The 115343-nt window shown below is 34.2% G+C and carries 106 protein-coding genes, 1 pseudogene, 1 riboswitch and 2 other annotated features (2 of these 110 only partly in view); of the genes and pseudogenes, 87 read left to right on the forward strand and 20 right to left on the reverse strand.

Going from position 1 to position 115343, the window contains the following annotated elements; all coding sequences use genetic code 11:
• A protein-coding gene (locus MHB74_RS09335; protein WP_061676670.1) for a peptide ABC transporter substrate-binding protein crosses the window boundary here: on the forward strand, positions 1-733 show its end. The gene continues 893 nt to the left of window position 1, outside the view; 733 of the gene's 1626 nt are visible here — the last part of the coding sequence; its start codon lies beyond the left edge, outside the window; it ends in the stop codon at positions 731-733.
• A gap of 54 nt (positions 734-787) precedes the next feature.
• On the opposite strand, the gene MHB74_RS09340 is transcribed toward MHB74_RS09335, so the two are convergent.
• A complete protein-coding gene (locus MHB74_RS09340) occupies positions 788-1318 on the reverse strand; it encodes a GNAT family N-acetyltransferase (protein WP_061676671.1) in 531 nt (176 codons plus the stop codon).
• 142 nt (positions 1319-1460) lie between these two features.
• Here MHB74_RS09340 and MHB74_RS09345 point away from each other — a divergent pair.
• From MHB74_RS09345 to MHB74_RS09355, 3 genes and pseudogenes are all read left to right on the forward strand, one after another.
• Positions 1461-2159 (forward strand): annotated as a pseudogene (locus MHB74_RS09345) (response regulator transcription factor).
• A complete protein-coding gene (locus tag MHB74_RS09350) occupies positions 2149-3216 on the forward strand; it encodes a sensor histidine kinase (RefSeq protein WP_061676672.1) in 1068 nt (355 codons plus the stop codon). Before MHB74_RS09345 ends, MHB74_RS09350 begins: the two are co-directional and overlap by 11 nt.
• A gap of 82 nt (positions 3217-3298) precedes the next feature.
• Positions 3299-4207, forward strand: coding sequence for a M23 family metallopeptidase (locus tag MHB74_RS09355; protein WP_061676673.1), 909 nt, complete (start codon positions 3299-3301; stop codon positions 4205-4207).
• Here the strand turns inward: MHB74_RS09355 and MHB74_RS09360 are convergent.
• Positions 4197-5492: an Nramp family divalent metal transporter gene (locus MHB74_RS09360; protein WP_061676674.1), complete on the reverse strand. Its 1296-nt coding sequence runs from the start codon at positions 5490-5492 to the stop codon at positions 4197-4199. The two genes, MHB74_RS09355 and MHB74_RS09360, sit on opposite strands and share 11 nt — an antisense overlap.
• A 475-nt stretch (positions 5493-5967) precedes the next feature.
• On the opposite strand from MHB74_RS09360, the gene trhO reads away from it, so the two are divergent.
• Entirely contained in the window at positions 5968-6927 is a 960-nt protein-coding gene (gene trhO / locus MHB74_RS09365; RefSeq protein ID WP_061676675.1) for an oxygen-dependent tRNA uridine(34) hydroxylase TrhO, read from the forward strand.
• Positions 6928-7153: 226 nt separating this feature from the next.
• On the opposite strand, the gene MHB74_RS09370 is transcribed toward trhO, so the two are convergent.
• Positions 7154-8629 (reverse strand): hypothetical protein, encoded by a 1476-nt coding sequence (locus MHB74_RS09370; RefSeq protein WP_061676676.1) that lies wholly within the window; start codon positions 8627-8629, stop codon positions 7154-7156.
• A gap of 175 nt (positions 8630-8804) precedes the next feature.
• On the opposite strand from MHB74_RS09370, the gene panE reads away from it, so the two are divergent.
• Positions 8805-9749: a 2-dehydropantoate 2-reductase gene (gene panE / locus MHB74_RS09375; protein ID WP_061676677.1), complete on the forward strand. Its 945-nt coding sequence runs from the start codon at positions 8805-8807 to the stop codon at positions 9747-9749.
• Positions 9750-9945: 196 nt separating this feature from the next.
• Here the strand turns inward: panE and MHB74_RS09380 are convergent, their stop codons facing one another.
• A complete protein-coding gene (locus tag MHB74_RS09380; RefSeq protein ID WP_061680200.1) occupies positions 9946-10083 on the reverse strand; it encodes a hypothetical protein in 138 nt (45 codons plus the stop codon).
• A 139-nt stretch (positions 10084-10222) separates the two neighbouring features.
• A riboswitch (cyclic di-AMP (ydaO/yuaA leader) is annotated at positions 10223-10369 on the forward strand.
• Positions 10370-10513: 144 nt separating this feature from the next.
• On the opposite strand from MHB74_RS09380, the gene MHB74_RS09385 reads away from it, so the two are divergent.
• The 6 genes from MHB74_RS09385 to MHB74_RS09410 all read left to right on the forward strand — a co-directional run bounded on the left by MHB74_RS09385 (position 10514) and on the right by MHB74_RS09410 (position 18622).
• A complete protein-coding gene (locus MHB74_RS09385) occupies positions 10514-12340 on the forward strand; it encodes an APC family permease (RefSeq protein ID WP_061680201.1) in 1827 nt (608 codons plus the stop codon).
• Positions 12341-12933: 593 nt separating this feature from the next.
• On the forward strand, positions 12934-14094 hold the full coding sequence (nheA, locus tag MHB74_RS09390) for a non-hemolytic enterotoxin NHE subunit A (RefSeq protein ID WP_061680202.1): 1161 nt from the start codon (positions 12934-12936) through the stop codon (positions 14092-14094).
• A 31-nt stretch (positions 14095-14125) separates the two neighbouring features.
• Positions 14126-15334 (forward strand): non-hemolytic enterotoxin NHE subunit B, encoded by a 1209-nt coding sequence (gene nheB, locus MHB74_RS09395; protein ID WP_061680203.1) that lies wholly within the window; start codon positions 14126-14128, stop codon positions 15332-15334.
• Positions 15335-15441: 107 nt separating this feature from the next.
• Entirely contained in the window at positions 15442-16521 is a 1080-nt protein-coding gene (gene nheC / locus MHB74_RS09400) for a non-hemolytic enterotoxin NHE subunit C (protein ID WP_061680204.1), read from the forward strand.
• Positions 16522-16683: 162 nt separating this feature from the next.
• Positions 16684-17310: a LysE family translocator gene (locus tag MHB74_RS09405; protein ID WP_061680205.1), complete on the forward strand. Its 627-nt coding sequence runs from the start codon at positions 16684-16686 to the stop codon at positions 17308-17310.
• Positions 17311-17674: 364 nt separating this feature from the next.
• The gene (locus MHB74_RS09410; protein ID WP_061680206.1) at positions 17675-18622 is read left to right on the forward strand and encodes a sugar-binding transcriptional regulator; all 948 of its coding nucleotides are present in this window, start codon (positions 17675-17677) and stop codon (positions 18620-18622) included.
• Positions 18623-18673: 51 nt separating this feature from the next.
• On the opposite strand, the gene MHB74_RS09415 is transcribed toward MHB74_RS09410, so the two are convergent.
• On the reverse strand, positions 18674-19033 hold the full coding sequence (locus MHB74_RS09415) for a hypothetical protein (RefSeq protein WP_061680207.1): 360 nt from the start codon (positions 19031-19033) through the stop codon (positions 18674-18676).
• A gap of 157 nt (positions 19034-19190) precedes the next feature.
• On the opposite strand from MHB74_RS09415, the gene deoC reads away from it, so the two are divergent.
• The 6 genes from deoC to MHB74_RS09445 all read left to right on the forward strand — a co-directional run bounded on the left by deoC (position 19191) and on the right by MHB74_RS09445 (position 23943).
• Positions 19191-19862: a deoxyribose-phosphate aldolase gene (deoC, locus tag MHB74_RS09420; RefSeq protein WP_001017444.1), complete on the forward strand. Its 672-nt coding sequence runs from the start codon at positions 19191-19193 to the stop codon at positions 19860-19862.
• Between the two features lie 102 nt (positions 19863-19964).
• Complete coding sequence (locus MHB74_RS09425) at positions 19965-21146, forward strand: NupC/NupG family nucleoside CNT transporter (RefSeq protein WP_000876170.1); 1182 nt, start codon at positions 19965-19967, stop codon at positions 21144-21146.
• 36 nt (positions 21147-21182) lie between these two features.
• Positions 21183-22484: a pyrimidine-nucleoside phosphorylase gene (locus tag MHB74_RS09430; protein WP_061680208.1), complete on the forward strand. Its 1302-nt coding sequence runs from the start codon at positions 21183-21185 to the stop codon at positions 22482-22484.
• Between the two features lie 33 nt (positions 22485-22517).
• A complete protein-coding gene (locus tag MHB74_RS09435; protein ID WP_000358522.1) occupies positions 22518-22913 on the forward strand; it encodes a cytidine deaminase in 396 nt (131 codons plus the stop codon).
• 146 nt (positions 22914-23059) lie between these two features.
• Positions 23060-23455, forward strand: coding sequence for a DUF2871 domain-containing protein (locus MHB74_RS09440; RefSeq protein WP_061680209.1), 396 nt, complete (start codon positions 23060-23062; stop codon positions 23453-23455).
• Positions 23456-23472: 17 nt separating this feature from the next.
• Positions 23473-23943: a CcdC family protein gene (locus tag MHB74_RS09445; RefSeq protein ID WP_061680210.1), complete on the forward strand. Its 471-nt coding sequence runs from the start codon at positions 23473-23475 to the stop codon at positions 23941-23943.
• 275 nt (positions 23944-24218) lie between these two features.
• Here MHB74_RS09445 and MHB74_RS09450 read toward each other — a convergent pair whose 3' ends face one another.
• Together MHB74_RS09450 and MHB74_RS09455 are read right to left on the reverse strand one after the other, a co-directional pair.
• The gene (locus MHB74_RS09450) at positions 24219-25574 is read right to left on the reverse strand and encodes an RNA-guided endonuclease TnpB family protein (protein WP_098374477.1); all 1356 of its coding nucleotides are present in this window, start codon (positions 25572-25574) and stop codon (positions 24219-24221) included.
• Positions 25575-25907: 333 nt separating this feature from the next.
• Positions 25908-26138 carry a DUF896 domain-containing protein gene (locus MHB74_RS09455; protein ID WP_000789775.1) on the reverse strand — a complete coding sequence of 77 codons (231 nt, stop codon included), beginning with the start codon at positions 26136-26138 and terminating at the stop codon, positions 25908-25910.
• Positions 26139-26381: 243 nt separating this feature from the next.
• Between MHB74_RS09455 and MHB74_RS09460 the strand changes: the two genes are divergently transcribed.
• Positions 26382-27299: an HPP family protein gene (locus tag MHB74_RS09460; protein ID WP_061676823.1), complete on the forward strand. Its 918-nt coding sequence runs from the start codon at positions 26382-26384 to the stop codon at positions 27297-27299.
• A gap of 56 nt (positions 27300-27355) precedes the next feature.
• Here MHB74_RS09460 and MHB74_RS09465 read toward each other — a convergent pair whose 3' ends face one another.
• Together MHB74_RS09465 and MHB74_RS09470 are read right to left on the reverse strand one after the other, a co-directional pair.
• Positions 27356-28072, reverse strand: a complete 717-nt coding sequence (locus tag MHB74_RS09465) for a sulfite exporter TauE/SafE family protein (RefSeq protein WP_257144662.1) — start codon at positions 28070-28072, stop codon at positions 27356-27358.
• A gap of 15 nt (positions 28073-28087) precedes the next feature.
• Entirely contained in the window at positions 28088-29071 is a 984-nt protein-coding gene (locus tag MHB74_RS09470; protein ID WP_061676824.1) for a F510_1955 family glycosylhydrolase, read from the reverse strand.
• Positions 29072-29292: 221 nt separating this feature from the next.
• Between MHB74_RS09470 and MHB74_RS09475 the strand changes: the two genes are divergently transcribed.
• Together MHB74_RS09475 and MHB74_RS09480 are read left to right on the forward strand one after the other, a co-directional pair.
• A complete protein-coding gene (locus MHB74_RS09475; RefSeq protein ID WP_061676825.1) occupies positions 29293-30576 on the forward strand; it encodes an aminopeptidase P family protein in 1284 nt (427 codons plus the stop codon).
• 117 nt (positions 30577-30693) lie between these two features.
• On the forward strand, positions 30694-32334 hold the full coding sequence (locus MHB74_RS09480) for a multicopper oxidase family protein (RefSeq protein ID WP_061676826.1): 1641 nt from the start codon (positions 30694-30696) through the stop codon (positions 32332-32334).
• Between the two features lie 51 nt (positions 32335-32385).
• Here MHB74_RS09480 and MHB74_RS09485 read toward each other — a convergent pair whose 3' ends face one another.
• Entirely contained in the window at positions 32386-32931 is a 546-nt protein-coding gene (locus MHB74_RS09485; RefSeq protein WP_061676827.1) for a hypothetical protein, read from the reverse strand.
• Between the two features lie 332 nt (positions 32932-33263).
• Between MHB74_RS09485 and topB the strand changes: the two genes are divergently transcribed.
• On the forward strand, positions 33264-35408 hold the full coding sequence (gene topB / locus MHB74_RS09490) for a DNA topoisomerase III (protein ID WP_061676828.1): 2145 nt from the start codon (positions 33264-33266) through the stop codon (positions 35406-35408).
• Between the two features lie 269 nt (positions 35409-35677).
• Positions 35678-36925, forward strand: a complete 1248-nt coding sequence (locus tag MHB74_RS09495) for a DUF4153 domain-containing protein (protein ID WP_061676829.1) — start codon at positions 35678-35680, stop codon at positions 36923-36925.
• A 116-nt stretch (positions 36926-37041) separates the two neighbouring features.
• Here the strand turns inward: MHB74_RS09495 and MHB74_RS09500 are convergent, their stop codons facing one another.
• Positions 37042-38007 (reverse strand): arsenic resistance protein, encoded by a 966-nt coding sequence (locus MHB74_RS09500; RefSeq protein ID WP_061676830.1) that lies wholly within the window; start codon positions 38005-38007, stop codon positions 37042-37044.
• 293 nt (positions 38008-38300) lie between these two features.
• Here MHB74_RS09500 and MHB74_RS09505 point away from each other — a divergent pair, with 293 nt between their 5' ends.
• The 6 genes from MHB74_RS09505 to MHB74_RS09535 all read left to right on the forward strand — a co-directional run bounded on the left by MHB74_RS09505 (position 38301) and on the right by MHB74_RS09535 (position 45296).
• Positions 38301-38993, forward strand: coding sequence for an FMN-dependent NADH-azoreductase (locus MHB74_RS09505; protein ID WP_061676831.1), 693 nt, complete (start codon positions 38301-38303; stop codon positions 38991-38993).
• A gap of 234 nt (positions 38994-39227) precedes the next feature.
• Complete coding sequence (gene brnQ, locus MHB74_RS09510; protein ID WP_061676832.1) at positions 39228-40586, forward strand: branched-chain amino acid transport system II carrier protein; 1359 nt, start codon at positions 39228-39230, stop codon at positions 40584-40586.
• Between the two features lie 83 nt (positions 40587-40669).
• On the forward strand, positions 40670-41089 hold the full coding sequence (locus MHB74_RS09515) for a VOC family protein (RefSeq protein ID WP_000750850.1): 420 nt from the start codon (positions 40670-40672) through the stop codon (positions 41087-41089).
• Positions 41090-41340: 251 nt separating this feature from the next.
• Positions 41341-42348, forward strand: coding sequence for a CgeB family protein (locus MHB74_RS09520; RefSeq protein WP_061676833.1), 1008 nt, complete (start codon positions 41341-41343; stop codon positions 42346-42348).
• A 645-nt stretch (positions 42349-42993) separates the two neighbouring features.
• On the forward strand, positions 42994-44643 hold the full coding sequence (locus tag MHB74_RS09530; protein ID WP_061676834.1) for a copper resistance CopC/CopD family protein: 1650 nt from the start codon (positions 42994-42996) through the stop codon (positions 44641-44643).
• Between the two features lie 32 nt (positions 44644-44675).
• Positions 44676-45296 (forward strand): YcnI family copper-binding membrane protein, encoded by a 621-nt coding sequence (locus MHB74_RS09535; protein WP_061676835.1) that lies wholly within the window; start codon positions 44676-44678, stop codon positions 45294-45296.
• A gap of 42 nt (positions 45297-45338) precedes the next feature.
• Here MHB74_RS09535 and MHB74_RS09540 read toward each other — a convergent pair whose 3' ends face one another.
• Positions 45339-46244 (reverse strand): DMT family transporter, encoded by a 906-nt coding sequence (locus tag MHB74_RS09540; protein WP_061676836.1) that lies wholly within the window; start codon positions 46242-46244, stop codon positions 45339-45341.
• Between the two features lie 97 nt (positions 46245-46341).
• On the opposite strand from MHB74_RS09540, the gene MHB74_RS09545 reads away from it, so the two are divergent.
• The 4 genes from MHB74_RS09545 (at position 46342) to MHB74_RS09560 (ending at position 49145) form a co-directional block, all read left to right on the forward strand.
• Positions 46342-47211 (forward strand): LysR family transcriptional regulator, encoded by an 870-nt coding sequence (locus tag MHB74_RS09545; RefSeq protein ID WP_061676837.1) that lies wholly within the window; start codon positions 46342-46344, stop codon positions 47209-47211.
• 120 nt (positions 47212-47331) lie between these two features.
• Positions 47332-47763, forward strand: a complete 432-nt coding sequence (locus tag MHB74_RS09550) for an Rrf2 family transcriptional regulator (protein ID WP_061676838.1) — start codon at positions 47332-47334, stop codon at positions 47761-47763.
• 71 nt (positions 47764-47834) lie between these two features.
• Complete coding sequence (locus MHB74_RS09555; RefSeq protein WP_061676839.1) at positions 47835-48485, forward strand: DsbA family oxidoreductase; 651 nt, start codon at positions 47835-47837, stop codon at positions 48483-48485.
• A gap of 57 nt (positions 48486-48542) precedes the next feature.
• On the forward strand, positions 48543-49145 hold the full coding sequence (locus tag MHB74_RS09560) for a nitroreductase family protein (protein WP_001277029.1): 603 nt from the start codon (positions 48543-48545) through the stop codon (positions 49143-49145).
• A 157-nt stretch (positions 49146-49302) separates the two neighbouring features.
• On the opposite strand, the gene MHB74_RS09565 is transcribed toward MHB74_RS09560, so the two are convergent.
• Positions 49303-49722 carry a GNAT family N-acetyltransferase gene (locus tag MHB74_RS09565; protein ID WP_061676840.1) on the reverse strand — a complete coding sequence of 140 codons (420 nt, stop codon included), beginning with the start codon at positions 49720-49722 and terminating at the stop codon, positions 49303-49305.
• Positions 49723-49910: 188 nt separating this feature from the next.
• Here MHB74_RS09565 and MHB74_RS09570 point away from each other — a divergent pair, with 188 nt between their 5' ends.
• The 3 genes from MHB74_RS09570 to MHB74_RS09580 all read left to right on the forward strand — a co-directional run bounded on the left by MHB74_RS09570 (position 49911) and on the right by MHB74_RS09580 (position 52954).
• Entirely contained in the window at positions 49911-50042 is a 132-nt protein-coding gene (locus MHB74_RS09570; protein ID WP_061676841.1) for a hypothetical protein, read from the forward strand.
• A 109-nt stretch (positions 50043-50151) separates the two neighbouring features.
• Positions 50152-51762, forward strand: coding sequence for an amidase family protein (locus MHB74_RS09575; protein ID WP_061676842.1), 1611 nt, complete (start codon positions 50152-50154; stop codon positions 51760-51762).
• Positions 51763-51940: 178 nt separating this feature from the next.
• The gene (locus MHB74_RS09580; RefSeq protein ID WP_061676843.1) at positions 51941-52954 is read left to right on the forward strand and encodes an AI-2E family transporter; all 1014 of its coding nucleotides are present in this window, start codon (positions 51941-51943) and stop codon (positions 52952-52954) included.
• A 56-nt stretch (positions 52955-53010) separates the two neighbouring features.
• On the opposite strand, the gene MHB74_RS09585 is transcribed toward MHB74_RS09580, so the two are convergent.
• Positions 53011-53955, reverse strand: coding sequence for an L-lactate dehydrogenase (locus tag MHB74_RS09585; protein ID WP_061676844.1), 945 nt, complete (start codon positions 53953-53955; stop codon positions 53011-53013).
• A gap of 201 nt (positions 53956-54156) precedes the next feature.
• On the opposite strand from MHB74_RS09585, the gene MHB74_RS09590 reads away from it, so the two are divergent.
• The 7 genes from MHB74_RS09590 to MHB74_RS09620 all read left to right on the forward strand — a co-directional run bounded on the left by MHB74_RS09590 (position 54157) and on the right by MHB74_RS09620 (position 61548).
• Positions 54157-55593 carry a flavin monoamine oxidase family protein gene (locus MHB74_RS09590; RefSeq protein ID WP_061676845.1) on the forward strand — a complete coding sequence of 479 codons (1437 nt, stop codon included), beginning with the start codon at positions 54157-54159 and terminating at the stop codon, positions 55591-55593.
• Positions 55594-55699: 106 nt separating this feature from the next.
• Positions 55700-56617: a CobW family GTP-binding protein gene (locus tag MHB74_RS09595; protein WP_061676884.1), complete on the forward strand. Its 918-nt coding sequence runs from the start codon at positions 55700-55702 to the stop codon at positions 56615-56617.
• A 286-nt stretch (positions 56618-56903) separates the two neighbouring features.
• Positions 56904-58121: a substrate-binding domain-containing protein gene (locus MHB74_RS09600; protein ID WP_061676846.1), complete on the forward strand. Its 1218-nt coding sequence runs from the start codon at positions 56904-56906 to the stop codon at positions 58119-58121.
• Between the two features lie 89 nt (positions 58122-58210).
• A complete protein-coding gene (locus tag MHB74_RS09605; RefSeq protein WP_046197658.1) occupies positions 58211-58984 on the forward strand; it encodes an ABC transporter ATP-binding protein in 774 nt (257 codons plus the stop codon).
• Entirely contained in the window at positions 58962-59663 is a 702-nt protein-coding gene (locus tag MHB74_RS09610; RefSeq protein WP_061676847.1) for a branched-chain amino acid ABC transporter ATP-binding protein, read from the forward strand. Before MHB74_RS09605 ends, MHB74_RS09610 begins: the two co-directional genes overlap by 23 nt.
• Before the next feature lie 21 nt (positions 59664-59684).
• Entirely contained in the window at positions 59685-60545 is an 861-nt protein-coding gene (locus MHB74_RS09615; protein ID WP_061676848.1) for a branched-chain amino acid ABC transporter permease, read from the forward strand.
• A 49-nt stretch (positions 60546-60594) separates the two neighbouring features.
• The gene (locus MHB74_RS09620) at positions 60595-61548 is read left to right on the forward strand and encodes a branched-chain amino acid ABC transporter permease (protein ID WP_061676885.1); all 954 of its coding nucleotides are present in this window, start codon (positions 60595-60597) and stop codon (positions 61546-61548) included.
• Between the two features lie 102 nt (positions 61549-61650).
• Here MHB74_RS09620 and MHB74_RS09625 read toward each other — a convergent pair whose 3' ends face one another.
• Positions 61651-62439, reverse strand: coding sequence for a LysR family transcriptional regulator (locus MHB74_RS09625; RefSeq protein ID WP_061676849.1), 789 nt, complete (start codon positions 62437-62439; stop codon positions 61651-61653).
• 120 nt (positions 62440-62559) lie between these two features.
• Between MHB74_RS09625 and MHB74_RS09630 the strand changes: the two genes are divergently transcribed.
• From MHB74_RS09630 to MHB74_RS09685, 12 genes are all read left to right on the forward strand, one after another.
• Complete coding sequence (locus tag MHB74_RS09630) at positions 62560-63108, forward strand: DUF4865 family protein (protein ID WP_061676850.1); 549 nt, start codon at positions 62560-62562, stop codon at positions 63106-63108.
• Positions 63109-63149: 41 nt separating this feature from the next.
• Complete coding sequence (locus MHB74_RS09635) at positions 63150-63545, forward strand: tautomerase family protein (RefSeq protein ID WP_061676851.1); 396 nt, start codon at positions 63150-63152, stop codon at positions 63543-63545.
• An 11-nt stretch (positions 63546-63556) separates the two neighbouring features.
• On the forward strand, positions 63557-63880 hold the full coding sequence (locus tag MHB74_RS09640; RefSeq protein ID WP_061676886.1) for a carboxymuconolactone decarboxylase family protein: 324 nt from the start codon (positions 63557-63559) through the stop codon (positions 63878-63880).
• Between the two features lie 153 nt (positions 63881-64033).
• A complete protein-coding gene (locus tag MHB74_RS09645) occupies positions 64034-64471 on the forward strand; it encodes a MarR family winged helix-turn-helix transcriptional regulator (protein ID WP_061676852.1) in 438 nt (145 codons plus the stop codon).
• Positions 64472-64560: 89 nt separating this feature from the next.
• Entirely contained in the window at positions 64561-65616 is a 1056-nt protein-coding gene (locus MHB74_RS09650; protein ID WP_061676853.1) for an LLM class flavin-dependent oxidoreductase, read from the forward strand.
• 615 nt (positions 65617-66231) lie between these two features.
• Positions 66232-67635: a cytochrome ubiquinol oxidase subunit I gene (gene cydA, locus MHB74_RS09655; protein ID WP_061676854.1), complete on the forward strand. Its 1404-nt coding sequence runs from the start codon at positions 66232-66234 to the stop codon at positions 67633-67635.
• The gene (gene cydB / locus MHB74_RS09660) at positions 67622-68638 is read left to right on the forward strand and encodes a cytochrome d ubiquinol oxidase subunit II (RefSeq protein ID WP_061676855.1); all 1017 of its coding nucleotides are present in this window, start codon (positions 67622-67624) and stop codon (positions 68636-68638) included. Before cydA ends, cydB begins: the two co-directional genes overlap by 14 nt.
• Positions 68638-70353 (forward strand): thiol reductant ABC exporter subunit CydD, encoded by a 1716-nt coding sequence (gene cydD / locus MHB74_RS09665; RefSeq protein ID WP_061676856.1) that lies wholly within the window; start codon positions 68638-68640, stop codon positions 70351-70353. The genes cydB and cydD overlap by 1 nt, the downstream gene beginning before the upstream one ends.
• A 2-nt stretch (positions 70354-70355) precedes the next feature.
• Positions 70356-72080 carry a thiol reductant ABC exporter subunit CydC gene (cydC, locus tag MHB74_RS09670; protein ID WP_061676857.1) on the forward strand — a complete coding sequence of 575 codons (1725 nt, stop codon included), beginning with the start codon at positions 70356-70358 and terminating at the stop codon, positions 72078-72080.
• Positions 72081-72516: 436 nt separating this feature from the next.
• Entirely contained in the window at positions 72517-75078 is a 2562-nt protein-coding gene (locus MHB74_RS09675) for a glycosyltransferase (protein WP_061676858.1), read from the forward strand.
• A gap of 206 nt (positions 75079-75284) precedes the next feature.
• A complete protein-coding gene (locus MHB74_RS09680) occupies positions 75285-75506 on the forward strand; it encodes a hypothetical protein (RefSeq protein ID WP_000461288.1) in 222 nt (73 codons plus the stop codon).
• Positions 75507-75595: 89 nt separating this feature from the next.
• A complete protein-coding gene (locus MHB74_RS09685) occupies positions 75596-76042 on the forward strand; it encodes a DUF6376 family protein (protein ID WP_061676859.1) in 447 nt (148 codons plus the stop codon).
• An 88-nt stretch (positions 76043-76130) separates the two neighbouring features.
• On the opposite strand, the gene MHB74_RS09690 is transcribed toward MHB74_RS09685, so the two are convergent.
• Positions 76131-77132, reverse strand: a complete 1002-nt coding sequence (locus MHB74_RS09690; RefSeq protein ID WP_061676860.1) for a S66 family peptidase — start codon at positions 77130-77132, stop codon at positions 76131-76133.
• Between the two features lie 188 nt (positions 77133-77320).
• Here MHB74_RS09690 and MHB74_RS09695 point away from each other — a divergent pair, with 188 nt between their 5' ends.
• A complete protein-coding gene (locus MHB74_RS09695) occupies positions 77321-78274 on the forward strand; it encodes a D-alanyl-D-alanine carboxypeptidase family protein (protein WP_061676861.1) in 954 nt (317 codons plus the stop codon).
• 245 nt (positions 78275-78519) lie between these two features.
• Positions 78520-79122: a nitroreductase family protein gene (locus MHB74_RS09700; RefSeq protein WP_186292095.1), complete on the forward strand. Its 603-nt coding sequence runs from the start codon at positions 78520-78522 to the stop codon at positions 79120-79122.
• A gap of 199 nt (positions 79123-79321) precedes the next feature.
• Here the strand turns inward: MHB74_RS09700 and MHB74_RS09705 are convergent, their stop codons facing one another.
• Positions 79322-79492: a hypothetical protein gene (locus MHB74_RS09705; RefSeq protein ID WP_061676863.1), complete on the reverse strand. Its 171-nt coding sequence runs from the start codon at positions 79490-79492 to the stop codon at positions 79322-79324.
• Positions 79493-80187: 695 nt separating this feature from the next.
• On the opposite strand from MHB74_RS09705, the gene entFM reads away from it, so the two are divergent.
• Complete coding sequence (gene entFM, locus MHB74_RS09710) at positions 80188-81480, forward strand: enterotoxin EntFM (protein WP_061676864.1); 1293 nt, start codon at positions 80188-80190, stop codon at positions 81478-81480.
• Positions 81481-81578: 98 nt separating this feature from the next.
• Here entFM and MHB74_RS09715 read toward each other — a convergent pair whose 3' ends face one another.
• Entirely contained in the window at positions 81579-82343 is a 765-nt protein-coding gene (locus MHB74_RS09715; RefSeq protein ID WP_061676865.1) for an alpha/beta fold hydrolase, read from the reverse strand.
• A 240-nt stretch (positions 82344-82583) separates the two neighbouring features.
• On the opposite strand from MHB74_RS09715, the gene MHB74_RS09720 reads away from it, so the two are divergent.
• The 3 genes from MHB74_RS09720 to hitS all read left to right on the forward strand — a co-directional run bounded on the left by MHB74_RS09720 (position 82584) and on the right by hitS (position 86180).
• Entirely contained in the window at positions 82584-84344 is a 1761-nt protein-coding gene (locus tag MHB74_RS09720) for an ABC transporter ATP-binding protein (RefSeq protein WP_061676866.1), read from the forward strand.
• Between the two features lie 88 nt (positions 84345-84432).
• The gene (gene hitR / locus MHB74_RS09725; protein WP_061676887.1) at positions 84433-85110 is read left to right on the forward strand and encodes an envelope stress response regulator transcription factor HitR; all 678 of its coding nucleotides are present in this window, start codon (positions 84433-84435) and stop codon (positions 85108-85110) included.
• A complete protein-coding gene (hitS, locus tag MHB74_RS09730; protein ID WP_061676867.1) occupies positions 85107-86180 on the forward strand; it encodes an envelope stress sensor histidine kinase HitS in 1074 nt (357 codons plus the stop codon). The genes hitR and hitS overlap by 4 nt, the downstream gene beginning before the upstream one ends.
• Positions 86181-86204: 24 nt before the next feature.
• Here hitS and MHB74_RS09735 read toward each other — a convergent pair whose 3' ends face one another.
• Complete coding sequence (locus tag MHB74_RS09735) at positions 86205-86792, reverse strand: DUF3139 domain-containing protein (protein WP_061676868.1); 588 nt, start codon at positions 86790-86792, stop codon at positions 86205-86207.
• Positions 86793-86989: 197 nt separating this feature from the next.
• Between MHB74_RS09735 and MHB74_RS09740 the strand changes: the two genes are divergently transcribed.
• From MHB74_RS09740 to MHB74_RS09755, 4 genes are all read left to right on the forward strand, one after another.
• Entirely contained in the window at positions 86990-87709 is a 720-nt protein-coding gene (locus MHB74_RS09740) for a 3-ketoacyl-ACP reductase (RefSeq protein WP_061676869.1), read from the forward strand.
• Positions 87710-87849: 140 nt separating this feature from the next.
• The gene (locus MHB74_RS09745) at positions 87850-88521 is read left to right on the forward strand and encodes an O-methyltransferase (protein WP_061676870.1); all 672 of its coding nucleotides are present in this window, start codon (positions 87850-87852) and stop codon (positions 88519-88521) included.
• Between the two features lie 132 nt (positions 88522-88653).
• A complete protein-coding gene (locus MHB74_RS09750) occupies positions 88654-89526 on the forward strand; it encodes an aminoglycoside 6-adenylyltransferase (protein WP_061676871.1) in 873 nt (290 codons plus the stop codon).
• 117 nt (positions 89527-89643) lie between these two features.
• Positions 89644-90471, forward strand: coding sequence for a peptidoglycan-N-acetylglucosamine deacetylase (locus MHB74_RS09755; protein ID WP_061676872.1), 828 nt, complete (start codon positions 89644-89646; stop codon positions 90469-90471).
• An 86-nt stretch (positions 90472-90557) separates the two neighbouring features.
• On the opposite strand, the gene MHB74_RS09760 is transcribed toward MHB74_RS09755, so the two are convergent.
• On the reverse strand, positions 90558-91166 hold the full coding sequence (locus tag MHB74_RS09760) for an NUDIX hydrolase (protein WP_061676873.1): 609 nt from the start codon (positions 91164-91166) through the stop codon (positions 90558-90560).
• Between the two features lie 83 nt (positions 91167-91249).
• Here MHB74_RS09760 and MHB74_RS09765 point away from each other — a divergent pair, with 83 nt between their 5' ends.
• From MHB74_RS09765 to MHB74_RS09870, 22 genes are all read left to right on the forward strand, one after another.
• A complete protein-coding gene (locus tag MHB74_RS09765; RefSeq protein ID WP_061676874.1) occupies positions 91250-91888 on the forward strand; it encodes a pyridoxamine 5'-phosphate oxidase family protein in 639 nt (212 codons plus the stop codon).
• A 235-nt stretch (positions 91889-92123) separates the two neighbouring features.
• Positions 92124-92355 (forward strand) — a binding site (T-box leader).
• A 115-nt stretch (positions 92356-92470) separates the two neighbouring features.
• Positions 92471-92702: a binding site (T-box leader), on the forward strand.
• A 154-nt stretch (positions 92703-92856) separates the two neighbouring features.
• The gene (locus tag MHB74_RS09770; protein ID WP_061676875.1) at positions 92857-94152 is read left to right on the forward strand and encodes a homoserine dehydrogenase; all 1296 of its coding nucleotides are present in this window, start codon (positions 92857-92859) and stop codon (positions 94150-94152) included.
• Entirely contained in the window at positions 94145-95203 is a 1059-nt protein-coding gene (gene thrC / locus MHB74_RS09775) for a threonine synthase (RefSeq protein WP_000276441.1), read from the forward strand. The genes MHB74_RS09770 and thrC overlap by 8 nt, the downstream gene beginning before the upstream one ends.
• A complete protein-coding gene (gene thrB, locus MHB74_RS09780; RefSeq protein ID WP_061676876.1) occupies positions 95200-96093 on the forward strand; it encodes a homoserine kinase in 894 nt (297 codons plus the stop codon). Before thrC ends, thrB begins: the two co-directional genes overlap by 4 nt.
• A 112-nt stretch (positions 96094-96205) precedes the next feature.
• The gene (locus tag MHB74_RS09785; protein ID WP_061676877.1) at positions 96206-96415 is read left to right on the forward strand and encodes a DUF6366 family protein; all 210 of its coding nucleotides are present in this window, start codon (positions 96206-96208) and stop codon (positions 96413-96415) included.
• A 197-nt stretch (positions 96416-96612) separates the two neighbouring features.
• Positions 96613-98916 (forward strand): glycoside hydrolase, encoded by a 2304-nt coding sequence (locus MHB74_RS09790; protein ID WP_061676878.1) that lies wholly within the window; start codon positions 96613-96615, stop codon positions 98914-98916.
• Between the two features lie 283 nt (positions 98917-99199).
• Entirely contained in the window at positions 99200-100201 is a 1002-nt protein-coding gene (locus MHB74_RS09795) for an LCP family protein (RefSeq protein WP_061676879.1), read from the forward strand.
• 163 nt (positions 100202-100364) lie between these two features.
• Positions 100365-101612, forward strand: a complete 1248-nt coding sequence (locus MHB74_RS09800; RefSeq protein ID WP_061676880.1) for a hypothetical protein — start codon at positions 100365-100367, stop codon at positions 101610-101612.
• Between the two features lie 13 nt (positions 101613-101625).
• Positions 101626-102315: a response regulator transcription factor gene (locus tag MHB74_RS09805; RefSeq protein ID WP_061676881.1), complete on the forward strand. Its 690-nt coding sequence runs from the start codon at positions 101626-101628 to the stop codon at positions 102313-102315.
• Entirely contained in the window at positions 102312-103673 is a 1362-nt protein-coding gene (locus tag MHB74_RS09810; RefSeq protein WP_061676882.1) for a sensor histidine kinase, read from the forward strand. Before MHB74_RS09805 ends, MHB74_RS09810 begins: the two co-directional genes overlap by 4 nt.
• A gap of 103 nt (positions 103674-103776) precedes the next feature.
• Positions 103777-104598 carry a peptidoglycan-N-acetylglucosamine deacetylase gene (locus MHB74_RS09815; protein WP_061680439.1) on the forward strand — a complete coding sequence of 274 codons (822 nt, stop codon included), beginning with the start codon at positions 103777-103779 and terminating at the stop codon, positions 104596-104598.
• Positions 104599-104612: 14 nt separating this feature from the next.
• Positions 104613-105269 carry a YkyA family protein gene (locus tag MHB74_RS09820; protein ID WP_061680438.1) on the forward strand — a complete coding sequence of 219 codons (657 nt, stop codon included), beginning with the start codon at positions 104613-104615 and terminating at the stop codon, positions 105267-105269.
• A gap of 159 nt (positions 105270-105428) precedes the next feature.
• The gene (locus MHB74_RS09825) at positions 105429-106109 is read left to right on the forward strand and encodes an MgtC/SapB family protein (protein ID WP_000119503.1); all 681 of its coding nucleotides are present in this window, start codon (positions 105429-105431) and stop codon (positions 106107-106109) included.
• 96 nt (positions 106110-106205) lie between these two features.
• Positions 106206-106727, forward strand: coding sequence for a GNAT family N-acetyltransferase (locus tag MHB74_RS09830; protein WP_061680437.1), 522 nt, complete (start codon positions 106206-106208; stop codon positions 106725-106727).
• A gap of 298 nt (positions 106728-107025) precedes the next feature.
• A complete protein-coding gene (locus tag MHB74_RS09835) occupies positions 107026-108834 on the forward strand; it encodes an IucA/IucC family protein (RefSeq protein WP_061680436.1) in 1809 nt (602 codons plus the stop codon).
• Positions 108835-108893: 59 nt separating this feature from the next.
• Positions 108894-110732: an IucA/IucC family protein gene (locus MHB74_RS09840; protein WP_061680440.1), complete on the forward strand. Its 1839-nt coding sequence runs from the start codon at positions 108894-108896 to the stop codon at positions 110730-110732.
• Positions 110719-111957: an AMP-binding protein gene (locus MHB74_RS09845; RefSeq protein ID WP_061680435.1), complete on the forward strand. Its 1239-nt coding sequence runs from the start codon at positions 110719-110721 to the stop codon at positions 111955-111957. The genes MHB74_RS09840 and MHB74_RS09845 overlap by 14 nt, the downstream gene beginning before the upstream one ends.
• Positions 111954-112208 carry a petrobactin biosynthesis protein AsbD gene (asbD, locus tag MHB74_RS09850; RefSeq protein ID WP_061680434.1) on the forward strand — a complete coding sequence of 85 codons (255 nt, stop codon included), beginning with the start codon at positions 111954-111956 and terminating at the stop codon, positions 112206-112208. Before MHB74_RS09845 ends, asbD begins: the two co-directional genes overlap by 4 nt.
• 44 nt (positions 112209-112252) lie before the next feature.
• Positions 112253-113248: a petrobactin biosynthesis protein AsbE gene (asbE, locus tag MHB74_RS09855; RefSeq protein WP_061680433.1), complete on the forward strand. Its 996-nt coding sequence runs from the start codon at positions 112253-112255 to the stop codon at positions 113246-113248.
• A 25-nt stretch (positions 113249-113273) separates the two neighbouring features.
• Positions 113274-114116 carry a sugar phosphate isomerase/epimerase family protein gene (locus tag MHB74_RS09860; protein ID WP_061680432.1) on the forward strand — a complete coding sequence of 281 codons (843 nt, stop codon included), beginning with the start codon at positions 113274-113276 and terminating at the stop codon, positions 114114-114116.
• Positions 114117-114243: 127 nt separating this feature from the next.
• Positions 114244-114450 carry an alpha/beta-type small acid-soluble spore protein gene (locus MHB74_RS09865; protein ID WP_000113545.1) on the forward strand — a complete coding sequence of 69 codons (207 nt, stop codon included), beginning with the start codon at positions 114244-114246 and terminating at the stop codon, positions 114448-114450.
• Between the two features lie 236 nt (positions 114451-114686).
• On the forward strand, positions 114687-115343 hold the 5' portion of the coding sequence (locus tag MHB74_RS09870) for an MFS transporter (RefSeq protein WP_061676493.1). The gene runs 573 nt beyond the window's last position; the window shows 657 of its 1230 coding nt (coding positions 1-657); the start codon lies at positions 114687-114689; the stop codon falls past the right edge of the window.

The following is a 115343-nucleotide window of genomic DNA, read 5'->3' on the forward strand; positions in this document are numbered from 1 at the left end:
GAAAAATAATGCGTTAGCAAATAAAAAGGTGCGTCAATCTATTTCATTAGCGTTAAATAAAGAAGATTTCGTTACTCACTTTATTAATAACGGGGCAAAGTCTGCAAGCGGACTTGTACCGGCTGGTCATATAAATGAAGAGACTGGTAAAGATTTTAGAAAAGAAAACGGAGATCTTTCTCCATATGATTTGCAAAATGCGAAAAAGATTTGGACAGAAGCGAAAAAAGAACTGGGAGTAGACGAAGTAAACCTCGAATTTTTAACATATGAACAAGATAATGCAAAACGTATGGCAGAATATATAAAAGGTGACTTAGAAAAGCATTTGCAAGGATTAACGATACAAATTAAACAACAGCCATTTAAGCAAAAATTACAGTTAGAACAAACAGGAGATTACGATATATCTATGGCAAATTGGGGACCAGATTATAAAGACCCAATTAGTTATTTAGAACTCTTTACGACGGATAATCAGAATAACAAAATGAATTATTCTAATCGACACTACGATGAATTAATAAAGAAAGCGAAAAGCGATCTAGTACTAAATCAGAAGAAAAGATGGGAAGCATTGCAAGAGGCCGAGCGTATTCTATTAGATGATGCTGCGGTCGCACCGCTTTATCAAATGGGCTCAGCTTACTTACAAAAGGATTATGTAAAAGGAATTGAAAAGCATCAATTTGGTGGTGTTTATACTTATAAAAATGCTTATATCGCTAATTAATAAATACAAAAAACCTTACTTTTTAAAAGTAAGGTTTTTTACACATACATTCTATTAAACCGATTTTAATAAAGAATAAAAATTCGTATCATATGGGATATCATCTTGATACATATAATTTTTTAGAACGCCTTCTTTTTCAAATCCTAATTTTAATAGCACTTTATTGGAAGCTTCATTTTCAAGAAAGACAATTGCTCCGATCCGTTTTAAATGAAGTGTGTGGAAACCGTATGATATAACTTCAGAAACAGCTTCCGTCGCATATCCTTTTCCCCAGTGTTCAGGGAGAAAGGCATAACTTATATTGGCTCGTTTATGTTCAGAAGACCAATCATGAAACCCAATTGTTCCAACGAGCTCTTTCTTGTCCTTTAATTCAATTCCCCATTTTATTCCGCTTCTTGTATTGTAACTGAGCTTAAAGTTATGAATGACTTGTTTCACTTGAGCAACATCTTGTAATGGTTTTTGGCCATAATAGCGCAGTACGTCAGTATTAGAAAAGCATTGTAGTATACCCGGTGCATCTTCTTCGGTAAGTTCTCGTAAAATGAGCCGGTCGGTTTTCAATATAGGAAACATGCTCTCACTCCATTTCTTCTGAAACTAGAATTTGTTGTTATTATATAATGTAATCTGAAAATAAAGATTATTCAAGAGGGAAGCATGGTTTTGATCTGTGGTAAAATTGATTGTGGAATATATTTCAAAAAGAGGTTTGTATATGGAGAAAAATTCAATTTTAATTGTAGATGATGATCAAGATATTGTTCGATTTGTGAACGTGAATTTAATGCAAGAAGGTTTTAAAGTTTTTAGTGCTCAAAATGGAGAAGAGGCTTTAAAAATAATAAATAATAACAGAATTCAACTTGCTATTTTGGATATTATGATGCCACAAATGGATGGAATAGAATTGTGTAGAAGGATTAGAGAGAAACATAGTTTACCAATTATGTTTTTAAGCGCAAAATCATCGGATGTAGATAAGGTAATAGGATTTAGTACTGGAGCAGATGATTATATTGTGAAGCCCTTCAGTACAATTGAATTTATAGCGAGAGTGAAAGCTCAATTAAGAAGGTATACATATTTTAATCAAAATGCTGTCCAAGAAATAGAAAAGAAAATAAATATTAGAGGTTTAGAAATAGATGAAGTGTCTAGAACAGTAATGTTATATGGAGAAACAATCAATCTTACGAGAACCGAATATGATATTTTATACTTAATGGCCGCTGCAAAAAATCGTGTATTTACTATTGAAGAAATATAGGAAAGCGTTTGGAAAGAAAGGGCCTATGAAAGCAATAATACAGTAATGGTTCATATTGCAAGATTAAGAAATAAAATTGAAGAGAATCCAAAAGAGCCGAAGTTTATTCAAAATGTTTGGGGAGTCGGATATAAAATTGAAGATTAAATCATTACAAGGCATTAGAGCTAAGTTTTTTATCGCATTCATATGTAGCATCTTATTAGCGACTGTAAGTATAATAACGTTTCAAATATTAATTGGAAATATATATGGTCAAGTTACCGAATTAGAGAAAAAATATTCATTTTTATATTTAATAGCTTTTTTAACTTTTACTACAATATACTTTGCATTCATGACAAAAACAATGATGAAAAGGTTATCTGAAATAAATAAGAACGTGAAAGAAATAAGTAATGGTAATTTGGAAATACATATACCTATTTCGAAAAATGACGAGATTGGTGAATTAGCAGCGAATGTTAATAGGATGGCTAAAAGTTTAAAAGAGTCTATCGAAAATGAAAAAAAATCGCAGGAAACGAAAAATGAAATGATTAGTAATATTTCTCATGACTTACGAACACCTGTAACATCTCTAATCGGTTATGCGGACCTGTTAGGAAATCAGCTTCATTCAAATAGAGAAGAATGTGAACAGTATGTAAGCATATTAAAGCGAAAAAGTTATGAATTAAAAAATCAAGTAGATGATTTATTAGAATATTGTCAAATAAATTATAGGGAGATTGAATTACATAAAAGTGTAGTAAATATGAAAGCGTTCATTGAACAAATTATGATTGATTTTGTACCACAACTAGATGATGCCGATATGAGCTTTTGTATTAATAGTGATAGGGAGTTACATGTGGAAATGGATGTAGCGCTTATGGTGAGGATGTTCGAAAATGTAATTAGTAATAGTATTATGTACGGGAAAGACGGAAAACAGATTTTGATTCAAATTTCTAAAAGAGACATGAATGTTGAAATAGAAGTTAAAAATTTTGGACAATGCATTCCGAATGAGAACCTTCCTTACGTTTTTGAGAAGTTTTATCGTGGTGAAAAATCACGTAGCTCTCATACGGGTGGAAAAGGAATGGGACTTGCAATTGCGAGAAGTATAGCAGAGCTTCATAAAGGAGATATCACTGTGCGTAGTAATGAGGAAGAAACAGTTTTCACTATCGCTTTACCGGATTATAAAGAATTGTAAGAAAGTCGTAAGTATTTCTTTAATATGTCGTAATTTTCACTTCGTATCATGTAGAACAAAGATATGAGGGTGGGGGTGCAACATGTGGAAGAAATATGTATTAGTAATTTTAGTTGCGTTTTTAATTATAAGTTGGAGTGTAGTTTATTTAGCCCATGGTGTTATATCAGTCATTGTTTGGTGGGGGTTACAAGCCTTTAGCTTAGTATCAATCTTTATTTTGATAGGATCAGTATTACTATTTTTGTGGAAAGGTATTTTCAGAAAGCGAATAGATAGAACACTAATCTCCATCGTTCTTTTCTCTATAATTGGAGCTTGGCCTTTAGGGTGGTTCGCTAATATAGGGGGACTTGCTTACCCAGCAGATGTACAATCTATGAGTCCTAAAGCAGTCGTTCGATTTCCTTTGGATGAACGAGCATTAGTGGGCTGGGGAGGCGATCGGTTAGAAACGAACTATCATGTTATAAAACCAAATGAACGATGGGCATATGATATTCTTATTCCGCCTGCTGAAGTGAGAAGTAGTAATTTAGGGGATTATGGAATATATGGAGTGAAAGTAATGGCACCAGCTTCTGGAACAGTTGTATCTATCAATAATGATGAAAAAGATGTAGTTCCAGGAGAGGATGATTTTCAGTCAATGGCGGGGAATCATATTTATATACGACTAGATGAATCAGGGACATTTTTGATTCTTGCCCATTTAAAAAAAGGATCAATTAAAGTGAGGGAAGGACAACATGTAAATGAAGGAGAGGTTCTTGCTCAAGTCGGTAACTCCGGAAGTTCAAGTGAGCCGCATTTACATATTCATCATCAAAGGCAGGATCCATCTAAGGTGAGCATGTTTTTTTCGGAAGGATTACCACTTTACTTTCGAACTGAGAAAGGTGCGATAATGCCAGAAAGAGGTACATACATAAGTGGCAATAAAAAAAGGTATTCCAGTTTTATTGGAATACCTTTTTCTATTACCCTATAAACGTCTGATACAGTAAGAAAATATTTAAAATGATAACAAGTGCAGCAATGATCCAAGCGATAAAGGTTGTTATGCGGTGGTTAACGAGCGCACCCATAATTTTTTTATTGCTTGTAAACATAATAAGTGGTACTAATGCAAAAGCAATACCGAATGATAAGACGACTTGGCTCATGACTAGAGCGTAAGTTGGATTTACACCTAAAGCGATAATAACTAATGGTGGAATCATTGTAATAAAGCGGCGTAAGTATAACGGAATATGCATTCGAATGAAACCTTGCATAATAATATCACCTGACATTGTACCGACAGAGGAGCTAGATAGTCCTGCTGATAAGAGTCCGATTCCGAATAAAGCAGCCGATACTGGACCGACTAACGTACTGAACTGATTAAAAGCAACATCAAGGTCTTCAACATGCAAGCCATTTTTAAAGAATAGTGCAGCAGCAACAATTAACATACTCGCATTAATTGCTCCAGCGATAACCATTGCGATAATGATATCAATAAATTCGAAACGGAAAATCTTTTTCTTTTGTTCATCAGTTGTTCCAACCACGCGGCGTTGTGTCAATGCAGAATGTAAATAGATTGCATGTGGCATAACTGTCGCGCCTAATATCCCTGCTGCAAGTAGTATACTGTCTACACCTTGGAATTTCGGAATAAATAGTCCTGCAAGAAGGGGACTTAATTCTGGTTTTGCATAAAAAACTTGAATCCCAAATGCTATTACTACAATAAAAATCATCCCTGTAATAATAGCTTCTAGTGGGCGAAATCCTCTGCGTTGAAACTCAAGAATAATAAATGATCCGACTGCTGTAATTAAAGCAGCTGGTAACATAGGAATTCCAAATAATAAATACAATCCGAGTGCTGCCCCGATAAATTCAGCTAAATCTGTAGCCATAATAACGAGTTCACCTTGTATCCATAAGCCGATAGACACTGGTTTTGGAAAGTGCTCGCGAGCTATTTCAGGTAAATTATTTCCCGTAGCAATTCCTAATTTAGCTGATAAAGTTTGAATTAATACTGCCATTAAGTTAGAAGCGAATATAACCCATAATAGTAAATATCCGTATTGTGAACCAGCAGCGATATTTGTAGCAAAGTTACCAGGATCAATATAAGCTACAGATGCGATAAAAGCGGGCCCTAAAAACGGTAACAGTCTTTTCCAGCCTTTCGTTTCGCCACTTAAAGCTAAGTGTGCGGATTGAACAGTTGTACTTTGAGAAGGGACTTGTTCATCTTTTGATATATCTTTATTCATAGTAGTTTTCCCCTTTGAAATGTTAACTTGATGAAATTATTGTAAGTATTCTTATTGTTTATTTCAATACATTTAAATGTATTAGATGATATTTTTATTGGAACACAAATGTTTCCTTAGTGCAAATTATATGCCTTGCTGCAATGGATGGTGTCGTGTAATAAAAAATTGGGAGTTTATGGTTTGATGACGTGGGGAAACATAATGAATTAAAGGGCTATTTTTGAAATTTATGTGAACAAAAAGCCGATAATACAGCATATTAATTGATGGAATTGCATTTGTATGATATATAATATATTGGGATTACAACATAACCACAGGGTTTTGGTGTGTAATCTTGTTTTTTATTTTTGTTAACTGATAGAAAATAGTATAAAGAGAAGAAAATGGATTCATTTTCTTATTATATATGTTTTGATATGAACGTTAACTTATACATGATTTTAAAAATTAGATAGGTGGTAGAAACACATTGGCAACTACAAAACCATATAGAGTATTACTATATTACATGTACACAACAATTGAAAACCCAGAAGAATTCGCGGCAGAGCATTTAGCATTTTGTAATTCACTTGAATTAAAAGGTAGAATTCTTGTAGCAAAAGAAGGAATTAACGGAACTTGTTCTGGTACTGTAGAGCAAACTGAGAAATACATGGAAGCAATGAACAACGATCCACGTTTTGACGGTATCGTATTTAAAATAGATGAAGAAGAAGGGCATGCATTCAAGAAAATGCACGTACGTCCTCGTCCTGAGTTAGTTACACTTCGTCTAGAAGATGACATTAACCCACACGAAATAACTGGGAAGTATTTAGAGCCAAAAGATTTTTATGAGGCAATGAAACAAGAAGATACAGTTATTATTGATGCACGAAATGATTATGAGTTTGATTTAGGACACTTTAAAGGTGCGATTAAACCTGATATTGAATCATTCCGTGAATTACCAGATTGGATCAGAGAAAACAAAGAAACACTTGAAGGTAAAAAGATTTTAACGTATTGCACAGGCGGAATTCGTTGTGAGAAGTTTTCTGGTTGGTTAGTTCGTGAAGGTTATGAGGATGTAAGTCAGCTTCACGGCGGTATTGTAACTTACGGAAAAGACCCAGAAGTACAAGGTGAGCTTTGGGACGGACAATGTTACGTATTCGATGAGCGTATCGCTGTACCAGTAAACCAAAAAGAACATGTTATCGTTGGTAAAGACCACTTCTCAGGTGAACCTTGTGAGCGCTATGTAAACTGTTCAAATCCAGAATGTAATAAGAAGATTTTATGTTCTGAAGAAAACGAAGCGAAATATTTACGTGCATGTTCTCATGAATGTCGCGTAAGCCCACGTAACCGCTACGTAGTACAACATGAATTAACGGAAGAGCAAGTAGCTGCTGCATTAGAGAAAATCGAAGCAGGGAAGTAAGCGGAATTAGTGTAAAAAAAGTACTCCAAACTAAAATTTGGAGTACTTTTTTTGATGTGTTTTTTGTTAGTTTTTGTCGGTAAGTCGATATATTTGAAAAATCACTGATAAATTTTGAGTTGCGCCGATATATTTGAAAAATCGCTGATATAGTCGAAAAATCGCCGATAAAAATTTCATTTACTGAAGCGCGTATCACGTATTTGTAATTTGAAAATAACCTTCTTTACTTCTTATCATTTTTCTCTTTCACAGCAGAAAGAACAGTTTGTTTTACCCATGCTTTTCTTCGTTTATGTTGTAGGCTCCATTGGTATAAACTTTGCGCACCTAAAATAAGTGAAATGACGATACCGCTAATTGCTATTAAAAGTGCGAAAAATTCCAGTGGTGACGATATTTTGTTTGTATCGGTGTTTCTTAAAAGATCAATCATAGTAAACCCTAACATTTGTCCTACTACAGAGTAGAGCGTTAAGATTAATAGTAAAAGGCTATCTTTTTTAGAAGCGACGTTTTCTTGATACTTAAACAAACTATCAAGGTTTTGTTTTGCATTTGAGTATAGTACTTCAATGTTAAATAGATTTCTTAAGCGGAAGAAAATATCTTCACTCTGTGATTGGGATACTAGCTCTAAAGAAAAGTAATTCGCTGTAAACGAATTGATTGAATAAATTAATTTCTCTATTTCATTGGTATCTTGTTCAATATTTAGTTCAGCATAAGCGTTTGCCATTTTTAATAAAACAACTTTATGAAATAGATTCAATAACAAGGCGTAATAAAACTCCCCGTACATCTGACTAGCAAGTTTAGCGAATTCGTGTTCACCCTCGTTTGTTATACATGTGAAAATATGTTCTTCCATAATAAAGTAGCGATTTGGAGCCCATCTTTGATATGAATGTTTTATTAAATAATCTTGAATATAAGGAATATTATTTGCGCTAATATACGGCTTACCATCGTCTGTTAATCCGGAAAGACTGGAAGCTCGATATACATCAACTACATGAAGGTCCGACTCTTTATTTATGGATAATAAAGTTTGTACATACATTCGTTGATCTTCAAAGAATGGGAATGTTTGAAAGTAAGAGCTCCGCAATCTCTTTTTCTCAAAGAAGTCTGTTAAGCCATGAAATAAATCGCCGAATATGAGCTTCTCTACTTGTGAATATTGTTTGCCATTACATTCAATACAGATAGTTTCAGTTGTATCATTTTTAGTTTCAAGTACACGGAAGCGGGCGGCAAATTCAATTGCTTCTGATAATGTCATGTTTGGAGCGGTTTCTACTTCTGTCCGAATTGTTAAGAAGCCAAGCTCATAGGGACAAAGTGTTACGTCAATAGAATGAATCTTGAATGGAACGGAAATCAAATTTGTTGTTAAATGTCCAGTTAAGTTAAGGTCTTTAGAATAGCGCTGCAATCCTTTTTGATGCTCTGAATGAGGAAAGAGTATTTTATTTGTAAATGAAAGATAGTAGGCTTCCATATTTTGATGTGAAACTTGAAACTTTCCGTAGTATGTATTTTCATTTTCAAGATGATCAAGTCGAAAAGGGCGAAAATCATTTTTCTGTAAGAAAGGGAACATATTTTGTTCATATCCAGTTTTAAAAGAAAAAGGGAATATAAATTGAAATATAGCTGTTGTTACATCTTTTTCCTCGATTGTTTGTATTGCCTCCATTTACTTTGTTTCCTTTCATAGTATGCTATAAAAACAACATGCCCAAATTCATTTGAAAATAACCACTGTTTTATACCGGGTTAAGAATGAAAATTCTGCTTATTTAGTGGGGGACATGTATAATGTTATGTATACGAAATGTTATAAAATTGTATTTTGAAAAGGGGGATGTTGTATGCGTATTTTAGTATTAGGAGCGGGTGGCGTCGGAGGGTTTTTTGGTGGCCGATTAGTCGAAAAAGGGGAAGATGTTACGTTTCTTGTTCGCAGTAAAAGAAAACAGCAATTAGAGGGAACGGGACTTGTTATTCGTAGTGTGAACGGGGATTTTTCCTTTCAACCGAAATTAATAACGAAAGAAGATCGAACTTCTCCGTTTGATGTTATTTTATTTTCAACAAAAGCGTATCACTTAAACGAGGCAATTCAAGATTTGAAGCCGTTTGTAGGTGAAAATACTGTAATTATTCCATTGTTAAATGGCATTGCTCATGTATCATTATTACAAAAAGAATTTGGCGTGGAAAAAGTGATTGGCGGTTTATGCTTTATCGAGACGACGCTAAACGATCAAGGAGAAATTGTACAAACTAGCGCTGCCAACAGACTTGTGTTTGGAGAAATGAAGTTTCAAGATTCAGAGAGAATACAGCATATCGCTAAAGCATTTGCAGGTACGAAATCTAGTTTTGTTTTAAGTGAAAATATTACACAAGATATGTGGCATAAATATTTATTCATCACTGTAATGTCAGGTGTGACAACATTAATGCGTGCACCGATAGGGCCGGTTCGTGAAAGCGAAGGTGGTCGCGATTTTATCCAAAACTTATTTGAAGAATGTGTGCAAATTATGAAATATATAGGGGCACCAGTTAAGGAAGGTATTGCCCAGGAACATATGAAAACAATTGGTAAAATTTCGTATGATATGAAGTCATCGATGCAGCGGGATATGGAAAAAGGTTCTGCAATTGAAGGTGAGCACTTACAGGGGTACTTACTAGATATAGCAAAACAATTTTCTATAGAAGCACCATTATTGAGTGCGGTATATCAAAACTTAAAGGTGTATGAAGAAATGACCTTTAACAAATCAGCAATACAATTGGATGTATGAAAAAATAAAAAAGAAAGCAATATATAAGTGTATTGCTTTCTTTTTTATGACAAATTATTTATCCCGCTTTAATGGGCAGTAAGACCCCCACCTCAAAATTCAGCGAAAGCAAAGAAGTTAGGTGGGGATCAACTGCCCATAAAAGTCCGATTGGTTCAACTAATAATCAGTGGGGGATGAAGAAAACCCCCACTGATTAAAGTTTCACTTTATTTCTTTTCGTTCTATCTGTCAAATTTATTTCCTGTTCACGTTTACCGTATAATTGATTAATTTCATTTGCTAATGCATCTAAATAGGAATCGGAAAAAATAGGCTTCTTTTCTTTAGACATATGGGTCTCCTTTATCGATTTTTTAATATTCATTATGTATATTTACCGGCGGATTATGCGCAATCATTTAAATTTTTTCTTTTTCAAAATTTTTGTTTACATTTTGAAAATAAAGGAGTATTATAATCCACAGTTTCAATTTTCTAAATCGCTGAAACCGCATGGTACGGGGGACCCGTTCTTATGGATTAGTACGTAATCCAATGGGGTGAATCCTTGAAAAAGGTAGGGCTACTCATAGGCCCGAATCCGACAGCTAACCTCGTAAGCGTTATATTGAGAAGGAAGGTGGAGCTTGTGCGACAAAAAATATAATGTCTACAAGTCTATTTCGTTATGGCTTGTAGACATTTTTTGTTTTCTGAAGAAATCGTTTATCCGCTGTAACTAGCAGAAAAGTTCGTACAAAATTATTGGAGAGTGGACAGCAGTGGTTTCATCTATCAAAAAGTTTTTAATTGGAAGGCCGTTAAAATCAACTGAGTTAGGAGAGCAAAAGCTTAATAAAACTAAGGCGCTAGCCATATTATCTTCTGACGCATTGTCATCGGTTGCATACGGACCGGAGCAAATTTTAATTGCATTAGCAGGTCTTGGGGCAATAGCTTATTGGTATTCCATTCCGATAGCTGTTGGGGTATTAGTGTTATTAACTGCTCTTATTTTATCTTATCGACAAATTATTTTCGCTTATCCGCATGGCGGAGGAGCGTATGTTGTATCAAAAGAAAATTTAGGGATGAATCCAGGGTTAATAGCTGGAGGGTCTTTATTAGTCGATTATATTTTAACTGTTGCAGTAAGTGTATCAGCAGGCACAGATGCGCTTACATCAGCTTTTCCTAGTTTACATGCACATAATGTAATCATTGCGATTATATTTGTTATTTTTATTACTATTTTAAATTTAAGAGGGGTAACGGAATCGGCTTCCGTTTTAGCGTATCCTGTTTATTTATTTGTTCTAGCACTATTTATATTAATTGGTGTAGGTATTTATAATATTATAACTGGTCAAGTTTCACCGACATTACACACGCCAATTGGAACACCAGTTGCAGGAATTAGTTTGTTCTTACTGCTACGAGCATTTGCATCAGGTAGTTCGGCTTTAACAGGTGTTGAAGCAATTTCAAATGCAATTCCAAACTTTAAAGATCCTGCCCCAAACAATGCAGCAAAAACATTGCTTGCAATGGGTGCATTACTTGCTGTTTTATTTTCAGGAATTGTTTTCTTAGCTTATTATTATGGAATTTCTCCAAGTAAAGAAGTAACAGTTGTTTCACAAATTGCTGAACAAACTTTTGGGCGTAATTTCATGTACTATTTCATACAGGGTACAACTGCTTTAATATTAATTCTTGCTGCTAACACAGGGTATTCTGCATTTCCGTTATTAGCAGTTAACCTTGCAAAAGACAAATTCATACCGAGAATGTTTACGATTAGAGGAGATCGCCTAGGTTATTCAAACGGTATTATTATACTTGGAATCGCATCGATTATTTTAATTGTAGCTTTCCAAGGGCAAACAGAACATTTAATTCCGTTATATGCAGTAGGTGTATTTATTCCATTTACACTTTCTCAAACTGGTATGGTATTAAAATGGCTTCGTGAAAAGCCTGAAGGATGGGCTTTGAGATTAACGGTCAATTTAATTGGAGCAGTCATTAGTTTTATTGTAATGAGTATGTTCTTTTTAACTAAATTCGCACAAGTTTGGTCAATCCTTATTTTCTTACCTGTCATTATCTTCTTGTTCCACCGAATTAAGAAGCATTATGATGCAGTGGGAGACCAACTAAGTTTAAAAACTTGTGAGCCACTTGTTCCGATTAAGGGAAATGTAATTGTCGTTCCGGTAGCTGGTATGACTCATGTAGTAGAAAATTCATTGAATTATGCTAAGGCTCTTTCTGCCGATCAAGTTATCGCTGTATATGTTGCTTTTGACAGAGAAGAGGAGAAGAAATTCGAAGAGAAATGGAAGAAGTGGCAACCGGAAGTTAGGCTTGTTACCTTGCATTCTCATTATAGAAGTATTATTCAACCGCTAACAAAGTTTATTGATACAGTGCAATATAAAGCGAGTGAATCAAATTACCGAGTTACGGTCGTTATACCACAGTTCATTCCGAAAAAAGGTTGGCATAACATTCTTCATAATCAATCTAGTTTACTCATTCGTGCGTATTTACTCTATAAAAGAAATGTTGTTATTACGACAGTTCCATATCATTTGAAAAAGTAAGAAGATTTTTTAAGGATAGCTTCATGAAAGTGAAGCTATCCTTTTTGTGTATATGCTATGCATAATTGCATATGAGTCTAAAAGATATATTGATATAATTTTTATATCTATGGATAAGTAGGATTTTTTGTTGTGATATATGGATATTTCAATTGAAATAGTGAAGAGGATTATATTTTGAAATAAGGACATGAAAGCTTGAAAATAAAGGGAATGAAAATACTTCTTTACGTTATATAAATAGCTGTGTTTAAATGACCTTACAGTACAAAACTTATATGAAAACAAAACGAAATTTCATATTTACGTACGTTATTTAGTTTAAAATGAATAATATTTTCATGTAATATATTCACTGTGTGAATGTGGAAATAGCTATAAAATAGAAATTTTATACAATGTTATTCATACTAATCACATATGAAATGTTTTATAGCAATAAGTAAGTACTGTAGCAATAAAAGTTGAGAGAGGTGGTTCATACATGGATCGCGGTGAGAACGTTCTCTATTTTAACCATCTCAAATTATGTGCAAGAAAATAGAATAATAAAATGCGATAGTAATAGTTGCTAATACATAGGAGGAGTTAAAGTGAAAAAGACTTTAATTACAGGGTTATTGGTTACAGCAGTATCTACGAGTTGCTTCATTCCTGTAAGCGCTTACGCTAAGGAGGGGCAAACAGGGGTGAAAGCAGTATATGCACAAAATGTAATTGCTCCAAATACATTATCCAATTCAATTAGAATGTTAGGATCACAGTCACCGCTTATACAAGCATACGGATTAGTTATTTTACAACAGCCAGACATTAAGGTGAATGCGATGAGTAGTTTGACGAATCATCAAAAGTTTGCAAAGGCGAATGTACGAGAGTGGATTGATGAATATAATCCGAAGCTAATCGACTTAAATCAAGAGATGATGAGATATAGTACTAGATTTAATAGCTATTATAGTAAGCTCTATGAACTCGCAGGAAACGTAAATGAAGATGAGCAGGCCAAAGCAGATTTTACAAATGCATATGGAAAATTACAACTGCAAGTACAAAGCATTCAAGAGAGTATGGAGCAAGATTTACTAGAGTTAAATCGATTTAAAACGGTATTAGACAAAGATAGCAATAACTTATCGATTAAAGCTGATGAAGCAATAAAAACACTACAAGGATCAAGTGGAGATATTGTGAAGTTAAGAGAAGATATTAAAAGAATTCAAGGGGAAATTCAAGCTGAACTAACTACTATTTTGAATAGACCTCAAGAAATTATTAAAGGTTCTATAAATATCGGTAAACAAGTATTTACAATTACAAATCAAACTGCGCAAACGAAAACAATTGATTTTGTGTCTATCGGTACTTTAAGTAATGAAATTGTAAATGCTGCAGATAGTCAAACGAGGGAAGCAGCTCTTCGCATTCAGCAAAAGCAAAAAGAGCTACTACCACTTATTCAAAAGTTATCACAAACTGAAGCAGAGGCGACACAAATTACATTCGTTGAAGATCAAGTAAGTAGCTTTACAGAACTAATCGATCGTCAAATTACAACTTTAGAAACGTTATTAACAGATTGGAAAGTTCTAAACAATAATATGATCCAAATTCAAAAGAACGTTGAAGAAGGCACATATACAGATAGCAGTTTACTACAAAAACATTTCAACCAAATTAAAAAAGTAAGTGATGAAATGAATAAACAAACGAATCAATTTGAAGATTACGTTACAAACGTTGAAGTACATTAAAAATAAGTAACGATATAGGGAGAGAAGAAAAATGACAAAAAAACCTTATAAAGTAATGGCTCTATCAGCACTTATGGCAGTATTTGCAGCAGGAAACATTATGCCAGCTCATACGTATGCAGCTGAAAGTACAGTGAAACAAGCTCCAGTTCATGCGGTAGCAAAAGCTTATAATGACTATGAGGAATACTCATTAGGACCAGAAGGCCTAAAAGATGCAATGGAAAGAACAGGTTCAAATGCTTTAGTAATGGATCTGTACGCTTTAACAATTATTAAACAAGGTAATGTTAACTTTGGTAATGTATCGTCTGTTGATACGGCTTTAAAAGGGAAAGTGATTCAGCACCAGGATACAGCTAGAGGAAATGCGAAGCAATGGTTAGATGTATTAAAACCACAGCTTATTTCAACGAATCAAAATATTATTAATTACAATACGAAATTCCAAAACTATTATGATACTTTAGTTGCTGCGGTAGACGCAAAAGATAAAGCGACTCTTACGAAAGGGTTAACTAGATTATCAAGTAGTATTAATGAAAATAAAGCGCAAGTAGATCAGTTAGTAGAAGACTTGAAGAAATTCCGAAACAAAATGACGTCCGATACGCAAAACTTCAAGGGTGATGCAAATCAAATTACATCTATATTAGCTAGTCAAGATGCAGGAATCCCGCTTCTGCAAAATCAAATTACAACGTATAATGAAGCGATTAGTAAGTATAATGCAATTATTATTGGTTCATCAGTTGCGACAGCTCTAGGGCCAATTGCCATTATTGGTGGTGCAGTAGTCATTGCTACAGGTGCAGGAACGCCGCTAGGAGTCGCGTTAATTGCAGGTGGTGCAGCAGCAGTAGGTGGTGGTACAGCTGGAATCGTATTAGCGAAGAAAGAGCTTGATAATGCACAAGCTGAAATTCAAAAAATAACAGGACAAGTTACAACTGCTCAATTAGAAGTAGCTGGGTTAACGAACATTAAAACACAAACTGAGTATTTAACAAATACAATTGATACTGCAATTACAGCGTTGCAAAACATTTCAAACCAATGGTACACAATGGGATCAAAATACAATTCTTTACTTCAAAATGTAGATTCAATTAGTCCAAACGACCTTGTTTTCATTAAAGAAGATTTAAACATTGCGAAAGATAGCTGGAAAAACATTAAAGACTATGCAGAAAAGATTTATGCGGAAGATATTAAAGTAGTAGATACGAAAAAAGCTTAATCAAATACGAATCGTTAGAGCATTACGTATTGATGAAAGATTTGAAGCTCCTGTTCAGTTGTGAGCAGGAGCTTTTTATACCCTTATAAAGAAAATAGGTGAAAAGAATGCAGAAAAGATTTTATAAAAAATGTCTTTTAGCGTTAATGATTGCTGGGGTGGCAACGAGTAACGCATTTCCTTTACATCCTTTTGCAGCAGAATCAAATGTAAAAATATTGCAAGAAAATGCGAAAAATTATTCTCTCGGACCAGCTGGATTCCAAGATGTAATGGCGCAAACGACATCGAGCATATTTGCAATGGATTCATATGCGAAATTAATTCAAAATCAGCAAGAGACTGATTTAAGTAAAATAAATTCTATTAATAGTGAGTTTAAAGGAAGTATGGTTCAGCATCAAAGAGATGCAAAAATTAACGCGGCGTATTGGTTAAATGATATGAAGCCGCAAATTATGAAAACAGATCAAAATATTATTAATTACAATAATACTTTTCAAACGTATTATAATAGCATGCTAATAGCGATTGATCAAAAGGATAGCGTAAAGTTAAAAGCGGATTTAGAAAAGTTGTATGCGGATATTGTAAAGAATCAAAATGAGGTAGATATATTATTAGGAGATTTGAAAGCCTTTCGCGATAGAATGGCGAAAGACACAAATAGCTTTAAAGAGGATACAAATCAACTAACCTCGATTTTGGCAAGTACGAATGCTGGTATTCCAGCCCTAGAACAACAAATCAATACATATAACGATTCAATCAAAAAGAGTAATGATATGGTCATTGCAGGGGGCGTACTTTGCGTAGCGTTAATAACATGTCTTGCTGGCGGACCGATGATTGCTGTTGCGAAAAAAGATATCGCAAATGCAGAACGAGAAATCGCTAATTTAAAAGATAGAATTTCTGGCGCACAAGCAGAAGTGGCAATATTGACAGATGTAAAAAATAAAACAACAAATATGACTGAAACGATTGATGCAGCAATTACAGCACTGCAAAATATATCAAATCAATGGTATACAGTTGGTGCAAAATATAATAATTTACTACAAAATGTAAAAGGAATCAGCCCTGAAGAATTTACCTTCATAAAAGAAGATTTACATACAGCAAAAGATAGCTGGAAAGATGTAAAAGATTATACAGAAAAATTACATGAAGGTGTAGCGAAGTAAACAGTGGACTAGTTCCGCTGTTTATTTTTTATCCTGTTTTTTGTGAGAGGTGGACTTGTAATTTGATAGATAAATTTCTGATTAAGCTTTTTGTATTTAATGTTTTAATGAAAAAAGCTATACTGTAAGCAAAACTAAAAATTGGAAAGGAAATACTAGAACATGGAAAATTATCTATTATTTATCCTTACAGCAATGTTAATCATAATGATGCCTGGTCCTGGTTTTGCACTAGTTACAAAAAATACTATCTCGCATGGTAAAAATGGTGGGATAAAGACTGTTTTAGGAACGATATCTGGAATGATGATTCATACAATAATGGCTACGTTAGGACTTTCTGCTATCTTAATGAAATTTGCTATGTTATTTACATTTATAAAATATGCTGGGGCAGTTTATTTAATTTACTTAGCTGTAAAGTCAATTAAAAGTGCCTTACATAAAAAAGAAGATATATCAGGTTCGGTAGAAATGGAATCTAAAAATATTGGTGCAATTAAAAGCTTTAGACAAGGATTTACTACGGCAATTTTAAACCCAAAAACTGCTGTATTTTTCCTTAGTTTTTTACCCCAATTTATTGTGAGTAATCAAAATCATTTCCTACAATTTCTTTTATTAGGAGTCACATTTACGACTTTGACAGCAATATGGTATTTACTTTATATCTCACTCATACGTCAATTAAGAACTTTTTTAAGAAAAGAAAGAGTGAATCGTACAATAGAGGGGATTACAGGCGCCGTATTATTAGTATTTGGAGTTAGATTGTTTTTTCAAAAATAAATATGTATATGAAAAGAGAAATAATTATTATTGATTATTTCTCTTATTTACTTATTCCAAAACTACTATTTTACAATTGATTTCACACCTTCATATTGATTTTAAATATATCTAATTTGAACGTTAAAACTGACTTCTTCAATAACCTGACCGGTTTGCTTTATAAGAAACAATCTTACATTATGGGAGCGGGCTGATAACCAGTAGGGGAGGGATAAAAAAACATTGATTAAAGTTTTGTTTTAAATACTAAGTGTAGTAGAAGTGCAGTTAGATAAAATTCAGTAGTCGAAATTTCTTGTATAAAGCTGTATAATGCTTGTAACGAAAAGGAAATACAGGAAAGGATATGTAATGAGTTACTATGGATAAAGATAAACAACAATTAAGCGTTGAAGTTGCAAGATTATATTATCAATCAGATTATAGTCAGCAAGAAATTGCTAACAAATTAAATATTTCAAGGCCGACTATCTCTAGATTATTAAAGTACGCGAAAGAAAAAGGATTTGTTCAAATTAGTATAGCCGATCCATTTGCTGATTTAGATAACGTTGGAAATTTACTGAAAGAAAAGTACAACTTGCTAGAGGCACATGTCGTGTTTTCACCAGTGCCAGAATATGCAACGATTACAGAGTATATTAGTAAATATGCAGCTGAGTATATGGAAAAGACGGTTAAAAACGGTGATATCGTTGGTGTAAGCTGGGGAATGACGATGTATGAAATCGCTAGAAAAATCGTACCACAACATGTAAAGGGTGTAGAAGTTGTCCAGTTAAAAGGTGGTATTAGTCATTCGAGTGTAAATACATATGCGAATGAGACCATTGCTTTATTTGCAGATGCTTTTCAAACGACGCCAAGAAATTTACCACTACCAGTAATATTTGATAATGCAGTGACAAAGGAATTAGTAGAGCAGGATCGACATATTCATCACATTATTGAAATGGGGAAACAAGCGAATATTGCAATTTTCACTGTAGGAACAGTGCGAGACGAAGCGCTGTTATTCCGATTAGGCTATTTCGATAAGGATGAAACAAGTTTACTCAAAGAACAATCAGTCGGTGACATTTGTTCACGATTCTTTGATGGAGACGGAAATATTAGTAGTGAAGAAATTAATCAACGTACAATTGGGATTGAGTTAGAAGAATTAAAATTGAAGAAACGTTCTATTTTAGTTGCCGGTGGTAATAGAAAAATAAAATCAATTGATGGTGCGTTACGTGGCGGGTATGCAAATGTATTAATTATTGATCAGCATACAGCAAAAGAACTGTTACATTATCAAAAAGATTAGAAATAAAAGGCTTTCTCAAGATGTTAATTTTGAGAAAGCCTTTTATTTTTACTATGAGTAAATCAAGGTGTAGTATCTTGTAAAGTATTTGTAAGAAACGCTCTTCATTTGATCTCCCTTTTCAAAGGTTATGGAGTTAGCCATAACATCTCTGTCTACAAAACTCCATCCATCTTGCTCCATCATTTTGATAAAAGGTTCCATTTTTCCGCGTTTTACTAAGTATGGCGATTGATCATCTATCGAACTTACTTCTACTATCTCTTTATTTTGAATAGCCAGTTTAGACATAGCTAAAGCAAATGGAATGGGATTACCTTCTTGGAAAATAACATCCCTTTTTTGAAAAATAAATATGGATAGTAAGGTGCATACTAGCAATGTGAATATAAAGAATTTTGATTTTAACAAGGGGATCACATCCTTTCAATTATAGGTTTATACTATTTTCAATTTATCTCAATAAATTCCTTCGTGAAAAAGAATGAACAAAATTTCAAAAGTGTATTTACATTTGTTCAACTAAGAGTTAGAATGAAGTTGTTAAAAGATATGAGGAGTGAAGATAATGAATATTGCAAAGTTAATTGACCATACAATTTTAAAAGCTAATACTACAAAAGAAGATGTTATGAAAGTAATCGAAGAAGCAAAGGAATATAAATTCGCTTCTGTTTGTATTAATCCTACATGGGTGAAGCTAGCTGCTGAAGAATTAGCTGGACATGATGTAGATGTTTGTACTGTAATCGGTTTCCCATTAGGAGCAAGCACGACTGAAACAAAAGCATTTGAAACAAAAGATGCTATCGCAAAAGGTGCAACTGAAGTTGATATGGTAATCAACGTAGGCGCTTTAAAAGACGGCGACAACGAGTTCGTTGAAAAAGACATTTATGAAGTAGTACAAGCAGCAAAAGGAAAAGCGCTTGTAAAAGTAATTATTGAAACTTGCCTATTAACAGATGAAGAGAAAGTACGCGCTTGTGAATTATCAGTAAAAGCTGGTGCTGACTTCGTAAAAACTTCAACTGGATTCTCAACTGGCGGAGCAACTGCTGAAGATATCGCATTAATGCGTAAAACAGTAGGACCAAACGTTGGTGTAAAAGCATCTGGTGGCGTTCGTACACGTGAAGATGCAGACAAAATGGTAGCTGCTGGAGCTTCTCGCGTTGGAGCAAGTGCTAGTGTTGCAATCGTATTAAATGATGCAAAAGGTGCTACAGATAACTACTAATCATTAATGAAGTCAAAAGCAATAGATACACTTTACTTTGTGTATCTATTGCTCTAATAATTGAAAAAAATGTAAGCGGATACGAATGGGAGGAGACGGCTTATGAAATACTTAATCGGTATTTTTGGCCTCGTATTGATTTTAGGTATCGCTTGGCTTGCTAGTAATGATAGAAAGAAAGTCAAATATCGCCCAATCATAACGATGGTTATATTACAATTTATTTTGGGATTTTTATTATTGAATACAAGTGTAGGGAATATATTAATTAGCGGAATAGCAGATGGTTTTGGAGAGTTATTAAAATATGCCGCTGATGGTGTGAATTTCGTATTTGGTGGATTAGTAAATCAAAAAGAGTTTTCGTTCTTTTTAAGTGTATTAATGCCAATCGTATTTATCTCAGCATTAATAGGTATTTTGCAACACATTAAAGTATTACCTATTATTGTGAAATCTATCGGTCTAGCATTAAGTAAAGTAAATGGAATGGGGAAACTAGAATCATATAATGCAGTTGCATCTGCGATTTTAGGACAATCTGAAGTGTTTATTTCAGTTAAGAAACAATTAGGGTTATTGCCAGAGAAAAGAATGTATACATTATGTGCATCTGCAATGTCTACCGTTTCAATGTCTATCGTCGGATCATATATGGTGTTATTAAAACCGCAATACGTTGTAACCGCTTTAGTTCTTAACTTATTCGGTGGTTTTATTATCGCTTCTATCATTAACCCGTATGAAGTTACTGAAGAAGAAGATATGTTAGAAGTACAAGAAGAAGAGAAAAAGACTTTCTTTGAAGTATTAGGGGAATACATTATAGATGGATTTAAAGTTGCGATTACAGTAGCAGCTATGCTAGTTGGTTTCGTTGCTCTTATCGCATTCATTAATGCAGTATTTAAAGGTGTAATTGGTATCTCATTCCAAGAAATCCTTGGTTATGTATTTGCACCATTTGCATTTATTATGGGTGTACCTTGGCATGAAGCAGTTAATGCCGGAAATATTATGGCAACAAAATTAGTATCAAATGAATTTGTCGCTATGACAGATTTAGCACAAGGAAACTTTAATTTCTCAGACAGAACGACAGCGATTATATCTGTCTTCTTAGTTTCATTTGCAAACTTCTCTTCAATTGGAATTATTGCAGGGGCAGTTAAGAGCTTAAATGAAAAACAAGGGAATGTTGTCGCAAGATTCGGTTTGAAATTACTTTTCGGTGCAACATTAGTAAGTTTCTTATCAGCAACAATCGTTGGCTTATTATTTTAATAGATTTATATCATATAAAAAGGAATGGTGATTGTAATGAGAATGGTAGATATTATTGCAAAAAAACGTGACGGCAAAGAATTAACGACTGAAGAAATCAAATTCTTTATTAATGGATATACAGATGGAAGTATCCCTGATTATCAAGTGAGTGCGCTTGCAATGGCAATCTTCTTTAAAGATATGACAGATCGTGAACGTGCAGATTTAACGATGGCAATGGTGGAGTCTGGAGAAACAATCGACTTATCAGCAATTGAAGGAATTAAAGTAGACAAACATTCAACTGGCGGTGTTGGTGATACAACAACATTAGTATTAGGGCCATTAGTAGCTGCTTTAGATGTGCCAGTAGCAAAAATGTCTGGTCGTGGTTTAGGACATACAGGCGGAACAATTGATAAATTAGAAGCGGTAGAAGGATTCCACGTTGAAATTACGAAAGAGCAGTTCATTGATATTGTAAACCGTGACAAAGTTGCTGTTATTGGACAAACAGGAAATTTAACACCAGCCGATAAAAAGATTTATGCATTACGCGATGTAACAGGAACAGTAAACTCAATTCCTTTAATCGCAAGTTCAATTATGAGTAAAAAAATTGCAGCTGGTGCTGACGCGATCGTACTTGATGTAAAAACAGGTGCTGGCGCATTTATGAAAACAGAAGAAGATGCAAAAGAATTAGCGCATGCAATGGTACGTATCGGAAATAATGTAGGACGTCAAACTATGGCTGTTATTTCAGATATGTCACAACCTCTTGGATTTGCGATTGGTAATGCTCTAGAAGTGAAAGAAGCGATTGATACGTTAAAAGGTGAAGGTCCAGAAGATTTAACAGAATTAGTACTTGTATTAGGAAGTCAAATGGTCGTACTTGCGAAAAAAGCAAATACATTAGAAGAAGCTCGTGAAATGCTAATTGAAGTTATGAAAAACGGAAAAGCAACTGAGAAGTTTAAAGAGTTCTTAAGCAATCAAGGCGGAGATAGCTCAATTGTAGACAATCCAGAAAAAATGCCACAGGCGAAGTATGTAATTGATGTACCAGCTAAAACTTCAGGTGTTATTTCTAACATTGTTGCAGATGAGATTGGTATCGCAGCTATGTTACTTGGTGCTGGACGTGCAACAAAAGAAGATGAAATCGATTTAGCAGTAGGATTAATGTTACGTAAAAAAGTTGGCGATGCAGTAAAAGAAGGCGAACCATTCGTAACAATCTATGCAAACCGTGAAAATGTAGAAGATGTAAAAGCAAAAATCTATGAGAACATTGCTATCGCTGAAACAGCAGTGGCTCCTAAATTAGTTCATACAGTTATTACTGACTAATCATAATTACACTTACTTTGAGGAGGAAATAATATGGATAAGAAAAAATATATTGAAGAAGCAAATAAGATGTTAGCAAAAGCATATATTCCGTATTCAAAATTTCCTGTTGGTGCAGCGTTAGTTACGAAAGAAGGTAAAATCTATACTGGTTGTAATATAGAAAATGCTTCTTACGGTTTATGTAACTGTGCAGAAAGAACAGCGATCTTTAAAGCAGTATCGGAAGGTGAGCGCGATTTTAGTTACTTAGTTATTACAGGAGAAACCGACGGACCGATTTCACCATGTGGTGCTTGTAGACAAGTAATTGCTGAATTCTGTGAACCGAAAATGCCAGTTTTACTAACAAATGTAAAAGGCGACGAAAAAGAAGTAACTGTTGAGCAATTACTTCCAGGTGCTTTCTCGATAGAAGATTTAAAATAAATTGAAAAGCCATTCCGCAATTATGAATTGTGGGATGGTTTTTTTATTTTCAACAATTGAATGTAATATTTTGTTCATATTCCGTTCATAAACTTTGAGTAAAATGATTGCAGCGAATATAGAAAGTTTACAGCAGGAGGAATAAAATGAAGAGATTATATAATGCAGCATTCATTTACTTAATTATCGGTTTATTATCAGGAGTATTTGCAAGAGAGTATTCGAAAGCACAAGGAATTAAAGGAACCACAATGTTGCAATTGGTGCATACACATGTATTAGTGCTCGGTTTCGTATTCTTTTTAATTGCTTTAGCTTTATGTAAAGTGTTTCATGTACAAGAAACAAAGAGCTTTCGTGGATGGTTTGTTGTTTATAATGTAGGGTTAATTTTTACTATTGCTACAATGCTATGGAGAGGTCTTCTACAAGTAAATGGAACTGACTTTAACGGTTTAAGCCATATGGCTGGATTAGGTCATGTTATTATAAGTATCGGGCTCGTTTGGTTTATGATTTTGCTCAAAAAGTCTGTTAAATAGATAGGAGTGGGGAGAGTATGATAGCACTTTTATCAAGTATTTTAGCGGTTTGTATGGCTGTTGGTGTCATGTTTCTACGCTTTAAAGCAGCGAAAAAACCGGTAACGAAAAAGAAAATTATATTACCGCCAATTTTTATGAGTACTGGTGCAATGATGTACTTCTTACCAGAGTTTCGATTAACATCGTTAGAAATAGTAGAGGCAATTAGTGTAGGACTTATTTTCTCTATATTTCTAATTAAAACAACTAAGCTTGAAATAAGGGCCGAACATATATTTATGAAACCGTCAAAAGCATTCATATTTATTTTAGTCGGATTATTGGCTGTACGAGTAGCGTTAAAATCATATTTAAGTCAATCAATTGATTTAGCACAGTTAAGTGGAATGTTTTTCTTACTCGCATTTGCGATGATTGTATCGTGGAGAATTGCGATGTATCGCTCGTATGTTAAATTAGAAAAGACAGTCAACTACCCCCACTGAGATGAAACGTTTCATCTCAGTGGGGGCTTGAGTTCGAACGCTAGGTCTTTTCGTCTATCGCTAGACAGTTTGACGCTCTAGCATCCATGCCACCTTCCGGTAACACCCCAAGTATGTTTTTGGTTGGTACTGGCAACGAACGATTGTTTTCCCACTTGCACCACCCTTTCGAAAAAGAGCAGGTCTTCCTTGTGGAAGAAGCCACCACTCAGATGAATCCGGCGTGTGCTACAAGCCCCGACAAGTCGAGTACACATGGATGGTTGACGCACCCACTAAGCTATGCGCGAAGCAACAGCCTTACATTTTTGCACTTCTAATAGAATCGGCGTTTTCACTTTAAGATTCTCTTCCAATTCTATAACTTTTGATTTTTTCAAGGTATTCAATGCACCGTTAATATCCGCATGAATACATGTTCCTATTTTACATTGGTACAGACCACGAGTCATTCGTTTGCCACTAAAGTGATAATACGTCTTATCATCCTTAGTCCAAACTGGAACCGGATCTTTATCAAGAAAACTAGCTTTTGAGGTATAGCTTTCTTCTTGTTTGAAAAATCGGATACCTTCTTTTATACATTTATTCTCAATTGCCGCAATCAGTTTATGAAACGGGATTTGAACAAAGTTTTGGTTATTCTTTTTCCCCATATCAGATTTTTGTTTCCAGCCAGCGTTATACCCTACGACAACCGTATCTATGTTGCATGCTTTCACTTTTTTGAACAACAAGCCTACCGTTTGTGAAATGTAACCATTTATTTGTCTTTCCCGTTTATGCCAAAGTGCAGCCATTTGATTCGTTACAACGCGTTTAGAGAGTCCATTCTCCACATTTTTCAGTTGCAGATTACGTATCATTTTGTTGAAGTACTGGTTAATGGATTTTAGTTTTTTTCCATCAATTAAAAATGCATCGCCTGTATTTGTTACACAACTTACTAATCTATCTACACCTAAATCGCAACTCAAAGCGTTATTCGTAGTCGTGGATGGTTTCTTCATTTGAGAAACGTGCATGTCATATGTGTAATGCACCTCAAAGAACCGACCTTTTTGCTTCGGTACAATCTCAATGTAGGAGATTTTTTTATTTCTTACGTTTTTCGGCATACGTATTTTAATAGAACCAAATTTTTTTCTAAATGCCACATTCATCGGAATCATCCAATACCCGTTATCATCCACTTTTGGAACTTGATAGATTTCAATGATTCGTTTGTCAGTGGAACGAGAATAATTCGGAAACTTAGGACAGCCTGTGAACTTCTCAGGATTTTTCTTCCACTGTTTCATTGCTTTAAAAAAGCTCTTCACTTCTGTAAATAAACTTCTACGAATCGCTTGAACAGAGTTGGATTGCATGCCCCAGTAATTCATATCGGTTTGCATGGCAGTATCCACTTCTTTTACAGTAGCCATTTTATTATGGTTCAAGTAACTTTGTTTAATGGTATACAATCCAACATTTCGCAACGCTTTTGAACTATGTGACATGCGCTGAAGTAAGCGAAATTCTTTTGCAGTCAAGCAAGCTCGCCCGAGATTTTGTTTTTGCGTGAGTCGTTGCATGTTTTCTCTTTTCTTTTGTTTACGTAATACCTTCACTGCTTTCTTTCTAGCCATTATTTTCACCACCTTTCTTAGAAAGTTCATTACTTTTGACAAATCAATATTTGGAACGCAATGCAAAAATAGTCTTTATCGCAATTCCTATTGGCTCAAGTAACAAAATGATTATGATTATCCAATTTCGGTGTCTTATTATCTATTCCCTCCTTATATAACGGCAGATTGTATCGTAAGACAAAAGAAACAAATATTTACCCCAGGAACATTATTATGAAAGAAACAAAAGAGTTCAGCCTTATTGCCGAAAAGGATAAAAAGAGCTGGAATTTCTAAATAGGAATTCCGGCTCTTTTTATGTTTTATACGATTGTTTTTCTCGCTTTAATTTCATTTGCTTAATTTTAAACGTATTTGAGCATCTTGTAATGCAGCGGGTGTAACGTTAAGACCATGTTGATCAACAATTTTTGTGTTTAATAAAATGGAATCTAAGCTTCCACGAAATGTTTTTGTATAGTTTTGACGCAACATTTGTTGTTCTTGTTTTTCATCAACTGTTAATCCAGATGCTTTTTCTTTTTTTGATAATTCGTTAATACGGAATAAAATGTTTTTCATTTGATTCACCTCTAGTTAAATTAATTACATTAGTTACTTACTAATGTATAGTTATTGTAACTTATCTTTTAATAAGTGTCAATGCCTAGAAACATTCCTTGTTTTGTAAGTGTATGTAGGGATAAAGAATGAAAAAACTAAATACTTGAAATAGAAAAGACGCTAATATACAATACCTTAGTAGGGTATATAAACGTATTATTTTACATTATGGAAGTAATAAGCAAAAAGGAGTATGTATGAATGAATGCAGTAATTTCAAAGAAAGAAACTATCATCTCATATACGATTGCTATTTCATTTATTTTAGCAATGGTAACAGCAGGTGTGTTATTAAATGATCCAGAAGTCATTTTGCCGGAAATAGCAGCAATGGCAGTTGCTTTATGGGCGTATCGTGAGCCAGGGTGGTTAAGACAACCAGAAAAAATCTTTATTGCACCGTCAATAACAGCTGTAATTGGTTTTATGGTGAATCAAATGGATATAGCCTATTTAGGGAAAGTAAGTTTAACACTTGTATTGATGTTGCTGTTTTTACGTGTAATTCAATCTAATTTAGCACCATCTATTGCGACAGGTTTATTACCAATAGTAACAAATGCGACGGAATGGTCATTTGTTATCGCAGTATTCGCTTTTACATTTATTTTAATGGTAGGTGTTCTTATATTTAAATTGAACAACGGTATTGAGCGAAAAATGAATATACAGTATAAATATATGACTGTATTTCTAATATTAAATTTCGTGTGGATCAGTTTATGTTGGATAACTGGTTATGAAAAATTAGCAGTTATTCCACCAATATTAGTTGTCGTGTATGAATCACTTCAAAAGCCGATGTACAATGAAAAAATGGCATTTAAACAAATATTAGTATTAACTACATCAGCAACTGTTGGAACGTTATTGTATTTTTCCATTGATTCATGGATTGTAGTCACTTTATTCAATATGATATTAATGCTTATTTTATTAAAAATCGTTGGAGTACGTATTCCAGCAGCGTATGCATTTCCATTACTTCCGCTCGTATTTCCTGATGAAATGATAAAAATGTTACCAGTAGCTTCATTTGCTGCGGGGGTATTTTTATTTGGTGCAGTACTACTGTATAAAAAGTGGGAGATGAAGCAAAAGGGCATGCAGAAGAGTTAAATATAATTGGCGAAAAAAGGTAAGCTCATTTCACTGTAGCTTACCTTTTGTATGTATTACCAATATAGAGTAGTATCATAAAGGCCAACTAAAATGAGTAGTATCCCTGCTATAAGCTGAATGGTTTTTCCTATTTTTCGGCTCTTTTTAAGTAGTGCCCCATTTAATTCAAGGTAGGAGATGATGAACATTAATATAACAATAGGGAGAGCAGTTCCTATCGAAAAGAATGTTGGAAACAAGTAACCATAATTATATGAGAAAGATAGAGGGATTAACGTTCCGAAAAATAGAACGAACATAGTCGGACAGAAAGCTAAGGAAAAGAAGAATCCAAGTAAAAATGAGCCAACCTCATTTTGTTTCCGTATAAATTTGATTGAGAAGAAATTTCGTCCTTTAATAATGCCTGCCAACATTAGCCCCATTAAAATTAATAAAGGTCCAATTATCTTTCGTAACCACGGGAAGTACAAAGTTAATATTTGCTGAATCTCTTTTCCTAAAAACCATACAAATAGTCCAAGAGTTGTAAAAGCTATTATTTTTCCTAAAATGAATAACAATATATGTTTCCATGCATGTCCCTTTTGTAAAGATTGATTTCCATAAAGTGTAATGGCACTAATGTTTCCTGTTAATTGACAAGGAGCAAGGGTTCCTACTACGCCTAATAAAAACGCAAATAAAAGAGGTACTGATTTCGTAGCATTCGCGACATCCATTAAAGGAGCCATGAGTTGATAGCTCCATTCACTAATTGTTGAAAACACCTTATATTCACCTTTCTAATTAAATTGGAATGTGCCCTCTTTCGTAATCTGCTTCCACGTTTTACCCTCATCTGTAGAAAGGAACACATTTGCTTTCATTGTAGCAAATACTATTTCAGCTGAATTTTGAGGGTTTTGTGATATGTACATAATTGTATCTTTAGGGTCTAAAGGTGGTATTTGTATACTCCTCTCTTCATTTGTAGCAATTGATTTCTTCGTTATGATTTGTTTATTGATGGGGGCGTAAATAACATCTTCATTACTTAATGTAACTGCTGTCGATTCAAGTGATGTAGAGAATAGTTCAAATGTATTTCCGTAATCTGTAGATAAATAAACACCGTTTTTAGCACTTACCGCGACTACACTAGCTTGATCCGGATGTACGGAAAAGGAATGAATCGTACTTGAAAGACCTTTTAACTTACTATTTTTCCAATCTTGTCCGTTGTTCGTACTGAAATAAAAACCTTGTTGTAATTTAGAATTTGGACGCTCATTGTATAAATAAATTGCTTCCGTATTGTATCCGACAGCAAGGTTATGAAAATCAGATTCTCCATAGAATGCTAGCTTTTCAAGGGTATTACCGCCATCAGAACTTTTCATTAACCCTAAAGGATTTTTTAAATTTGCGCCTGGTGCAGGATGACCACTGGCAAAGAATCCGTTCTTCGTTGCCTGAAATCCCATATAATCATGTAGCTCAGTCTTAGTTTCAAGCCATTTTCCATTTTGGTAAACTTTTATCCCGCTATGAGTGGCGATAGAAACTCCAGGCATATTTCCTGCATAGCCAATTCCATGAATGTGCTCGATTTTTCCAGATGTAGTTTCTTTATAGAAGTTTTGCGGAATCGTAGTTGCTGTTTCTGTATTTTGGGGCTGAGATTGCACCGTTTTTTTCTTCACTGGTGCTGTTTCTGCGTTGCTAGAACATCCTGAAATTATGAATAAAGAAGTAATTACTAACCTTGTTGCTACGTAACGTTTCAAAGTTGTAGCTCCTTTCCTATATGTGAGATTTTAAGTGTATGGAATAAATGTCAAGAAATTGTGGAGTAGTATGCATAATTTAGATTGGAAAGGGCTCTAGAAATGAAAATTTTCCTTTCTCTATGGGCACTATTAATTGACGAAAAATTATAACAATAATAGAATGAATTGTATTGGGTAATTAGATTTACAAGTATACATAGAACGCTAGGGGGATTATTATGAAATCAACATTTTTTGCTCAAAATAGAGAACAATTAGTAAACACATTACCAGATGAATCTATTACTATTTTATTCGCTGGACAAGCACCTCATATGTCAGCGGATGCACATTATAAATTTGTGCCGAATCGAAATTTTTACTATGTAACAGGAATTGATGAACCGAATGTTATTTTCATGTTGAAGAAGTTTGGAAATAGTGTAGAAGAAACACTTTTCATTGAAAAGTCAGATCCAGTAATGGAAAAATGGGTCGGTAAAACAGTTTCTAACGAAGAAGCAGAGAAAATTTCAGGTATAAAGAAAGTTGTATATTTAGATAGCTTTGAAAAGACAATGTCAAATATACTTTTTACAGAAAATGTGAAGCATCTATATTTAGATTTAGAGCGTCGTGAGTGGAATGGTACGGAGACAAAAACGCTAGCATTTTCTAAACATGTAAGAGAACAGTATCCACACGTTTTAATTGGTAATGTATATCCGAATATTTGTGAATTACGAGTGTTTAAAACAGAAGAAGAAGTTGAAATTATTAAAGAAGCGATTGCTGTAACGAAAAAGGGCATTTACAACGTACTTAAGCATGCAAAAGCTGACATGATGGAGTATGAGTTAGAAGCTCAGTTTGATTTCACACTGAAATCATCTGGCATTAAGCATCATGCGTTCAATACAATTTTGGCAAGTGGAAAAAATGCTACAGTTCTTCATTATGAAGATAATGATGCACAAATTCAAAATGGTGATTTAGTACTGCTAGATTTAGGCGCTCAAAAAGACTACTATAATGCTGATATTAGTTATACTTTTCCGGCAAATGGAACATTCTCTAGTCGCCAAAAACAAATGTATAATATTGTATTAAAAGCATTGAAAGAAACAACAGAGCTCATTAAGCCAGGGGTAAAGTTTGCTGCATTAAATGAGCATACAAAAAAGGTACTGGCAGAAGAGTGTAAAGCAATTGGTTTAATTCAAGAAGACGAAGAGTTATCGAAATACTATTATCACGGTGTCAGCCATTTCCTTGGTTTAGATACGCATGATGTAGGAACATATAAAGATAGAGTGTTAGAAGAAGGCATGGTTATAACAATTGAACCTGGTCTTTATATTGAAGAAGAAGCAATTGGAATTCGTATTGAAGATGACATTCTTGTAACGAAAGACGGACATGAAAACTTGTCAAAAGATATTATTAGAGAAGTTGAAGAGATTGAAGCGTTTATGAGAGAAAACAATGTAAATATAAAAAAAGATGAAGTTGTTACGAAATAATCATTAGAAGAGGCGCTCAATTTTGGGCGTCTTTTTATTTAGCTCATTGCATATCTCCATATTTTCTTGAAAATCATTTTTTATAATGATTTTGAAAAAGAAAAAGGAGGGGTTTCCATGAAGAGATTTGTGTTAACAGCAGTTACAGTCTCTGTCATATCTTTAATTGCTGCATGTTCTGCGACCACAAATACAACAAACGATCATAAAGATATGAATGATAAAAAAACAACACAGACTGAAACGGCTACAAAACCATTGAAAGTTGAAATAGGACCAGAAGTTACTTTAATAGCGAAAGAAGAAAAACAAAAATTAAGTAACGATGTTATTGTTCCAGTCTGGACATTTAATGGCTCATCTCCTGGTCCAGAAATTCGAGTAAAAAAAGGGGAAAAGGTGAAAGTAACATTGAAAAATGAATTATCTGCACCCGTATCTATTCATTGGCATGGATATCCTGTCCCAAATAATATGGATGGAATTCCAGGCGTGACGCAAGATGCGGTTGAATCAGGAAAAAGTTTCACCTATGAATTTGAGGCGAACATACCAGGAACGTATTGGTATCATTCACATCAAGATTCTGTAAATCAATTAGATAGAGGTTTATATGGAGCGCTCATTGTAGAAGATACAAAGAAAAAATATGATAAAGATTACACAGTAATGTTAGATGAATGGGTAACAGATAAAGAAGAGATTAATAATCAGTTAAAAGAAATGACAAAAGGGCAAAAAGATAATAAATCTAAGGGAAATGAAAATAAGAAAAAGAATGATGATAAGAACGGTATGGATCATTCCGGTATGGACATGGGCAGTGATAAAAAAGACTCTAGTAATATGGTAGGAATGGACCATGGAGATATGAAGATGGAAGGTCATGATATGGGTATGTATGACTTATTCACAATCAATGGTAAAAGCGGTGATTTAGTAGAGCCATTAAAAGTGAAAAAGGGGGATAAAGTCCGTCTTCGACTCGTTAATGCTGGTTATCTATCACATGATATACATGTTCACGGTCATGATATAAAAGTAATTGCGACAGATGGCCAACCAATAAATGATCCAAAAGTTATTAAGGATAAAGTAATTTCAATAGCACCGGGGGAACGTTATGATGTTGAATTTACTGCTAACAATCCTGGGAAATGGTATGTTGAAGACCATTCAGAAAATAAAGGTGCAAAAGGAATGAAAGCTGTTATTGAATATGAAGGTAGTAAAGAGATGAAAGACAAAGCAAACGAAAAAGAGAAGTTATCAAAATTAGACATGACGAAATATGGTGCTAAAAAATTAGGAAGTTTCACGTTAAATCAGCCGTATACTGCCACATATAATATGGACTTGAATACGCAAATGAATGGAAATGAAATGGTATATACAATTAACGGAAAGGTATTCCCAGATATTGACCCAATTCCAGTGAAAAAGGGTGACTTAGTAAAAGTAAAATTAGTAAATCGCTCTAAAATGGACGATCACCCGATGCATTTACACGGTCATTTCTTCCAGGTGTTGAGTAAAGATGGAAAACCGGTAGAAGGTTCTCTGATTGTGAAAGACACTTTGAACTTAAAACCAGGAGAAGAATATGAAGTAGCCTTTGTAGCAGACAATCCGGGTGATTGGATGCTCCACTGTCATGATTTACACCATGCTTCAGCGGGGATGGTAACAGAAGTGAAATATACAGATTATAAATCTGACTATGTTCCAAACCCAAACATTCCTAATAAGCCAGAATAATATGAAGCAGTTATCCTATGGATAGCTGCTTATTCAGTTTCGTTGCAAGTATCAATGTATATGTTGATCATGAGCGGGTGAAGATGGGGGAGTATGATCTGGGAATGTCACGAATACGGCAACGATAATTACCACACTAATTGATAGTAATAACAAAAAACGCCGTTGAATAAAAGTAGAAAAGGTTTCTGATAGAAGCTGAATCATACATGACATAGTTATTGTTATCGTAAGTAAAAGACTAATAAACAGTATACTATGCGCTTGTTGAGCATTTAACATTTCTGTAATCATTGCTCCCATCATGCTTGCCATTAATCCAGAGAACATTCCTTCTAAAGCAGTATATAGGTGAAAACGTAGACCTACTAAAAAACCGATACAACCACTAATCAAAATTGCAAGCAAAGTAGAATATAGTAATTCTCCTTTAAAAAGAATACCGAAATAAAAACCGATACTTAAACCTGTACTCATACTAAAAGACATAATAAATACCATATACTCCATTAGGGTACCATTACGTTTAGAAATATATGATGTAATAAAAATCGAGATACAACAAAGTGTTAAGGCCGTTAATGTGTAAGCGAACATTATGATACCTCCCTGTCCTATCGTTCATTTCATCATATGTTCATATGGAGAGTACTTATGCTTATTTATCTCTGCATATTATCTGCACAATTTCATAATTGTAAGCAAGAAGGCTCCTGATTTTTTAGGGCGTCTTTTTAATTATGAGCATGTGAATGTAAGAGTTAAATGAAGAGTTTCTATTGTGAAGCCATAAAGAATAAGCGTATAATATTATAGGTCTCCCATTTGCGAGACAAACCGCGAATGATAAATAAGATTGTTGTTTTATCATCGCCTCTAAACAGATAGACAATGAAAGTAACACTGGAATACAGATAGGGAGTTATAAAATGAAATTAATTATTGCCGAGAAACCAGATCAAGGTTTGGCTCTTGTTTCACAGTTTAAATATCGCCGGAAAGATGGATATTTAGAAGTAGAAGCGAATGAGTTATTTCCAAATGGAGCGTACTGTACATGGGCAATTGGTCATTTGACGCAGTTATGTAATCCAGAACACTATCACGCAGAGTGGAAAAAATGGTCACTTAATACGTTACCTATGATTCCGGAGCGTTTTCAATTTGAAGTAACAAAGTCAAAGTATAAGCAATTTAACGTTGTGAAACAGCTGTTACATAATCCACAGGTAACAGAAATTATTCACGCGGGCGATGCTGGACGTGAAGGGGAATTAATCGTACGAAACATTATTAATCTTTGTAACGTGCAAAAGCCGATGAAACGTCTTTGGATTTCATCTTTAACGAAACAAGCTATATACCAAGGGTTTAAAAATTTATTAGATGAAGCAGATACAATTAATACGTATTATGAGGCGTATACAAGGTCATGTGCGGACTGGGTCGTTGGTATGAATGCATCGCGTGTCTTTAGTATTTTGCTAAAGAAAAAAGGAATGAACGATGTATTTTCAGCTGGTCGTGTACAAACACCGACACTCGCGTTAATCGTAAAGCGTGAAAAAGAAATAGAAAACTTTAAGTCAGAGCCGTTTTGGGAAGTGTTCGCAACCTTTAATATAGAAGGAAAGAAGTATGAGGGGAAATGGGAGAAGGATAGTGAATCTCGCTTACAAGACCCTGATATGGCAAATAAAATTGCGGCATTTTGCCAAGGGAAACCGGCAGTAGTGAAGGAAATGAAAACGGAGCGTAAAGAGTTTCAGCCACCGCTTTTATTTAACTTATCGTCACTGCAAGCCACGGCAAATAAAGCATTCAAATTTTCACCGAAAAAGACGCTTGATATAACGCAAGCATTATATCAAAAAGGGATTGTCTCTTATCCTCGTTCAGATTCAAACTATGTGACACAAGGAGAAGCAGCGACGTTCCCTGATATTTTACAGAAGTTAAGTCAGTTTGATGAATATAAAGGTTTATTACCAGCTCCAGTTGAATCGATTATGAACAATAAGCGTTATGTGAATGAAAAGAAAGTAACAGATCACTACGCCATTATTCCGACAGAGCAAGTTACAAACCCAAGTAGATTATCAGGTGATGAAAAGAAAATTTACGATATGATCGTAAGAAGACTGATTGCAGCGCATTATGAAGTAGCAATCTTTGACTACACAACGATTACAACTCTTGTAGATGAACGTGCTGAATTCATTTCAAAAGGAAAACAGCAAATTCAAGAAGGTTGGCGTAAAGTTATTTTCCAAGATGATAAAGATGACGAAACAATTCTTCCAATTGTCGCAGAAGGTGAACAAGGGAAAGTTGTAAAGGTGAAAGTGAAAGAAGGAAAAACACAGCCACCGAAGCGTTATACAGAAGGACAACTTATTACGTTAATGAAAACGGCAGGTAAGTATTTAGAGAACGAAGAGCTTGAGAAAGTATTAAAGAAAACAGAAGGTTTAGGTACAGAGGCAACTCGCGCTGGAATTATTACGATGCTGAAAGACCGTAAATATATAGATGTCAAGAAGAACCAAGTGTATGCAACCGATAAAGGGAAAGTATTAATTACTGCAATCGGAGACAAAATACTAGCTTCACCAGAAATGACAGCGAAATGGGAGCAGCGCCTTGCAGAAATCGGCGAAGGCACAGCATCACCGGCTACATTTATGGAACAAACGAAAAAGCTATCAGCTAAAATTATTGAAGATGCGGTAGAAATGTCAGAGAAATGGGATTTCACCGGATTACATGTTGAATCGATTGAACGAAAAGGATCGAAATTTACAACAGGTAAAAAGGTTGGTAGTTGTAAAAAATGTGATGGAGATGTGGTTGATAAATCAACGTTTTACGGTTGTTCAAACTATAATACAACGCAATGTGATTTTACCATCTCAAAGAAAATATTAAGTAAAACAATTTCGCAAAAGAATATGACAAAGCTCTTAAAAGGTGAAAAGACCGATTTAATTAAAGGCTTTACAAAGGGCGAGAAAACATTTGATGCGAAGTTAGAGTGGAAAGATAATAAGATTAACTTTGTGTTTGAGAATTAAGTGGTTTTAACAAATAAAAAAATATGATAATTAAACTATATCCTTTAGAATAGACACTTGAAAAAGTCTATTTTATAGGATATTTTTTTGAATAAGTAGTACTATTTATTTTTAATTTAAATAAAATATACAATAAAAAAATCTTTATAATTGATAATTATTTATTGCAAAACAATAAATTTTGTATTAAAATCAATATCATAATAAATCAGTGAGTTGCTTTATATAGATAGGTAACAATGCTGTTTTTTATTAGAGGAGGTAAAACTATGGACAGTAATAATTTGATTATTGAAAATATGGATAATCCTCATGAGTTGGAGAGAATGTATAGAAAAGACCCGAAAGCTTTTAAAAAGTCATTCTCACAAGCATGGGATAAAAATCCTGATTCTCAGCTGCTAGCTGCTTGGTATGAAAGATTGAATTTCAAGGAGACGGCAAATAAAGAAAAAATATCACTGTTTCAAAAAGGTTTCTTATTCATGGGCATGTTAGCTATTCTAGCTGGGCTAAGCACTAGAATTATTTTCCACTTTGTTGAGCAGGAAGCAATTGCTCCAATTAACTTGGCTTTTGGTGTAATTCCCTTTATCGCTGCTTATTTTATTTACAATAATACTCCGAAAAAAAGTATTATTTATTTCCTTGGAGCGTTGTTCCTAATTGCCGGGTTGTATCTTAATATGTTGCCCTTAAATTATAAAGACAGCAGTATCCTTGCTTATTTACATCTTCCTATATTGTTATGGGTCTTATTGGGACTTGCATTTACGGGAAATGAATATTCAAAAGGCAGTACAAGATTAGCGTATATTAAATTTAATTTAGAATATTGTCTTCTTTACGCGAGCATGGCAGTGAGCGGAATGATATTAGCAGTTTTCACCATGAAGTTATTTAGCTTCGTTGACTTGGATATAGGAAAATTCTATTTTAGTAATGTTGTATTATTTGGAGCTGCCGCTCTCGCTGTAGTGGCTGCATACTTAGTATCATTGAATCTTAAATTTGCTAAAAATATTACACCATATATAGCTAAAATTTTTAGTCCTCTCGTCCTGATTACATTGTTTATTTATCTTATAACGGTAATTTTGGTCGCGAAAAATCCATTCTTGGATCGTAATTTCCTCATGGCCTTCAACGTAATACTACTTGGTGTATTGGCTGTTACTATATTTTCTATCGTTGAGAGTGAGTCAGACGAGAAAAAGAGCATTTCAGATTATATAAACGTTGCCTTAATTGCTTTGGCACTTATTATTGATACTGTAGCTTTGTCAGCTATCGTATTTAGACTTTCTTCTTACGGGATTACACCTAATAGACTTGCTGTTTTAGGCGTAAACATACTGATCTGGGCAAATCTCATTTGGATTATGTTTTCCTATATGCGTTTTCTACAAAACAAATCAGGACCGACAGCTATCCAAGACGCCGTTACGAAGTATTTGCCAATCTACGGACTTTGGGCAGCTTTCGTCATATTTACTTTTCCTATTATGTTTAATTAGAAAGACTTTGTTAATATAGCGTGTCTAAAACGTATAAAATCTTTAGAGCTGATAATTATCGTTACTTCTATGATTTCTCGACAATAAAAAAACGTCCTAAAGTAGGACGTTTTTTGTTATGTATATCGCTTTTTTTTCTTAATAAGCAACAACACTTGTGAAACACAAGCAAGTACTGGCAGTTCAATCAACGGACCAATAACGAGTGCAAGCGAGATAAGAGGTTCGTCTGGAAAAGCCGTCACGGCAATAGCGAGTGCAACAGGTGAGTTTCTTGCTAATGTTGTTAAGTTTAGACTTACTGTATCTTTATAAGATAAACGCATTATGCGTCCGATAAATTGTCCTAGTACAAAATTAATAATGAAGAACAATAGAACAGGAATGAGTAATAGTAAAACGACATTCATATTTTGTAGTAAATATTTTCCTTGTGATGCAAACATCGCTACGATTGCTAAACTTAAAAATACAATTTGAGCAGAGCTGAAAAACGGAATGAGTGTATTCTCGAGTGTTTCAGTTTTTTTCAGTTTATTCATAACGAACTTTGTAGCGTGTGCAAGTACAAATGGTAAGACGATTACGATAACTATACTTTCTACTAAAACAGAAACCGCTACAGTCTTCATGACACCAGCAAATAAAAATAAATAAATGGGAAGGAGTAGTACTTGCAATAATAAATTTACAGGCAAAATTGCAGTAGAAAGTGCTACATTTCCTTTCGCTATTTCAGTAAAGATTAAGTACCAATCTGTACATGGAGTAACCATTAACATAATAAATCCAACCCAAAGTGCCGGATGATCTGAAAGAAATAGTGCTCCTAATCCCCAAGCGAGTAAAGGTGTCCATAAAAAATTAATGGTAAGGCTCGTTCCAGCGAATTTTAAATTACGAAATCCATTTTTTATTTCTTTCAATGGAATGCTGAGGAATAATCCATACAGCATGAAAAATAAGAAGGGGACAATAAATTGCTCTGCATACATATATATCAAATTAAATTGTCCGAGTACGATGCCGCATGTAACAGCAAAAAGAATAATAAAAGTTTGAATCTTTTCTATAGTGCTCATGAGTAAATCCTTTCTAAATATGAATTGCCCTCTCTACATTCATTATACAAACAAAAAAGTACAATGGGTGTTTAAATTGTATTTGGGTTTTATTTTTAATTCGAGATATTATTTTTTATTTAAAGTTACTTGACTAAAGTAAGTGATTTGTATTACAATCACTTACATAAGGTAATTAAATAACAAAAAGTTTTGGGTATCTTTACTTAAGGTATCAATTGGAACTTTTTATTAGAATAAGAATTTTTATGATGATGAATAATGAATATGATAAGAAAGTTTAGGTGAAAAAAATGGGATTATTTAGCTCGTTATTTGGTAAAAAAGAAGAAAATACAAAAGTAGAGGGGAATAAAACAATGTCAAAAGTATTATTTGTAAAAGCAAACGATCGTCCAGCGGAGCAAGCAGTTAGTTCAAGAATGTATGAAACATTTGTAAGTGCTTATAAAGAAGCGAACCCAAATACAGAAATTACGGAGTTAGATTTATTTGCATTAGATCTTCCGTACTACGGAAATATCGCTATTTCAGGTGGATATAAACGTAGTCAAGGAATGGAATTAACAGCAGAAGAAGAGAAGGCTGTAGCAACGGTAGATCAATATTTAAATCAGTTTTTAGAAGCTGATAAAGTTGTATTTGCGTTCCCGCTATGGAACTTCACAGTGCCAGCACCATTAATTACGTATATTTCATATTTATCTCAAGCTGGAAAAACATTTAAATATACTGCAAATGGTCCAGAAGGTTTAGCTGGTGGTAAGAAAGTCGTTGTATTAGGGGCGCGTGGTTCAGATTATTCTTCAGAACAAATGGCTCCTATGGAAATGGCAGTTAATTATGTAACAACTGTACTTGGATTCTGGGGAATTACAAACCCAGAGACGGTTGTAATTGAAGGACACAATCAATATCCAGATCGTTCACAACAAATTGTTGAAGAAGGTTTAGAGAACGTTAAAAAAGTAGCGGCGAAATTTTAATTGATAATAAATGTAAAAAACCAACATGGATGACCATGTTGGTTTTTTAGTCTATTTCTATGTTAAAAAATGTATATTTATAAAATAAAAGAAAAGTTTGAAAATAGTATTGCAAAATATTATATTTCAAACTATAATGAGGTCAAGAATAGTTGATACTTAAGTTAAATATTCAGAAAATTCAATTAGTTAAAAATGGAAATGAGATAAAAGGATTGGAATGGAGGTTATATTATGACGAACAAAGTACCGTTTTCGTTCATAGTAGTTATTGGTTTAATGTTATTCGCACTATTTTTTGGAGCAGGAAATTTAATATTCCCGGCAATGCTTGGTCAATCGGCAGGAGAGAATGTATGGATTGCTAACGCTGGATTTTTAGTAACTGGTGTTGGTTTACCGTTACTAGGAGTATTAGCATTTGGTATTTCAGGTAAAGAGGATTTACAATCGTTAGCAAGTCGCGTGCATCCAGTATTCGGAATTGTATTTACGACAGTTTTATATTTAGCAATTGGTCCGTTATTCGCTATTCCGAGAACAGGCAGCGTTTCTTATGAAATTGGTATTAAGCCGTTCGTGACAGAAGGTTTCAGTTCTACAGCACTTATTCTTTTTACAATTGTATTCTTTAGCATTACTTGTTTTTTTTCGCTAAATCCCGCGAAAATTGTCGATATTGTAGGGAAAATCTTAACGCCAATTAAATTAACGTTCATTGGAATTTTAGTAGCATTTGCTTTTATTCATCCAATGGGAGAAATGCAAGCACCTGCAGAGGCGTATACATCACATGCGTTCTTTAAAGGGTTCCAAGAAGGTTACTTAACAATGGATACGTTAGCATCATTCGTATTTGGTATCATCATCATAAATGCGATTAAAGAAAAGGGCGCAAAAACGAAAAAAGATATTATGATTGTTTGTGCAAAAGCAACACTTATTGCTGCATCTATTTTAGCAATAATCTATTCAGCACTTTCATTTATGGGAGCTTCAAGTGTTGCAAAACTTGGCCACTTAGATAACGGTGGTGCAGTATTAGCAAAAGTTTCAAACTATTATTTCGGGTCATACGGCGGAATTATATTAGGGATTATGGTTATAGCAGCATGTTTAACTACTAGTGTTGGACTAGTCTCAGCTTGTTCTTCATTTTTCCATAAGTTATTCCCAAGCGTTTCATATAAAAAGATTGCAATTGTATTATCAGTGTTCAGTGCAGTTGTTGCGAATGTAGGTTTAACACAATTAATCGCAATTTCTGTTCCAGTATTAATCGCAATTTATCCATTAGCAATCGTATTAATTTTCTTAACACTCCTTCATCCATTGTTTAAAGGACGAGCAGAAGTGTATCAAGGTAGCTTGTTAATAACATTTATTGTAAGTATGTTTGATGGATTAAATGCAGCTGGTATGAAATTGGCAGTAGTGAACGATATTCTAACTAAGTTACTTCCAATGCATGAAGTTGGACTAGGTTGGATTTTACCAGCACTTATTGGCGGACTGATCGGATACGGCATTAGTATTGTGAAAGTAAAAAATGAAGTTCAACCAACAGCTAGTGCGAATAAGAAAATAGGGTAAATAAAAAAGTTATAGAACTTGTTTCTATAACTTTTTTTGTTACTATTAATAATGAAAGAAAATAAAGTAGTAGGGGAAATAAAATGAAAAAAACAATTGATCATATTGGCATCGCAGTTCGAGATATAGATAGCACGATACGTTTTTATGAAAATGTGTTATTAGGAACTTTAATAGATCGTTACGTAAGTGAAGCTCCTGGTGTGGAAAGCGAAGTAGCCATTCTTGAAGTGGATGGAGATAGAATTGAATTACTTGCACCGACGAATAATACGACTTCACCAATTGCTCGATTTATAAAGCAAAAAGGTAAAGGCGTTCATCACGTTGCATATCGTGTCGATGATTTAGATGTAGCTTTAGAAGAGTTAAAAGAACAAGGTATTCGAACGTTAGAGCATACACTTCGAATTAATAAACACGGCAGAAGATTAATATATCTTAACCCAGCGGATACAGAGGGAACAATCATTGAGTATTGTGATTATCCGGAAGAGAAATAAAGTTCAACCTTAAGCAAAGGAGTTACATTATAATGTAACTCCTTTTTATTTATGTATTTGTGTGAGGTGACAAAAAAGTTATACATTTTATAAGAAAGTCATATCTTATATAAAGATGTAGAATGAGCTGATTATGCTCCTCTTCCGCGGCAATAGGTTACAGGGGAGACTAATTTGTAGCCAACTATATATTTTTAGGTAATACAATATAATATAAATAGTTAATTACATGTATTGGAGCGTGGCTATTTGTGACGATTTCATATAGTGCTGAAAATTTTAACGTATTATTTGTTAAATCTGGTGCTTCTGTATATTTTCCAGTGTTAGAGGAATCAATATTTAATAGTTTGAAAAAAGCAATTGGTAATGTAACGATGGTAACATACAAAAATTTGGTGAAAACAGCTTTAAAGATACAGCCCTCACTCATTATTGTATTCCATGGTTTTGAAGAAGGAATAAGTAAGGGAATTCAAGAGTTAAAACAATATAATTTTACGACTGCACTCTGGCTTACAGATGATCCTTACTTTACAGATGTGACAAAAAATTTAGTGCTTGATTATGATTATGTTTTTACACAAGATACAGGATGTATTGATTTTTATAAAGATTTAGGCTGTGATAATGTTTATTACTTGCCTTTAGCGGCAGAACCTCCTGCATATAGGCCGATACGTACGGAAGAGGATTATTTATTTGATATTAGTTTCATAGGGACTGCTTTTGATAATCGGCTAGCGTTTATTGATTCAATTGCAGAGTATTTAGTGACTAAAAACACCTTAATTATAGGATGTAATTGGGATAGACTAAAAAACTATGAATTATTGAAGGATAAGATTATACTTTTACCATTTTTGGTTTATAAAAATAGTATGGAATATTATAAAAAAAGTAAAATTAACATGAATATACATCGATCGATAGAGGATGTAACATTTAATATAAATAGAGTAAAAATAAATGCTTGTTCTATTAATAATCGTACATTTGAAATAGCTAGTACAGGTGCTTTTCAAATGACGGATATTCGTTCAGATTTGGAAAAGTGCTATATTCCAGGGGTGCAAATTGAGACATTTACTTCATCGGTTGATTTTATAGAGAAAGCAGAAAGGTATTTGGAAAATCCAGCACAAAGAAATAAAATTGCGATGGAAGGATTTAGAAGAACACTAATCGAACATACATATGATAAAAGGGTAAAAGATTTATTGGAAATAATTAGCGTTAATCCTAAAAAAGAAAGCTAAATTTTAAAATAGGGATAGGATATGCAGAAATATAAAATGTTTAAAGAACAAGGTATTCGAGCATACACTTCCCATTAATAAGCATGATAGAAGGTTATTTTATCTTAACACAGCAGATACAAAAGAAATGAGCATTGATTATGGTGATTATCTGGAAGAGAAGTAAAAGAATTGTATTAAGAAAAGGTGTTGCGTAATAACGTAATGCCTTTTTTGTTTCTTCGGTTACTTGCGAGCGATAAGACTACCACCTCAAAAGTCTGCGAATATGAGAGAGTTAGGTGGGAGCTTCCCGTCCATAAAGGTCTGACTGGCGTGGGCTAATAATTAGGGGGGAACAAAAACACCCACTGATAAAAGTTGCACTTTATGTATTTCACACTTTCTTCACAAATGATTCACGATAACTTTTCTTCTTCAGGAACTTACATAAATATATTTTATGATATAATTACAATCGGCTTTAAAAATGTAAGTTGTATCTATGAAGGTAGTTACTATTTTATTGGAAGTTTAGAGGTGAGAGAGAAATAAAGAGTTATACTATATAGCAATTTATATTTAATCAGGTTAATATTTCGCTGGGAAATTGAACTTGGGAAGTTAAAGGAATGGAAGTATAGCGATTAGTAAGAAAGAAGTGAAATGATTGTGAAAGTAATGAAAAGATTAGGGGCATGGCTATTCATTGTATGTGTGCTTATTATATCGATACCAAAAAGTGCATCTGCTCATGCGTACATTGTGAAATCCAACCCTGCTGAAAATGAAACGTTGAAGAAAGCACCAGCTGTTGTGAAAATTGAATTCGATGAGGATATACAAGTTTCGCATTTTAATACATTGTTTGTAAGAGATACATCAGGTACAAGAGTAGATTTAAAAGATGCTCATATCGATAAGAAAAATAAAAAATTATTAGAAGCAGGGTTAAAAGAAAATTTGAAAAACGGACTCTACTCTATTCAGTGGAAAGTGATTTCAGCTGACGGTCATCCTATTCAAGGAGTGATTCCATTCCGAATTGGATCAGCAGAAGCGGGAGCAGACGATATACAAGTAGAAGAGATGGGATATGTCCCGCAAATAGATATGATTATGGAACGTGGCGTTCTATATACAAGTTTCTCACTATTTATAGGAGTGCTATTCTTTAATCTTATTATGTACAAAGGGAATGCAATCTCGGTTCAATCAAGAAGTAAAAAAATAATATGGATCTCATTAATTGGCATATTCATTAGTTTACTATTCAATCTACCATTGCAAGCGAAAATAAATGCTGATGTTTCATGGATAGAAGCATTCGATCCTTTACTATTAAAAGAAACATTACAGCTCTCTGTTTTTAGTTACGTATGGCTCACTCAAATGGCTCTTATTAGTTTGCTTATAATCGTTACGTATTTTGCGATGAAGTGTGAAAAGCTATCGTCGTTTAAAGTATGGAGCATTCCGATAGTATTGTTTATTGGGATACTGGTTATGAAAGCCTTTAATAGTCATGCATATGGTTTAAAGTTTAAAGAAATTGCTGTCGTTATGGACTTTCTACATTTATTCGCAGCTTCATTATGGATTGGCGGTCTATCAACCATTATTCTTCTTTTACGTAAAGAGGATGACAAGTGGAGTATGTATTGGGATATGATTAAGCGTTTTTCACCGTGGGCAACAGGTGCTGTCATCATGATTTTAATAACAGGTCTTTTTAACAGTACATTTTTTATTCCAACAATCCACTCGTTATTTGATACGAAGTATGGATTAGCTTTATTAGCAAAAATACTTTTATTCATTTTCATGGGGATATTGGGAATTGTTCATTATGTGAAAGGGAAAATGAGAGCACAGCAAGGATTAGGCGCTACGGTGAAAGTAGAGTTTATCATAGGAATTATTATTTTCGTAATCGTAGCTTTTATGACAAACGTACAAACACCGCCGATGCCACCTACTGGACCTTTTACAGAGAGTAAACAATTAGATAATGGATATGAACTTACTTTACATGTAAGTCCTAATAAAGTAGGACAAAATACATTCCATATTACTTTAAAGGATGAGAACGGACAACCTGTTACTGATATGGAGCAAATTATTTTAACTACGCAATCATTGGATATGAACATGGGAAAAGGCTCATTTAAAGTTTCGGCCGTTTCACCAGGAGAATATGAAGCGGAAGGTATGTATATTAACATGACAGGAAACTGGAATATACAAGTGCACGGATTAACAAAATCTCTTGATAGCTTTGATGCGGATTATAAATTTATAGTAGGCGGCAGATAAAGAGAAGGTATAAATAAAAAGGAGTTAATAAAATGAAACGTATAAAAAAAATTGGCACGACAATGATCGCAACAATAATTGCAATGGGCATTTTTTCGTTACCGGTTAGTGCGCACGTCACTGTGAAACCAGCGACTTCGGACGTTAATTCTTGGGAGACTTACACGATAAAAGTACCGGTTGAAAAGAATGTAGCAACGACAAAAATTACACTGAAAATACCGTCTGGAGTGGAGTTTCAACAGTATGAACCCGTGCCAGGATGGAAAGTGGAAGAGCAGAAAGATAATGCTGGAAAAGTTAAAACTGTAGTGTGGGAAGCAACGGGAGATGGGATTTTACCTGGTCAGTTCCAGCGATTTACTTTTGTCGCTAAAAATCCGGATAAAGAACAAAAAATAGCTTGGGATGCATACCAACAATATAAAGATGGAGAAATTGTTGAATGGACAGGCGATGAAAAAGCTGAAAAACCACATTCACTTACTACAATTGCAAAAGGTACGTCATTAACAGGTGAACATGGTGAAGTGTCTAGTGTAGAAAAGAATGAAAGCACTAGTAATATGCAATTGATAGCAATTGTCTTATCTATTTTAGCGATTGTATCGTCGGTAGGTGCGTGTGTTTTTGTAGTACGTCGTAAAAAATAAGATATAAAAAAGAGCCTACAAACAGTAGGCTCTTTCTCATATTTATTTCACTTCAACCTGCTGCCTTACAGCAAGTGTTTTCGGCTTTATATTAACAAAACAAATACTCACCACAATAAATAATAGTCCGATGAATAAGCTAATAGTAATGGCCTCATGTAAGAAAATTGAACTTACAATAATAGCGATTAGTGGAATGAGGAATGTATAAGCCCCAACTTTACTTGCTTCACCAGCTCCAACGAGTGTGAAATATGCAAGCCATCCCATTGCAATAACAAAGAATGAAATAAAGAGAAGTACGCTAACAAACGGTATACTCCAAGCGATACTAGACCAGCTTTCAAACTCTGATCCAAATCCAATTAAGCAAAAACCGCCAATAAGAAGCTGTAGTGTTACCATCCAAATAGCATTCACACGGTGACCAGTTTTCTTAATAAATACTGTACCTAGTGCCCAGCCAATCGCACACCCTAACGCGAGAAGGGTTCCGACAATAGAAATATGTCTAGTTAAACTACTAGAGCTAATAACACCTACGCCAATAAATCCAAGAACAAGCCCGAAAATTTTTAAGCCATACATAGATTCTTCAAGCCAAATCCATGAGAAAATGCCGAGTAAAACAGGTTGTAGAAATACGATGGCGGAAAATAGCCCAGCAGGCATATATTGAAGGCCGACAGTTTGTAATCCGTAAAATATAATGATGTTAAGTAAAGAAGAAATAACGTATAAATGCCAAGTTTCTTTTAAGTGTAACTCTTTGTATTTCGGTAATGCGAAAAGGAGTAAAATGAATCCTCCAATTAAAGTTCGAACGCCTGCAAATAAAACGGGTGGTGTATAATGCAGGGCAAACTTAGATAAAGGCCAATTGATTCCCCACATGAAAACGAGAAAGGTAAGGATTATGGCCGTTTTAGTTCGAGAAAGCTGTGTCACGGTAAGACCTCCTTGTTGTTATTCATTTCACTATGATATGATATCGACTGTAATAAATAAAATGAATCTTTTTTATAAGGAGTATAAGTGATTAGTTATGACCATTACACAACTGCAAGTATTAATAAAAACTGTTGAGCTAGGTAGTTTTACGAAGGCTGCTCGGGTGTTAAATATGACGCAGCCAGCTGTAAGTCACGCCATTTCTAGTATTGAGTCAGAGTTAGGAGTTACGATTCTTATACGTGATAAACGAAAAGGATTAATCGTTACGGATGTAGGAAACAGAATTCTTGTACATATTAGAGAGATTTTGAACGGTGTAGAGAAGATTGAACAAGAAGTTGCGATGGAGAAAGGACACGAAGTGGGGACGATTCGAATTGGGAGTTTTCCGAGTGCTTCGGCACATTTTTTACCGAAAATGATAAACCATTTTAAGGAGAAGTATCCGAACTTAGAAGTTGTTCTTTGTGAAGGAACAATTAAAGAAGTTGAAGATTGGTTAGTATCGAGGGTTGTTGATATAGGAATTGTTATTTTGCCTAATAAAGAGATGGAGATTGTCCCGTTAACGAAGGGAAAGATGGTTGCTATCTTAAGAGAGGATCATCCTCTTTGTAAGAAGGACTCTATTACAATTAGTGATTTAGAGAATGAACCGATTATATTATGTAAGGGCGGATACGAACCACCCATTATTGATATGTTTAAACAAGCTAACGTACCACTTCGGGCTGAATATGTAATTTCGACCGTTACGACAGCTTTAAATATGATTCAAGAAGGGCTAGGGATTGCAATATTAGCTGAATTATCTTTAACGAATTTACCACAGAATGTGCAAACGAGAGAATTGGAACCGCAAGTATGGAGAGAAATTGCTTTAGCCGTTCCTTCATTAAAGGATTCTTCAATCGCTGTGCAGCTATTTATTGAAGAATTTCAAGCGCTATTTGCAGAATAACAAGAGGTGTCTCATATATCATAATGGGGCACTTTTAAATTTGTTTATAAAAAATATATGAAAAGGATTGACTTATCTTTTCGTTGTAACTATAATGATTACATCGAGGTGGTGATTACGATGAAAATTAGTAGCCGCTTTTCTATAGCTGTTCATATTTTATCTATTTTGAAAAATAATCCATCTTCACTTTGTACTTCAGACTATATGGCTGAAAGTGTAAATACGAATCCAGTAGTCATTCGTAAAATGATGTCGTACTTGAAGCAAGCTGGATTTGTATATGTAAATCGCGGCCCAGGTGGTGCGGGATTATTAAAGGATTTACATGAAATCACATTGTTGGATGTGTATCATGCAGTAAATGTAGTCGAAGAAGATAAGCTATTTCATATTCACGAGCAACCAAATCCAGATTGTCCAATTGGAGCGAATATTCAAGCTGTATTAGAAGTTATATTAATACAAGCACAATCTGCGATGGAAGAAGTTTTAAGAAATATTACGATGGGGCAGTTGTTTGAAACTTTGCAAGAGAAAATGAATACTTAAATCATATTTATATTTTTTTGCCATTAATGTAACTGGTTTGATTACAACTATAAAGGTAAGGTGTAAAAGTTATGACTGTAAAAATGAAAGTATACTCAGATTTTATATGTCCATTTTGTTTTTTAGCAAAAGGTCCATTAGATGAGGTAGCAAAAGAGAATGATGTAGAGATTGAATGGATGCCATTTGAATTACGTCCAAGTCCATATTCAAAAATAGATCCATGGAATGAGCCAGAAAAATTAGGTTCATGGGATGCTTTCATTCTTCCAACCGCGAAAAAGTTAGGAATCGATATGCGTTTGCCGCGTGTTTCTCCGCATCCATATACACATTTAGCTTTTGAAGGATGTCAATTTGCGAAAGAACGTGGACTTGGAAATGAGTATCATCACCGTGTATTCACAGCATTTTTCCAAGAAGAGCAAAATATTGAAGATATTGATGTTTTAACAAAATTAGCGGTAGAAGTAGGTCTTCCTGAAGCTGAATTTAAAGATGCTTTAGTAAATCGAAAATATAAAAAAAAGCATCAAGAAGCGATTCAGCACGCATATGATGAAGCGAATATTATGGCTGTTCCAACAGTCATGATTGGAGATGAAGTCATTCAAGGGCTTGCTAGTAAAGAAACGCTACAAAGAGTAATTGATAAAGAAATTGAAAAGGAAAAAACAAATTCATTTGAAGGTATGCAGTGTAATACAGATGGATATTGCTAATTCGCTTGTTATGAAATAACAAAATAAATTATAAAACAAATATTTGGAGGAATTAACATGTCAGCAACTACAACAAACTTAAAAGAAGCAATCGTGAACCGTCGTTCTATTCGTAAAGTAACCAAAAACGATGCAATTACGAAAGAAAGAATTGAAGAAGTTTTAAAAACAGCTTTACACGCACCAACATCTTTCAATATGCAAAGTGGCCGTATGGTTGTATTAATGGATGGAGAGCATGAAAAGTTTTGGGATATTGTTAAAGAAACACTAAGAGCCCGAGTACCAGCAGAAAACTTTGAAGCGACTGTAGAAAGATTAAAAGGTTTCCATACAGGTGTTGGGACTGTGTTATTCTTTGAGGATCAAGCAACAGTAGAAAAAATGCAAGAAAATGCACCATTATATAAAGATCAGTTCCCATTCTGGTCTCATCAAGGAAATGCAATGTTACAACATACTGTATGGATGTTATTAGCAGCTGAAGGAATTGGCGCATCCCTGCAACACTACAATCCAATTGTAGATGCTGAAGTGAAAGAAACTTGGAACATTCCAGCTGAGTGGAGCTTAGTAGGACAAATGCCATTTGGTGAGCCAAATGAACAACCAGGAGAAAGAACATTTTTACCTACTGAAGATGTAGTGAAATTTTATTAAGAAATTTAATATGTAAAGAGTGAAATAAAAGGAGAGTACATATGAGCCATATATGTACTCTCCTTTCGTATGTAATGTTAAAGATAAACACATACTGCAAGAACAAATTCCTTCATATGAACCGAAGTGTTTCCTTACAATTAAAAATCTATTATGTTTATGTTTTTGAAATGACAGTAAACATTCCCGTCATATTTGGTGAGTAATCTTTAAAATCAAATTTCTCATAGAACGATTCTTTACCTTCTGATGCAAACAAACCGACAAACGCTTTATCAGGGGCATTTTCATGTAAGTATGTAACTAAACGATGCATGATTTCTTTCCCGATACCATGTTTCTGATAATCGGGATGAACTACTATATCTTGAATATAGAAATAGATAGATCCATCACCAACAATTCTACCCATGCCAATCATTTTTTCATTATCATTGACTGTGATGCAGTGAATAGAATGTTTCAGTGAAGTTTCCGCCACTTCAAAATTCATATAATTAGTCCATCCAACAGAATCACATAAATATTTATACTCTTCCAATGTTGGAATGTTATGTTTAAACTCGTATGTTTTCAAAATGTACCCTCCAGACCCTTAAATTCAGCAAATATATACTATACATTCGACATTTCTTTATCGCTTCCTCTTATGTAACTCAATTCCCTTTAGCTATCGAATTTCGTATCGTTTCCTTATTTGTATTAATTTATATGAGTTTAGGGGAAAAATATTAGAAATAATGCAATAGAAAGGGAAGTGGAAAAATGAATGATGAGAAAAAATATACAGTAGTAGGTACTGATGTTGAGGAAGTAAAACGTTTAAATAAGAATTCAGGATTAACATATAATCAGGTGAAAGAATTATTAGCAAAGCAAATGCAAAATAAGAAGTAATGAAATTGAAATTCTTCATTTTTTCATGTAGCATTTCAATTAGAGAGAGTTATAAGGATAACTCTCTTTTTCAATACAATTTAGCAACTTTTAGAGTGGAGGTAACAACATGAAAAAGTGGGTAAAGATAACGTTGTCGATCGCTGGAGGTATTGTCCTGTTGGCATGTGCCGGAGGGTATTACATGTATAAAAATTATTTTCCAAAGGAACCGGAGCGTATCGTATATGATAAAGATAGAGTGTTAAAACCGATACATAATCAGTTGAAAGACATTAACATAGAAAACATAAAGATAAAAGAAAAAGAAGTCGTAAATGCGACTGTAGATGAGCTTCAAAAAATGATTGATGATGGGAAATTATCATATGAAGAATTAACGAGTATTTACCTTTTTAGAATACAAGAACATGACCAAAATGGAATATCATTAAATGCTGTTACAGAGATTAATCCAAATGCAATGGAAGAAGCGCGAAAGTTAGATAAAGAAAGATCTTTCAATAAGAAGTCGAACTTATACGGCATGCCAGTTATCGTAAAAGATAATGTACAAACGGAAAAGGTGATGCCGACAAGTGCGGGCACGTATGTGTTAAAAGATTGGATTGCAGATGAAGATGCGACGATTGTGAAGAAGTTGAAAGAAGAAGGTGCTTTCGTTTTAGGAAAAGCGAATATGTCTGAGTGGGCAAATTATTTATCCTTTACAATGCCTAGCGGCTATAGCGGGAAAAAAGGACAAAATTTGAATCCGTACGGTCCGATTACGTTTGATACATCGGGATCCAGTTCAGGGTCTGCTACAGTAGTTGCGGCAGATTTTGCACCACTTGCAATCGGTACGGAAACGACTGGATCGATTGTAGCACCAGCGACGCAGCAATCAGTAGTTGGATTACGTCCATCACTAGGTATGGTGAGTAGATCAGGCATTATTCCATTAGCTGAAACACTTGATACAGCAGGACCGATGGCAAGAACAGTAAAGGATGCGGCAACGTTATTTAACGTAATGGTAAGTTATGATGAAAAATATGCTATGACAGAAAAAATGAAAGATAAAGAAAGAATTGATTATACGAAGGACTTATCAATAGACGGATTGAAAGGGAAAAAAGTAGGAGTTCTATTTTCAATAGACCGACAAGATGAAAATAGAAAAGAAATAGCAGAAAAGATTAGAAAAGACCTTCAAGATGCAGGTGCGATCTTGACTGATGATATTCAGTTAAACGCTGGGGGTGTAGATAATTTGCAAACATTAGAATATGAGTTCAAACATAATGTTAACGATTATCTTTCAAATCAAAAAAATGTACCGGTAAAATCGCTAGAAGAGATTATAATGTTTAATAAAAAGGATAGTAATAGACGAATAAAATATGGACAAACATTAATTGAGGGATCTGAAAAATCTGCTATAACGAAAGATGAGTTTCAAAAAGTTGTGCAAACGAGTCAAGAAAATGCAAGAAAAGAGCTAGATAGGTATTTAGTAGAAAAAGGTTTGGATGCTTTAGTTATGATTAACAACGAAGAAGTTCTTCTATCAGCTGTAGCTGGCTATCCAGAATTAGCGGTGCCAGCAGGATATGATAACAATGGAGAGCCAGTAGGTGCAGTGTTTGTCGGGAAGCAATTCGGTGAGAAAGAACTGTTCAATATAGGATATGCGTATGAACAACAGTCTAAAAATAGAAAATCACCAAAACTGTAAAAGGATAAATGAAAAAAAGAGCGCCACTAAATAATGTTGGTCGGCTAATATAAAAAGAATCTAACATTATTAAAAGAAAAAAAGGATTCTTCTCAATTAGTAAGAAAGATTGTCTATAGAAGTTCATAAAATGTAATATATTCAATTTCCATCCATTGAAGGGGGAGGTTAAATCTTAATGAATGAAGTGAAAAATTTCTTTCGAAGTAGAGGGTTCCAACGGTTTCTCGTTTTAATAATAGTAGCGCTTGTATTATATGGATTAAAAAGTATGATTAATTTAATATTAATTACGTTTATACTGACATTTTTAATGGATCGGTTTCAACGTTTTATTTCAAAGAAATTGAAAGTGAATCGGAAAATTGTTATCGCATGTTTGTATATCATATTAGTTACTTTTATCGGCACAACATTATATAAATACTTACCTGTGCTAACGATACAAATTTCCCAATTGATTTATCAGTTTAGGTTGTTTTTTCAAAATCCACCGGATAATGAGATCATTAAATATGCGCTTTCAACAATTAATGGGATGGAAGTCTCAAAATATATAGAACAAGGTGTAGATGTCATATATCAATCGATTGCAAATATAGGAAAAGTCAGTTTGCAAATACTACTCTCTCTTATTTTAAGTTTATTTTTCTTGTTAGAAAAAGAACGTATCATATCATTTACTTCGAAATTTAAAGATAGTAGTCTGAAGGTTTTTTATGAGGAGATTGCATATTTTGGTGAAAGGTTTGCAAGATCGTTCGGTAAAGTAATTGAAGCGCAGTTTTTAATTGCAATTGTCAATTGTATTCTTACTGTCATTGCATTAATCGTTTTAGGATTTCCGCAGCTTCTCGTATTAGCTGTCATGATTTTCTTACTAGGATTAATTCCTGTTGCCGGTGTAATCATTTCCTTGTTCCCGCTATGTATTATTGCTTATAACGTAGGCGGAGTTATGTACGTTGTATACATACTTGTGTTCATTACAATAATCCATGCTCTTGAAAGTTATTTTTTAAACCCGAAGTTCATGTCTGCGAAAACGAATTTACCAATCTTTTATACATTTATGATTCTTATCTTTTCAGAGCATTTCCTTGGAATATGGGGGCTTATTATTGGTATACCAATCTTCATCTTCTTATTAGATGTACTGAATGTAAATAATGAGGAGACGATTAAAAAATAGAAAATAAATAAAAAAAGCAATCCAAAATAAATTGGATTGCTTTTTTGCATACATGATTAAAGAACAGGGTCCATTGTTTCTTTCAATACTTGAACAGAGTGATCGAATTTTAATTCTTCTTCTTCACTTAATTCCACTTCTAAAATTTCACGAACACCGCCGCGATTTAAAACAGCAGGTACGCCGATATAAACATCTTTTTGACCGTATTGACCTTCTAAGTAAGCTGATACTGTTAATACACTATTTTCGTCGTTTAAAATCGCCTTAGTAACACGTAAAAGTGACATACCAATACCATAGTAAGTTGCACCTTTTCGCTCAATAATATGGTAAGCTGCATCACGAACATTTATGAAGATTTTGTCTAAATCTTCTTGCGTGTATGTGTTGTCTTTATCAAGAAGTGTTTGTAGTTTTTGAATACCAATGGATACGTGGCTCCAAACAGGAAGTTCCGTATCACCATGTTCTCCGATAATATAAGCATGAATGTTGTGAGGACCAATATCGAAATACTCACCTAACATATAGCGGAAACGAGCAGAATCAAGAGTTGTACCAGAACCGATTACACGTTCTTTTGGTAAACCAGATTCTTTCCAAGTTACATAAGTTAAAATATCGACAGGGTTAGTTGCGATTAAGAAGATACCATCAAATCCGCTATCCATAATACTACGAACGATTTGTTTAAAGATTTTCGCGTTTTTCTCAACTAAATCTAAACGTGTTTCGCCTGGCTTTTGTGGTAATCCAGCCGTAATAACTACAAGATCAGCATCTTTACAATCTTCGTAGCTGCCTTTCCATACTCTAGTTGGAGCTGGTGCAAAAGGAACAGCATGACTTAAATCCATTGCCTCTCCTTCAGCTTTTGCCTCGTTTACATCAACTAAAACAAATTCTTCAGCTACAGCTTGGTTAATCATGCAGTAAGCGTAACTACATCCAACTGCTCCTGTTCCTACTAATACAACACGGTTAATACCTTTTTTCATTTCAAAATTCCTCGCAATTTCATTGATTTTATTATGTAAGATAATACGTCTTACTTCTATAGAGTCATATCTAGTTTATTACAAATTATAAAAGATATTCAAGTATTTGAAAATGTATCCGTGCAATTTCTTGCATGAAACATAGTACGTAAGTGAACCGAATATACTGCAATAAAATCCTTTATTGAAGGAGAAAAGGGCATGATGAAGCCGTTAACGATGGAAAAAATGCTTCATATTATTAATGTGGGGCTCGTTAAAACGAAGAATCCAAAGCAGATTATTATTGCTGGTGCAGGGATTTCGGGCTTAGTTGCAGCATCGTTATTGAAAGAAGCAGGTCATAATATAACAATTTTAGAAGCGAATAACCGAATAGGCGGAAGAATATATACGATCCGTGAACCATTTAGCTCTGGTTTGTATTTTAATGCAGGGCCGATGCGAATTCCTGACACACACGAGTTAACTTTAGCTTACATTCGTAAGTTTAAATTACCGTTAAATTTGTTTATAAATAAAACCACTTCAGATATTATTTATACGAATAATATTAAAACGAGATTGAGCATATTCGAAAAAAATCCAAGTATACTGAGATATCCAATTGTAGAGAACGAAAAAGGAAAAACGGCAGAAGAGTTAATGTTAGTAGTATTAGAACCAATACTAAACTTTATAAAAAAAGATCCTAATAAAAATTGGATTATCGTTGAAAAAAAGTATAAAGCATATTCACTTGGCTCATTTTTAATTGAGTATTATTCAGACGGAGCAATAGATATGATCGGTGTACTTCTTGATATGGAAGCATATATGGGAATGTCTTTAATTGAAGTATTACGTGAAATGATCTTTTTTACCTCAACGACAAAATATTACGAGATAACGGGCGGAATGGATGCATTACCAAATTCATTTTTACCGGAGTTAAAAGATAATATTTTTATGTCGTATAAAGTAGAAAAAATTATACAGGAAGATAATAAAGTAATGATGCAAGGAAGTCAGGAGCAAACGTTACATCCATTTATCGTAACAGGCGACAGTGCTATTATTACAATTCCATTTTCAGCGTTACGGTTTGTAGAAGTTCAGCCATATCATTTATTCTCTTATTATAAAAGACGAGCAATTCGTGAGTTAAATTATATTGCTGCAACTAAAATTGCGATAGAGTTTAAAAGTAGATTTTGGGAGAGAGCGGGACAATGCGGCGGTAAATCTATTACAGATTTACCGATTCGATTTACATATTATCCAAGTTATGGAATTCGCACACCAGGGGCAGCCATCGTTTTAGCGAGTTACACGTGGGCAGATGAGGCGTTAACGTGGGATAGTCTCCCTCAAAGAGATCGTATTCGTTACGCATTAAAAAATTTAGCAGAAATATACGGTGACATCGTCTATAGTGAATCTGTTACTGGAACATCTTTTAGCTGGAGTAAAAATCCGTATTCTTGCGGCGCATTTACGGCTTTCGAACCAGGCCAAGAGCTAGAGTTATTTCCGTATATTACGCCACCAGCTGGCAAAGTACACTTTGCAGGAGAGCATACGACATTAACGCATGGATGGATGCAAGGAGCAATAGAGTCTGGAGTTAGGGTTGCACATGAAGTAAACGAACAGTGAATCTGTTATGTTTACAAATGGTCATTCTTTTAATAAAATGATAAATATAAATCGTAATTATTACGCTTTGAATACGTTTGAAGTAAAGAAATGGATGGTCGATCAAATGAATAAAGTAGAAATTCATATATTAGGTGGCTTTTTAGGTAGTGGAAAATCAACATTATTACAAAATTTATTGTTAGCTGAGAAAAAGAAGAATAGAAAAGTTGCAGTATTAATGAATGAAATTGGTGAATACTCGGTAGATACCGATATTATTGGAAAAGAGAATGTTTTAAGAGAGCTTCTGAAAGGATGTATTTGTTGTACGCTAAAAGAAGAGCTTGAAATACAATTGCATTCGTTATATCAGCAAGAAAGACCAGATGTCATTTATATAGAAACGACAGGTGTTGCGCATCCAATTGAAGTGTTAGATGCATGTGTATCACCAATTTTAGCACCTTTCTTAGACGTGAAATCAATTGTAGTCGTTTTAGATGCAGTAAGATGGTTAAATCGAAGTGTATTAAGTGCAAACGTTCAGCAATTATTACATGAGCAACTGAAGTTTGGTAGCCACATTTTAATTAATAAATCAGACTTACTAACAGATGCGGATAAGAACAAAGTAATTGAAGAAGTGAAAGCGATAAATAATCATGCGAAATTGTTTGAAACAAAATATTGTAATATATCTTTAGAAGACATAGAAGAGGCTGAATTTACGAATGACGGGGAACGTGAGACACTACATGTCAAACAGCATTTACATATACAAACGATGACGTATCAATTTACGAAATCGATTGATCAAGACAAATTATATGAATGGCTTTCGAATTTACCAGATAGTATTTATCGTGTAAAAGGTTTTGTGAAATTTCATGGAGATAAATACCCGCACCTATTCCAATATTCGTTCGGGGTACCAACTTTACTGGAACAAGACTTCGGTTTCCCAACGAACTTGGTAGTAATAGGGGAAGGGCTAGATAAGAAACAATTGGCTGAAGGGTTAGAGAAAGTAGAAAATAATTAAGTGCTTTTTAGGGAGGCTACAATGATTGACTTAATAACTTAAGTTAATTATTGTAGCTTTTTTCGTGATTAATACTGTAATGAAACAGTATTTTCAATTGGGAAGCAGAATATATATTGATTGTATGTCCGTTTCCATTTAATAGGAAGGTGATTATAGATTTGTGCCGAATGTAGAGGATACTACAGGAGTTTTCCATTACCTATCCTATAGTTAGTCATGATTACGGGCAGGGGACTTTGGCGTGTTTGACTCTATCAGAAAGTAAAGTATGGGGAGGATCACAATGTCGATGAAAAAACGTAAATGGCTAAGAATGATGGCTACTGGTTGTGTTTTAGGCTCGTTATTAATAACGGCAGCTTGTTCAGGAAAGAAAACAAGTACAGAGGATGAAAAGACGATTAAGGTAGGGGTTCTTGCATCATTAACAGGTCCATTAGAATCGTATGGAAAACAAACAATGAACGGATTTGAATTAGGGTTAGACTATGCAACGGGCGGAACTGGGAAAGTGGAAGGGAAGAAGATTAAGTTTGTTGTAGAAGATACGGAAACAAAAGCAGAGGTAGCCGTTAAAAAAGCTACGAAGTTATTAGAAGAAGAGAAAGTCGATTTTTTAGTCGGATCGTCTAGTTCAAGTGATACATTAGCGGTTTTACCATTAGCTGAAGAATATGAAAAAATAATGGTTGTAGAACCGGCAGTTGCTGATAGTATTACCGGGAAGAATTGGAATAAATATATTTTTAGAACAGGAAGAAGCTCTTCGCAAGATGCAATTGCAGGAGCAGCTGCAATTGCAAAAAAAGATGTAAAGATTGCGACGTTTGCCCCAGATAATGCATTTGGCCGTGAAGGGGTTGCGGCATTTAAAGCTGGAGCGAAGAAATTAGGTGCGAATATTGTAAACGAGCAATATGCTGATATAAATTCGACTGACTTCACTGCAAATATTCAAAATATCATTAGCTCCAAACCAGATTATTTATTTATCGTTTGGGCTGGGGCAAATTCACCTTGGAAACAGTTAAAAGATATGAATGTGGAAGCGCAAGGTATTAAAATTTCTACCGGTGCACCAGATATACCGGCATTAAAAACGATGGATGCGTTAGTAGGAATGCAAGGTTTTTCTGTTTATTATCATACGCTCCCGAAAAATAAGGTGAATGATTGGTTAGTGGAAGAACATAAAAAACGATTTAATGGTGCGGTGCCAGATTTATTTACAGCAGGTGGAATGTCAGCGGCAATTTCTATTGTAGAAGCTTTAAAGAAATCAAAAGGGGATACAGATGTAGATACACTGATTAAGAAAATGGAAGGAATGGAATTTGAGACACCGAAAGGAAAGATGAAATTTAGAGAAAAGGATCACCAAGCGATGCAGACACTGTATTCCATTACATTGAAAAAGCAAGATGGTGTTGATTATCCGGTGCCAGTATTAGAGCGAGAATTAACGATGAAAGAGACAGAACCACCAGTTCGAAATAAATAGACTGAATTTTCTGTTGTTTTTGTATAAAGAGGGAATACCCTCTTTATACGTATTTCTTTCACACTGAAAGCTTTAAAGGGAGGGATTTCATGACACACTTGCTTGAAACGAAAAATCTTAGCGTATCTTTTGGTGAACATCATGTTATTAAGGATGTGAATTTGACAGTACAAAAAGGAAAGCTCATTTCCATTATTGGACCAAACGGTGCAGGAAAGACAACGTTATTTAATTTACTTAGTGGACAAATTTCTCCAACAAAGGGTGAAGTATATTTTAAAGGACAAGAGATTACAAAATTATCAATTTCGGATCGAACTCGATTAGGAATTGGTCGTTCTTTTCAACTTACAAATATATTCCCGGAGTTAACGGTACTTGAAAATGTTCGTTTAAGTGTTCAATCATTTGTTCAAGATTACTATAGTTTTTTTCCGAGTTCGGCAAAATTTAAACAACAAGTGGGAGAGGCGAGACGTTTCTTAAAAACAGTATTACTTCAGGAGAAAGAACATGTATTAGCGAAAGATTTAGCGCATGGAGAAAAACGAAAGTTAGAGCTTGCGATGTTATTAGCTTTAAAAACGGATGTGTTACTACTTGATGAGCCGACAGCAGGTATATCAGTTGAGGAGGTACCGGCTATTTTACAAGTGATTGAAAATATTAAAAAACATCCAGAAAGTACAATTGTACTGATTGAACACAAAATGGATATGGTACTAGGTTTGTCAGACCATCTTATCGTTTTATTCCATGGAGAGCTATTGGCTGAAGGTTTGCCTGAAGAAATTATGAAAGATGAGCGTGTACAAAGTGCTTATTTAGGGGGATTATATAGTGGCACTATTACAAGTGAATAATATAGAGACGTATTTAGATCAGTTTCATATTTTACAAGGGGTATCTCTTGCTGTTGAGAAAGGAACGATTACTGTACTGTTTGGAAGAAATGGGGCAGGGAAGACTACGACATTACGTTCGGTTATGGGTTTTCACCATATCGCACATGGTGAAATTTATTATGATAGTACACAAGTAAATGGATTATCTACACATTTAATCTCAAGGAAAGGAATAGGGTATGTACCAGAAAATCAAGGTATTTTTTATGACCTGACAGTAGAAGAAACATTCGCTCTTGCTAGGGGGAAGGGAGAAGAAGCGGAAGAGAAAATGGAGTGGATGCTTGAATTATTTCCAGATTTAAAGCAGTTTTGGCACAAAAAAAGTGGGCTCTTAAGCGGAGGACAAAAGCAAATGCTAGCAATTTCAAGAGCATTTATAAATAGTGATGGTTTATTACTTATTGATGAGCCGAGTAAAGGCTTGTCCCCCATTATGATAGAAAAATTAATGATAGCCATTTTGAAAATGAAGGAGAAAACAACAGTTTTACTCGTTGAACAAAATTTTATGATGGCTAGTCAAATTGGTGATTATTTTTATATTATGGATAACGGAAAAATTGTTCATAACGGTTTTATGCATGAACTAAAAGAGGATAAGGAAATGTGTCATAAATATTTAGGAATCTCTTAACATGAATCCGGGGTGAGAAGGATGGATGTGTTAATCAATTTATTTGTAAATGGGATTTCAACAGGGATGCTCATTTTTTTATTAGCATCAGGTCTTTCACTTATTTTCGGTTTAATGAGCGTTCTAAACTTCGCACATGGTGGTTTATTTGCGTGGGGAGCATTTACAGGTGTTTGGCTATTTAATATGACAGGTAGTTATGTATTAGCGTTAATTGGAGCAATTGCTATGGGGATGTTTCTTGGATTCATTTTAGAAAGATTCCTTATTAGACCGGTATATGGAAATCATGTTCGCCAGCTTCTTGTGACGCTTGGAGGAATGCTTGTACTTAGTGAATGTATTAAAGTATTTTGGGGGCCCAATCCAATTGGGGCTAAATTACCGTTATGGTTACAAGGTAGTTATACATTTGAAGGAGTTATATTAATTAAATATCGTCTATTTGTTATTTTAATTGGGATCATTATTTACATTGCCTTACTATTATTGCTGAAGAAAACAAAGATAGGTCTTATGATACGCGCAGGTGTAATGGATAAAGAGATGGTTCAAGCGCTCGGTATTAACGTAAAAGCGATATTTTCTTTCGTCTTTTTATTAGGAGCAGGGATGGCAGCGTTAGGAGGCTTCTTATTAGCGCCGTATTCAGGAGTTATTTTCGCCGAGATGGGTATGCAGTATGCGATTTTAGCTTTCATAGTAGTAATCATTGGAGGGTTAGGAAGCGTACAAGGTTCGGCAATCGCTTCTTTAATTGTCGGATTAGCTGGTGCTTTTACAGCATATTTTATACCGGATTTATCGCTTGCAATTAATATGTTAATGTTACTATTTTTCTTAATAGTAAAGCCAAACGGACTTGTTGGTGAAAAGGGGTGAAATGGTGAACAACACATCAAATCGAATTAAAGTATACTTCGGAGTATGTATACTCATTTGTTTAAGTGTATTTCCATTCGTAAATGATTCACGGAGTTTGTTAATTTTGTTCACTCAAATCTTCATCTTTGCTATTTTTGCAATGAGTTTTGATGTATTGCTTGGATATACCGGAATTGTATCGTTCGGTCACTGCATGTTCTTTGGAATAGGAGCATATGGGGTAGCGCTTTTATTTGATCGGCAAGGAGTATCCATAACGAACTTTTTAATAGGGATAGTAGCTGCAATTATCATTTCAGCAATTGTTAGCTATATAATTGGCTTGCTTTCATTGCGTCTGAAAAGTCATTTTTATGCAATGTTAACACTTGCTATTTCACAGTTGTTTTTCGTACTTGCTGAGAAATGGCGTGGGCTTACTCACGGAGGAGATGGTTTTACATTTGGTGTACCAGATTTATTCCGTGATCGTTTTACGTTTTATTATGTAACACTTATATGTTTAATTGTCATTTTTATTCTGTTACGTCTTTTCACAAAATCTTCTATTGGAAAAGTATTAAAGGCAATTTCACAAAATGAGCAACGTGTGGAAGCACTAGGATATAAAGTTCTTCATTATAAAATTATTGCTAGTATTGTGGCAGGAATAGTGGCTACGATTAGCGGTGGCTTATTTGTTATCACACTACGATTTGTTAATACGACTGTATTTTCAATTGAAATGACATTAAATGCATTATTGATGACAATGATTGGAGGTGTTGGAACGTTAATTGGAGCAATTGCGGGAGCTGGAATTATTGAATCACTGAAATATTATTTATCAGAACTAGCTACAGCGTATCCAATTTTTGAACGATGGACGATTATTCTTGGTTTATTGTACATTATCGTATTGCTAGTTTTTCCGAAAGGATTAGTTGGGACGATTAAGAGTCTGAAGAATATGAAACGGAGTAAGAAGGAGAAGAGTGCAGAAGTGGAGCAAAATGTGTGAAAAATCAATTGTATAGAATATGAAAATCCCTCTTTTAGATTCGTAAAGGAGGGATTTTTATTGGTGTATGTAATTAGTTAGTTTGTAAACCTAGCAATTATATTAATCAAATAGTTCATTAGGTATTTGTTTTAAAGAGTTTCGATTTGTAAAAAAATGAACAGCGAATCTCTCAATGAGAACATCTTCAATGGGCACTAAGTTATCATTTTTAATCGGTAAAAAGGCTATTCCTTTACCGTCCTGAATAAACTCTTCCATAAGCGAATAAGAATCTAATTGTTGAAGTTGACCTTGAGATAAATTATTTTCTTTTAGAAATTGTATCGTCTTATTTCTAAAAGGGCACTTTTTATCATTACTAACGAAGAAGAGTTCCTTTGAATAGTCAATGATAGGCGTTTCTTTCGCTTTTAATAAGCCAACAGAAATGGAAGTAGTAAATACTTTTTTAAAAGCTGCTTCGGGATCATCCTCGTAAGTAATGACCATATCAACTTTTTGTTGTTGCAGTAATTTATGCAAATGACTACTATTTTCTACATATATTTGATAATTCCTGAAATTTTCTTTAATACGCTTACTTACATAATTGGTCAAAATAGATTGTGACGTCGCGATGATATAAGAAGAACCACTCGTTTTAATTTTATCTTTCGCTTCTGCTACTAAAGTTAATATTTGATTCGTGTAGTCTAATAAAATGTCACCTGAGGGTAACAAGGAAACACCTTTGTTATCTCTATGTAGTAAAGGTGTTTCTAATTCTTGTTCTAATTTTTTGATTCGCTCAGTTACGTTTGGTTGAACATATCCTAACTCTTTAGCAGCTTTACTAATAGAGCCTTCACTAGCTACAGTTTTGAATATAATAAGATCATTTATTTCCATGTATCACAGCTCCTTATACGGTATCATTATAAATGATATCAAGCATAATTTATACCTATTTTACGCTAGTCACTCATCGGTTTATCATTGTGTATATAAGATAGAAAGTGAGTGATATACATGATTGGAATGCAATATAAGGTCATTTTGCCAAAGGATTATGATATGGAAATCATTAAAAAAAGGGTAAAGGATAATGGACATAAAACGGATGGTTTTCAAGAGTTGAATTTCAAAGCGTATTTAATTACAGAGGCAGGAAAGGACGGGAATTTCTATAACTGTTATGCACCTTTATATATTTGGAATGGCCATGAAGGAATGAACAAATTTATATTTAAAGGGTATTACGATAATATTTTACAATCTTTTGGATGGCAACAAATAAATATAGGTGTTCCATTAGTTGTTAATTTAAGTGATGATTTTAAAAAAAGTAAATATGCTGTTGAGTTTACAGGGAGTATTTCCAAAAGTAATTCACTGAAGGGAACGCAATTAAATACTATAAATGAAAATGTACAAAACATAGAAAAATGTTTAGGAAATGTAATCATTTATAGTCCAGATAAATGGAGGTATAGTCAGTTTAATTTTTATGAAGGAAAGCCTGACATGGTAACCAATAAAGGGGTTACAGTATATGAGATTTTGCACATTTCACGATGAAAACTTGTTGAAGTTAAATTAAGAAAAAGGAATGAAAATGTATGCCCTTTGTGAACGTTTATTATCATGAAAATATATTAAATAAAGAAGAGTTGAAAAAGATAGGTGAATGTATTCATCTTTCATTAATTGAACATTTTAACATCCCTGAAAATGATTTTTTTCAAATGTTTTTACCTTATAAACAGAATCACTTTTTATTTAATCCATATTATTTATTAGAAAGAGGAGAAAAGAGAACAGAGAATATGATTTATGTTTCTATTACATGTGGATCGGGAAGAACGATAAAACAGAAAAGGGATCTGTATCAGTCGATATCCTTGAAGGTTTCTGAATGTTCTAGTATAAAAAGTGCAGACATTTTTATTACACTAAATGAGACAGCTGCTGAAAATTGGTCGTTTGGTCAAGGAGTGGCGCAATTGGTAAAATGAAGGGGAGTGAAATGATGAATGAATCCATTGAATATTGTATTCAAAAGAAAATGAGAGAAATGGCCCCTGCATTTGCTCAATATAGTGAAGAGATATTGTTCGAGGAAGTGTGGCGAGATGCCACTTTAACATTAAGAGAAAGAAGTTTATGTACAGTGGCGGCACTAATTAGTCTTAATCAGACAGAACAATTACCATTTCATTTGCGGCTGGCAAAGCAAAATGGAATTATGGAGAATGAAATGATTGCATTAATAACGCATATGGCTTTTTATGTTGGCTGGCCAAAAGCGGTAGCAGCTTTAAATATAGCAATGAATGACATGGAAAGTTAAGAATAACGATAAGAAAGAATTCATTTAAACATGAATTCTTTCTTATCGTTATTTATGCAATACTCTAATGAGATATTTTTCACTTTTTCTCTTGCTTTTTTATCACTTGCGTAGTAAAGTGATAGTAAGATTCACGATAGGAAGTGATCAAACATGCGTGATAATACGATAGGATCATTAATATGGTTACGTTTAATACGATTTACGAACCAAAGTAATCAGATGTCAAATGAATTTTTAAAACGTTTTGATTTAACGACTGCTCAATTTGATGTGCTTTTACAAATACGTACGTATCAACCACTAACGCAAATGGAGTTAGCTGAAAAGGTAACTGTTACACAAGGTGGTATTTCTCGAATGTTAACGCGTCTTGAAAAAGAAGGATATATAGTACGAAAACAAGATTGGAAAACGAAAACAATTAGTCTTACAGAGCAAGGGGAATCGGCCTTGGAGAAAGCATTGCCAGAGCAGCTTGCATTTCAATCTTCGTTTTTTGATGATGTATTAAATGAAGAAGAGCAGAAAATATTATATGAGCTAATGACGAAAGTGCATAAGCACAGTGAAAAAAAAGAATTACCGTAAGAGTAATTTTTTTTACAATATCAATTGACTAATCAAGTGAAAGCTAGTTGAATAAATTTAATACGACTTAATTAAAGGAGAGAGCAACTATGGAAAAATACCGTATGGATACAAGTAAAGGAATGGAGTTTGGATTATATTCGATTGGGGATCATGTTTTAAATCCGCATAACGGAGAGAAAATTAGTGCAGAACAAAGAATTCATGAATTAATTGAAACAGCTAAGTTAGCGGATGAAGCTGGACTTGATGTATTTGCTGTTGGTGAAAGTCATCAAACGCATTTTACAACGCAAGCTCATACAGTTATTTTAGGGGCTATTGCACAAGCAACGAAAAATATAAAAATTGCAAGTTCAGCAACGATAATAAGTACATCTGATCCGGTACGAGTATATGAGGATTTTGCTACAATTGACTTAATTTCTAATGGACGTGCAGAAATCGTGGCTGGTCGTGGATCTCGTATTGGGGGATATAGTTTACTTGGTTATGATGTAAATGATTATGAAGAGTTATTTGAAGAGAAAATGGATCTTTTATTAAAAATTAATAAAGAGAAACATGTAACATGGAACGGACAGTTCAGAGCGCCGCTTGCACATGCATCGGTTATTCCAAGAGCTAAAAATAATAACTTACCAATTTGGCGTGCAGTTGGTGGCCCGCCAGCTAGTGCGATTAAAGCAGGACGCGCAGGTGTACCAATGATGATAACAACACTAGGTGGTCCAGCTATTAACTTTAAAGGATCAGTAGATGCCTACCGTGAGGCTGCGGCGCAAAGTGGATTTAATCCAGCAAGTTTGCCAGTTGCAACAACGAGTTTATTTTATACAGCAAAAAATTCACAAGATGCATTTAATGAATACTATCCTCATATTAATGCTGGTATGCTTACACTGCGTGGTGGTGGGTATCCGAAGCAACAATTTACAAATGCAGTAGATTACCGTGACGCATTAATGGTTGGTAGCCCGCAACAAATTATTGAAAAAATGCTTTACCAATATGAATTGTTTGGGCAACAACGTTTTATGGCACAAATTGATTTTGGTGGTGTACCACTTAATAAAATTGAGAAAAACATCGAATTAATTGCTACTGAAATTTTACCGGCTGTTAGAAAACATACAGCAAAATAATTTTTAAAAAACCGAGAGTCTAATCGATTCTCGGTTTTTTTATGTATGAATTTAGTTTGAAAAAATGACAAAAAAATGAATTTTTAGTCTAGGAAGAGGGAGGGTATTTTCTATTTTTGAATAACAATATTTTGTGTTTGAATTTTAAAAATACATTTTTCTCTTGACAAAAAACTAGCTGATTTACCTGTTGGTTTAGAGGACATTTTTTCGCGAAAAAGTCAAGTGTATGAAGAGAGTAACGATTGTTTTATTGATGTGAAAGTAAGTTTTATATTAAAAAAATACATTTTAGTAATGAGAAAAATCTAATTCAAAAAAATGACAAATGACATATTTCAGACAAAATGATGTCAATAATACGTCAAAAATCAGCTGAATTTACTATGCAGGTATATTATACAATTCGATTAACGGATAAAACACTACTGAAATAGTGAAAAGGTAAATTTTATGAGAAAGTTCTTTTGTGATTATCTTGAAAACTGAAAATTTATATTTTCTAAAAGTACATAAACAAATTTATCTTTCTACATTTCTAAGATTTGAGTTGTTTTATTCATACAACTCAATTGAAATTACGATATAAAAAATTATGAAGGAAGTGATTGTAGTATGGAAACGCTCGAATTGGCACGAATACAATTCGCATCAACAACGATTTTCCATTACTTTTTTGTTCCGCTGTCTATTGGTTTAGCTTTTATCATTGCGTTAATGCAAACGTTATATGTGGTAAAGGGACAAGAAATTTATAAGAAGATGACGAAGTTTTGGACACAAATATTCCTTGTAAACTTTGCGGTAGGTGTAGTAACTGGTATTCTACAAGAATTCCAGTTTGGTATGAATTGGTCAACATATTCACGTTTCGTAGGTGATGTGTTTGGTCCATCACTTGCGATTGAAGGTTTATTAGCATTTTTCATTGAGTCTACATTCCTAGGTTTATGGGTATTCGGTGAGGATAAATTGCCGAAGCGCGTTCACCTTTTATGTATTTGGCTCCTTTCAATTGGAACAATGTTATCAGCATTTTGGATTTTAACTGCAAGTGCATTTATGCAATCGCCAGTAGGGTATGAAATGGCAGCAGATGGTCGTGCACAAATGAATGATTTCTTAGCGATTATTCAAAACCCACAATTATGGGTACAATTCCCGCATACAATTACAGCGGCGATTGCAACTGGTGCATTCTTTATTGCGGGTGTGAGTGCATGGAAAATAACGAAAGCTCAAGAAACTGAAGTGTTTAAAAAATCATTCCGCATTTCTATCATTGTTGGAACACTTACAACTGCGCTAGTATTATTCTTCGGTCATGCGCAAGCACAACAATTAATTAAGACACACCCAATGAAAATGGCAGCAGCGGAAGCGTTATGGAATACGAGTGAGGATCCAGCGCCATTTACAGTATTTGCGAAAATTGATGCAGAGAAGCAAGAAAATTCGTTCGAAATTCAAATTCCTTATATGCTAAGTCTATTATCATTTGATAAATTTAGCGGTCAAGTAGAAGGGATGAATCAAATTCAAAAGCAATATGAAGAAAAATATGGGCCTGGAGATTATATACCGCCAGTACACACTATGTTCTGGAGTTTTAGAGCGATGGTAATGAGTGGAACATTTATGCTTCTTCTAGGAGCGTACGGATGGTTCTTATCAAGAAAAGATCGATTAGCTGAAAAAACTTGGTATTTAAAATTAATGGTGTATGCAATTGCACTACCGTTTATCGGTAATACAGTAGGATGGATTATGACTGAAATGGGACGTCAGCCTTGGGTAGTTTTCGGTGTTATGAAAACGGAAGATGCTGTATCTCCAAATGTTACGTTCGGAGAAGTATTATTCTCTTTAGTTTCGTTTACATCACTATATTTAATTATAGGTGGAATTACTGTTTACTTATTCATTCGTGTCATTAAAGGACATGAGAATAAGAAAACGAAACAGGATTCTCAAAGCCATGATCCATTTGATAAGGAGGAAGAGTATGTTATCTCTTAATGAGTTATGGTTTATCATTATTGCAGTTTTATTTGTGGGCTTCTTTGTACTTGAAGGTTTCGATTTCGGTGTAGGTATAGTTTCAAGGTTTTTAGGAGAAAACGATTTAGAGAAAAGAATTTACTTAAATACAATTGGTCCATTTTGGCACGCGAATGAAGTATGGCTTGTTTGTGCAGGTGGAGCTATGTTCGCGGCATTCCCGCACTGGTATGCAACTTTATTTAGCGGGTTTTACATTCCGTTTGTATTTATGCTTCTTGCTTTAATTATTAGGGGTGTTTCCTTTAAATTCCGTGCGAAAATAGATAATCATAAATGGAAAGGTTTTTGGGATTGGGGTATGTTTTTAGGAAGTCTTCTACCGCCTATTCTTTGGGGTGTTGCCATTGCTAACTTTATGGTAGGTATTCCAATTGATGAGACGAAAAATGCTGTAGGTGGATTCTTACAACTACTTCATCCATTTGCATTACTTGGAGGAGTTATGTTCCTTCTACTATGTATTGTTCACGGATTGCAATTCCTTACTATACGTACAACTGGTAAGTTAAGAGAACGTGCACGTATTGCTGCATTGAAAATTGCACCGCTTGCGATTATAGCACTTCTTATTTTTGCCGGTGTAGGGTTATGGAAAACAGATATATTCACTGGTCATGGTACAGAGTGGGTTATGGTTCCGATTGGAGCTTTTGTAGCATTATGTGTGTCAACATTATTAAATAAAAGAAGAAGAGATGGTTGGGCTTTCGTTATGACGAGTTTAACAATCATTTTACTAAGTGCGAGTGTGTTTGCCGGCATGTTCCCACGTGTCTTAATTAGCTCGTTAGGGTCAATATACGATTTAACAATTTATAATGCAGCATCAGGTGATTATGCACTAAAATTGATGACGTATTTTTCAATTGCTATATTGCCATTTGTTATGGGAAGTCAAATATGGAGTTTCTATGTGTTTAGACAACCTGTTAAGTCAGATAAAGATTTGGAGTACTAATGAAAAGAAAAAGAGGACTTCCGTCGTATCCTGGTAGCCGAGTTTTATATGTAGTGTTAACCATCATTAGCATTTTAGAAGCTATAAGTATTATTGCGCAAACAGTGTTTTTAGCGCGGGCTATTACGTTTTTATTTCAAGGAGAAACAGTGCAATCTGTGTTAAATGAAACTGTTTATTTTGGAATCACGTTTGCAGTACGTCACACGTTAGTGCGAATATCGCAAATATTAGTGGAACGTTTCGCTGAAAAAACAGGATCGCTACTGCGAAAACAATTAATAGAGGCGTATTTCACATTAGGTCCACGATATGTTCAAACTGCTGGAACAGGTCATCTGGTTACCTTATCGATTGAAGGTATTGAGAAATTTAAAACATATATTGAATTAACAATTCCTAAAATGATTAGAAGTAGTATCGTACCGGGACTAATTGTACTATATGTTTTTACGCTAGATATTGAGTCTGGAATCATTTTAGTTGTAACGATTCCTATCGTAATTACATTTATGATCCTACTAGGATTAGCGGCGCAGAAAATGGCGGATAGCCAATATGAAACATACCGTGTACTTTCTAATCATTTTGTAGATACGTTAAAAGGGTTAGAAACATTAAAGTATTTAGGTAAAAGTAAACAGCACGAAGGAAAGATTGAAAAAGTAAGTAAAAGGTATAGAAAAGCAACGATGCGTACTTTGCGAGTTGCTTTTCTTTCTTCTTTTGCATTAGATTTCTTTACAAGTTTATCCATCGCATTTGTGGCGGTCGGATTAGGGATACGTTTAATAGATGGGACAATTGTACTATTGCCAGCCCTTACGATTTTAATTTTAGCTCCAGAATATTTCTTGCCGATTAAACAAGTTGGAGCGAATTATCATGCTACGTTAGATGGACAACTTGCAATGGAGCAAATAGAAGAGATTTTACAGCAACAAAAAGAAATAGAAAAGAAAGAATCAAATGTAGATTTAATATGGAATTCCTCTAGTAGTTTGAAATTACAAGATGTAAAAGTAAAGAGCAATGAATCTGAAAAAGCTATATTAGAGGGAATTGATTTTACTTGGAAAGGCACCGGTGCTATAGGTGTAATTGGTGAAAGTGGAGCAGGAAAATCAACATTAATCGACGTATTAGCAGGATTTTTAACTCCTTCAGGTGGAAAGATGATTGTAAATGGTGTGGAAATTGACGGGACTACTCGTGAAGAGTGGCAAAAGAATATTGCTTATATTCCGCAGCAACCTTATATTTTCCCGCTTTCATTAAAAGATAACATTTGTTTTTATGAAACAAATACAACTGATGAAGAAGTGGAAAGAGTTATTAATGAAGTTGGTCTTCATTCACTCGTAACATCGCTTCCGAACGGGATGTGCGAAAGAATTGGAGAAGGTGGACGTATGCTTAGTGGCGGGCAAGAGCAACGTGTTGCTATGGCGCGTGCACTTTTAAGCAAAAAGCCAATTATTTTATTAGACGAGCCTACAGCACATCTTGATATTGAAACTGAATTTGAAATAAAACAAGCGATGTTACGTCTGTTTGAAGGGAAGTTAGTATTTCTTGCAACACATCGTCTTCATTGGATGAAACAGATGGATCATATTCTTATTTTAAATAAAGGGGAAATGATAGAAAGTGGAACATATGAAGAGCTTTTAAAGAATGAGGCATTACGTTTTCACAGGAAAGAGAGGGGATAGAGATGAGTAACTGGATTAAACCTTATATACAGCAAAATAAAGGTAGAATGACTTTAACTATATTCCTTGGTCTTCTTGGAGTTAGTTCAGGTGCGATGTTACTTTTCATTTCAGGTTATTTAATCTCTAAATCTGCTCTTAGACCAGAAAATGTAATGGCTGTATATGTTCCTATCGTTGCAACACGTGCGTTTAGTATAGGACAAGCGGTATTTCATTATTTAGAGCGTTTAGTTGGACATGATGTCGTACTACGCATATTAGAAAAAATGAGAACGAAACTATATAGAATAGTAGAACCGCAGGCGTTATTTTTCCGTTCGCGATTTCAAACGGGCGATATGTTGGGTGTATTATCCGAAGATATAGAGCATTTGCAAAACCTATATTTACGTACAATATTTCCTAGTATATTAGCATTAGTTGTATATAGCATATTCGTACTTGTTATCGGAGCATTTGACGTAGTGTTTGCGCTTATTGCAGGGTGTATGCTAGCGATTATCGTCTTTCTGCTTCCATTTGTATCATTACTTTTAATGAAGCAACATCATGTTACTTTAAAACAAGGAAGAAGCCGTTTGTATCAACAATTAACAGACGCTGTTTTTGGATTATCTGACTGGCAAGCAAGTGGCAGAAAAGATGAATTCATTGATAAGTATGTAGAGCAAAATAATCAGTTGTTAAAAACGGAAAAAAGAATGAAACGCTGGAATCATATTAGGGACAGTATCATTCAAGTAGTAGTGGGGATTGTAGTTATTTCAATGATCATATGGACTGGAAATGAGGCGGCAAGTGAACAGATTGCACCTACCGTTATTGCGGCTTTCGTCTTAATGACGTTATCAGTTACAAACGCGCTTATTCCTCTCTCAGATGCTATCGATCGAATTCCATCATATGTAGAATCTGCTCATCGTCTAAATCAAATAGAAGATAATGCTGTTTTACAGGAAGAAGAGGAATTACGCGGGGATAAAGGTTATGTTGCATCAAAACATATAGACATTGAATTAAATCATGTATCGTATAGTTACCCAGATAGTAATGAATTTGTATTGAAAGAAGTATCACTGCAAATAAAGGCAGGAAAGAAAATCGCCATTTTAGGAAGAAGTGGAACAGGAAAATCTACTTTGTTAAAATTATTAACAGGTGCGCTAAGCCCGTTACATGGTGAAGTTTTATTGAATAGTGAACATGCTCATACGAATCTTTTATCGAAGTATATTTCTGTATTGAATCAGAAGCCGCATTTATTCGATACGACAATTGGAAATAATGTGCGAATCGGTAAACCAGAGGCTACGGATGAAGAGATATGGACAGCTTTAGAGAAAGCGCAATTAGCTTCGCATATAGCTTCTCTTCCGGACGGATTGCAAACAAAAATGCATGAAATGGGAAAAAGGTTTTCTGGCGGGGAAAGACAACGGGTTGCTTTTGCTAGAACGCTCATGCAAGAGGCTCCAATTATTGTCCTTGATGAACCTACGATCGGTTTAGATCCAAAGACAGAATTATCTTTAATAGAAACAATGTTTTCTGCAACGGAAGAAAAGACAGTAATTTGGATTACGCACCATCTTGTAGGAATTGAACATGTAGATGAAGTTATATTCCTTGATCGTGGTCAAATTGTGATGCAAGGTAGTCATGAACAACTTCTGAAAGAAAACGAGAAGTATCGTATGCTTTATGAGTTAGATAAAGGAATATAGTTTGAATAAGTAATAATTGTAAAATAGCTACGCCTAATGGTGCAGCTATTTTTTTGTTAAGAAATATATTTTCTTTTTAAGGTATAGATTTATCTCGCTATTTGCAGGGAGTAAGACTCCAATCTTAAAATCCGGCTGATGTGAGGAAGTTAGGCGGAAGAGTAACTGTACGTAAAAATCCGATTGGTGAGGGGGATAATTAGAAGGGGGAGAAGCGCCCTCTAATTAAGGTTTCGTTTTATTTGCCTTAAGATAGAAATCAAATGAATCAAAAGCAGCTAATCAAATACTTATATCATTGAATATGTATATTTACGATTGAAAAGTAGGATATTTTGTTATGAGCTTGCATAAAAGTATAAAGGTTTCATACGGTTTAAGTAATGTGATAGTATGTCGCGTATATAAATAATATGCAAAAAGGTGGAGGGAAAAGATGGGGAATCGTTTTGAAAAAAGTGAAGAGGCGATAGAGCGAATTCCGTTAGTAAGTGTATTAATTCCTACTTATAATCGTCCTGGCTACTTTGAAAAAGCATTATGTAGTGTATTACAACAGACATATTCTAATATAGAAATTATCGTTGGAGATGATAGCACGAATGACGAAACAGAAAATGTGTTACAAAAATACTTATGTGATCATTCAAATATTATTTATATAAAAAACAGGTCAACTCTCGGACAATTTGAAAATGCGCTAATGTTATTTAATGAAGCAAACGGTGAGTATATAAATTTTTTAATGGATGATGATATATTTCATGTGAATAAAATTGAAAAAATGATGAAGTATTTTTTCAATGATCGAGATAATGAAATCAAACTTGTAACATCTCATCGTCAAGTAATTAATGATAAAGGGAAAGAACTACGACATATTTATTCAACTGTCCGTTTATTTGAAGAGGATACGATTATAGAGGGAACAGAATTAGGAAATAGAGTAATTGTGGATCAAAAAAATTATATTGGAGAACCGACAACAGTTTTATTTCGTAAAAATGATTTACAAGAACCGTATGGGATTTTTGATAAGAGAAGATATTTATGTAATGTAGATATAGCTTCATGGTTATCTTTATTAAGTAAAGGAAAAGCAGTATATATTGCAGAGACACTTAGTTACTTCCGATTACATTCAGGTCAACAGTTGAATGAATCTAATAAACTTATGGATGGAGTAGAGGATTTTTCACATAGTATTATAGTTGGAGAAAAGTATGGTTTTTTATCTACTGAAAAAGAGTTATATAAAGCAATAACTAATTTCCTAGACTATGCAAAAAAAATAGTTCCATCATCAATATTATATACGTTAGACTACTACCGACATATTAAGCGAAAGGAGATAAATATAGAAAAGAAAAAACAGTATCGGAATAACTACTCTCATTTACCGAAAGTCAGTATACTTATTCCTGCCTATAATAAACCTCATTACTTGGAATTAGCTCTCAAAAGTGCTTTGAATCAAACATATGAAAATATTGAAATAATAATTTCTGACGATAGTACAAACGGTGAAGTTAAAGCGATGATCCAACCATATTTAAGTCAATATGAATGTATTACATATGTTAAAAATAAACCTGGATTAGAAGCAGAGAACTTTAATAAGTGTATAGAACTTGCGAATGGAGATTATATAAACTTTTTATTAGATGATGACTTATTTCATCCTGAAAAGATTAAAAGAATGATGAACTATTTTTTTAGTCTAGAAAACATTTCGTTTGTGACGTCATATCGTGAATTAATTGATGAGAATGGAAAAGTATTACCAGCATCAACATTGAACATGAAAATCGCCAAAGAAACTACACTTTTTGAAGGGAAAGAATTAGGGGATTATATGTTAAAAAACTTAAAAAATGTAGTTGGTGAGCCTACAACAGTTCTGTTTAACCGAAAATTTTCGGGAGGGGGTTTTGGGTGTTTTAAGGGGAAGGGTTACTTTGCTATTCATGACATTGCAACATGGCTAGATATGATGAGGAAAGGGAAAGTAGTTTATATAGAGGAACCCCTTAGTTATTTTAGACAACATAGTGGGGAAAATCAAAAACAAATGCAATGTACAGTAAAGACAATTGAAGAATGGAATGAATTAATACTAGATGCATATAATAGTGGGTTTTTAAATTGTGAGCAAGATTATAAAGAATGTTTAACTCATTGTTTGGAAAATGCGGTGTTAATAATTAAGGATGCGGTAAAAAATAGTCAATTAAATCAAATTGATAATGAAAAGATAGAGAAGGAACTAAATAAGTTAGTTCATCTTTTATTTCAGAAAGAAGTCTGCTATTGTCAATTTTGCAATCAACAATTTGAAAAATTTTCTCCTTGGCCAGAACATTACGATTTTCCAAAATATAAATTCGAGATGTGGAATAAAGATACGGGAATTTGTCCGGTATGTGATTCGATGGACCGTGAAAGGTTATATCGTGTATATATTGAAATGGAAACGGATTTATTAAGTGGAAATGATACTATGCTTCATATTGCACCAGAAGCAAAGTTAAGAAGTTGGTTTGCTCAGCATAAAAATATTACATATGTATGTGGAGATATTGAACCAAAGGATCCATTAATGCAGGAAATTGATGTTACTAGAATTCCATATGAAAATGATACATTTGATGTGGTTTTATGTGGTCATGTATTACAGTACGTTCAAGATGATGAAAAAGCGATGAGAGAGTTATATAGAGTATTAAAAACAAATGGATGGGGAATTATTCAAGCTCCAATCGTAATGAATGTAGATATTATTATAGAGAATGAATTAATTTTAACGCCAAAATTGAGAAAAATAGCTTTTGGTCATGAAGAACACGTAAGAATTTATAATCAATCAGGATTTATACAACGATTAATGAATGTAGGATTTAAGGTTGAATTGTATAACATAGCTGAAAAACAAGGAATGAGAAGTGCGAGGGAATTTGGTTTATCTGAAACTGATGTACTCTATATTGTTCGGAAATGAAGGATTGAGGAGAATTGAAATAATTTGCATAATAGATATTATGGACAGTTAAATCAAAGTTTTGAAGAAGCATTAAACCTTAAAAAAAGAATTAATGCTTCTTATTTTAATTATGGAGCGATATGCAACTTATTTTTTGGTTTTAAATTTAGCTGACAAAGGCAATACTGAGCCATAGTGAATGTAAAGTTGGAGGGCGAGTGTATATGTTTGAAGAGGATGGAATTGTTTTAATTATGGAGCCTGCTGATGAAAGAAACTTGAGGAGATTTATTTTTTCAGTGCCAAAGTCAGTGTATGAAAAGAAGGGGCTTACATTACACTATGGAGCAGCTATAGGACAAGGATATATGGATATAATTGAAGATATTATTAGTGTACATATAGAAATAGATGTTGTAACCATAATAGGGCATGTGAGCGGTTAAATAGCTATTTGAAAAAGGTTGTAGGTGATTTAGCTAGAAGTTATGATAAAGAAGATTGCAGACAAGGATAATGACGAAGGGAGTCTAAAATGAAAATCAAATCAATTTTATTAGTATGTATAGTTTCAATTGGTTTAATGGGATGTTCACTAGTAGAGCAAGGAAAGAACTCCATAGATTATGCTCAAAAAGCGACAGACTATGTAAATGAAATAAGTGCATTTGCAAGTGATGCGCCAGCATTAGCTGAAAAGGCCGTTAATGATAGCGAAGCTCGAAAAGAATTAGAAACGAAGCTTAATGAAATTAAACAAGATATACCCGCATTCAATGAATTAACGCCACCGGATGTAGCGAAGGATCTTCATCAGCAAATCGTCGGATATAACGAAAAGTTAAATACATTAATTGATACGGCGATGACAAAGATAGAAGAAGGCAAAGTGGATGTAGAGCAATTTAAAAACTCTGAGCTTATGCAGACGATAGATCAAGTTCGTGAATTGAAAGACAAGGTTCAAAATTTAGGACAATAATAAAAAAGGATCCGTGATGAACGGATCCTTTTTTATGTTTTCTAATGGAAAAGTTTATAATATTTTCTTCCTATAATATAGGCGTCCTTTATATCTTCCATTTTTCTAAAATATGTATAGTTTTATTGGTTGCATCCATGTTCACTTGAAGACCTATCGGCATAGTGATCATCGGATGGGTATGACAACAATCAAAGTCAGCAAGTAAAGGAATGCTTTGGTTTTGCAGTACTTCTAATAATATTTCGTACGGTTTGCGATTTGTACCACAATCATCAAATTGCTCATGTTTTCCAAGAAGTATACCTGAAACTTTATCAAATACACCGTTAATTTTAAGGAATGAAAAGCTTCTTTCAATAGTAGCTGCATTTTTTGAGCTATCCTCAATAAATAAAATATCGCCTTCTTGAATGCTTGGCATATAAGGGCTACCCCAAATGCCTTCTATTGTATTTAAGTTCCCACCAATAATACGTCCAGTAGCTTGTCCATTTGTTACAGAAATCCAACTATTATGTCTACGTTCTTTTTCTTCCGTCTTCATTTCCCAATTAATAAATTCATCTGACCAAAATAAAGGCTGCTTTATGTTGTAAGGAAGTACTTGATCATGTAGTAATGTTTCTGCAAAATAGTTGTATGTATAATCTATAAAAGGCTCAAATTCTCCAAAGGAGGGGACAAGTGCCGGACCATAAAATGTAGGGATTCCTGTTTTGGCATAAATCCCTAGCAATAAAGCTGTTGCATCTGAATAGCCAATCATTATTTTAGGGTTATTTTGAAAAGCATCATAATCAATATAAGGTAATAAGGAATTAGAATTCATGCCGCCAATTGTTGACATAATACAAGATACATTAGGATTTCTTATTAAAGCATTGAGTTCCTCGGCACGCTCTTGTATACTGCCAGAACGATAATAATCATATCGACCTGTTAGTGAACCTTCTAATATGTGAAATCCTTTCTGTTGTAAGTAGGATTTCGCTCGTTCAAATCTTTTTGGAGAAGTATAGGTTGCTGGTGAAGAGGGCGAATAAATGCCAATTGTGTCACCGTATTTTAATGTTTTTGGAAGTAGCATCGTAAGAATCCTTTCTATTAAATAGTTAAATTACGATAATTTAACATTGAATATTCTTATATTTCGGTATTTTAATTGTAACATAAATGTATGAGATGAATAAATATGCTTTTTGCCTTGACGATATAAAGTAATTATTGTTATGGTTAAACGTGAGTGTATAAAAGGTTTGCTAAAGGAGTTTTGAAATGAAGCGGTTAAAATGGGGAAGGCTGACGATCCTAGTAGTCATTATTTTAGGGATATGTTGGTTCTTATTCCAAGGAACTCAAAAGAGTGCAACAAATGTAGAAGGACAACCTTTACAGGTGGCGGAATTACCTAAAACAGGATTAACTGAAAAAGTAGTGCCACCAAAGTACATACCACCGGAAATTGATGCAAAAGCAGCTATGATTATCGATGCGAGTAATGGAGATATTATTTATCAACATAATGAAAATGAAGCTTTTGCGCCAGCAAGTATGTCTAAGATGATGACAGCGTACCTACTATTAGAAAATGTACATAATGGGAAAGTTCGCTGGGAAGATCCGGTAAAAATGAGTGCGAAAGCGGCACAAACAGAGGGTGCGAGAATCCCAGTCCAAGTGAATGACACATTAACTGTTAAAGATTTGTACCATGCATTAATGATTGAATCAGCAAATAATTCGGCTGTAGCTTTAGCAGAACATATGGCAAAAACAGAGAAAGATTTCGTTCAGCTTATGAATGAAAAAGCAAAGCAGTTAAAAATGTCGGAGTATGCTAAATTTGCAAATGCGTCAGGACTACAAGAACCTGATGGAAGTGAGACGAAGATGACAGCTGCTGATGTAGCAAACTTGGCGTATCATCTTATAAAAGATTATCCAGAAATATTAGAAGTGACTCATTTACGTCAAAGTCAGTTAGCATTTAATAATATTAATGTTACAAGTACAAATGATATGTTAAACAAAAATAATAAAGCTTTATATATAGAAGGAATAGACGGATTAAAAACAGGATTTACAGATAGCGCGGGGTATTGTTTTACGGGTACAGCAAAACAAGGTGATACTCGTATTATTACAGTTGTAATGGGAACAAAAGGAAAAACGAAGCGTTTTACAGAGACGAATAAGCTAATGTCATATGCATTTGGCTTAGTTAATTAAGTAAAATATTGAGTTAGATCATTATATAAGAAAGGCAATTTGTTGTTACTTATTATAGGTAACAATAAATTGCCTTTTTATTTTTAGAATTAGGAAATAAAAAGGTAAAAAATGTGAGTGTTATTATTTGAGTTTATTATTGTTTGTTGATAGTATAAAGTTAGAAACTTATTAATGATAAGTTTTAAGAGGCAGAATATGATGTGTACATATGAAAAAGCCTCAAATGAAAATTGGAGGGAATTATGATGGCAAAAGATTTTTACTCAGCAATTGAAGACAGAAGATCTATTTACGCGATTAGTAAAGAGCAAGTAGTTTCTGATGAGAAAATTCAAGAAGTGATTTATCATGCTGTAAAACATACACCTTCAGCTTTTAACTCTCAGAGCGCTCGCGTTGTCGTCTTGCTTGGAGAACAACATGATAAGTTATGGGATATTACGAAAGAAACGTTACGAAAAATTGTACCTGAAAATAATTTTGCATCTACTGAAGAAAAAATGAATGCATTTAAAAGTGGTTATGGAACGGTTCTATACTTCGAAGATAGTCAAGTAGTGGAAGAACTGCAAGAAAACTTTGCCTTATATAAAGAGAATTTTCCCGTTTGGTCTCAGCAATCCTCAGGAATGTTACAATTTGCAATTTGGACAGCTTTAGAAATTGAAGGATTTGGTGCTACATTGCAGCATTACAATCCATTAATTGATGAAGCAGTGAGAAAAGAATGGGAAGTTCCAGGGAACTGGAAACTTACTGCGCAAATGCCGTTTGGTAAACCGGTGGTAACTGCAGGTGAAAAAGAATACCAACCTTTAGAAAACCGTGTGAAAATTTATAAATAATGTAGGAACGATAAAGTGAAACTTTAATCAGTGGGGGAGTTGTTCATCCACCACTGATTATCAGCCTTCACCAATCGGGCTTTTACGGGCAGTTGATCCCCCACTTATCTTTTTTGCTTTCGCTGAATTTTGAGGTGGGGGTCTTACTGCCCGTTAATGTGGGATAAAAGGTGAACAGAAATATAATCTGTTCACCTTTTTATAAGTAGTAAGGATTTTTTTGATAGGAATTTTTCATCTGATTTTTTAATTCGTTTTTACGTGTTTCAATAGTTGATATTTTTTGTAACGTAATAATTGAAACGAATTGAAAAAAAGCATAGTACAGTTCTATATTTTTATTTGTAGGATCATCTATTATGTTTTTCATAAATATACCTCCTTTTTTAATAATAAGACTTCCATATCAAAATTCAATGCTACGTGGAGAATACCTACCCGTAAAAGTTCGATTGGTTTCCGGGTAGGATGGATAATACATGTATGGATTAAGACGCCACTCTATATATGATAATATAAATATCCTGAAAATTCCATGTACAGCGGAAAATAGGGAGTAAAATGTACATTTTCGTCAAATTAGAACAGAATTTTTGAAGTTAAATCTTACAAATCGTCAAATCTTTTAAAAGCGATAGACAGTATCAAAAATAGTTTTCTGAAAATATTATACTATTGATAAAAAAAGCATTTTTTGTCATGATAAGAGTATGCTTCATGGAAAGAACTTTACTAGGAAATACATTCTTTGCATTGTATTAGATTAATAGAGTTTTTCGAAGTGGATAGGAAAAATATATTAAGATAATGAATGGAATGTCGAGTTTTCAATGAAATACATATGGAATTTGAAAAAAGCATTGCAAAAACAGTAAGTTTAATGGTAAAGTTCACATGAAGTTCACACGGAATTCACTTCATTCGTTTAAAATGAACTCTGTGTGAAAAATAAAACTCTTGTTAAAAAATGGAACTTAATGAATATTTTACTTTGATAATATTGTAATGTATTAAGTTTATAAGTTTTTTTAAGAGGATAGTAGGGAAAGGAAGTAAAGACAACTTATGAAAAAAGTAATTGCAGGTTTAGCAGCAGCTTCAGTAGTGGGTGTTGCAGTTCCAGGTATGGATTCTGCTCAGGCACAAGTTTCAAACGAGGCGCTAAAAGAAATCAATGGACAAAATCAAACTCAAAATCAAACGACTGTAACTGAAACAAAAACTGTAGAAACAAAATCTGATTTAAAATACACAGTAACTGCTGATGTATTAAATGTTCGTTCAGGTGCTGGTACAGGACATAACGTGATTTCTAAAGTGAAATCAGGTCAAGTACTACAAGTAATTGGACAAGAAAACGGTTGGTTCAAAGTAACTGTAAACGGTCAAACTGGTTATGTAAGTGGTGACTTCGTAACGACTGGTGGTAAAACAGGAACTACTGTTCAACAAGGAACTGGTACTTACACAGTAAACGTTTCTTCACTAAACGTACGTACAGGCCCAAGTACATCTCATACAGTATTAGGCTCTGTAAATAAAGGTAAAACAGTACAAGTTGTTGGAGAAGTACAAGATTGGTTTAAAATTAACTTCAATGGTGGAACTGGATACGTAAGCAAAGACTTCGTAACAAAAGGTGGTTCTGCTGTATCTAACGAAACAAAACAACCAACTACAAACAACAATACTACTACAGTTCAAACTGGTGGTTCTTATGTTGTTAACACTGGTGCTTTAAAAGTACGTACAGGCCCAGCTACATACAACGCTGTAATCGGTGGCGTAACACAAGGTAAAGTATTAAACGTTACTGGCGCTGAAAATGGTTGGTACAAAATTAACCATAACGGCCGTACAGGTTACGTAAGTGCAGACTTCGTTAAGTTTGTAAAAGGCGGAGTAAACAACGTTACAAATAACAATAACAATAACGTTACAAATAACGTTCAACAACCAGGTAAAGACGTACAAAAACCAACAACAGGTGGAGATACATCTTCAATCGCTGGATTCGCTAGATCTTTAAATGGTTCACCATACAGAACTGCTGGTACAACACCTGCTGGTTTTGACTGCAGTGGATTCATTCACTACGTATTAAATCAAACTGGTCATAAAGGCGCTCGTCAAACAGTTGCTGGATACTGGAGCTCTAAAACAAAAACTAGCAATCCACAACCAGGTGATTTAGTATACTTCCAAAATACTTATAAATCAGGTCCTTCTCACATGGGCGTTTACTTAGGAAACGGTCAGTTCATTAGTGCAGAAACAGATGCAACTGGTGTACGTATTAGTTCTGTAAGTAACTCTTACTGGAGCAAGCACATGTTAGGTTACACAAAAGCATACTAAGAAAAAGTAGTTTATATACTTTTCGTATAGAGAAAAGGCTTTCCAGGGAAACTTGGGAAGCCTTTTTATAGTTGAATAAATTGAGAATGTAGTAGTTTTTACTGTAACTTCCCATTTAAAAATCGAGCGTATAGGTCATGGAAATAGTTCGGACGAAATAAGTTTGCTGCATGTCCTGCAAGCGGTATTTCTTTGTATAAAACGTTAGGAAGAATGGATTTCAAATCAAAAAGACAAGATTTATAGAGATGATCATGTTCACCCATTACCCATAGAATAGGGTGGGGAAGTGATTTTAATTTGGATTTTAAATCGAATTCTAAACGATGCCGTAATGATTGGACAATAATTGATGAATGTAATTGCAATCCGAAACGGTAATAAATATTTCTTGAAATGACTGCAAACGGATTTGCTTTTAGTATGCCACTTGGGAAGATGGTATTTGCGTATTGAGAGAGCCATTTAGAGTAATCGTCTCCTCGCTTCTCCCAAAATTTTTGAAATACGTTATATAAAAGGGATGGATTATTATAATGTCCACCAATGTGACAAATGCTCAATACTTTTTCTGGATGCATTTGTGCAAAAATTGTAGAGATATAACAGCCGTAACTTAGAGCGCAAATATGAGCTTTTTGAATGCCTTCTTTTTCATATAAATTCAATAATTGATCTACGAGGCGCTGTAATGAAAATTCGATATCTGCACCTTTATCATCGCCATGACCTAATAAGTCATAAGTTATAATGTTATAGGAGGCTGAAAATCGTTTATGCTCTTTTTTGAAGGCACGACGATTGCCGACTAAGCCATGAATAAAAATGATTGTTTCCTTTTCGGAATGTATATTTGTTTGCAAAAAGGATACTCCTTTCAATAACGGGAGATTTATATAGTATTGTAAATTGGTTATCTATAATTCGCATAGAATAATATTAAGTACCTGGTAATAATATCAGATATTTATACTTGTTGTAAAGATGCGTTTGTATGTATATTTTGTAAAAAGAGAAAAAGTGTGTTTACATTCAGTTTACATTTGTATTGTATTCTATTTTTAGAAAGAACAGTTTGGTTTAACACGAGGAGATGAACAGGAATGGAAGTTAGAAATGAGATGAAGAAAAAAGGGAGCTGGAGGCAGTTTTTACGCCTTATTCAAGATACAAATCCTCCGAAAGGGATTCTTGCTTTTGCGTTATTAATGAGTTTGCTTTCTACGGGAGCGAGTTTATTTATACCGATGTTAACGAAAGGGTTAGTAGATAATTTTTCACTTTCGTCAATAAGTACAGGACAAATTGTTGGGCTAGTTGCATTCTTTATTATGCAAACTATAGCTGCAGGATTGTCTATATATTTACTAAATTATATAGGACAGAAGATCGTAGCTGGACTGAGAGAACGTTTGTGGAAAAAGGTGCTTATATTACCGGTAACTTATTATGATCAAAATAGAACAGGTGATACCATTAGTCGTATGACAAATGATACAGGAGTTGTGAAAACATTAATTTCTGAGCATTTGTCAAACTTATTAACAGGCGGTATTTCAATTGTTGGATCATTAATTGTATTATTTGTTTTAGATTGGAAAATGACACTTTTACTTTTAACAGTTATTCCATTATCAGTACTAATTTTAGTTCCACTTGGACGGAAAATGTATAAGATTTCAAAAGCACTTCAAGATGAAACGGCTTCTTTTACTAGTGTATTAACACAGGTGTTATCAGAAATTCGTTTAGTGAAGTCTTCGAACACAGAAAAAAAGGAATATGAAACTGGAAATAAAGGTATTGAAAAGCTATTACAATTTGGTTTGAAAGAGGGAAAAGTGCAAGCATTAATTTCACCAGTTATGTCATTTGTTTTAATGGCATTGCTTGTTATTATCGTAGGATATGGTGGAATGCGAGTTTCTAGCGGTGCATTAACAACAGGAGAACTAGTAGCGTTTATTTTATATTTAGTTCAAATTATAATGCCGATGAGTCAATTATCTATGTTCTTTACACAATTCCAAAAGGCAATTGGTGCAACGGAAAGAATTAATACAATTTTAGAATATGAAGTAGAAGATCATGAAACTGGTGTGAAGGTTACAAATGCTAAGCAGCCAATCGTTCTTGAAAATGTACATTTTGAGTATAACGAAGAAGAGCAAGTTTTAAAGAATATTGATTTCACAATTGAATCAGGAAAAGTAACAGCAATCGTAGGACCAAGTGGTAGCGGGAAAACGACGTTATTCTCATTATTAGAACGTTTTTATGAGCCGACTAGTGGTGCCATTAAATTAGGGAAAGAATCAATTACGAGTTATTCACTACAATCATGGCGACGTCAAATTGGTTATGTTTCACAAGATAGTCCGTTAACCGATGGAACAATCCGTGATAACATTTGTTACGGTGTTGAGGGCGAAGTGACAGATGCAGAAATTGAAAAAGTAGCAGCAATGGCATATGTTGATGCATTTATTCATGATTTGCCAAACGGATACGCAACAGAAGTGGGAGAACGTGGTGTGAAGCTTTCTGGAGGACAAAGACAGCGAATTGCTATTGCCCGAGCATTACTTCGAAATCCACAAATTCTTATGTTAGATGAAGCAACTTCCAGTCTAGATAGTAAGTCTGAGTCTGTCGTTCAAAAGGCATTAAATAACTTAATGAAAGGCAGAACAACGTTAGTTATTGCACATAGACTTTCTACTGTTGTAGATGCAGATAAAATTATCTTTATAGAAAAAGGGAATCTTACAGGAAGCGGTACACATGATGAATTATTACACTCACATGATATGTATCGTGAATTTGCAACGCAACAATTGAAAATTAAAGAGGCGGCATTATAAAATGAATAATCAGTGGGGAATTTGCTTCACTGATTATTTGTTTTTAACAGTAATAAAATAGATGCGGAGTAGAAAGGAAATGGTTCTTTTGATACCTAAAATATTAATTGTGGACGATGATCCGCATATTAGAGAACTTGTTTCTGTTTTTTTAGAACGAGAAGGTTTTCAAACATATGAGGCAATTGATGGTCTAGATGCACTGAAGAAAATAGATGAAGTGAAAGTTGATATGGTTATTCTTGATATCATGATGCCAAATATGGATGGATTTGATGTATGTTTTGAATTAAGGAAGTATTATGATATTCCGATTTTGATGCTAACTGCTAAAGGAGAAACGTCTCAAAAAGTAAAAGGATTTCACCTTGGCACGGATGATTATCTTGTAAAACCATTTGATCCGATAGAACTAGTAGTGAGAGTTAAGGCGTTATTGAAACGTTACCAAATTACAGTGTCGCAATCGATTCAAGTTGGAAATGTACTGTTAAATCGTAAAACATTTGAAGTGAAACTGGAAGAGAAAACGGTCACACTGCCGTTAAAGGAATTCGAGTTGCTCTTTACATTAGGTTCTAAAGCAGGAAGAACGTGTTCGAGAGAGCAATTAATTGAAGATGTATGGGGATATGATTTTGAAGGGAATGAACGTACACTAGACGTTCATATTAATCGGCTACGTGAGAAGTTTCAAGAAGAGAAGTCGAAGTTCAGTATTAAAACGATAAGAGGCTTAGGGTATCGCTTAGAGGTAAGTAAATGAGAAAAAGAAAACGAATGAGTAAGTTGAAGATGTTGAAAGTAACGGGAGCGATCATAGCGCTCTTTTCTTTTCTCACTATAATTTGGTCTATCGCATTTTATGTAGCAACTAGTATATTGAATGCTCTTGAAATACATGTATCGTCGTTTGTTGCCTTTTTAATTAGTGATATGGTCGGTTTTGTATTTATTGTTCTTATTTGGACATTGTTTGGGATATTAATGAGGCCAAAACGACAGGCGATGATTTGGACGATTATTGAACCGATACAAAAAATTGCAAAAGGAGACTTCTCTGTAAAAATACGAAATGAAGAAAAGTATGATGGAGAAATTGGTGTACTCGTAAAAAGTATAAATGATATGACAGACGAACTGAATGCGATGGAGAAAATGCGTCAGGAATTTGTATCGAATGTGTCACATGAAATCCAGTCACCATTAACTTCTATAAAAGGATTCGCTAGAGCGCTACAAGACGATAACCTTTCCGAGGAAAAAAGAAAGCATTATCTTACCATTATTGAAACGGAAACGACGAGATTATCTAAACTAAGTCAAAATTTACTGAAACTAACTCTTTTAGAGTCAGAAGAGTATACACCAGAAAGAGTGACTTATCGATTAGATCAACAGTTAAAGCAAATTGTATTAAATAGTGAACCACTCTGGGCTGAAAAAGAAATTGAGCTAGAACTTAATTTAGGGAAAGTACTCATTACCGCTGACCAAGAAAGTATGAGTCAAGTTTGGATTAATTTAATTCATAATAGTATAAAATTTACTCCAAGTGGCGGCACTATTATAATCCAGTTACAAGAAAATGAGAAATTAGTTGAAGTACGTATTCGCGATTCGGGAATTGGTATATCTGAAAAACAGAAACAACATATTTTTGAACGTTTTTATAAAGCAGATTCTTCACGAAATCGTGCGTATGGAGGAAGTGGCTTAGGTTTGGCTATCGTAAAAAAAGTACTCGACCTTCATCAAGGAGATATAAAAGTCGAGAGTAAGGAAGGGAATGGTACGGAATTTATTGTGCGTATTCCAAATTATGAAGAGAAATAGTGTTAGGAGGAAATTCTTCTAACACTATTTCTCTTTAAAAATACATTTCCCATTACTGCAACTATATTGATAAGCTCTCCCTTCGCTATTCATACGGTATGAGTAATCTGATTCTTTATCTTTCTGGAAGTCAACGTACGCTTCTGCACCACTTTTATCATCATCTATATCAATGAATTGAACGTTGCGTATAGAATAATCTTTCTTCTCACTTAAACCCCTTTCTTGTAAGTTTGTATGAATCCCGTCTACTAACTCGTCAAACAATGACCAGTTTAAATAAAGGTTTTCAAATGACTCAGTATGTCTTCCTAAAATGCCGTTGTCTTGTATTATTTTTTTATTAGTATCGTATGTATAAGCGTATGTAAAATAAGGTTCGTCTTTATAAACGACTTCTGCATAATAGCCGATATTATAAAGGGGAGTATATCTTCCAGTAATGCTTTGTATTTCTGCTTGCTTATATCTTTTTATAGTATGGAGATATTCGTTAGTATCTTTTTCTATTACTTTATAGTTTAGTGGATTACCAAATATAAAGTACATCGCAAACAATATGATACATAGTCCGACTGCAGTTAGTGACAAGAACCATTTTTTTCTTTTCATACACATACACTCTCCTATGCTAGATTTGTTTTTATTTTACATGAATAATGATGGAAATATGAGACTAATAAATAAAAAACTTTCTATAGTTACCTACAAGTAACCTACGCACATGAAAGTGCATCATTGCCTTTTTACATAAACATAGATACAATTTTAATATAATACATAACTGAGATGATTAAGGAGTGTTATACTTGGCAGAATTATTACAAGGTAAAAATGCTTTAATTACAGGAGCAGGTAGAGGAATTGGTCGCGCTGTAGCGATCGCGTTAGCGAAAGAGGGCGTAAATGTCGGTCTTTTAGCTCGTTCAGAAGAAAACTTAAAAGCTGTTGCGAAAGAAGTAGAAGCAGAAGGCATAAAAGCTGTTATTGCGACTGCTGATGTATCTTCATATGAAGAGGTAACGACTGCAATTGAAACGTTAAAAAACGGTTTAGGATCTATCGATATTTTAATTAATAACGCTGGTATTTCTAAATTCGGTAAGTTTTTAGAATTAGACGTTGCTGATTGGGAAAAAATCATTCAAGTAAACTTAATGGGTGTATACTATGCAACTCGCGCAGCTTTACCAAGCATGATTGAACAACAATCTGGTGATATCATTAACATTTCATCTACAGCAGGACAAAAAGGTGCACCTGTAACAAGTGCATATAGTGCTTCTAAATTTGGTGTTCTTGGTTTAACAGAATCGTTAGCGATGGAAGTTCGCAAACATAACATTCGTGTAACAGCTCTAACTCCAAGTACAGTAGCAACTGATATGGCTGTAGATTTAGGATTAACTGACGGCAACCCAGATAAAGTAATGCAAGCAGAAGATATTGCGGAGTTTATCGTAGCGCAGCTGAAATTAAATAAACGTACATTTATTAAATCAGCAGGACTTTGGTCTACTAATCCGTAGGGGATAAATGTATAAACAAAAGAAGGGATATTTATTCTGTAATGGAGTAGATGTCCCTTCTTTATTTTTGTTTATGAGACAGAATTTTCGGTATAATCAAATGTGAATAATAGAAAAGCATTGAAAGGGATGGTATTTACATGAGTATGATTGAGAAATGGACGGCTGTTGATCAATATGTAAGTGATGTATTAATACCGCAAGATTCTATATTAGAAGAAGTTCTTCAAGCAAATGCGGCAGCTAATTTACCAGCACATGATGTATCGCCAACGCAAGGGAAGTTTTTGCAACTATTAGTACAAATTCAAGGAGCTCGAAACATTTTGGAAATTGGTACTCTAGGCGGATATAGCACGATATGGCTTGCAAGGGGCTTGCCATCTGGGGGCCGAGTTGTTACATTGGAAGCGAATGAAAAACATGCAGAAATTGCACGTAGCAATATTGAACGCGCCAATTTGAATGATAGAATTGAAGTGCGAACAGGATTAGCTTTAGACTCTTTACAGCAAATAGAAAATGAGAAGTATGAACCATTTGATTTTATTTTCATAGACGCTGATAAACAAAATAACCCTACCTATTTTGAATGGGCACTGAAACTATCACGCCCTGGTACTATAATTATTGGTGATAACGTAGTGCGTAAAGGAGAAGTTATTGACAATACGAGTAACGATCCTCGCGTACAAGGGATACGTCGCTTCTATGAATTAATAGCTGCAGAGCCACGTGTAAGTGCTACTGCGCTTCAAACTGTCGGAAGTAAAGGATACGATGGGTTTGTAATGGCAGTCGTAAAAGATTGATGTGAGGAGGTAAAAGGGATGAAAAAGAAATTTCAAAAATTATAACATGTATCGTGTACAACGCAGCTAGCTCGTGGACCTCCAACATACTTGGAAATATAAGTTTATATAAAAATTGGAGGTTAGGAATAGATGAGAACTGAAAAAGAAATGTTAGACTTAATTATAAATACAGCAAAAGAGGATGAAAGAATTCGAGCTGTCATTATGAATGGATCACGTGTAAATCCAAATGTGAAAAGAGATTGTTTTCAAGACTATGATATTATGTATGTTGTACATGATATACAATCTTTTACGTCTAATCATAATTGGATTCATAGATTTGGAGAAATAATGATTGTACAAATGCCAGAAGAAATGTCATTAATTCCAGCGGACGAAGACGGGAAATTTCCGTATTTAATGCAGTTTATGGATGGAAATCGAATTGATTTAACGTTAGTTCCAGTTGATTTGATAAATAAGTTCGTTGGACAAGATAGTTTAAGTGAACTGCTTCTCGATAAAGATAATGGTATTGTTGAATTTCCACCAGCAAGCGATAAAGACTACTTAATAAAAAAGCCTACAGAAAAAGAATTTTTAGATTGCTGTAATGAATTTTGGTGGTGTAGTACGAATGTGGCAAAAGGACTATGGAGAGAAGAGCTTTCTTATGCGAAAGGGATGCTTGATGGTCCAGTACGAGATATGTTCATCGTAATGCTAGAATGGCATATTGGTATGAAAACAGACTTTACAGGTAATGCAGGAAAGTTTGGGAAGCATTTCGAGCAATATATTGAAAAAGATATGTGGGAGCAATTTAAACGTACCTATTCGAATGCAGAATATGAAAACATATGGGAGTCATTCTTTGTCATGGGGAAATTATTTAGGGAAGTAGCGAATGAAATTGCTAACACATATGGATATCAATACCCGCAAGGTGATGATGACAGAGTGACGAGCTATTTAAAACATGTGAAAGCTTTGCCGAAAGATAGTACATCGATTTATTAATAATATAAAGCAATAAGACTGTCCTAATTATGGACAGTCTTATTTTTGTTCATGAATAGGAATTTCCCTAACAAAGTGCAGAGGAATCACATATGAAATTTTAGGGAGGTTTTTATTATGTATTATTTTTATTCGTCAGAAATGTTTGCCCCATATCAATGGGGACTAGAACGAGATGTTTCATACGCCTATATGCCATATCACTCATTTTATTATGGAGACTATATAAGCGCATTGCCATACGCATATATCCCTCAAAACTATGAAGTGCAAATGAAAGCATATGAGCGTGGATCGTGGACGCCATTTTCGTGGGTCGAAAAATATGCGTACGCATTTTCCGGACCATACAATAAAGCGGAAGTCGCTCTTACATTTGATGATGGACCAGATTTAGAATTTACGCCGAAAATTTTAGATAAGTTAAAACAACATAATGTAAAAGCAACTTTTTTCTTGCTTGGTGAAAACGCAGAGAAGTATCCGAATGTAGTAAAACGTATTGCGAATGAAGGGCATGCAATTGGTAATCATACGTATAGCCATCTAAATTTAGCGAAAGTAAATGATGCTGAGTACCGTAATCAAATTATAAAAACAGAAGAAATATTAAATCGTTTAGCGGGTTATGCACCGAAGTTTATTCGTCCGCCGTACGGTGAAATACTTGAAAATCAATTGAAGTGGGCGACAGAGCAAAACTTTATGATTGTACAGTGGAGTGTTGATACAGTTGATTGGAAAGGCGTAAGCGCTGATACGATTACAAATAATGTGTTAGGTAATTCATTCCCGGGTAGTGTTATACTTCAGCATTCAACACCAGGTGGGCATTTGCACGGATCTGTAGAGGCACTAGACAAAATCATTCCTCAGTTAAAAACGAAAGGGGCACGCTTTGTAACGCTGCCAAGTATGTTCCAAACATCGAAAGGGAGAAAATAAACTGGAATTTAAATCGGCCGGGTATTGTCAATCATCGACTATAAAGAATAGGCCTCCCAAGTACTTTAAAATGGGAGGCCTATTCTTTATAGACTATTATTTTCTAGTAAGTCTTTTCCTTGCTCTATAACAAATTCATAGTATGCAAGATCATATGGATAAATATCTTCAAATGTTATCGTTATCGGTTTATTGCTTAAAACAGAAATAGTCGTTAAAGTTGCAATCTCTTTTTTTAATAGTTGTAAAAAAGTGGTTGCATGTACTTTCATCACATCGTCCACTTCTTCCCCTGGTGCAAATGGAAGTGGATTGATGACATTGTGGAAATACATATGACAAAACTCGCGATCTGTAAGATTTGAAATTTCATAATCTATTTTAAAGATGCCTTTGTATGCTAAATCAGTCGTTTGAAATGAAAGCCCCAATTCTTCTTCAATTTCACGAAGACCACCAATTTGTACATCTTCATCGTGCATAATATGTCCGGCTGAAGTAATATCCCATATACATGGAGCTTCTTTTTTATTTTTAGAGCGTAATTGGAAATATAAGAACATATCTTCAGCATCTTTTTCTACGAACCAACAATGAAATGTTTCGTGCCAATCACCGTCACGATGCACTTCATCACGCAATTTCTTCCCAAGTGTATTTCTTTCAGGATCAAATATTGTTAACCACTCTGTCATTTTAATTCCCCTTTCTGCAAATTTTATTATACAATATTTGTATTGAATTTTGGGAAAATAAAGAAAAAAAGGAGTGGTTAATAGTGGGGACAGAGCGTACGGAAATAAAATCGATTATTTCAACAGAGGAAGAATTACGGAAAATATTGGGGCAACCAAGTGAGCGAGCGTTAAAGAAAGTTATTTCATCATTAGACCACCATTGCGTAGATTTCCTGTCTAAATCTCCTTTTCTAGTATTATCTACTGCAAATAAATTAGGAGAGTGTGATGCTTCGTCGAGAGGAGACGCACCTGGATTTGTATTCGTATTAAATAATAATCAAATTATCATTCCAGAAAGACCAGGTAACCGTCGTATAGATTCCATTTTGAACATTATTTCAAATCCATACGTAGGGTTACTCTTTTTTATTCCAGGCCTTGGAGAGACGCTCCGGATAAACGGCCGAGCGTATATTACAAACGACGAAGAGATATTGCAAGAAATGCAGGCGAATGGACGCAATCCGTTACTTGGAATTGTTGTTGAAATAGAAGAGTGTTATATTCATTGTGCAAAAGCTTTTATTCGATCTAAGATGTGGGATTCAGAATCTTGGTTACATAAAAAAGAGTTACCTTCAGCAGCAAAAATGTTGCTGGAGCATGCGAAAGTAAATACTTCTGAAGAAGATGTTGCACGTTCTTTGGAAGAAAGTTATACGAAAAGATTGTATTGAAAAAACTTTATAGATATAGTTTTGTAAGGTGAATATGTACACATTTTAGAATGTGATATTCATATAAGAATCGTTGATTTACAAACTGGAAAAATAACAAAATAGGTAAATTGAGCGGCCATTGCATAATGTTATTGTGAAATACAATAAAAAATGATTTTGAAAATTGTTAGTAAAAATAGGCTTGCTTTTTGAAAAGTTGATAACTATAATAAGTTAACAAATAGACATGAACGAAAAAGTAACGATAAGGACACGAAATCATTTTTACGGTTTACAGAGAGGGAAGTCAAGGGTGTGAGCTTCCTAACACGAGAAATGGTTTTACCACCTTTGAACTTCAATAGTGAACGAGTAATCTAGTAATTATTGACGGAATCAGCCGTTATCTGAACTTGAGCAATCTAGGGAGAAATATGTCTAGGTTGGAACAAGGGTGGAACCACGAAAACACATTCGTCCCTTTCCTAGGGATGAGTGTGTTTTTTTATGGATATGAAGATCGAAAATTAAAAATAATTAAAAAATAGTATTGATTTTGTTTTTTATGCGAGTATAATGAGTTAACAAATAAACATGAACGAAAAAGTAACGATAAGGACATGAAATCATTTTTACGGTTTACAGAGAGGGAAGTCAAGGGTGTGAGCTTCCTAACACGAGAAATGGTTTTACCACCTTTGAACTTCAATAGTGAACGAGTAATCTAGTAATTATTGACGGAATCAGCCGTTATCTGAACTTGAGCAATCTAGGGAGAAATACGTCTAGGTTGGAACAAGGGTGGAACCACGAAAACACATTCGTCCCTTTCCTAGGGATGAGTGTGTTTTTTTATTACTTTGAAAGGAGGTGCTGTAATATGAAACGATTTGTACGTACGGAAATAACCACCACCTGCATGATTAAAAAGCAGAACAAGGTGATTGATAAAGATAAAAAATAAAATTGTAGGAGGAGATTAGAAGATGAATAACGTTATTAATGTTGGGGTGTTAGGCTTAGGTACGGTCGGAAGTGGTGTTGTCCATATTTTGAAAGAACATTATAAAAAAATTGCACTTGATACAGGGTATGAAGTGAAGGTAAAGACAGTCGTTGTACGTGACTTAGAAAAAGAACGTGATGTTTGTATTGATGGAATTGTAGTAACAAGTCATGTCGATGAAGTTCTAAATGATTCAAATATTGATATTGTAGTAGAGGTAATGGGCGGAATTGAAGAAGCGAAGCAGCACATTGTTAAGGCTTTACGAAATAAGAAACATGTCGTAACAGCAAATAAAGATTTAATGGCTTTATACGGTGCGGAACTTCTCCACCTGGCGAACGAAAATGATTGTGATCTATGTTATGAAGCAAGTGTAGCGGGCGGTATACCGGTGTTAAGAGGATTAACAGACGGATTAGCATCAGATCAAATTGAAAAAATAATGGGAATCGTAAATGGTACAACAAATTACATGTTAACAAAGATGAGTCAAAATGGATGGTCGTATGAAGAGGCATTACAAGAAGCACAAAAATTAGGTTTCGCAGAATCAGATCCAACAGCGGATGTAGATGGGCTAGATGCGGCGAGAAAGGTAGCCATTCTTGCAAACTTAGGTTTTTCGATGAATGTTTCTTTAGATGATGTGCAAGTAAGAGGGATTCGAAAGGTCGAAAAAGAAGATTTACTAATGGCTGAAAAGTTAGGATTTACTATGAAATTAATTGGGAAAGCAGAGAAACAAGGATCAGCCATTCATTTGAGTGTAGAACCGACACTTTTACCAAGTCATCATCCATTATCGAATGTAAATAATGAATTTAATGCAGTATATGTTCACGGTCAAGCGGTAGGAGAAGTAATGTTTTACGGACCTGGAGCTGGTAAGTTACCGACTGGTTCGGCTGTAGTAAGTGATATTATTTCAATCGTTAAAAACATGAATCAAGTTCAGAAAAATAAAAGTGCGCTAAAAGAACCAGAGCCATATGAGTTACAAGGAGATGAAGAAGTTGTTTCGAAATATTTCTTACGTATTTCATTACGAGATGAACCTGGGATGTTGCAAAAAATAACAGAATGTTTCGTTAATTATTCTGTAAGTTTAAAAGAAGTTATTCAATTACCTTTAAATCGTGAACTTGCAGAAGTCGTTGTTGTGACACATCAAACTTCAAAGTATCAATTCGAACGAGTGCTAGGAGTGATAGAAGATGTCGCAAGTGAAATAAACAGTTATTACATTATCGAGGAGGAAAAACAATATGTATAAAGGATTATTAAAACAGTATGCTTCTTATTTACCGGTGAATGAAAATACACCTGATGTGAGCTTAATGGAAGGAAACACACCGCTTATTCCGTTATTAAATATATCAAAACAATTAGGAATTCAGTTATACGGTAAGTACGAAGGAGCTAATCCGACAGGTTCTTTTAAAGATCGTGGTATGGTAATGGCTGTTGCGAAGGCGAAAGAAGAAGGTTCGGAGGCAATTATTTGTGCATCAACAGGTAATACTTCGGCATCGGCCGCAGCATACGCGGCACGCCTTGGAATGAAATGTATAATCGTAATCCCAGAAGGAAAGATTGCACATGGAAAATTAGCGCAAGCAGTCGCTTACGGGGCTGAAATCATTTCAATAGAAGGAAATTTTGATGATGCACTTAAGGCTGTAAGAAATATTGCTGCGGAAGAACCGATTACATTAGTAAACTCAGTGAATCCTTATCGAATTGAAGGGCAAAAAACAGCGGCGTTTGAAATTTGTGACCAGTTACAAAGTGCACCAGATGTTTTAGCGATTCCTGTTGGGAATGCTGGAAATATTACAGCGTACTGGAAAGGTTTCTGTGAATATGAAAAAGAAAAAGGCTATAAGAAGCCGAGAATTCACGGGTTTGAAGCGGAAGGAGCAGCAGCAATTGTAAAAGGACATGTAATTGAAGAACCTGAAACAATTGCAACAGCGATTCGCATTGGTAACCCAGCAAGTTGGTCATATGCAGTAGAGGCTGCTGAACAGTCTCATGGTGAAATAGATATGGTATCGGATGAAGAAATTTTACATGCGTATAGATTGTTAGCAAAAACAGAAGGGGTTTTCGCTGAGCCAGGATCAAATGCTTCATTAGCTGGCGTTATTAAACATGTTCAATCTGGGAAAATCAAAAAAGGAGAGACAGTTGTTGCGGTTTTAACTGGAAATGGGTTGAAAGATCCTGATATCGCAATCTCTTCTAATACATTAGATATTGCAAGTGTTTCAAATGATATAGAACAAATTAAAGAGCATATTAAAGGGGTGATTATGTCGTGATACCATTAAGTATTCGAGTTCCTGCTAGTACAGCGAATGTTGGACCTGGATTTGATTCAGTGGGAATAGCTTTGTCATTATATTTAGATGTAGTAGTAAAAGAGAAAGCTGATAAATGGCAAGTAATCCATTCCTTTGAAGAATCAATTCCGACAGACGATAAAAATTTAATCGTTAGCACGGCATGTAAAGTGAGTCCTTCTTTATCACCCCATATAATAGAAGTTACTAGTAATATCCCACTTACAAGAGGTCTAGGAAGTAGTGCGTCAGCAATTGTAGCTGGGATAGAACTTGCGAATCAACTAGGCAATTTGAACTTAACGACTGATCAAAAAGTTCAAATTGCTACAAATTTTGAAGGACATCCTGATAATGTTGCTGCTTCTATATTAGGAGGAACTGTAATCGGAGCACTGGATGGAAAGAATGTTTCGGTTGTAAGAATTGAAAGTAAGGAATTAGGTGTAATCTCTCTTATTCCAAATGAAGAGTTAAATACGGAGGAAAGCCGATCTGTATTACCAGATGTGTTTCCGTTTCATGAAGCAGTTAAGGCTAGTGCAATCAGCAACGTATTAGTAGCTGCGTTTTGTCAAAAGAAGTGGGAAGTTGTAGGAGAAATGATGGAAAGGGATCATTTTCACGAGCCATTTCGTTTAGAACTGGTCCCGTTATTACCATCTATTCGTAAATGTGCAAAAGAATTTGGAGCATACGGCACAGCGCTTAGCGGTGCAGGCCCATCCATTTTTATATTAACGCCATATGATAAGCGTGAAGAAATTGGTGAGCAATTAGCGAGAGTATTTACGTCTATGAAAGTGTGCGAGCTAGAAATCGATCATAGAGGAATTACTGTAAATAAAGAAGAACATATAGGGCTATAAAAAAGCTAGCATTGCTAGCTTTTTTTGTTGTAAATATCTTTTCAGTTGGCATATAAAAGAAAAGTAATAATGTATAATTTAGTAAAGGGTGTAATCATTTGGAGGTGATTGTATGAAGAAAGAGTCACCAGAAGAAAAGAGAGAACGTATAAGGCAAAGTGAATTGAAAAATAATCCTACCGGTTCTTTAAAGGATGGATTAAACAGAGCTGAATCAGGTAGTCCAGTTGATATGACAGGTGGTATGAATTGGAAAGGTACAGCGCTAGTAATTGTAGTGTTAGTTTTAGGCTATATTATATACACTTATTTTTTTAGTTAAGAAATGCAAGTTAAAGTTATGAATTATTTGCTTTTATAAGTAGTGAGGATTGTATTACATATACTTTAAACAAATTATAGTTGTCCATACACACTTATTTTTAATACTCAAAATAGAGCTAGCGTTATGCTAGTTCTATTTTTTTGCCACATTCCTGTAACAAAGCCCCTGTATATTCAGTGGTGGAGGTGCAGAAGATGAAAAAAATGATAGCGATATGTCTTCTTACAACTATGTCATTTTCGACTTTAGTTGGATGTGATGTAAAAGGTAATAATGCTGTACAAGAGTCTAAAATAAAGAAAGCGACGTATAAAGAATTTACTTACGATGTAAATCCAGAGACTTTCACGTTAACTGTAGAACATGATGGTGTAAAGGAACAGGCGTCACAGCCGTTACCGAAAATGAAGGTGTCGAATGTGAAAAAAGATAAGGGGCGCACATCATGGGAATACCCAGATCAAAAAGTAAAAGTGAATGTAGAAAAGAAAAAAGATCACTTAAATATTGAAGTGGAATCGACTGGTGCAGAAAGCTTTACATGGCCGAAAGTACAAGCTGAAAATTATACACTTCCGTTATGGGAAGGAAAGCAAATTCCGAGTAATGATGAAAATTGGAAGAAGTTTTTAAAGGATGATGCATATTCATTTGCTGAATCATTTTCTATGAAGTTTTTTGCTTTAAATGGTTCGAAATATTCCATTGTATATATTGCGAACAATATGTTTAATAATGAATTGAAATTTCATTCGGATCCGAAAATAGGATTTGATTTTATACATGAATTCCCGAGCATAAATAAAAATAAAACATATGGATTTCAATTATATGTGACAAATAATGATGCAGTCAGTATTGCTAAACTGTATAAGGATAATATTGCTGGAAAAGGTGAATTTAAAACATTACAAGAAAAGGCTAGAAAAAATAAAGAGATTGAAAAACTTTATGGTGCGGCTCATTTTTATTTTTGGAATCAAAATGGTTTGTCTGACAGTAACGTAAATTGGCCAAAGATAAGAGAGCAAATAAATAGCCCAGTGTTTAGCCATATAAAAGAGCTTATTCAAAAGAATAGTTCGGAGCCTGGAGAATTGAATGTATTTGAGCAAGTAAGTAAACAAAATTTCATTGATCAGTACCAAAAAAATGTTATTTTGCGTTATGTAAATGAAGTATTATCAATGAAGGAATTGTATAAAGAGGATATTTTCCCAAAAGTTGATCAGAAGGCTAGTGAGTTATTAAACAAAGGGCTAGATCATTTATCGAAGATGGAGTTATATAACTTAAATAAGCATGTATTAAAGTCGGCGCTCGGCGATGCGGTTGAAGAAGTTAGTAAATGGGGTAAGGCAGATGGAACGGATATTATAAAGGAAATGAAAGCAGCAGGAATAGACAATGCGTGGATTGGGTTACCGAACTGGGAACAAGGGTATATGCAGCCTGATTTCGTGACAGAAGCTAAAAAAATGGGATATTTAGTTGGTCCGTATGATTCGTACCATTCTATTCACGAAAAGGCTGATAAAAATTGGAATACAGCTTCTTTTCATGATCCATCGTTATATGAAGAGGCAACTGTGACGAAGAGAAATGGAGAAAAAGTGCAAGGGTTTTTAGGTAGAGGGCGAAAATTAAATCCAACTTTATCTCTTCCTAGTGTAAAAGAGCGAATGAACGATATATTACAAAATGGACCTAAATATAATTCATGGTTTATTGATTGTGATGCGACAGGTGAAATTTATGATGACTATTCGGCCAAACATATAACAACACAAGAACAAGATTTAAAAGCAAGGTTGCAACGAATGGATTATATTGCGCAAGAAAAAGGTATGGTAGTTGGTTCGGAAGGCGGGAATGACTTTGCAAGTAGCACGATTGCATTTGCTCACGGCATTGAAACGCCGGTTATTAAATGGGACGATGAAGATATGAGGAAAAATAAAACAAGTCCGTATTATGTGGGCGGATACTGGTCACCGAATCAAAATGTTCCAGAAAAATATGCAAAACAAGTACCGTTAAAAGAAGAATATAAACAAGTATATTTAAATCCAGTATATTCGGTACCGTTATATAAATTAGTATACAACGATTCTGTAATTACAACGCATCACTGGGAATGGGGAAGTTTGAAAGTAAAAGATGAGGTAGGAAACCGTATGTTATATGAGTTATTGTATAATGTTCCTCCGTTATACCATTTAGATGAAGTAGAGTGGAATAAGCATAAACAAGAAATTACGCAGCATCTGAAAGTTTGGAATGAAGTTCATGAAAAGGCAGTAAAAGAAGAAATGACGAACTTTGCATATTTGTCAGAAGATAAATTAGTCCAATCTACTTCATATGGAAAAGATATTAAAGTTATTGTGAATTTCTCAAATGAAGAGATAGAAATAGATAAGGAGAAACTAAAAGCAAAATCCGCTGTTATTTATAATCATGGGAAGAAAACAATGTATACACCGCTTGAGGGATAATATGAAATGTATTATTGCATTACTAATTTTTCAGGTGAAAATTGAAGGGTTCGAAACGAAAAAATTTATAAATCTTTAATTTCTGATGTTACGAAGCGTTAAATTTTTGAAGTTGAAAAATAGTGACTTGCCAAAAATAAGCACGAGAGTATAATGTGAAATGGAATACATATTGGATTCATCATGTAACCTTACAAAAATGTAAGGTGTTTGAAAGGAAATTCAATATGAAGATTGCTAGACATACATTATACTAGGGAAAGAGAAAGAGAGGCGAATGAAGATGAGCTCTGAATTAGAACAAAATACGAGAAGCAATAAAAAACGTTCTAAAAGAAAGTCAATAAAATGGTTCATTTTAATTCCATTTTTCCTACTTATTTTTGGAGGAGTAGGATATGGATCATTAATATATAATAAAGCAAAAGCTGTTGTAAGTGATGCGTATGCACAAATTGATAAATCATCAAAACGTGATAAAGAAGTTGAGCCTTTAAAGGATAACATCTCTATTTTAATTATGGGTGTAGATGGTAGTGAAATGCGAAAAAGTCAATACGGAGAAGCAGTTCGAACAGATGCACTTTTATTAGCAACAATTAATAAAGATGATAAATCAGTAAAATTAGTAAGTATTCCGCGTGATTCACGTGTATATATTCCATCTAGAAAGAAATTAGATAAAATTACACATGCACACGTATTTGGTGGTGTTGAAAGTACACGAGATACAGTGGAAAGATTTTTAAATGTTCCTGTTGATTATTATGTGAAGTTTAACTTTGAATCATTCGTACAAATTGTCGATTCACTTGGTGGTATTGATATTGATGTACCTGTTACTTTCACAGAGCAAGATAGTAAAGACCAAGCAGGTATGATTCATTTAGAAAAAGGCTTCCAACATTTAAATGGAGAACAAGCACTTGCACTTGCAAGAACGCGTAAAATTGACAGTGACGCAATGCGTGGCCAAAGACAACAACTTGTAATAGAAGCAATTGCAAAAAAAGCAATGTCTGTCCAATCTATTAGCAAAATGGGCTCTTTACTTGATGCGGTTGATAAAAATATGAAAACGAACTTAACTTTCGATGATATGCTTGCGATTACAAAAAATATGGCAGGGTCTAATTTGGAAATGGAAAAAATGCAAGTAGAAGGTACGGATAAACGTATCGGAGGTATTTATTATTACATTCCAAATGAAAAAAATGTGAAAGATATTTCGAAAAAATTAAATGATCATTTAGGTGTAACACCAAAACCAGTTCGAAACGAATAATAAAAAAGATTGGCTTTTGCCAATCTTTTTTTATCGGAATGAATTTGTAACTTTTCTGTAACGATTTTTTATTTTAGAAAAATTATACTCATATGTATGAGAATATTGGAGAAGCAAAAAGTAAAGAAAAATAATGAAAATCTGTAATAAGGAAAGATATCATATGCAGAAATGGATAGGCATTATGGGAATCATTTTTATGTTGACTGGATGTAAAATGTCTGAAGCTCCAACAAGTTTAATGGGTGCTCCTGCCAATGAAAAATGGATTAATGAACTAAAAGAGCAAATAGATAAAGATTTGCCTGTAAATTATCGATTGCTTACTCCAATGTCTAATAAAGATAAACAGATGATTTGGTCAATGGATTTTAAACAAGATAATAAGAAAGAAGCCATCTTATTTTATAAATTACCGAATGAAGATCATAGCGTATATTTAGCCTTATATGAAGAAGCCGGAAATGGGTGGAAAGTAAAGTCCACGAATAAATTTGATGGTGGAGATGTAGATATCGTTGAAGTCGGTGATTTTACAGGAAACGGGAAGCGGGAGTTACTAATCGGAATTTCTGCAAGTCGTGAATCGTTAGAACACGTTATGTATGTTTTTTCAGAAGAAAATGAAGATATGAAGGAAATATATAATCGAAGTTATACGAAGTTATTCATAGAGGATTTAAATAAAAATGGATTGAAAGATATAAGCCTTGTTACGTATGAAAAGGATGAGAAATTGACAGTTGAGTTCATGGAACAATTTAAAACTTTATCTGAAGCATCATTCGATCCATATATAAATAGCATCCAAAGAATACAAATGGGCCGTATTTCTAAATCACTAAAGGCGGTTGTAATTGATGCAGGTGTTGGTGCTCATTCAGGGATAACATATGTAGCAAAATTTGATAAGGGTCATTATGAGCCACTACCTATAGATGGAAATGAAGATTTATTCAATGATTATGTAGTCGAAAGCAAAGATATAAATGAAGACGGCATTATTGAATTTGTTCGTACAGTGCGTCCGAAAGGTTGGGAAGAGGCATCATACGGAGAGAGTACGATGTTTGAACGTTATATTCAGTGGAGCGAAGATGGAATTAAATCGATAGAAGAAAGATATGTAAATATAGAGAAAGGTTATTTTGTCAAAATCCCGCAAGCATTAATTGGGAAAATAACTGTTCCAGTCCAGCAAGAAGCATCAGATGTTCAAAAATTTATAGATACAACGACAAATGAACTATGGCTAGAAGTCCATATATTTAAGCGGAAAGAATGGTTCAAAATAAAAGGATACGAGGCAGCAGTGAAAACGGCTTCTCACGTATACGCCGTACCGAAACAACCACATTTTGAAAAAGTGAAAGCATATGTAAAGCCGCTAGCGGATTATCAACAAGAGTAGGGAGGTGGAAATTATGCCAACAATTTTAGTTTTAGAAGATGAAATGCCTATTCGTAGTTTTATCGTCTTAAATTTGAAACGTGCTGGATTTTATGTATTAGAAGCAAGTACTGGAGAAGAGGCGTTACAGATATTATGTGAACATACTGTTGATGTAGCATTGCTTGATGTAATGTTACCAGGAATGGATGGTTTTCAAGTTTGTAAAGCGATCCGAGAAGAAAATAAAAAAATCGGTATTATTCTGTTAACCGCACGTGTACAAAATGAAGATAAGGTACAAGGATTAGGAATTGGTGCAGATGATTATATCGCAAAGCCGTTTAGTCCAGTGGAATTAACTGCACGTATACAATCGTTATTAAGAAGAATAGAAGTACATGATGAAAAAGCAAATACAATCATATCTGGCCCGTTTTCGTTACATGTTATAGAAGAAAGATTATATAAAAGTGGACAATTAGTTGATTTAACCCCTACAGAGTATATGATATTACAGTATTTAATGAATCAGGCTTCAAAGCCGGTTTCACGTGATGAAATTTTAAATATGATTTGGGGAACGAATTATGTAGGTGAGACGAAAGTAGTAGATGTAAATATGAGGCGGTTACGTCAAAAGATAGAATGTAATCCATCAGAACCTGAATTTATTCTTACTGTGTGGGGAAAAGGATATGTGTGGAAGGAAAGTATAAGATGAAAAGAAAAGTGACTTTATATTTTATGACGGTCATTATACTTATGCTTGTATTATTTGAAGTCGTATTTTCAGTCTCCATTTATCGATATTATTATAATGGTATTGCGCAATATATAGAGTCTCATGCGAAGACAAGTACACGATTTTTCTCTGAATACAATTCACTATACTTTATTCGTTTGCAAGAATACAGCGGCGATATAATTGAGAGCTTTCAGTTAGAAGGAACTGAATTACAATTAATTGATCGGCATGGTACGATTATACAGTCGTCAAGTGGACAAAAGGTAGAAGGTAAAGTAGTTATTCCGTATTCGTTACTAGAAGGAGAGATGTACCATCAAGTGACTACTACGAAAGAAAATGTGAAACAATTAGAAGTGATTAGTCCACTTATTCATCAAGGACAAACGATCGGTGTTTTGAAATATACGACTGTTTTAACGAATGTAAATGCAAAGATTATCGAAATCATTATGTTTACTATTTCTGTAGGTATTGTTATTTCAGGAATTGTATTCTTAATCAGTAGACGATTAGCGAATTCGTTTGTTAAACCAATCGAATCTATTATTCATGCTTCTTCACAAATTGCAGAAGGTACATTAAAGAAGAAAATTAAAGAGGATTATCCTGGTGAATTAGGTGAGTTGGCACATAGTTTAAATCATATGTCTAATAAAATAGAAAAAGCAGAACAGATGAAAAATGAATTCATTGCTTCGATTTCTCATGAAATACGAACGCCTTTAACTGGAATTAAAGGTTGGAGTGAGACGTTAAAAACGGTAGAACATTTAACGGAAGAAGAGATAAAGCAAGGTATGGGAATTATATCAGGTGAGACAGACCGATTAATTCATTTAGTAGAAGAATTACTAGATTTTTCAAGATTACAATCAAATCATTTCAATTTATATAAACAAAAGGTGCAAATATACGATATACTAGAGGAGACGATTTGGCAATTAACTCCTAACGCTGAAGAGAAACAAATTCAATTTATGAATACGATAGAAAGTATTGAATTGATGGGAGATCGAAATAGGCTAAAGCAAATTTTCTTGAATATTGTTCAAAATGCTATTAAATATTCACATGAAAAAGGTACAATACACATTGAAGCGACTAAAAATGAAGGACAAGCAGTGATAAAGGTGAAAGACGAAGGGATTGGAATTGCTAAAGAGCATTTACCATATATAGAACAGTCATTTTACCAGATTAATAACCATGCTACAGGTGCTGGTCTTGGTTTAGCTATCGTAAAAAAAATGGTAGAGCTTCATGGAGGTACACTTAGTTTTATAAGTAAAGAGGGAATAGGAACAACCATTTTGATAAAACTCCCATTATAATACATATATATAGGTCTGTTTATATAGTGTAATAAAATAAATAGATGTATAATTATATTGGGTGATTTATATATAAGATTAATAGGGAGAGGAATTAGATAGAATGGAAAAAGCTTTAAAAATTAAACGAGTAGTAGTCGTTTTAATAGCGATTGCAGCAGTAGCTATTGGGTATTTTATGTTTCAATCCATTACTTCACCAGCAAAGGCTGTTGCAAAACAAGAAAATGTAGTACAGCTTGCAAGTGAACAACCGAAAGTAGAAATGAATAAAACGGCACCAAGTCGTTTTAATGGGAAAGAAAGAAAAGTTGCTTATCTTACATTTGATGATGGCCCAGGGAAATATACGGCTGAATTGTTAAATATGTTAAAACAGCATGATGCGAAGGCGACGTTCTTTTTAATTGGAGCGAATGTAAAAGAATTTCCGGATTTAGTGAAACGTGAAGATGCAGAAGGTCATTATGTAGGTATGCATAGTATGACACATAATTTTGCAAAGTTATATAAAAATGGCGAGTATGTAAATGAAATGAAAGAAGATCAAAGCTTAATTGCAAATATTATTGGAAAATCACCTAAATTAACACGTCCGCCATACGGTTCGATGCCTGGATTAAATGAAGGTCTTCGAAACAAAGTGGTAGAGGGCGGTTTTAAAGTATGGGATTGGACAATTGATTCATTAGATTGGAAATATAACAAAGTACAAGTTGATGCAGCGGCAGCACAAATTGCTCAAAACGTAATAACACATGCAACAAAACCACAGGAAGTTATTTTAATGCATGACATTCACCCACAATCAGTTGCTGCTGTGCCAGCAATTTTAAAAGGGTTAAAAGAAAAGGGTTATGAGTTTGAAGCTTATCATGAAGAGAGTCACTTCCCAGTGAATTTCTGGCATGATAACCGTATGTAATGGAGGAATGAACGTTGAAGTATGGAAAAGTAGCAGTTGTTGGAGCACTATCAGTAGGACTATTAACAGGTTGTTTCGGTGAAAAACCAGAAGAAAATCTTTATACAGCTTTTGAAACAGCAGCAACACAAGAAAAATCATTAGTTGATGAAGCGAAGAAGTTAGAGAAGTTAGAGAAGGAAGGTCAAGAGCTATATTCTCAAATTTTACAAGAAGGTAAAGATCATAATGACGCTGTTATGAAGAAGATAGAGCAAGCTACTGCAAATGTAGATGACCGTGAAAAAGTATTAAAAACTGAGAAAGAAATGTTAGAAAAAGCTCAGAAAGAAACGAAATCTGTGCAAGGAAATATAGAAAAGCTTGAAGATAAGAAGTTACAAAAACAAGCGAAAGCAGTAGAAGAGTCGTATAAAAACCGTTATGATGCATTCCAAAAGATGAATGAGAATTATACGAAGGCGTTAGCGACTGAAAAAGAACTGTATGAAAAATTAAAAGTAAAAGAAACGAAATTAAAAGAGATTGGTGAAAAAGTTAAAGCTGTCAATGAATCAACTGTGGAAGCACAAAAGTCAAAAGAGCAATTTAACAATTTTACAAAAGAGTATAATGACAGTAAATTAGCATTCTACAAAGATGCAGAGATTAAGATTAAAGATCAGAAATAAAGAAGAATCTTAATCATAATAAAAAGCCGGAGAAACATCGTTACAAATGTTTTTTCGGCTTTTTACGTTAAATGAATAGAAAAGGCTGGAATTGATATCATAAAAGAGTTATAGTGAATTATTCCAAGGGAAACATTGTAAAGTAAGGAGAATGGAAATATGTCATATGAATTTTTACTCAAATTAGGTTTAGCACTCTTTTTAGGATTATTCATCGGGATAGATAGGCAGCTAAAGAATAAACCGCTTGGTGTGAAAACAAGTATGGTTATTTCTGTAGCAAGTTGTTTAATTACGATGGTTTCAATTGAAGCCGTACATGTATATTCTGTTCCAGGGCACACAAATATGGATCCAATGCGTCTAGCTGCTCAAATTGTGAGTGGTATTGGTTTTCTTGGCGCAGGTGTTATTTTACGAAGAAGTAATGATGTTATTTCCGGGTTAACGACAGCTTCTATGGTGTGGGCTGCTTCAGCTTTAGGTATAGCAATTGGGGCAGGATTTTATTTACAAGCGACGGTTGCTATGATTTTAATTATTTTAGCAATTAACGTACTTCCGCAACTTGTGAAAATCGCAGGTCCGTATTCATTAAGACAAAAGGATTTATCTATAAAAATTACTGTAAAAGAGCATCATGAGTTAGATGGTATATTTAAGCAAATCAAAAATTTAGGTATGCATGTGAAACGAGTGAAAATTAAAGATATAGATAGTGGAGCATTTCAGCAACTTGAGATGGTTATTTTAGCTCCAGAAGATTTATATACAACAGAGTTATATAGTTCCCTAAAAGAGATTGATCGAGTAGTTTCAGTTGAAGTGGAAAGTAGATAATTGTGAAAAAAGAGTGAAGTGCATTCACTCTTTTTTTTATTTGGAGTTTTAAGGGAATGAATTGATATAATGATGAGTAAACAAGGGGGAGATAGGATGGAAATACATATTAGAAGAGCAATAAAAGATGATATACCAGGTATAGCAAAGGTGCATGTTGATAGCTGGAAAACAACGTATAAAGGGATATTTGCTGACGAAATTTTAGAAAATATAACATATGAGCAACGAGAAAAACAATGGGGAAACATTTTTCAGCAAGAAGATAAATACCAATATAGATTTGTAGCAGAGACGTTAGATGGAAAAATAATTGGGTTCATTGATGGGGGAAGGGAAAGAAGTGGTGCATATAATTGTGATGGGGAATTATATGCGATCTACCTTTTACAAGAGTATCAAGGAATGAAAATAGGCCAAAAGTTATTTCAAGTTTTCTTATCGGAATGTATAAACAATGATATGCAATCACTTTTAGTATGGGTTGTTACGAATAATCCTTCTAAAAAGTTTTATGAAAAATATAATCCAGAAAAAATTGACACGAAATTTTTAGAGAGACTAAATATAGAAGAAACAGCGTATTGTTGGAAAGATATAAATAATATTATTATGTAAACTTATTGTTTGAAAGAGGTATACCAATTAAGGTATACCTCTTTTGTTTAACTATTTTGAAAGGGATTACTAATGAAAAAAGTAAGTATGTAGTTTGAAATTGAGTATTTTTTTCGTGTATTTTTAACTAGATTAAAGAAAAGAGAGAAAACAAGAAAAATTAAATTAGATAAAAAAATTCTGAAATATACTATTGAATTGAATATCATTATCAATTAGAATCATAATTGATAACGATATTCAATTGTTGTTTATTATATAAAATTTCGATAGCTTTAATATAAAGAGGAGGACCAATATGCAGCATGCGAAACAAATCGCAGAACATGCAACATTACAAAGTTTTTTAAACTGTTATTTAAGGGAAACAGGGAGTGGAGAATGGATTACAGAGGATGAAAAAATGAAAAGTATCTTCAGTAATACGTTGAATAGAGATATAGTCCCCACATATTTATATTGTCGGCTATCGGCGCAGAACGTTACTTTGTATGGAGAAGTTATATATAAATCAGCAACAGATCGCCATTTGTTTGGAGAACAATTTTATTATCAAATGGGAGAAAATAAGAATGTTATAAAAGCAGATTACGTTACTGTTATTACGTTTTTAATAAAAGAAATGTCTATGAATTATGGGGATGGTACAAATCCCGCTGAACTTATGGTCCGTGTCATTCAAAGTTGTCAAAATATTGAAGTTTTTTTAAAGGGACGGATAGAAGAAACATCAAAATTATATGGTTTCCATACATCCTTTATAGAGGCGGAGCAATCATTATTATTTGGACATTTAACTCATCCAACCCCAAAGAGTAGACAAGGTATTTTGGAATGGAAAAGCGCAATGTATTCTCCAGAATTAAAAGGAGAATGTCAGCTTCATTATTTTAGGGCACATAAAAGTATAGTAAAGGAAAAATCATTATTATTTGATTCTACAACAGTAATTCTAAAAGAAGAGTTATGTAATGATGAGATGGTGAGTCAGGAATTTATATCGAAATATTGTAAGGAAGATGAATATTCATTACTTCCAATTCATCCGCTTCAGGCAGAATGGCTATTACACCAATCTTACGTACAGGATTGGATAGATCAAGGAGTACTTGAGTATATCGGTCCGGCCGGTAAGTATTATATGGCAACATCATCACTTAGGACGTTATATCATCCCCACTCAAAATACATGCTTAAGTTTTCATTTCCAGTAAAAGTAACAAATTCAATGCGCATTAACAAATTGAAGGAACTAGAAAGTGGTCTGGAAGGAAAGGAAATGCTAAATACAGCGATTGGTGAAGTGTTAGAAAAGTTTCCGGGTTTTGATTTTATTTGTGATCCAGCATTTATTACATTAAATTACGGAGCAGAAGAATCTGGATTTGAAGTAATAATACGAGAAAATCCTTTTTATAGAGAACATGCAAATGACGCTACATTAATTGCTGGACTAGTTCAAGACGCTATACCTGGAGAACGTACTCGTTTATCGAATATTATTCATCAACTAGCAGATGTAGAAAGTAGAAGCTGCGAAGAAGTAAGTTTAGAGTGGTTTAGACGATATATGAATATTTCTTTAAAGCCGATGGTATGGATGTACTTACGATATGGCGTTGCATTAGAAGCTCATCAGCAAAATAGTGTTGTTCAGCTAAAGGACGGTTATCCGGTCAAATATTATTTCCGTGATAATCAAGGTTTTTATTTCTGCAATTCAATGAAAGAAGTGCTTAATAAGGAGTTAACTGGTATTGGAGAACGTACTGGAAATCTATATGACGATTATATTGTAGATGAAAGATTTCGTTACTATTTAATTTTCAATCATATGTTTGGCCTCATTAACGGTTTTGGCACAGCAGGATTAATTAAGGAGGAAATTCTTCTCTCTGAATTAAGATCTGTACTTGAATCGTTCCTTCCTTATAACCGTGAACCTTCTACCTTTTTAAGAGAATTGTTGGAAGAGGATAAGTTGGCATGTAAAGCAAATTTATTAACGAGATTTTTTGATGTCGATGAGTTAAGTAATCCATTAGAACAAGCAATTTACGTACAGGTACAGAATCCGCTCGTTAGAGAAGTGGCTGTTCGTTCATAAATAGCGTTAAAATTTCACGTAATACAAATAATGGTATTTCTCGTAAGATGGAGGGGGTAATAACGGTGGACATGTATCATACGAAAATTTTGAAGGCGCTCCAATCAGAAGATTACATTTCAGTGCGAAAAAGGGTGTTACGTCAATTAGTAGAGTCGTTAATTTATGAGGGGATCATTACGCCAGTTCGCATTGAAAACGAAGAACAAATTCTTTTTCTTATACAAGGACTTGATGAAGACAACAAAAGTGTCACGTATAAATGTTACGGAAGAGAACGAATGACATTTGGACGTATCTCTATAGAGTCATTAATTGTAAGAGTTCAAGAGGAACAACAAGAAATACAATCAGTCTCACAATTTTTGGAAGAAGTTTTTCGAGTTGTTAACGTGGAACAAGCGAAATTAGATTCTTTCATTCATGAATTAGAGCAAACGATATTTAAAGATACGATTGCACAATACGAAAGACATAATAAGGTGGAATATACTCAAAAATCGTACGATGACTTTGAAAGCCATTTAATAGACGGTCATCCATATCATCCTAGCTATAAAGCACGCATTGGATTTCAATATCGTGACAATTTTCAATATGGATATGAATTTATGAGGCCAATAAAACTCATATGGATTGCAACGCATAAGAAATATGCGGCTATAGGTTATGAAAATGAAGTGATATACGGTGATACTTTAAAAGTAGAAATTGGTGAGCAGAAAATAGAAGAATATATGAATTATATTCGAAGTTTAGGATGTAATCCGGAACAGTATGTATTCATTCCAGTGCATCCGTGGCAGTGGGAAAACTTTATTATTCCGAATTATGCTGATCATATACAGGGTAAAAATATTATTTATTTAGGAAAATCAGCCGATGATTATTGTGCGCAACAATCAATGAGGACGTTAAGAAATGTTACGCATCCAAAGAGACCATATGTAAAGTTATCGCTGAACATACTTAACACTTCAACACTCCGTACGCTGAAACCATATTCAGTTGTGAGTGCACCAGCTATATCGAATTGGTTAAGTGATATCGTAAGTCGGGATTCTTATTTAACGGATGAATCACGCGTCATTTTGTTAAAAGAATTTTCGAGTGTAACGTATGATACGAATAAGAAAGCCACATATGGTTCATTAGGATGCATTTGGCGTGAGAGTGTTCATCTTCATTTAGATGAGCAAGAGGATGCGGTTCCTTTTAACGGCTTATATGCAAAAGAGAAAGACGGTACACCAGTTATTGATACGTGGTTAAACAAATATGGGATAGAAAATTGGCTACGATTACTGATTCAAAAAGCGATCATTCCAGTTATACATCTTGTTGTAGAGCATGGGCTGGCATTAGAATCACACGGACAAAATATGGTTTTAGTTCATAAAGAAGGGCTACCTGTCCGTATTGCATTAAAGGATTTCCATGAAGGACTTGAGTATTATCGTCCATTCTTAAAAGAAGTTGCTAAATGTCCGGACTTTACTAAAATGCATAAAACGTATGCGAATGGAAAAATGAATGATTTCTTTGAAATGGATCGTATTGAATGTTTACAAGAGATGGTATTAGATGCACTGTTCTTATTTAATGTAGGAGAATTAGCTTTCGTATTTGCGGATGAATATGATTGGAAAGAAGAAAATTTTTGGATGATAGTAGTCGAAGCAATTGAAAATCATTTTAGAAAATATCCACACTTGAAAGAGAGATTTGAAAGTATTCAGCTATACACTCCTACATTTTATGCTGAGCAATTAACGAAGCGTCGATTATATATGGATGTGGAATCGCTCGTTCATGAAGTTCCAAATCCATTGTATAGAGCAAGACAACTTAACAAACAAAAATCAGTTGTTACAGGGGGAAATTATGCTAATCGTTAATAAAGAAGAGTATAGCAAAAGTGATTTTGATTTGAGATTACAAGTTTATGAGGAAATGGAACAATTTCAAGAAGCAGAAGGAAAGAGATTTGCGCTTTGTCTGAAAGATCCATTCGATATTATTACGCTTGTGTTTTTCTTAAAAGAAAAGAAAGCCTCAGTATTACTTATACATGAAGATACGCCAAAAGAAACGGCTATTGAAATGGCAAAGCGTGCAAATTGTATCGGAATTTTATATGAAGAATATAGCGATTTTACGAAATTAGAAGTAGTGAAAGCTTTATTAGAAGAGCCCTCTTTATTGCAATATAGTTCTGGAACAACAGGAGAACCAAAACTGATTCGTAGAGCATGGACGGAAGTGGATACAGAAATTACTGCTTATAATGAAGCTTTAAACTGTGAAGTAGATGAAGTGCCGATCGTTATGGCTCCTGTTTCACATTCATACGGACTCATATGTGGTACGTTATCTGCAATTACGAGGGGAAGTAAACCTATCATCATTACGAATAAAAACCCTAAATTCGCATTAAATATCGTTCGCCATACAGAAAAACATATCATATATGCAGTACCACTTATGTTACATATTATGGGGAGTTTCCCGCAAGGAACGTTTCAGTTTCATAAAATTATGACGTCAGGAGCGCCTTTGCCAGAAGCATTGTTTTATAAACTAAAAGAAACGACAACATATATGATGCAACAATACGGATGTTCTGAAGCAGGTTGTATTAGTATATGTCATGATATGAAAAGCCATTTAGATTTAGGGAATCCACTACCTCATGCGAGTATAAACATAGGTTCAGATGAAAATATGCCTGAAGAAATCGTAGTGAAAATGAACGATAAGGAAATTTTTACGAAAGATTTGGGCTATAAATCTGAGCATGGCCTTCATTTTATGGGTCGCATGGATGATGTGATTAACGTTTCAGGATTAAAAGTCTTTCCGATAGAGGTAGAAGAAACGATGCTTCGACTAGCAGGTGTTCAAGAGGCAATTGTATATCGAGGGCAACATCCCGTGATGGGCGAAATTGTTAAAGCGAAAGTAATCTCCCATATTGATCCAGTGCGAATAAGAGAATGGTGTATGCAGCATTTACCATCTTATAAAGTTCCACATGAGATTGAAAGTGTAACTGAGATTCCGAAAAATAAAACTGGAAAAGTAAGTAGAAAGCTACTAGAGATGAGAGAGGTTACAGCATGAGACGTGAAATATTAAAAAATGAAGTGTTGAAAATTATGATAGAAAAAATGGAACTAAAAAATGTAACGCATTTAGAAGAAACGATGCGTTTGAACCAAGATTTATATATAGATTCGGTAATGATGTTACAGCTTATAGTATACATAGAAATGGATGTAAAGCTATGCGTTCCAGAGGATGAGGTAGACCCAAAAGCGTTTCTTACTGTAGGATCTTTACTTGATTTTATGGAGGAGCTACAACCGGTATAAGAAGTAAATGTAAATAATTAGCCTTTAGGAAAGTGGATGAGAATATGACTTCAATTAAAGTGCACTGTTTAGTGAGTTGTTTTTGTGAAATTATAAAAAGGCGTAGCGATATAGATTTTCGTCCCTTTTATTTTGGATTATGGGACGGAGATTTTGATATAACAGAAGGTGGTATTATTTCGTATCACTCCGAAAATATTAACCACGATAATTATTTATTATGGTATGAAAAATTGTATGGCGTAAAAGTGAACGAATGGTATGATCATGCAAAAGATAAGGATAGCAATGTAGAAACGTTTTTACAATTAGTAGAAAACAAGCCAGAAAATCGCTATGTCATTGTAATGGTTGATATGTCTCTATTACCTGAGAGGGAAAATAAATTCCATCAAAAACCGTTTCCGCATTATTTAATGATATCGAAGACAGAGAAAGAAGAAGAATGGTTCATGCTAGATCCTGATTTTCGCTGGGAAGGGAATATGGAAAGAGAAAAAGTACTTCACTCTGTTCGAGATAACCCATTTGGCGGAGGGTATTTCATTGATATAGAAGAAATTCAGGAGCCAACAGAAGAAATGGTAGCGAGTTATTTCATAGAAACTTTCAAAAGAAACGATAATGAATTGACTATGGAGCTGAAAAATTTAATTATAAAAATGGCAAATGAAGAAGAAGGGTATTCGCTTTCTAGTCTTGTAGCGGCAGTCAAACAAATACCAGTACTTGCAATTCGTAAATATAGTTATGAACATGCCTTTGCGTACTTCCGTGAAACGTTGCAATATTCGGAGCAAGAGTTTGAATATTGGTGTGATCGGGTAGAAGATATTGTACAAGGATTTACAAATGTACAGTATCGTGCAATTAAAATGGCAATGACGAATAATAAAGGTATGTTATTAGCAATTGTTGAAAAGTTGGATGAAATGAATGCAATTGAACTGCAAATAAAGGTTGAATTAGAGAGACAGTTTTTATTATGGAAAGAAATGAAAATAAACGAGTCTGTCTTAGCATTTAAAAAATCTAACTGAATTTAAGATAAGGAGGTTCGAACCTATGAAATATTCATTATGTACTATTTCCTTTCGTCATCAATTAATTTCATTTACTGATATTGTTCAATTTGCATATGACAACGGTTTTGAAGGAATTGAATTGTGGGGGACTCATGCACAAAATTTGTATATGCAAGAGTATGAAACGACAAAACAAGAATTGAATTGTTTAAAGAATAAAAACTTGGAAATTACAATGATAAGTGATTACTTAGACATATCATTATCGGCAGACTTTGAAAAAACGATAGAGAAATGTGAACAACTTGCAACACTAGCTGATTGGTTTAAAACGAACAAAATTCGTACGTTTGCTGGACAAAAAGGTAGCGGAGATTTCTCAGAGCAGGAGAGAAAAGAATATGTGAATCGTATTCGCATCATTTGTGAAGTATTTGCTCAGCATAATATATATGTACTTTTAGAAACACATCCAAATACGTTAACGGATACGTTGCCTTCTACTTTGGAATTATTAGGTGAAGTAGATCATCCGAATCTGAAAATAAACCTGGATTTTCTTCATATATGGGAGTCGGGAGCAAATCCAATAGACAGCTTCCATCGACTAAAGCCGTGGATACAACATTACCATTTTAAGAATATATCGTCAGCAGATTATTTACATGTGTTTGAACCTAATAATGTATATGCAGCAGCGGGAAGTCGAATTGGTATGGTTCCATTATTTGAAGGTATCGTAAATTATGATGAGATTATTCAAGAAGTGAGAGATACTGACCATTTCGCTTCACTCGAATGGTTTGGACATAATGCAAAAGATATATTAAAAGAAGAAATGAAAGTATTAATAAATAGAAATTTAGAAGTAGTAACTTCTTAATATAAAATGATGTAAGAGTCTCTCATTGTAGAGACTCTTTTTTAAAAAATAAAAAATAGCCAAAAATTACCATGTATTTAAATTAAAATTTAACACAATTTATATATAAATAAGGAGGTGATTGGTAATGGCTAGAAATCGTAATTCTAATCAATTAGCATCACATGGAGCACAAGCAGCTTTAGATCAAATGAAATATGAAATTGCACAAGAGTTTGGTGTACAACTTGGAGCTGACACTTCTTCACGTGCAAACGGTTCTGTAGGCGGTGAAATTACAAAACGTCTAGTAGCGATGGCAGAACAACAACTTGGTGGCGGATATACTCGCTAATTGTAGAAGGTTATAGGAGAAAGGAAGGATTCTTCCTTTCTTTTTTTTCAATTAATTGGTATGGATATATTGCGAACTGGATTCAAAGAATAGGAATAATACTATATTTTCCCCAATTTCTTTTGTTGTGAATGGGAAGTAGTAAAGATGTAATAGCCCTGGTGGAATGAAAAATTACGTTCCAGCAGGGCTATTATATGGTAAGAAATATACGATGAAAGGGTTCCGAAGCCAACATGTTAAAAAAAGAAAACTGTTGTTTAATTGCGCTTGCATCAGTTCCACTTGTTATGACATTAGGAAATTCAATGCTCATTCCAATCCTACCGACTATCGAAAAGAAGTTACATATTTCATCGTTTCAAGTATCCATGATTATTACAATTTACTCTATTGTAGCCATTTTACTTATACCGATTGCTGGTTATTTGTCAGATAGATGGGGACGAAAGATGGTAATGGTTCCGAGTTTGCTGATTGCGGCTATAGGAGGAGCGATAACTGGTTGGGTATCTTGGAAAGTTGATAATCCCTATACTTGGATATTGATCGGTAGAGCGATTCAAGGTATTGGTGCTGCTGGTGCAATGCCAGTTGTTATACCGTGTGTTGGTGATTTATACAAAGATGAAAAACAAGTTAGTACAGGTTTAGGAATCATTGAAACATCCAATACATTTGGAAAAGTGCTGAGCCCTATTTTAGGATCTGCTCTTGCTGCCATTGTATGGTTCTTACCATTTTGGGCGATTCCAGTTCTATGTGTATTATCAATTGTTTTATTGCTTGTTCTAGTAAAGGCAAAGAAACAAGAAGGAGAAGTACCACCACTTAAAGAGTTTATAAAATCTATTCTCTCTACGTTTCGAGAAAAGGGAAGATGGTTGATTGCC

The organism is Bacillus sp. FSL K6-0069 (assembly GCF_038007785.1).
GTDB classification, from domain to species: Bacteria; Bacillota; Bacilli; order Bacillales; family Bacillaceae_G; genus Bacillus_A; species Bacillus_A mobilis.

What these genes read in the sequence shown, in the direction of transcription:
- MHB74_RS09535 (WP_061676835.1), top strand. Translation starts at nt 44,676, where the DNA reads ATGAAACGTATAAAAAAAATTGGCACGACAATGATCGCAACAATAATT.
- MHB74_RS09625 (WP_061676849.1), bottom strand. Translation starts at nt 62,439, where the DNA reads ATGGAAATAAATGATCTTATTATATTCAAAACTGTAGCTAGTGAAGGC.
- asbD (WP_061680434.1), top strand. Translation starts at nt 111,954, where the DNA reads ATGAGACGTGAAATATTAAAAAATGAAGTGTTGAAAATTATGATAGAA.
- MHB74_RS09810 (WP_061676882.1), top strand. Translation starts at nt 102,312, where the DNA reads ATGAAAAGAAAAGTGACTTTATATTTTATGACGGTCATTATACTTATG.
- MHB74_RS09755 (WP_061676872.1), top strand. Translation starts at nt 89,644, where the DNA reads ATGTATTATTTTTATTCGTCAGAAATGTTTGCCCCATATCAATGGGGA.
- MHB74_RS09580 (WP_061676843.1), top strand. Translation starts at nt 51,941, where the DNA reads ATGAATGAAGTGAAAAATTTCTTTCGAAGTAGAGGGTTCCAACGGTTT.
- MHB74_RS09600 (WP_061676846.1), top strand. Translation starts at nt 56,904, where the DNA reads ATGTCGATGAAAAAACGTAAATGGCTAAGAATGATGGCTACTGGTTGT.
- MHB74_RS09735 (WP_061676868.1), bottom strand. Translation starts at nt 86,792, where the DNA reads ATGAAAAGAAAAAAATGGTTCTTGTCACTAACTGCAGTCGGACTATGT.
- MHB74_RS09495 (WP_061676829.1), top strand. Translation starts at nt 35,678, where the DNA reads ATGGACAGTAATAATTTGATTATTGAAAATATGGATAATCCTCATGAG.
- nheB (WP_061680203.1), top strand. Translation starts at nt 14,126, where the DNA reads ATGACAAAAAAACCTTATAAAGTAATGGCTCTATCAGCACTTATGGCA.
- cydB (WP_061676855.1), top strand. Translation starts at nt 67,622, where the DNA reads ATGTTATCTCTTAATGAGTTATGGTTTATCATTATTGCAGTTTTATTT.
- MHB74_RS09370 (WP_061676676.1), bottom strand. Translation starts at nt 8,629, where the DNA reads ATGGAGGCAATACAAACAATCGAGGAAAAAGATGTAACAACAGCTATA.
- cydD (WP_061676856.1), top strand. Translation starts at nt 68,638, where the DNA reads ATGAAAAGAAAAAGAGGACTTCCGTCGTATCCTGGTAGCCGAGTTTTA.
- MHB74_RS09575 (WP_061676842.1), top strand. Translation starts at nt 50,152, where the DNA reads ATGAAAAAGTGGGTAAAGATAACGTTGTCGATCGCTGGAGGTATTGTC.
- MHB74_RS09485 (WP_061676827.1), bottom strand. Translation starts at nt 32,931, where the DNA reads ATGTTCGCTTACACATTAACGGCCTTAACACTTTGTTGTATCTCGATT.
- MHB74_RS09605 (WP_046197658.1), top strand. Translation starts at nt 58,211, where the DNA reads ATGACACACTTGCTTGAAACGAAAAATCTTAGCGTATCTTTTGGTGAA.
- MHB74_RS09445 (WP_061680210.1), top strand. Translation starts at nt 23,473, where the DNA reads ATGATAGCACTTTTATCAAGTATTTTAGCGGTTTGTATGGCTGTTGGT.
- MHB74_RS09675 (WP_061676858.1), top strand. Translation starts at nt 72,517, where the DNA reads ATGGGGAATCGTTTTGAAAAAAGTGAAGAGGCGATAGAGCGAATTCCG.
- topB (WP_061676828.1), top strand. Translation starts at nt 33,264, where the DNA reads ATGAAATTAATTATTGCCGAGAAACCAGATCAAGGTTTGGCTCTTGTT.
- cydC (WP_061676857.1), top strand. Translation starts at nt 70,356, where the DNA reads ATGAGTAACTGGATTAAACCTTATATACAGCAAAATAAAGGTAGAATG.
- MHB74_RS09720 (WP_061676866.1), top strand. Translation starts at nt 82,584, where the DNA reads ATGGAAGTTAGAAATGAGATGAAGAAAAAAGGGAGCTGGAGGCAGTTT.
- MHB74_RS09425 (WP_000876170.1), top strand. Translation starts at nt 19,965, where the DNA reads ATGAAATACTTAATCGGTATTTTTGGCCTCGTATTGATTTTAGGTATC.
- thrC (WP_000276441.1), top strand. Translation starts at nt 94,145, where the DNA reads ATGTATAAAGGATTATTAAAACAGTATGCTTCTTATTTACCGGTGAAT.
- MHB74_RS09770 (WP_061676875.1), top strand. Translation starts at nt 92,857, where the DNA reads ATGAATAACGTTATTAATGTTGGGGTGTTAGGCTTAGGTACGGTCGGA.
- MHB74_RS09480 (WP_061676826.1), top strand. Translation starts at nt 30,694, where the DNA reads ATGAAGAGATTTGTGTTAACAGCAGTTACAGTCTCTGTCATATCTTTA.
- MHB74_RS09680 (WP_000461288.1), top strand. Translation starts at nt 75,285, where the DNA reads ATGTTTGAAGAGGATGGAATTGTTTTAATTATGGAGCCTGCTGATGAA.
- MHB74_RS09405 (WP_061680205.1), top strand. Translation starts at nt 16,684, where the DNA reads ATGGAAAATTATCTATTATTTATCCTTACAGCAATGTTAATCATAATG.
- MHB74_RS09455 (WP_000789775.1), bottom strand. Translation starts at nt 26,138, where the DNA reads ATGAAAAACATTTTATTCCGTATTAACGAATTATCAAAAAAAGAAAAA.
- MHB74_RS09340 (WP_061676671.1), bottom strand. Translation starts at nt 1,318, where the DNA reads ATGTTTCCTATATTGAAAACCGACCGGCTCATTTTACGAGAACTTACC.
- MHB74_RS09865 (WP_000113545.1), top strand. Translation starts at nt 114,244, where the DNA reads ATGGCTAGAAATCGTAATTCTAATCAATTAGCATCACATGGAGCACAA.
- MHB74_RS09450 (WP_098374477.1), bottom strand. Translation starts at nt 25,574, where the DNA reads ATGGCTAGAAAGAAAGCAGTGAAGGTATTACGTAAACAAAAGAAAAGA.
- MHB74_RS09695 (WP_061676861.1), top strand. Translation starts at nt 77,321, where the DNA reads ATGAAGCGGTTAAAATGGGGAAGGCTGACGATCCTAGTAGTCATTATT.
- MHB74_RS09595 (WP_061676884.1), top strand. Translation starts at nt 55,700, where the DNA reads ATGAATAAAGTAGAAATTCATATATTAGGTGGCTTTTTAGGTAGTGGA.
- MHB74_RS09830 (WP_061680437.1), top strand. Translation starts at nt 106,206, where the DNA reads ATGGAAATACATATTAGAAGAGCAATAAAAGATGATATACCAGGTATA.
- MHB74_RS09835 (WP_061680436.1), top strand. Translation starts at nt 107,026, where the DNA reads ATGCAGCATGCGAAACAAATCGCAGAACATGCAACATTACAAAGTTTT.
- MHB74_RS09475 (WP_061676825.1), top strand. Translation starts at nt 29,293, where the DNA reads ATGAAATCAACATTTTTTGCTCAAAATAGAGAACAATTAGTAAACACA.
- MHB74_RS09500 (WP_061676830.1), bottom strand. Translation starts at nt 38,007, where the DNA reads ATGAGCACTATAGAAAAGATTCAAACTTTTATTATTCTTTTTGCTGTT.
- MHB74_RS09645 (WP_061676852.1), top strand. Translation starts at nt 64,034, where the DNA reads ATGCGTGATAATACGATAGGATCATTAATATGGTTACGTTTAATACGA.
- MHB74_RS09760 (WP_061676873.1), bottom strand. Translation starts at nt 91,166, where the DNA reads ATGACAGAGTGGTTAACAATATTTGATCCTGAAAGAAATACACTTGGG.
- MHB74_RS09685 (WP_061676859.1), top strand. Translation starts at nt 75,596, where the DNA reads ATGAAAATCAAATCAATTTTATTAGTATGTATAGTTTCAATTGGTTTA.
- hitS (WP_061676867.1), top strand. Translation starts at nt 85,107, where the DNA reads ATGAGAAAAAGAAAACGAATGAGTAAGTTGAAGATGTTGAAAGTAACG.
- MHB74_RS09690 (WP_061676860.1), bottom strand. Translation starts at nt 77,132, where the DNA reads ATGCTACTTCCAAAAACATTAAAATACGGTGACACAATTGGCATTTAT.
- MHB74_RS09355 (WP_061676673.1), top strand. Translation starts at nt 3,299, where the DNA reads ATGTGGAAGAAATATGTATTAGTAATTTTAGTTGCGTTTTTAATTATA.
- MHB74_RS09630 (WP_061676850.1), top strand. Translation starts at nt 62,560, where the DNA reads ATGATTGGAATGCAATATAAGGTCATTTTGCCAAAGGATTATGATATG.
- MHB74_RS09410 (WP_061680206.1), top strand. Translation starts at nt 17,675, where the DNA reads ATGGATAAAGATAAACAACAATTAAGCGTTGAAGTTGCAAGATTATAT.
- MHB74_RS09795 (WP_061676879.1), top strand. Translation starts at nt 99,200, where the DNA reads ATGAGCTCTGAATTAGAACAAAATACGAGAAGCAATAAAAAACGTTCT.
- MHB74_RS09430 (WP_061680208.1), top strand. Translation starts at nt 21,183, where the DNA reads ATGAGAATGGTAGATATTATTGCAAAAAAACGTGACGGCAAAGAATTA.
- MHB74_RS09615 (WP_061676848.1), top strand. Translation starts at nt 59,685, where the DNA reads ATGGATGTGTTAATCAATTTATTTGTAAATGGGATTTCAACAGGGATG.
- cydA (WP_061676854.1), top strand. Translation starts at nt 66,232, where the DNA reads ATGGAAACGCTCGAATTGGCACGAATACAATTCGCATCAACAACGATT.
- MHB74_RS09545 (WP_061676837.1), top strand. Translation starts at nt 46,342, where the DNA reads ATGACCATTACACAACTGCAAGTATTAATAAAAACTGTTGAGCTAGGT.
- MHB74_RS09380 (WP_061680200.1), bottom strand. Translation starts at nt 10,083, where the DNA reads ATGTCTAAAGAAAAGAAGCCTATTTTTTCCGATTCCTATTTAGATGCA.
- MHB74_RS09815 (WP_061680439.1), top strand. Translation starts at nt 103,777, where the DNA reads ATGGAAAAAGCTTTAAAAATTAAACGAGTAGTAGTCGTTTTAATAGCG.
- MHB74_RS09650 (WP_061676853.1), top strand. Translation starts at nt 64,561, where the DNA reads ATGGAAAAATACCGTATGGATACAAGTAAAGGAATGGAGTTTGGATTA.
- nheC (WP_061680204.1), top strand. Translation starts at nt 15,442, where the DNA reads ATGCAGAAAAGATTTTATAAAAAATGTCTTTTAGCGTTAATGATTGCT.
- MHB74_RS09785 (WP_061676877.1), top strand. Translation starts at nt 96,206, where the DNA reads ATGAAGAAAGAGTCACCAGAAGAAAAGAGAGAACGTATAAGGCAAAGT.
- MHB74_RS09825 (WP_000119503.1), top strand. Translation starts at nt 105,429, where the DNA reads ATGTCATATGAATTTTTACTCAAATTAGGTTTAGCACTCTTTTTAGGA.
- MHB74_RS09750 (WP_061676871.1), top strand. Translation starts at nt 88,654, where the DNA reads ATGAGAACTGAAAAAGAAATGTTAGACTTAATTATAAATACAGCAAAA.
- MHB74_RS09705 (WP_061676863.1), bottom strand. Translation starts at nt 79,492, where the DNA reads ATGAAAAACATAATAGATGATCCTACAAATAAAAATATAGAACTGTAC.
- MHB74_RS09745 (WP_061676870.1), top strand. Translation starts at nt 87,850, where the DNA reads ATGAGTATGATTGAGAAATGGACGGCTGTTGATCAATATGTAAGTGAT.
- MHB74_RS09505 (WP_061676831.1), top strand. Translation starts at nt 38,301, where the DNA reads ATGGGATTATTTAGCTCGTTATTTGGTAAAAAAGAAGAAAATACAAAA.
- MHB74_RS09515 (WP_000750850.1), top strand. Translation starts at nt 40,670, where the DNA reads ATGAAAAAAACAATTGATCATATTGGCATCGCAGTTCGAGATATAGAT.
- brnQ (WP_061676832.1), top strand. Translation starts at nt 39,228, where the DNA reads ATGACGAACAAAGTACCGTTTTCGTTCATAGTAGTTATTGGTTTAATG.
- MHB74_RS09800 (WP_061676880.1), top strand. Translation starts at nt 100,365, where the DNA reads ATGCAGAAATGGATAGGCATTATGGGAATCATTTTTATGTTGACTGGA.
- MHB74_RS09790 (WP_061676878.1), top strand. Translation starts at nt 96,613, where the DNA reads ATGAAAAAAATGATAGCGATATGTCTTCTTACAACTATGTCATTTTCG.
- MHB74_RS09550 (WP_061676838.1), top strand. Translation starts at nt 47,332, where the DNA reads ATGAAAATTAGTAGCCGCTTTTCTATAGCTGTTCATATTTTATCTATT.
- MHB74_RS09440 (WP_061680209.1), top strand. Translation starts at nt 23,060, where the DNA reads ATGAAGAGATTATATAATGCAGCATTCATTTACTTAATTATCGGTTTA.
- asbE (WP_061680433.1), top strand. Translation starts at nt 112,253, where the DNA reads ATGACTTCAATTAAAGTGCACTGTTTAGTGAGTTGTTTTTGTGAAATT.
- MHB74_RS09585 (WP_061676844.1), bottom strand. Translation starts at nt 53,955, where the DNA reads ATGAAAAAAGGTATTAACCGTGTTGTATTAGTAGGAACAGGAGCAGTT.
- MHB74_RS09460 (WP_061676823.1), top strand. Translation starts at nt 26,382, where the DNA reads ATGAATGCAGTAATTTCAAAGAAAGAAACTATCATCTCATATACGATT.
- MHB74_RS09805 (WP_061676881.1), top strand. Translation starts at nt 101,626, where the DNA reads ATGCCAACAATTTTAGTTTTAGAAGATGAAATGCCTATTCGTAGTTTT.
- MHB74_RS09570 (WP_061676841.1), top strand. Translation starts at nt 49,911, where the DNA reads ATGAATGATGAGAAAAAATATACAGTAGTAGGTACTGATGTTGAGGAA.
- MHB74_RS09635 (WP_061676851.1), top strand. Translation starts at nt 63,150, where the DNA reads ATGCCCTTTGTGAACGTTTATTATCATGAAAATATATTAAATAAAGAA.
- MHB74_RS09360 (WP_061676674.1), bottom strand. Translation starts at nt 5,492, where the DNA reads ATGAATAAAGATATATCAAAAGATGAACAAGTCCCTTCTCAAAGTACA.
- panE (WP_061676677.1), top strand. Translation starts at nt 8,805, where the DNA reads ATGCGTATTTTAGTATTAGGAGCGGGTGGCGTCGGAGGGTTTTTTGGT.
- MHB74_RS09640 (WP_061676886.1), top strand. Translation starts at nt 63,557, where the DNA reads ATGATGAATGAATCCATTGAATATTGTATTCAAAAGAAAATGAGAGAA.
- MHB74_RS09435 (WP_000358522.1), top strand. Translation starts at nt 22,518, where the DNA reads ATGGATAAGAAAAAATATATTGAAGAAGCAAATAAGATGTTAGCAAAA.
- MHB74_RS09845 (WP_061680435.1), top strand. Translation starts at nt 110,719, where the DNA reads ATGCTAATCGTTAATAAAGAAGAGTATAGCAAAAGTGATTTTGATTTG.
- MHB74_RS09590 (WP_061676845.1), top strand. Translation starts at nt 54,157, where the DNA reads ATGATGAAGCCGTTAACGATGGAAAAAATGCTTCATATTATTAATGTG.
- deoC (WP_001017444.1), top strand. Translation starts at nt 19,191, where the DNA reads ATGAATATTGCAAAGTTAATTGACCATACAATTTTAAAAGCTAATACT.
- MHB74_RS09555 (WP_061676839.1), top strand. Translation starts at nt 47,835, where the DNA reads ATGACTGTAAAAATGAAAGTATACTCAGATTTTATATGTCCATTTTGT.
- MHB74_RS09700 (WP_186292095.1), top strand. Translation starts at nt 78,520, where the DNA reads ATGATGGCAAAAGATTTTTACTCAGCAATTGAAGACAGAAGATCTATT.
- MHB74_RS09530 (WP_061676834.1), top strand. Translation starts at nt 42,994, where the DNA reads ATGATTGTGAAAGTAATGAAAAGATTAGGGGCATGGCTATTCATTGTA.
- entFM (WP_061676864.1), top strand. Translation starts at nt 80,188, where the DNA reads ATGAAAAAAGTAATTGCAGGTTTAGCAGCAGCTTCAGTAGTGGGTGTT.
- MHB74_RS09560 (WP_001277029.1), top strand. Translation starts at nt 48,543, where the DNA reads ATGTCAGCAACTACAACAAACTTAAAAGAAGCAATCGTGAACCGTCGT.
- MHB74_RS09860 (WP_061680432.1), top strand. Translation starts at nt 113,274, where the DNA reads ATGAAATATTCATTATGTACTATTTCCTTTCGTCATCAATTAATTTCA.